Annotated in this window: 109 protein-coding genes (1 of these 109 cut by a window edge); 47 read left to right on the forward strand and 62 right to left on the reverse strand. The window is 73.3% G+C overall.

Going from position 1 to position 113,425, the window contains the following annotated elements; all coding sequences use genetic code 11:
* Positions 1–224: 224 nt before the first annotated feature.
* The 4 genes from AC4H2H_RS03100 to glgA form a co-directional block, all read right to left on the reverse strand.
* A complete protein-coding gene (locus AC4H2H_RS03100) occupies positions 225–959 on the reverse strand; it encodes a hypothetical protein (RefSeq protein ID WP_494369356.1) in 735 nt (244 codons plus the stop codon).
* Positions 960–1,088: 129 nt separating this feature from the next.
* Entirely contained in the window at positions 1,089–1,661 is a 573-nt protein-coding gene (locus tag AC4H2H_RS03105; RefSeq protein WP_494369357.1) for a DUF6318 family protein, read from the reverse strand.
* Positions 1,662–1,848: 187 nt separating this feature from the next.
* Complete coding sequence (locus AC4H2H_RS03110; protein ID WP_494369358.1) at positions 1,849–2,343, reverse strand: SRPBCC domain-containing protein; 495 nt, start codon at positions 2,341–2,343, stop codon at positions 1,849–1,851.
* Complete coding sequence (glgA, locus tag AC4H2H_RS03115) at positions 2,340–3,551, reverse strand: glycogen synthase (RefSeq protein ID WP_494369359.1); 1,212 nt, start codon at positions 3,549–3,551, stop codon at positions 2,340–2,342. Before glgA ends, AC4H2H_RS03110 begins: the two co-directional genes overlap by 4 nt.
* Positions 3,552–3,627: 76 nt before the next feature.
* On the opposite strand from glgA, the gene glgC reads away from it, so the two are divergent.
* Both glgC and serB read left to right on the forward strand, forming a co-directional pair.
* On the forward strand, positions 3,628–4,869 hold the full coding sequence (gene glgC / locus AC4H2H_RS03120) for a glucose-1-phosphate adenylyltransferase (RefSeq protein WP_494369360.1): 1,242 nt from the start codon (positions 3,628–3,630) through the stop codon (positions 4,867–4,869).
* Complete coding sequence (gene serB, locus AC4H2H_RS03125) at positions 4,866–5,552, forward strand: phosphoserine phosphatase SerB (RefSeq protein ID WP_494369361.1); 687 nt, start codon at positions 4,866–4,868, stop codon at positions 5,550–5,552. The genes glgC and serB overlap by 4 nt, the downstream gene beginning before the upstream one ends.
* A gap of 394 nt (positions 5,553–5,946) precedes the next feature.
* Here serB and AC4H2H_RS03130 read toward each other — a convergent pair whose 3' ends face one another.
* Positions 5,947–6,417: a cupin domain-containing protein gene (locus AC4H2H_RS03130; RefSeq protein ID WP_494369362.1), complete on the reverse strand. Its 471-nt coding sequence runs from the start codon at positions 6,415–6,417 to the stop codon at positions 5,947–5,949.
* Between the two features lie 87 nt (positions 6,418–6,504).
* On the opposite strand from AC4H2H_RS03130, the gene AC4H2H_RS03135 reads away from it, so the two are divergent.
* Complete coding sequence (locus AC4H2H_RS03135) at positions 6,505–6,999, forward strand: MarR family winged helix-turn-helix transcriptional regulator (protein WP_494369363.1); 495 nt, start codon at positions 6,505–6,507, stop codon at positions 6,997–6,999.
* Between the two features lie 446 nt (positions 7,000–7,445).
* Here the strand turns inward: AC4H2H_RS03135 and AC4H2H_RS03140 are convergent, their stop codons facing one another.
* From AC4H2H_RS03140 to fabG, 3 genes are all read right to left on the reverse strand, one after another.
* Positions 7,446–7,997, reverse strand: a complete 552-nt coding sequence (locus AC4H2H_RS03140; RefSeq protein ID WP_494369364.1) for a SixA phosphatase family protein — start codon at positions 7,995–7,997, stop codon at positions 7,446–7,448.
* Entirely contained in the window at positions 7,994–8,761 is a 768-nt protein-coding gene (gene fabI, locus AC4H2H_RS03145) for an enoyl-ACP reductase FabI (protein WP_494369365.1), read from the reverse strand. Before fabI ends, AC4H2H_RS03140 begins: the two co-directional genes overlap by 4 nt.
* Before the next feature lie 117 nt (positions 8,762–8,878).
* Positions 8,879–9,604 carry a 3-oxoacyl-ACP reductase FabG gene (gene fabG, locus AC4H2H_RS03150; protein WP_494369366.1) on the reverse strand — a complete coding sequence of 242 codons (726 nt, stop codon included), beginning with the start codon at positions 9,602–9,604 and terminating at the stop codon, positions 8,879–8,881.
* A 207-nt stretch (positions 9,605–9,811) separates the two neighbouring features.
* Here fabG and AC4H2H_RS03155 point away from each other — a divergent pair, with 207 nt between their 5' ends.
* Genes AC4H2H_RS03155 through AC4H2H_RS03165 form a run of 3 tightly spaced genes read left to right on the forward strand, consistent with a single transcriptional unit; the run spans position 9,812 to position 11,402 of the window.
* Entirely contained in the window at positions 9,812–10,177 is a 366-nt protein-coding gene (locus AC4H2H_RS03155; RefSeq protein WP_494369367.1) for a DUF3099 domain-containing protein, read from the forward strand.
* The gene (locus AC4H2H_RS03160; protein WP_494369368.1) at positions 10,174–10,422 is read left to right on the forward strand and encodes a hypothetical protein; all 249 of its coding nucleotides are present in this window, start codon (positions 10,174–10,176) and stop codon (positions 10,420–10,422) included. Before AC4H2H_RS03155 ends, AC4H2H_RS03160 begins: the two co-directional genes overlap by 4 nt.
* Positions 10,419–11,402 carry an SURF1 family cytochrome oxidase biogenesis protein gene (locus AC4H2H_RS03165; RefSeq protein WP_494369369.1) on the forward strand — a complete coding sequence of 328 codons (984 nt, stop codon included), beginning with the start codon at positions 10,419–10,421 and terminating at the stop codon, positions 11,400–11,402. Before AC4H2H_RS03160 ends, AC4H2H_RS03165 begins: the two co-directional genes overlap by 4 nt.
* On the opposite strand, the gene AC4H2H_RS03170 is transcribed toward AC4H2H_RS03165, so the two are convergent.
* Positions 11,375–12,973 (reverse strand): ABC-F family ATP-binding cassette domain-containing protein, encoded by a 1,599-nt coding sequence (locus AC4H2H_RS03170; protein WP_494369370.1) that lies wholly within the window; start codon positions 12,971–12,973, stop codon positions 11,375–11,377. The two genes, AC4H2H_RS03165 and AC4H2H_RS03170, sit on opposite strands and share 28 nt — an antisense overlap.
* A gap of 270 nt (positions 12,974–13,243) precedes the next feature.
* Between AC4H2H_RS03170 and ypfJ the strand changes: the two genes are divergently transcribed.
* The gene (ypfJ, locus tag AC4H2H_RS03175) at positions 13,244–14,149 is read left to right on the forward strand and encodes a KPN_02809 family neutral zinc metallopeptidase (RefSeq protein WP_494369371.1); all 906 of its coding nucleotides are present in this window, start codon (positions 13,244–13,246) and stop codon (positions 14,147–14,149) included.
* An 88-nt stretch (positions 14,150–14,237) separates the two neighbouring features.
* Here the strand turns inward: ypfJ and AC4H2H_RS03180 are convergent, their stop codons facing one another.
* Positions 14,238–15,374 (reverse strand): GNAT family N-acetyltransferase, encoded by a 1,137-nt coding sequence (locus tag AC4H2H_RS03180; protein ID WP_494369372.1) that lies wholly within the window; start codon positions 15,372–15,374, stop codon positions 14,238–14,240.
* A gap of 182 nt (positions 15,375–15,556) precedes the next feature.
* On the opposite strand from AC4H2H_RS03180, the gene metH reads away from it, so the two are divergent.
* Positions 15,557–19,150 (forward strand): methionine synthase, encoded by a 3,594-nt coding sequence (metH, locus tag AC4H2H_RS03185; protein ID WP_494369373.1) that lies wholly within the window; start codon positions 15,557–15,559, stop codon positions 19,148–19,150.
* Between the two features lie 49 nt (positions 19,151–19,199).
* Here metH and AC4H2H_RS03190 read toward each other — a convergent pair whose 3' ends face one another.
* Positions 19,200–19,913 carry a hypothetical protein gene (locus AC4H2H_RS03190; protein ID WP_494369374.1) on the reverse strand — a complete coding sequence of 238 codons (714 nt, stop codon included), beginning with the start codon at positions 19,911–19,913 and terminating at the stop codon, positions 19,200–19,202.
* 199 nt (positions 19,914–20,112) lie between these two features.
* On the opposite strand from AC4H2H_RS03190, the gene AC4H2H_RS03195 reads away from it, so the two are divergent.
* Positions 20,113–20,580: a hypothetical protein gene (locus AC4H2H_RS03195; protein ID WP_494369375.1), complete on the forward strand. Its 468-nt coding sequence runs from the start codon at positions 20,113–20,115 to the stop codon at positions 20,578–20,580.
* Positions 20,581–20,736: 156 nt separating this feature from the next.
* On the opposite strand, the gene AC4H2H_RS03200 is transcribed toward AC4H2H_RS03195, so the two are convergent.
* The 4 genes from AC4H2H_RS03200 to AC4H2H_RS03215 all read right to left on the reverse strand — a co-directional run bounded on the left by AC4H2H_RS03200 (position 20,737) and on the right by AC4H2H_RS03215 (position 26,361).
* Positions 20,737–20,916 (reverse strand): hypothetical protein, encoded by a 180-nt coding sequence (locus AC4H2H_RS03200; protein WP_494369376.1) that lies wholly within the window; start codon positions 20,914–20,916, stop codon positions 20,737–20,739.
* A gap of 764 nt (positions 20,917–21,680) precedes the next feature.
* Positions 21,681–22,685 (reverse strand): NAD-dependent epimerase/dehydratase family protein, encoded by a 1,005-nt coding sequence (locus AC4H2H_RS03205; RefSeq protein ID WP_494369377.1) that lies wholly within the window; start codon positions 22,683–22,685, stop codon positions 21,681–21,683.
* Positions 22,682–25,342, reverse strand: coding sequence for an alpha/beta fold hydrolase (locus AC4H2H_RS03210; RefSeq protein WP_494369378.1), 2,661 nt, complete (start codon positions 25,340–25,342; stop codon positions 22,682–22,684). The genes AC4H2H_RS03205 and AC4H2H_RS03210 overlap by 4 nt, the downstream gene beginning before the upstream one ends.
* Positions 25,339–26,361 carry a 3-oxoacyl-ACP synthase III gene (locus AC4H2H_RS03215; protein WP_494369379.1) on the reverse strand — a complete coding sequence of 341 codons (1,023 nt, stop codon included), beginning with the start codon at positions 26,359–26,361 and terminating at the stop codon, positions 25,339–25,341. Before AC4H2H_RS03215 ends, AC4H2H_RS03210 begins: the two co-directional genes overlap by 4 nt.
* Before the next feature lie 291 nt (positions 26,362–26,652).
* On the opposite strand from AC4H2H_RS03215, the gene AC4H2H_RS03220 reads away from it, so the two are divergent.
* A complete protein-coding gene (locus tag AC4H2H_RS03220) occupies positions 26,653–27,300 on the forward strand; it encodes a dihydrofolate reductase family protein (protein WP_494369380.1) in 648 nt (215 codons plus the stop codon).
* Positions 27,301–27,341: 41 nt separating this feature from the next.
* Positions 27,342–27,782 carry a VOC family protein gene (locus tag AC4H2H_RS03225; protein WP_494369381.1) on the forward strand — a complete coding sequence of 147 codons (441 nt, stop codon included), beginning with the start codon at positions 27,342–27,344 and terminating at the stop codon, positions 27,780–27,782.
* A 141-nt stretch (positions 27,783–27,923) separates the two neighbouring features.
* Here the strand turns inward: AC4H2H_RS03225 and AC4H2H_RS03230 are convergent, their stop codons facing one another.
* The 5 genes from AC4H2H_RS03230 to AC4H2H_RS03250 all read right to left on the reverse strand — a co-directional run bounded on the left by AC4H2H_RS03230 (position 27,924) and on the right by AC4H2H_RS03250 (position 32,080).
* Positions 27,924–28,271, reverse strand: a complete 348-nt coding sequence (locus AC4H2H_RS03230; RefSeq protein ID WP_494369382.1) for a HepT-like ribonuclease domain-containing protein — start codon at positions 28,269–28,271, stop codon at positions 27,924–27,926.
* 32 nt (positions 28,272–28,303) lie between these two features.
* Positions 28,304–28,777 carry a nucleotidyltransferase family protein gene (locus tag AC4H2H_RS03235; protein WP_494369383.1) on the reverse strand — a complete coding sequence of 158 codons (474 nt, stop codon included), beginning with the start codon at positions 28,775–28,777 and terminating at the stop codon, positions 28,304–28,306.
* A 70-nt stretch (positions 28,778–28,847) separates the two neighbouring features.
* Positions 28,848–29,426: a DUF6580 family putative transport protein gene (locus AC4H2H_RS03240; RefSeq protein WP_494369384.1), complete on the reverse strand. Its 579-nt coding sequence runs from the start codon at positions 29,424–29,426 to the stop codon at positions 28,848–28,850.
* The gene (locus AC4H2H_RS03245; protein ID WP_494369385.1) at positions 29,405–29,875 is read right to left on the reverse strand and encodes a DUF4430 domain-containing protein; all 471 of its coding nucleotides are present in this window, start codon (positions 29,873–29,875) and stop codon (positions 29,405–29,407) included. The genes AC4H2H_RS03240 and AC4H2H_RS03245 overlap by 22 nt, the downstream gene beginning before the upstream one ends.
* Before the next feature lie 75 nt (positions 29,876–29,950).
* Entirely contained in the window at positions 29,951–32,080 is a 2,130-nt protein-coding gene (locus tag AC4H2H_RS03250; RefSeq protein WP_494369386.1) for a DNA gyrase/topoisomerase IV subunit B, read from the reverse strand.
* Between the two features lie 155 nt (positions 32,081–32,235).
* Here AC4H2H_RS03250 and AC4H2H_RS03255 point away from each other — a divergent pair, with 155 nt between their 5' ends.
* The gene (locus tag AC4H2H_RS03255; protein ID WP_483773312.1) at positions 32,236–32,460 is read left to right on the forward strand and encodes a DUF7455 domain-containing protein; all 225 of its coding nucleotides are present in this window, start codon (positions 32,236–32,238) and stop codon (positions 32,458–32,460) included.
* A gap of 101 nt (positions 32,461–32,561) precedes the next feature.
* Here AC4H2H_RS03255 and AC4H2H_RS03260 read toward each other — a convergent pair whose 3' ends face one another.
* From AC4H2H_RS03260 to AC4H2H_RS03290, 7 genes are all read right to left on the reverse strand, one after another.
* On the reverse strand, positions 32,562–32,849 hold the full coding sequence (locus tag AC4H2H_RS03260; protein ID WP_494369387.1) for a YciI family protein: 288 nt from the start codon (positions 32,847–32,849) through the stop codon (positions 32,562–32,564).
* Between the two features lie 4 nt (positions 32,850–32,853).
* Entirely contained in the window at positions 32,854–33,378 is a 525-nt protein-coding gene (locus AC4H2H_RS03265) for an SRPBCC domain-containing protein (RefSeq protein ID WP_494369388.1), read from the reverse strand.
* On the reverse strand, positions 33,359–33,715 hold the full coding sequence (locus AC4H2H_RS03270; protein ID WP_494369389.1) for an ArsR/SmtB family transcription factor: 357 nt from the start codon (positions 33,713–33,715) through the stop codon (positions 33,359–33,361). Before AC4H2H_RS03270 ends, AC4H2H_RS03265 begins: the two co-directional genes overlap by 20 nt.
* On the reverse strand, positions 33,712–33,855 hold the full coding sequence (locus AC4H2H_RS03275; RefSeq protein WP_494369390.1) for a hypothetical protein: 144 nt from the start codon (positions 33,853–33,855) through the stop codon (positions 33,712–33,714). Before AC4H2H_RS03275 ends, AC4H2H_RS03270 begins: the two co-directional genes overlap by 4 nt.
* A gap of 119 nt (positions 33,856–33,974) precedes the next feature.
* On the reverse strand, positions 33,975–35,528 hold the full coding sequence (locus AC4H2H_RS03280; protein ID WP_494369391.1) for an RNA polymerase sigma factor: 1,554 nt from the start codon (positions 35,526–35,528) through the stop codon (positions 33,975–33,977).
* A gap of 328 nt (positions 35,529–35,856) precedes the next feature.
* On the reverse strand, positions 35,857–36,258 hold the full coding sequence (locus tag AC4H2H_RS03285) for a universal stress protein (RefSeq protein ID WP_494369392.1): 402 nt from the start codon (positions 36,256–36,258) through the stop codon (positions 35,857–35,859).
* Positions 36,259–36,355: 97 nt separating this feature from the next.
* Complete coding sequence (locus AC4H2H_RS03290) at positions 36,356–37,522, reverse strand: DUF4192 domain-containing protein (RefSeq protein WP_494369393.1); 1,167 nt, start codon at positions 37,520–37,522, stop codon at positions 36,356–36,358.
* A 174-nt stretch (positions 37,523–37,696) separates the two neighbouring features.
* On the opposite strand from AC4H2H_RS03290, the gene AC4H2H_RS03295 reads away from it, so the two are divergent.
* Complete coding sequence (locus tag AC4H2H_RS03295) at positions 37,697–38,251, forward strand: hypothetical protein (RefSeq protein ID WP_494369394.1); 555 nt, start codon at positions 37,697–37,699, stop codon at positions 38,249–38,251.
* A gap of 17 nt (positions 38,252–38,268) precedes the next feature.
* Positions 38,269–39,429, forward strand: coding sequence for a polyprenyl synthetase family protein (locus tag AC4H2H_RS03300; RefSeq protein ID WP_494369395.1), 1,161 nt, complete (start codon positions 38,269–38,271; stop codon positions 39,427–39,429).
* 12 nt (positions 39,430–39,441) lie between these two features.
* Here the strand turns inward: AC4H2H_RS03300 and AC4H2H_RS03305 are convergent, their stop codons facing one another.
* A complete protein-coding gene (locus tag AC4H2H_RS03305; protein WP_494369396.1) occupies positions 39,442–39,879 on the reverse strand; it encodes an Rv2175c family DNA-binding protein in 438 nt (145 codons plus the stop codon).
* Between the two features lie 91 nt (positions 39,880–39,970).
* Here AC4H2H_RS03305 and pknB point away from each other — a divergent pair, with 91 nt between their 5' ends.
* Positions 39,971–41,998: a Stk1 family PASTA domain-containing Ser/Thr kinase gene (gene pknB / locus AC4H2H_RS03310; protein WP_494369397.1), complete on the forward strand. Its 2,028-nt coding sequence runs from the start codon at positions 39,971–39,973 to the stop codon at positions 41,996–41,998.
* A gap of 253 nt (positions 41,999–42,251) precedes the next feature.
* On the opposite strand, the gene AC4H2H_RS03315 is transcribed toward pknB, so the two are convergent.
* The 3 genes from AC4H2H_RS03315 to AC4H2H_RS03325 all read right to left on the reverse strand — a co-directional run bounded on the left by AC4H2H_RS03315 (position 42,252) and on the right by AC4H2H_RS03325 (position 45,768).
* Complete coding sequence (locus AC4H2H_RS03315) at positions 42,252–43,601, reverse strand: class II 3-deoxy-7-phosphoheptulonate synthase (protein WP_494369398.1); 1,350 nt, start codon at positions 43,599–43,601, stop codon at positions 42,252–42,254.
* Positions 43,602–43,614: 13 nt separating this feature from the next.
* Positions 43,615–44,841: a pyrophosphate--fructose-6-phosphate 1-phosphotransferase gene (locus tag AC4H2H_RS03320; RefSeq protein WP_494369399.1), complete on the reverse strand. Its 1,227-nt coding sequence runs from the start codon at positions 44,839–44,841 to the stop codon at positions 43,615–43,617.
* A gap of 138 nt (positions 44,842–44,979) precedes the next feature.
* Complete coding sequence (locus AC4H2H_RS03325; RefSeq protein WP_494369400.1) at positions 44,980–45,768, reverse strand: lysophospholipid acyltransferase family protein; 789 nt, start codon at positions 45,766–45,768, stop codon at positions 44,980–44,982.
* Between the two features lie 57 nt (positions 45,769–45,825).
* On the opposite strand from AC4H2H_RS03325, the gene AC4H2H_RS03330 reads away from it, so the two are divergent.
* The gene (locus AC4H2H_RS03330; RefSeq protein WP_494369401.1) at positions 45,826–46,485 is read left to right on the forward strand and encodes a hypothetical protein; all 660 of its coding nucleotides are present in this window, start codon (positions 45,826–45,828) and stop codon (positions 46,483–46,485) included.
* Positions 46,486–46,531: 46 nt separating this feature from the next.
* Here the strand turns inward: AC4H2H_RS03330 and AC4H2H_RS03335 are convergent, their stop codons facing one another.
* Complete coding sequence (locus AC4H2H_RS03335; RefSeq protein WP_494369402.1) at positions 46,532–47,479, reverse strand: ROK family glucokinase; 948 nt, start codon at positions 47,477–47,479, stop codon at positions 46,532–46,534.
* Positions 47,480–47,686: 207 nt separating this feature from the next.
* Here AC4H2H_RS03335 and AC4H2H_RS03340 point away from each other — a divergent pair, with 207 nt between their 5' ends.
* From AC4H2H_RS03340 to AC4H2H_RS03350, 3 genes are all read left to right on the forward strand, one after another.
* A complete protein-coding gene (locus tag AC4H2H_RS03340; RefSeq protein WP_494369403.1) occupies positions 47,687–49,504 on the forward strand; it encodes an AMP-dependent synthetase/ligase in 1,818 nt (605 codons plus the stop codon).
* Between the two features lie 106 nt (positions 49,505–49,610).
* Entirely contained in the window at positions 49,611–51,362 is a 1,752-nt protein-coding gene (locus AC4H2H_RS03345) for a DEDD exonuclease domain-containing protein (protein WP_494369404.1), read from the forward strand.
* A gap of 23 nt (positions 51,363–51,385) precedes the next feature.
* Positions 51,386–51,667 carry an Lrp/AsnC family transcriptional regulator gene (locus AC4H2H_RS03350; RefSeq protein WP_251151469.1) on the forward strand — a complete coding sequence of 94 codons (282 nt, stop codon included), beginning with the start codon at positions 51,386–51,388 and terminating at the stop codon, positions 51,665–51,667.
* 32 nt (positions 51,668–51,699) lie between these two features.
* On the opposite strand, the gene trpD is transcribed toward AC4H2H_RS03350, so the two are convergent.
* Positions 51,700–52,821 (reverse strand): anthranilate phosphoribosyltransferase, encoded by a 1,122-nt coding sequence (gene trpD / locus AC4H2H_RS03355; protein WP_494369405.1) that lies wholly within the window; start codon positions 52,819–52,821, stop codon positions 51,700–51,702.
* A 26-nt stretch (positions 52,822–52,847) separates the two neighbouring features.
* Entirely contained in the window at positions 52,848–53,297 is a 450-nt protein-coding gene (locus AC4H2H_RS03360) for a response regulator (RefSeq protein WP_494369406.1), read from the reverse strand.
* A gap of 287 nt (positions 53,298–53,584) precedes the next feature.
* Between AC4H2H_RS03360 and ctaE the strand changes: the two genes are divergently transcribed.
* From ctaE to AC4H2H_RS03385, 5 genes are all read left to right on the forward strand, one after another.
* Complete coding sequence (gene ctaE, locus AC4H2H_RS03365; RefSeq protein WP_494369407.1) at positions 53,585–54,235, forward strand: aa3-type cytochrome oxidase subunit III; 651 nt, start codon at positions 53,585–53,587, stop codon at positions 54,233–54,235.
* A 73-nt stretch (positions 54,236–54,308) separates the two neighbouring features.
* Positions 54,309–55,088 (forward strand): cytochrome bc1 complex diheme cytochrome c subunit, encoded by a 780-nt coding sequence (qcrC, locus tag AC4H2H_RS03370; RefSeq protein WP_494369408.1) that lies wholly within the window; start codon positions 54,309–54,311, stop codon positions 55,086–55,088.
* A complete protein-coding gene (gene qcrA, locus AC4H2H_RS03375; protein ID WP_494369409.1) occupies positions 55,085–56,146 on the forward strand; it encodes a cytochrome bc1 complex Rieske iron-sulfur subunit in 1,062 nt (353 codons plus the stop codon). Before qcrC ends, qcrA begins: the two co-directional genes overlap by 4 nt.
* Positions 56,143–57,906, forward strand: coding sequence for a cytochrome bc1 complex cytochrome b subunit (gene qcrB / locus AC4H2H_RS03380; RefSeq protein ID WP_494369410.1), 1,764 nt, complete (start codon positions 56,143–56,145; stop codon positions 57,904–57,906). The genes qcrA and qcrB overlap by 4 nt, the downstream gene beginning before the upstream one ends.
* 215 nt (positions 57,907–58,121) lie before the next feature.
* Positions 58,122–58,745, forward strand: a complete 624-nt coding sequence (locus AC4H2H_RS03385) for a superoxide dismutase (protein WP_494369411.1) — start codon at positions 58,122–58,124, stop codon at positions 58,743–58,745.
* A gap of 179 nt (positions 58,746–58,924) precedes the next feature.
* Here the strand turns inward: AC4H2H_RS03385 and AC4H2H_RS03390 are convergent, their stop codons facing one another.
* The 3 genes from AC4H2H_RS03390 to ctaC are packed head-to-tail and all read right to left on the reverse strand — an operon-like array spanning position 58,925 to position 62,027.
* Positions 58,925–59,323 carry a cytochrome c oxidase subunit 4 gene (locus AC4H2H_RS03390; protein WP_494369412.1) on the reverse strand — a complete coding sequence of 133 codons (399 nt, stop codon included), beginning with the start codon at positions 59,321–59,323 and terminating at the stop codon, positions 58,925–58,927.
* On the reverse strand, positions 59,320–61,143 hold the full coding sequence (gene ctaD, locus AC4H2H_RS03395) for an aa3-type cytochrome oxidase subunit I (protein WP_494369413.1): 1,824 nt from the start codon (positions 61,141–61,143) through the stop codon (positions 59,320–59,322). Before ctaD ends, AC4H2H_RS03390 begins: the two co-directional genes overlap by 4 nt.
* Positions 61,143–62,027, reverse strand: a complete 885-nt coding sequence (ctaC, locus tag AC4H2H_RS03400; RefSeq protein WP_494369414.1) for an aa3-type cytochrome oxidase subunit II — start codon at positions 62,025–62,027, stop codon at positions 61,143–61,145. The genes ctaD and ctaC overlap by 1 nt, the downstream gene beginning before the upstream one ends.
* A gap of 439 nt (positions 62,028–62,466) precedes the next feature.
* Between ctaC and AC4H2H_RS03405 the strand changes: the two genes are divergently transcribed.
* Together AC4H2H_RS03405 and AC4H2H_RS03410 are read left to right on the forward strand one after the other, a co-directional pair.
* Positions 62,467–63,612: a cysteine desulfurase family protein gene (locus AC4H2H_RS03405; RefSeq protein WP_494369415.1), complete on the forward strand. Its 1,146-nt coding sequence runs from the start codon at positions 62,467–62,469 to the stop codon at positions 63,610–63,612.
* Positions 63,609–63,896: a sulfurtransferase TusA family protein gene (locus tag AC4H2H_RS03410; RefSeq protein WP_494369416.1), complete on the forward strand. Its 288-nt coding sequence runs from the start codon at positions 63,609–63,611 to the stop codon at positions 63,894–63,896. The genes AC4H2H_RS03405 and AC4H2H_RS03410 overlap by 4 nt, the downstream gene beginning before the upstream one ends.
* A 135-nt stretch (positions 63,897–64,031) precedes the next feature.
* On the opposite strand, the gene erpA is transcribed toward AC4H2H_RS03410, so the two are convergent.
* On the reverse strand, positions 64,032–64,382 hold the full coding sequence (gene erpA, locus AC4H2H_RS03415) for an iron-sulfur cluster insertion protein ErpA (protein WP_494369417.1): 351 nt from the start codon (positions 64,380–64,382) through the stop codon (positions 64,032–64,034).
* Positions 64,383–64,572: 190 nt separating this feature from the next.
* Positions 64,573–65,772, reverse strand: a complete 1,200-nt coding sequence (locus AC4H2H_RS03420; protein WP_494369418.1) for a glycerate kinase — start codon at positions 65,770–65,772, stop codon at positions 64,573–64,575.
* 118 nt (positions 65,773–65,890) lie between these two features.
* Here AC4H2H_RS03420 and nadA point away from each other — a divergent pair, with 118 nt between their 5' ends.
* Positions 65,891–67,105 carry a quinolinate synthase NadA gene (gene nadA / locus AC4H2H_RS03425; RefSeq protein WP_494369560.1) on the forward strand — a complete coding sequence of 405 codons (1,215 nt, stop codon included), beginning with the start codon at positions 65,891–65,893 and terminating at the stop codon, positions 67,103–67,105.
* Positions 67,106–67,172: 67 nt separating this feature from the next.
* Positions 67,173–67,772: a DJ-1/PfpI family protein gene (locus tag AC4H2H_RS03430; protein WP_494369419.1), complete on the forward strand. Its 600-nt coding sequence runs from the start codon at positions 67,173–67,175 to the stop codon at positions 67,770–67,772.
* Between the two features lie 40 nt (positions 67,773–67,812).
* Here the strand turns inward: AC4H2H_RS03430 and AC4H2H_RS03435 are convergent, their stop codons facing one another.
* Positions 67,813–68,184, reverse strand: coding sequence for a DUF3817 domain-containing protein (locus tag AC4H2H_RS03435; protein ID WP_494369420.1), 372 nt, complete (start codon positions 68,182–68,184; stop codon positions 67,813–67,815).
* An 84-nt stretch (positions 68,185–68,268) separates the two neighbouring features.
* On the opposite strand from AC4H2H_RS03435, the gene AC4H2H_RS03440 reads away from it, so the two are divergent.
* Positions 68,269–68,799, forward strand: coding sequence for an acyl-CoA thioesterase (locus AC4H2H_RS03440; protein WP_494369421.1), 531 nt, complete (start codon positions 68,269–68,271; stop codon positions 68,797–68,799).
* A 19-nt stretch (positions 68,800–68,818) separates the two neighbouring features.
* Positions 68,819–69,673 (forward strand): DUF8817 family protein, encoded by an 855-nt coding sequence (locus tag AC4H2H_RS03445; RefSeq protein WP_494369422.1) that lies wholly within the window; start codon positions 68,819–68,821, stop codon positions 69,671–69,673.
* A gap of 117 nt (positions 69,674–69,790) precedes the next feature.
* Here the strand turns inward: AC4H2H_RS03445 and AC4H2H_RS03450 are convergent, their stop codons facing one another.
* A complete protein-coding gene (locus AC4H2H_RS03450) occupies positions 69,791–71,200 on the reverse strand; it encodes a dipeptidase (protein ID WP_494369423.1) in 1,410 nt (469 codons plus the stop codon).
* Positions 71,201–71,308: 108 nt separating this feature from the next.
* Here AC4H2H_RS03450 and AC4H2H_RS03455 point away from each other — a divergent pair, with 108 nt between their 5' ends.
* Together AC4H2H_RS03455 and AC4H2H_RS03460 are read left to right on the forward strand one after the other, a co-directional pair.
* Positions 71,309–71,902, forward strand: a complete 594-nt coding sequence (locus AC4H2H_RS03455) for a DUF3043 domain-containing protein (protein WP_494369424.1) — start codon at positions 71,309–71,311, stop codon at positions 71,900–71,902.
* Positions 71,903–71,964: 62 nt separating this feature from the next.
* Entirely contained in the window at positions 71,965–72,978 is a 1,014-nt protein-coding gene (locus AC4H2H_RS03460; protein WP_494369425.1) for an aldo/keto reductase family protein, read from the forward strand.
* Between the two features lie 99 nt (positions 72,979–73,077).
* Here AC4H2H_RS03460 and yczE read toward each other — a convergent pair whose 3' ends face one another.
* Positions 73,078–73,749: a membrane protein YczE gene (gene yczE / locus AC4H2H_RS03465; protein ID WP_494369426.1), complete on the reverse strand. Its 672-nt coding sequence runs from the start codon at positions 73,747–73,749 to the stop codon at positions 73,078–73,080.
* 62 nt (positions 73,750–73,811) lie between these two features.
* Here yczE and yczR point away from each other — a divergent pair, with 62 nt between their 5' ends.
* Entirely contained in the window at positions 73,812–75,311 is a 1,500-nt protein-coding gene (gene yczR, locus AC4H2H_RS03470) for a MocR-like transcription factor YczR (RefSeq protein ID WP_494369427.1), read from the forward strand.
* 24 nt (positions 75,312–75,335) lie between these two features.
* Here yczR and AC4H2H_RS03475 read toward each other — a convergent pair whose 3' ends face one another.
* From AC4H2H_RS03475 to AC4H2H_RS03490, 4 genes are read right to left on the reverse strand one after another with little or no spacing between them, the layout of a single operon-like run.
* The gene (locus AC4H2H_RS03475; RefSeq protein WP_494369428.1) at positions 75,336–75,545 is read right to left on the reverse strand and encodes a hypothetical protein; all 210 of its coding nucleotides are present in this window, start codon (positions 75,543–75,545) and stop codon (positions 75,336–75,338) included.
* Positions 75,545–76,654, reverse strand: coding sequence for a quinone-dependent dihydroorotate dehydrogenase (locus AC4H2H_RS03480; RefSeq protein ID WP_494369429.1), 1,110 nt, complete (start codon positions 76,652–76,654; stop codon positions 75,545–75,547). Before AC4H2H_RS03480 ends, AC4H2H_RS03475 begins: the two co-directional genes overlap by 1 nt.
* The gene (locus AC4H2H_RS03485) at positions 76,651–77,142 is read right to left on the reverse strand and encodes a hypothetical protein (protein ID WP_494369430.1); all 492 of its coding nucleotides are present in this window, start codon (positions 77,140–77,142) and stop codon (positions 76,651–76,653) included. The genes AC4H2H_RS03480 and AC4H2H_RS03485 overlap by 4 nt, the downstream gene beginning before the upstream one ends.
* Positions 77,143–77,158: 16 nt before the next feature.
* Positions 77,159–77,515: a hypothetical protein gene (locus tag AC4H2H_RS03490; RefSeq protein WP_494369431.1), complete on the reverse strand. Its 357-nt coding sequence runs from the start codon at positions 77,513–77,515 to the stop codon at positions 77,159–77,161.
* Positions 77,516–77,608: 93 nt separating this feature from the next.
* Here AC4H2H_RS03490 and AC4H2H_RS03495 point away from each other — a divergent pair, with 93 nt between their 5' ends.
* Entirely contained in the window at positions 77,609–79,114 is a 1,506-nt protein-coding gene (locus AC4H2H_RS03495; protein WP_494369432.1) for a leucyl aminopeptidase, read from the forward strand.
* 32 nt (positions 79,115–79,146) lie between these two features.
* On the opposite strand, the gene AC4H2H_RS03500 is transcribed toward AC4H2H_RS03495, so the two are convergent.
* Positions 79,147–79,500 (reverse strand): oxidoreductase, encoded by a 354-nt coding sequence (locus AC4H2H_RS03500; protein ID WP_494369433.1) that lies wholly within the window; start codon positions 79,498–79,500, stop codon positions 79,147–79,149.
* 216 nt (positions 79,501–79,716) lie between these two features.
* Between AC4H2H_RS03500 and lpdA the strand changes: the two genes are divergently transcribed.
* The 3 genes from lpdA to AC4H2H_RS03515 all read left to right on the forward strand — a co-directional run bounded on the left by lpdA (position 79,717) and on the right by AC4H2H_RS03515 (position 83,931).
* Entirely contained in the window at positions 79,717–81,099 is a 1,383-nt protein-coding gene (gene lpdA / locus AC4H2H_RS03505; protein WP_494369434.1) for a dihydrolipoyl dehydrogenase, read from the forward strand.
* A gap of 30 nt (positions 81,100–81,129) precedes the next feature.
* On the forward strand, positions 81,130–82,959 hold the full coding sequence (gene sucB / locus AC4H2H_RS03510; protein WP_494369435.1) for a 2-oxoglutarate dehydrogenase, E2 component, dihydrolipoamide succinyltransferase: 1,830 nt from the start codon (positions 81,130–81,132) through the stop codon (positions 82,957–82,959).
* Positions 82,960–83,040: 81 nt separating this feature from the next.
* The gene (locus tag AC4H2H_RS03515; RefSeq protein WP_494369436.1) at positions 83,041–83,931 is read left to right on the forward strand and encodes a TIGR01777 family oxidoreductase; all 891 of its coding nucleotides are present in this window, start codon (positions 83,041–83,043) and stop codon (positions 83,929–83,931) included.
* On the opposite strand, the gene AC4H2H_RS03520 is transcribed toward AC4H2H_RS03515, so the two are convergent.
* Positions 83,932–85,449, reverse strand: a complete 1,518-nt coding sequence (locus AC4H2H_RS03520) for a protein kinase family protein (RefSeq protein WP_494369437.1) — start codon at positions 85,447–85,449, stop codon at positions 83,932–83,934.
* Between the two features lie 70 nt (positions 85,450–85,519).
* Positions 85,520–86,560 (reverse strand): Gfo/Idh/MocA family protein, encoded by a 1,041-nt coding sequence (locus tag AC4H2H_RS03525; protein ID WP_494369438.1) that lies wholly within the window; start codon positions 86,558–86,560, stop codon positions 85,520–85,522.
* A 162-nt stretch (positions 86,561–86,722) separates the two neighbouring features.
* On the opposite strand from AC4H2H_RS03525, the gene AC4H2H_RS03530 reads away from it, so the two are divergent.
* On the forward strand, positions 86,723–87,454 hold the full coding sequence (locus tag AC4H2H_RS03530) for an HNH endonuclease family protein (RefSeq protein ID WP_494369439.1): 732 nt from the start codon (positions 86,723–86,725) through the stop codon (positions 87,452–87,454).
* Here the strand turns inward: AC4H2H_RS03530 and AC4H2H_RS03535 are convergent.
* Positions 87,367–89,721 carry an MMPL family transporter gene (locus AC4H2H_RS03535; protein ID WP_494369440.1) on the reverse strand — a complete coding sequence of 785 codons (2,355 nt, stop codon included), beginning with the start codon at positions 89,719–89,721 and terminating at the stop codon, positions 87,367–87,369. The two genes, AC4H2H_RS03530 and AC4H2H_RS03535, sit on opposite strands and share 88 nt — an antisense overlap.
* Before the next feature lie 16 nt (positions 89,722–89,737).
* Here AC4H2H_RS03535 and AC4H2H_RS03540 point away from each other — a divergent pair, with 16 nt between their 5' ends.
* From AC4H2H_RS03540 to AC4H2H_RS03560, 5 genes are all read left to right on the forward strand, one after another.
* Positions 89,738–90,274, forward strand: coding sequence for a MarR family winged helix-turn-helix transcriptional regulator (locus AC4H2H_RS03540; RefSeq protein ID WP_494369441.1), 537 nt, complete (start codon positions 89,738–89,740; stop codon positions 90,272–90,274).
* 9 nt (positions 90,275–90,283) lie between these two features.
* Positions 90,284–90,973, forward strand: a complete 690-nt coding sequence (gene lipB, locus AC4H2H_RS03545; protein ID WP_494369442.1) for a lipoyl(octanoyl) transferase LipB — start codon at positions 90,284–90,286, stop codon at positions 90,971–90,973.
* Positions 90,974–91,087: 114 nt separating this feature from the next.
* A complete protein-coding gene (locus tag AC4H2H_RS03550) occupies positions 91,088–92,455 on the forward strand; it encodes an MFS transporter (protein ID WP_494369443.1) in 1,368 nt (455 codons plus the stop codon).
* Between the two features lie 107 nt (positions 92,456–92,562).
* Positions 92,563–93,573, forward strand: a complete 1,011-nt coding sequence (gene lipA, locus AC4H2H_RS03555; protein WP_494369444.1) for a lipoyl synthase — start codon at positions 92,563–92,565, stop codon at positions 93,571–93,573.
* 10 nt (positions 93,574–93,583) lie between these two features.
* Positions 93,584–94,327 carry a DUF4191 domain-containing protein gene (locus AC4H2H_RS03560; RefSeq protein WP_494369445.1) on the forward strand — a complete coding sequence of 248 codons (744 nt, stop codon included), beginning with the start codon at positions 93,584–93,586 and terminating at the stop codon, positions 94,325–94,327.
* Positions 94,328–94,620: 293 nt separating this feature from the next.
* On the opposite strand, the gene AC4H2H_RS03565 is transcribed toward AC4H2H_RS03560, so the two are convergent.
* Complete coding sequence (locus AC4H2H_RS03565; RefSeq protein WP_494369446.1) at positions 94,621–95,097, reverse strand: RDD family protein; 477 nt, start codon at positions 95,095–95,097, stop codon at positions 94,621–94,623.
* A gap of 262 nt (positions 95,098–95,359) precedes the next feature.
* Here AC4H2H_RS03565 and glnA point away from each other — a divergent pair, with 262 nt between their 5' ends.
* From glnA to AC4H2H_RS03585, 4 genes are all read left to right on the forward strand, one after another.
* On the forward strand, positions 95,360–96,784 hold the full coding sequence (gene glnA / locus AC4H2H_RS03570; RefSeq protein ID WP_494369447.1) for a type I glutamate--ammonia ligase: 1,425 nt from the start codon (positions 95,360–95,362) through the stop codon (positions 96,782–96,784).
* Positions 96,785–97,051: 267 nt separating this feature from the next.
* Positions 97,052–97,984 carry an alpha/beta fold hydrolase gene (locus tag AC4H2H_RS03575; protein ID WP_494369448.1) on the forward strand — a complete coding sequence of 311 codons (933 nt, stop codon included), beginning with the start codon at positions 97,052–97,054 and terminating at the stop codon, positions 97,982–97,984.
* A 103-nt stretch (positions 97,985–98,087) separates the two neighbouring features.
* Positions 98,088–98,756 (forward strand): helix-turn-helix domain-containing protein, encoded by a 669-nt coding sequence (locus AC4H2H_RS03580; RefSeq protein ID WP_494369449.1) that lies wholly within the window; start codon positions 98,088–98,090, stop codon positions 98,754–98,756.
* The gene (locus AC4H2H_RS03585; protein ID WP_494369450.1) at positions 98,753–99,538 is read left to right on the forward strand and encodes a hypothetical protein; all 786 of its coding nucleotides are present in this window, start codon (positions 98,753–98,755) and stop codon (positions 99,536–99,538) included. The genes AC4H2H_RS03580 and AC4H2H_RS03585 overlap by 4 nt, the downstream gene beginning before the upstream one ends.
* On the opposite strand, the gene AC4H2H_RS03590 is transcribed toward AC4H2H_RS03585, so the two are convergent.
* From AC4H2H_RS03590 to AC4H2H_RS03640, 11 genes are all read right to left on the reverse strand, one after another.
* Positions 99,522–101,210 (reverse strand): flavin-containing monooxygenase, encoded by a 1,689-nt coding sequence (locus AC4H2H_RS03590; RefSeq protein ID WP_494369451.1) that lies wholly within the window; start codon positions 101,208–101,210, stop codon positions 99,522–99,524. The two genes, AC4H2H_RS03585 and AC4H2H_RS03590, sit on opposite strands and share 17 nt — an antisense overlap.
* A gap of 188 nt (positions 101,211–101,398) precedes the next feature.
* A complete protein-coding gene (locus tag AC4H2H_RS03595) occupies positions 101,399–103,210 on the reverse strand; it encodes a M15 family metallopeptidase (protein ID WP_494369452.1) in 1,812 nt (603 codons plus the stop codon).
* Positions 103,211–103,251: 41 nt separating this feature from the next.
* Positions 103,252–104,070 (reverse strand): lytic transglycosylase domain-containing protein, encoded by an 819-nt coding sequence (locus tag AC4H2H_RS03600; protein WP_494369453.1) that lies wholly within the window; start codon positions 104,068–104,070, stop codon positions 103,252–103,254.
* Entirely contained in the window at positions 104,067–106,088 is a 2,022-nt protein-coding gene (locus AC4H2H_RS03605) for a protein kinase domain-containing protein (RefSeq protein ID WP_494369454.1), read from the reverse strand. The genes AC4H2H_RS03600 and AC4H2H_RS03605 overlap by 4 nt, the downstream gene beginning before the upstream one ends.
* A gap of 46 nt (positions 106,089–106,134) precedes the next feature.
* Entirely contained in the window at positions 106,135–106,908 is a 774-nt protein-coding gene (gene pstB, locus AC4H2H_RS03610) for a phosphate ABC transporter ATP-binding protein PstB (RefSeq protein ID WP_494365369.1), read from the reverse strand.
* A gap of 241 nt (positions 106,909–107,149) precedes the next feature.
* On the reverse strand, positions 107,150–108,175 hold the full coding sequence (locus tag AC4H2H_RS03615; RefSeq protein WP_494369455.1) for a sortase: 1,026 nt from the start codon (positions 108,173–108,175) through the stop codon (positions 107,150–107,152).
* The gene (locus AC4H2H_RS03620) at positions 108,172–108,999 is read right to left on the reverse strand and encodes a hypothetical protein (protein WP_494369456.1); all 828 of its coding nucleotides are present in this window, start codon (positions 108,997–108,999) and stop codon (positions 108,172–108,174) included. Before AC4H2H_RS03620 ends, AC4H2H_RS03615 begins: the two co-directional genes overlap by 4 nt.
* A gap of 253 nt (positions 109,000–109,252) precedes the next feature.
* Positions 109,253–110,500 (reverse strand): hypothetical protein, encoded by a 1,248-nt coding sequence (locus tag AC4H2H_RS03625; RefSeq protein WP_494369457.1) that lies wholly within the window; start codon positions 110,498–110,500, stop codon positions 109,253–109,255.
* 88 nt (positions 110,501–110,588) lie between these two features.
* Positions 110,589–111,449, reverse strand: coding sequence for an Ig-like domain-containing protein (locus AC4H2H_RS03630; RefSeq protein WP_494369458.1), 861 nt, complete (start codon positions 111,447–111,449; stop codon positions 110,589–110,591).
* A 46-nt stretch (positions 111,450–111,495) separates the two neighbouring features.
* Entirely contained in the window at positions 111,496–112,884 is a 1,389-nt protein-coding gene (locus AC4H2H_RS03635; protein WP_494365056.1) for an Ig-like domain-containing protein, read from the reverse strand.
* 171 nt (positions 112,885–113,055) lie between these two features.
* Positions 113,056–113,425, reverse strand: the 3' portion of a protein-coding gene (locus AC4H2H_RS03640; RefSeq protein ID WP_494369459.1) for a substrate-binding domain-containing protein. 800 nt of this gene lie beyond the right edge of the window; 370 of the gene's 1,170 nt are visible here — the last part of the coding sequence; its start codon lies beyond the right edge, outside the window; it ends in the stop codon at positions 113,056–113,058.

The raw sequence follows: 113,425 nt of genomic DNA on the forward strand, positions 1-113,425 counted from the left end.
CCGCGAGGTCGGGTTCGGGTGGTCGGGTTCGGGTGGTCGGGTTCGGGTGGTCGGGTTCGGGTGGTCGGGTCCGCGGTGGGGACGGCGTCGGTGCTCGGGCTGCCGCGCCGTCGCCCTGGTCTGTCGGGCGTGGGCTTGAGGAGCGCGGCCTTGACGCCCTTCGCATCCGACGCCGCCCCCACCGCTCGGCCGTCGTCTCGCCGAGGTAGAACCGTGGTCGCGGGTCAGTCGTCGAGGTTGTCGGTGACGAGGCGGGAGCGGGCTTCGTAGACCTGGAGCGGGTCGGCGGCGGTCGTGGTAGTGGCGGTGCCGGTGACGTCGGTCCAGGTCGGGGTGCCGGTGATGCGGAACTGGCCCGTCCACGTGGTGGTGAGGCTGATGTTGACGGCGTCGGCGGGCTGGTCGTAGGTGTGCGCGACGGTCTCGTGCGGGTAGGGCGCGCCGGGGTCGGTGGTGACGAGCGGGTCGGTGCCGTCGCCGTAGTCCCACGTGTAGGTGTCCGGTGTGGCGCGGATCTGGACCGGGATGCCGAGCAGCGTGGTGTCCAGGACCTGCTCACCGGGCTGGGTGTAGGTGATGGTCGGGACGTTGACCAGCGTCCACCCGTCCGGTGGCTGCACCACGATCGGCGACGGCGCGATGGTGAGCTGACGGAACGCCGCCTCGGCCTCGGCGGCGAGGTCCGCGGTGCCGACGCACGACCCGTCGTTGACGTACTCCCACGCCGAGACCGCGGTGCGGGTGCCGTCAGGGTTGTTGACCCACGTTTGGCGGAACAGCGGGTCCATCGCGAACTCGCCCTCGGCGCACACCAGACCCAGGTCGGCCGGGCTCTGCCCCTCCGGGCACACCGGCACGAGGCCGGGATAGGTCGTCGGCTGGTCGCCGTTGAAACACCGGTACCCCGGAGCCCGCCGGAACGCCTCCGACGCCGGGCCCCCGTCTGCAGAGGCGGGCACGTACTCCGCGCCACCGTGCGGAGCGTCTTCGCCGTAGCGCACGGCGACCTGATCGTCGTCAGCGATTGCGTCCCAGCCGCCGGAGGTCGGGAGAAGTGCAAGGCCAAGAAGGACTGCGAGCACCTGCGGTCACGCTCCCTGGACGGAGACGGCGAGAACTCGCCAACCGTTGCCGTCGTGCAGGAGCGAAAGCTCCATGACACCTTCGAAGCCGTCGATTTCCTCGACCGGCTCCCCGGAAGCGTTGATGACCTGTGCGCTCTGCATCGAAGCGTCGACATCGATCGGATACGCATTCACCAAGGTGTCGAGCGGCCAGACCTTGGCGAGCGAGGCGGTGACCTCACCCCCGACGAACTCGTGGCCATCTGCCGAGATCTCGGCCGCCTGCGCCCCTACCGATGTGCAGAAGCCGCACTTTTCCGCCCACGTCATCGCATCCCACTCGGCGGTGTCACCTGTCGCCATCACGTATGGGTAGAGCTTGAGGAAGTACTCCGCCGCCGCCGCGGCTCCGTCGCCGTCCGTACGATCCATCGCAGCCGGACGCTCGGGCTTCACCGGACCGGTCTCCGTCGGCTCCGGTTGGGGCGTCTCGGTCGGCGCCGGCGACACCGGCTCCTCGACCGACGGTGACGGGTCGGGATCGGCGTCGCCGGTGCAGCCGGCGACCACCAGCCCCACGGCGACGACGACACCCACGGCGAGCGACCGCCGTCGGGCACGGGCACGGGACAGCACACGGACGGGACGACTCACGAGACCCCCTGCAGGTCGAGACAACCCAGCGCCGCCGCGGCGGCGCTGCGCGAACTGCCCCAAAACCTAGCGAACGGCAGGTCACGACGGAACCTCTCGTCCCGATCTGTGGACAACCGTCGGTGATCGTTCAGCCGGCCGCCGTCCGAGACACGAACGCGTCGAGCTGCGCGAGCGACGACGCCAGGCCCGTCGCGTGGTCCTGCGGCGAGATGCCTGGGGGCACGTCGGTCGCGCGCACGGTGACGCGCGTGCCGGCGTCGTCGTCCCCGACGACCCACGTCATGGTCATGGTGCCCGCGAACGTCGGGTCGTCCGACTCGAAGACCACCTGCTGCACGACGCGCTCGTCCGGCACGAGGCCCGTGATCGCGACGTCGACGACGTCGGTCCCCTCCCTCGACTTCCCCGGATCGGCCGACGGGTCGTCGTACGCGAGCACCATCCGGTAGCCGCCGCCCGGCCTGAGGTCGAACCGCTCGAACCGGCCGGTCATGCCCTCGGGCGGAAGCCAGGTCGCGAGCGCCTCGGCCTCCACGAGCGCCCGGTACACGACGCGCCGGTCCACGGCGACGACGCGCGTCGCCTCGTCGACCCGGCCCGTCCCGGCACGCCCGGCCGTCACGACTCCCCCAGGACCGTCCGGTAGACCTCGAGCGTGCGCTCGCCGATCGCGTCCCACGCGAAGTGGTCCTCGACGCGCTGCCGCGCCGCGCGACCCATCTCGGCGGCCCGGGCGGGGTCGCTCACGACGCGCGTCAGCGCGTCCGCGAGGTCGGCGACGAACCGGTCGGGGTCGAGCGGGGTGCCCGTGCCGTCGTCGGCCTGGTCGATCGGCACGAGCAGGCCCGTGACGCCGTCGTCGACGACCTCGGGGATGCCGCCCGTTGCCGTGCCGACCACGGGGAGCCCGACCGCCATGGCCTCGAGATTGACGATGCCCAGCGGCTCGTACACGGACGGGCACACGAACACGGTCGACGCCGCGAGCACCGCGACGAGCTCGGCGCGCGGGAGCATCTGCTCGATCCAGACGACGCCGCCGCGCTCGGCCTGCAGCTCCGCGACGGCGCCGCTCACCTCCGCGGCGATCTCGGGCGTGTCCGGGGCGCCGGCGCACAGGACGAGCTGGACGTCCTCGGGCAACGAGCGGGCGGCGCGCAGGAGGTACGGCAGACCCTTCTGACGTGTGATCCGCCCGACGAAGACCACCGCGGGGCGGTCGGGGTCGATCCCGAGGTCGCGCACGACGGAGTCCGCGCCGCCGCGCCGGGTCTCGGACTCGGGGCGGCGCCACCCGTCGAGGTCGATGCCGTTGTGCACGACGTGCACCTTGGCGGGGTCGACCTGCGGGTAGACGCGCAGGATGTCGTCGCGCATGCCGCCCGAGACGGCGACTATCCCCGCCGCGCCCTCGTACGCCGTGCGCTCGGCCCAGGACGACAGCGCGTACCCGCCGCCGAGCTGCTCGGCCTTCCACGGGCGCAGCGGCTCGAGCGAGTGCGCGGAGAGGACGTGCGGCACGCCGTGGAGGAGACCGGCGAGGTGCCCGCCGAGGTTCGCGTACCAGGTGTGGGAGTGGACGAGGTCGGCCCCGGCCACGTCGTCGGCCATCTGGAGGTCGACGCCGAACGTCCCCAGCGCGGCGTTCGCGCCTGCGAGCATGCTCGGCACGGAGTACCCCGTCACCCCGTCCTCGCCCCGCGGGCCGTCGAAGCAGCGCACGCGCACGTCGACATGGCGGCGCAGGACGGCGGACAGCTCGGCCACGTGCACGCCGGCGCCGCCGTACACGTGCGGCGGGTACTCACGGGTCAGCAGGTCGACTCTCACGCGCCACACGGTAGCCGAACCGCCCAGGATGCGGGTCGTGCTGCGTGGTCGTGCCCGCAGGGACTACGGTCTGGGCATGGCCGCCGCACCACGAGTCCTCGCCATCGTCCTCGCCGGGGGTGAGGGCAAGCGCCTCATGCCGCTCACCGCCTCGCGAGCCAAGCCCGCCGTGCCGTTCGGGGGCATCTACCGCCTCGTGGACTTCGCGTTGTCCAACCTCGTGAACTCGCACTACCTGCACATCATCGTGCTCACGCAGTACAAGTCCCACAGCCTCGACCGGCACATCACGAAGACGTGGCGGATGTCGGCCCTGCTGGGCAACTACGTGGCCCCGGTCCCGGCGCAGCAGCGCGTCGGCAAGCACTGGTACCTCGGCAGCGCGGACGCGATCTACCAGTGCCTCAACATCATCGACGACGAGCGTCCTGACATCGTCGTCGTCGTGGGCGCCGACCACGTCTACCGCATGGACTTCTCGCAGATGGTCGACGCGCACGTCGAGTCCGGCGCGCAGCTCACCGTCGCGGGGATCCGGCAGCCGATCTCCATGGCCGACCAGTTCGGCGTCATCGAGACCGACCCGAAGGACCCGACGAAGATCGCGGCGTTCCGCGAGAAGCCGAAGGACCCGGTCGGCCTCGCGGACTCGCCCGACGAGATCCTCGCGTCCATGGGCAACTACGTCATCGACACCGACGCCCTCATCGAGGCCGTGACGTCGGACGCCGCGAACGCCGACTCCCGCCACGACATGGGCGGCGACATCGTGCCCGCGTTCGTCGAGAAGGGCACGGCGGGCGTCTACGACTTCATCCGCAACGACGTCCCCGGCTCGACCGACCGGGACCGCGACTACTGGCGCGACGTCGGGACGATCGACTCGTACTACGACGCCAACAAGGACCTCATCTCCGTCACGCCGGTGTTCAACCTGTACAACGAGGAGTGGCCGCTGCACACGGGTTACGTCGGGCTGCCGCCCGCCAAGTTCGTGCACGCCGGCCGCGGCCGGCTCGGGCACGCGGCGGACTCGATCGTCTCTCCCGGCGTCATCATCTCGGGCGCGACGGCTGTCGGCTCCGTCCTCTCCCCCGGCACCTACCTGCACTCCTGGGCGTCGGTGTCGGACTCGGTGCTCATGGACGGGGTCCAGGTGAACCGGCACGCGCAGATCCACCGCGCGATCATCGACAAGAACGTCATCGTGGGCGAGCAGGCGCGCATCGGGCTCGACCCCGAGCAGGACCGTGCGCGCGGCTTCACCGTGACCGAGTCGGGCATCACGGTCGTGCCGAAGGGCACGGTCGTCGAGTGACCGCGGTACCCGTGCCCCCGGACCGCCCGGTCCGGCTCCTCGTCATGGACGTCGACTCCACGCTCATCGAGCAGGAGGTCATCGAGCTCCTCGCCGACCACGCCGGTACCCGCGAGGAGGTGACCGAGGTGACCGAGCGCGCGATGCGCGGCGAGATCGACTTCGGCGCCTCGCTGCGCGAGCGCGTCGCGACGCTCGAAGGCGTCCCCGTCACGGCGTTCGACGACGTCCGGGCCCGCGCCACCTTCACGCCGGGCGTGCGCGAGCTCGTCGCCGAGGCGCGCCGGCGTGGGTGGGAGGTCGGGCTCGTCTCGGGCGGGTTCCAGGAGATCGTCGCGCCGCTCGCTGCGGAGCTCGGGATAACCCGGTTCCGCGCGAACCGTCTCGAGGTGGCCGACGGCCGCCTCACCGGTCGCACGACGGGGCCGGTCGTGGACCGGGCGGCGAAGGAGACCGCCCTGCGCGAGTTCGCGACCGAGCTCGGCCTGCCGATGAGCGCGACGATCGCGGTGGGCGACGGCGCGAACGACCTCGACATGATCGGCGCCGCGGGCATCGGGGTCGCGTTCGCCGCGAAGCCCGTCGTGCGGGCCCAGGCGCCCTACGGCGTCGACGGCCCGCGCATCGACGCGGTGCTCGACGTCGTCGACCGCGCCGACGCCGCAGGCCGTACGGCGAGCTAGCGCGTGTCTCCCCAGCTGGGTGACCGCGCGAGGTCTGCCGAGGGTGACGAGCTCGCTCAGGACTGTCGGGACGGCCTCCGTGCCGAGGTGGCCACCTTCATCACGCTGCGCGCCGACCGTATCGTCGAGTTGACCGAGGTGTGGGCCGCCGCCGAGGCGCTCCCGCCCGCCGGGACACGGCCCGGCTGAGAGATCGCGGACCACCTCGACGTCATCGCCCGATCCCCCGGACGCCGCCCGTGCGCTCTCGCGGCTCGGCGCCGTCGCGGCCGGGGCGAACAGGTGGCTGAAGCCGACGTAGCCGATCCCGAGCGCGAGCAGGACGGTCAGCGTGGATGCCAGGTGCTTGCGGGCATGGGGCACTCCTTCTTGTGGTGACGGTTGTCGTCGGGACTCAGCGCCCGGCCGGGCGGGAGATCGCGCCGAGCACGCGCACCACGGCGCGCGTGAGGGCCGATGCCGGTCGCATCACGTCGCGATACTCGTTCAGGACGCCGGCGAGACCCACGAGCCCGGCCCGCCCGTCGCGGTGCAGCCGGTCCATGGCGGTGAAGAACGGCTCGACACGCGGCGCGGGCGTGCTGAGCCAGCGCACCGTTGCGGGCTCCTCGCCGGGGTTCCACATGTGATGCACGGTGCCGCGCGGGACGTCGAACGAGGCACCGGCGGTGAAGTCCTGCTCCCGGTCGGCGAGACCGACGCGGAGCGTACCGGCGAGGACGGTGAAGGACTCGTCGTGGTGCGGGTGCACGTGCTTCGGCGGGCGCGAGCCGTGAGGCTCGTACGTCGCCTCCACCTGGAAGCGGTCCGCGGTGCTCTCCTGCACCACGAGAGTCTCCGAGCCGTTGAGCGTCAGCGTGGCCATAATGACTCCTTCTCAAGTAACTTGAATGCGAGTTGCTTGTGAGCAAGTTAGCGCACGAGTAACTCGTGCGCAAGGTAAGGTGTCGCCGTGGATGACAACGACCGCATCGACGCGCTCGTCCAGCAGTGGGCCGACGAGCGTCCGGACCTCGACCTGGACACGATGGCGCTGCTCGCCCGGCTGGGCCGGGCCGCGGAGCTCGTCGACGCGCGCACGCAGGCACTGGCCGCCGACTACGGCGTGAACCGTGGCGACGGCGACGTGCTGTTCGCGCTGCGCAGGTCCGGTGCGCCCTACCGGCTCTCGCCCACCGGCCTGGCGCGCGCGCTGCTCATGACCACCGGCACCATGACCGGCCGGCTGGACCGACTGGAGAAGCGCGGCCTGATCGTGCGCGTCCCGAGCACGCAGGACCGTCGCAGCCTCGACGTCGAGCTGACCGCCGAGGGCAAGCGCCTGGTGGACGAGGCCGTCACCCGTCACGGCGCCGGTCAGCGGGAGATCGTCTCAGCGCTCTCCGCGACGGACCGCGCCGACCTCGACCGCGTGACCCGACGGCTGATCACGCACCTGGGCTCCTGACCGGCCGTCGACGGCACGTCATCGCCTGCGCTCCCGCGTCGTGGGTCGAGCCGGCGCTCGCCGGATCGCCTCCGGCGGGTACGGCGTCGCCCGGCTCTCCCGCTGGAACCGACGGCAGAAGTCCCCCATCACCGCAGCCACGGGCGCGTAGCGGAGGATGGCCGCCGCGACCGCCGCGGGTCGGCGAAGAGAAGCCGCCGCCCGTCGCGAGCGCTCACCATCGCTTGCTGCGGTTGAAGAACCGCTCGACCGTGGTGCGGCCTCGGTAGGTGACGGAGTCACGAGCACTGCGGGCGGTCGCCCGTCCCGTCGACCGGCGGCGTGGATCTTCGTCGACAACCCGCCCGAGAGCGACCCGACGCGTGGTCAGCCGGTTCGCGCCGTTCCGGATCCTCGTGATGGCGCGACGAAGGAGACACGCCCCAGCCCGCCGCCGCACCTCCGCCTCAGGACGGGCGGCCCACGTAGGTCAGCAGGGCGCCTCGCGCGTCCCAGGCGTCCCACGGCGTCGACGACTCCAGGACGCTGTACGTCGCGGTCGGCACGCCGACGCGCACCTGGGCGAGCGCTCCGCCGTCGGACGCCGGGTCGGCGAGGTGGGACGCCGTCGCCGCCATCGTGGGCTCGTGCCCGATGACGAGGAGCGTGCGGACGCGCGAGTCCGTCGCGCGAACGAGGTCCAGCACGTCGCTGACGTCGGCGGCGTAGAGCTCGTCGCTCACCACGACGTCGGTCTCGACGTCGCCCAGGTGCACGGACAGCAGCTCCCACGTCTGGCGCGTGCGCAGCGCCGCCGAGCACAGGACGCGCTCCGGGACGAGACCGGAGTCGACCAGTGCCGCACCGACGCGCCCTGCCTGCCGCCGGCCGTTGAGGGCGAGCGGTCGCAGGACGTCGTCGACGTTCCCGGCGGGTTCGGCCTTGGCGTGACGCAGGAGGACGAGCCGGCGCGCTCCGCCGTCCGCGACCTCGTCGCCCGCCGGAACCACCCGGCTCACTGCCCCATGGCGTGCACGCCGCCGTCGACGTGCACGATCTCACCGGTCGTCGCGGGGAACCAGTCCGACAGGAGCGCGACGACGGCACGCGCCGCGGGCTCCGCCGTCGTCTGGTCCCACCCGAGGGGCGCCCGCTGGGGCCAGCCGTCCTCCATCTGCTCGAAGCCGGGGATCGACTTGGCCGCCGTCGTGCGGATCGGGCCGGCCGAGACGAGGTTCGCCCGGATGCCGTCGGGGCCGAGGTCGCGCGCGAGGTAGCGGTTCGCGGACTCGAGGCCCGCCTTCGCGACGCCCATCCAGTCGTAGACCGGCCAGGCGAACTGCGCGTCGAACGTCAGGCCGACGACGGCGCCCCCGTTCGTCATGAGCGGCTTGGCCGCCACGGCGAGCGACTTGTACGAGAACGTCGACACCTGCAGCGCGGTCGCCACGTCCTCCCACGTGCCGGAGAGGAAGTTGCCGCCCATGACGCTCTGCGGCGCGAACCCGATCGAGTGGACGACGCCGTCGAGCGTGTCCACGTGCTCGCGCACCGCGTCCGCGAGGCCGGCGAGGTCGTCGTCGTTCGTGACGTCGAGCTGCACGACGGGAGCCTCGGCCGGCAGACGCTTCGCGAACGCCTGCGTGAGCTTCATCTGGCGGCCGAACGACGAGAGCACGACCTCGGCTCCCTCCTCCTGGGCGAGCCGCGCCGCGTGGAACGCGATCGAGGAGTCGGTGAGGACCCCCGTCACCAGGAGCTTCTTGCCGTCGAGCAGACCCATCGGTTTCCTTCCGTCGTCGCGCCCGCCGTGCGGGCACGCTGAGAGCGTACTGAAAGAGAGGGCGCGCGGTCGCGCCGATGACCCGGGCGGACGCCGCCGTGGTCGTGAACCTGCCGGTCAGTGCCCCATGCCGAGGCCGCCGTCGACCGGGATCACGGCCCCGGAGACGTACGCGGCGGCGTCGGACGCGAGGAACGCCACGACGCCGGCGACCTCGTCCGGCTGCGCGAAGCGGCCCGCGGGGATCGCGGCCTTGTACGCGGCCTGGCGCTCCTCGGGGAGCTCCGCGGTCATCGCGGTGTCGATGAACCCGGGGGCGACGACGTTCGCCGTGATGTTGCGCGTCCCGAGCTCGCGCGTGATGGAGCGCGCCATGCCGACGAGAGCCGCCTTGGACGACGCGTAGTTGACCTGCCCCGCGCCGCCGTAGAGGCCGATCACGGACGAGACGAGCACGATGCGGCCGCGACGCAGGCGGACCATGCCCTTCGTCACGCGGCGCACGCAGCGGAACGTGCCCGTGAGGTTGACGTCGATCACGGACTCGAAGTCCTCGTCGCTCATGCGCAGCAGGAGCCCGTCGCGCGTCACGCCGGCGTTCGCGACGAGCACCTCGACGGGGCCGAGCTCGTTCTCGATCTCGGTGAACGCGGCGTCGACGGCCGCGGTGTCGGTGATGTCCGCCACGGCCCCGAACACGCCGTCGGGCAGGTCGCCGCCGCGGTACACCGTCGCGACACGGTCGCCGTCCGCCACGAACCGCTCGGCGATGGCCCGGCCGATCCCCCGGTTCGCGCCGGTGACGACGACGGTGCGGGGGGCGGGTGCGGTGGCTTCGGACACGGTGCGGCTCCTCGGAACGGTCGGGCTGGCGGGCGGGACGACCGGGGACGCTGGTCCCGCACGGTCCGTGCCCGGGTGGGCCCGTCGAAGGGCCCGGCGCACACGCGCCGCACCGACCGTACCGCGGGCACGACCCGCCGTGCGCGCGTGCAGCGTCACAGAGCACCGGGCGTGTTTGTGGGGTCCCCACAAACGTAGACTGGCAGGGTGAGCACACGACGCACGGCCCGGACGCCGGCTGAGGCGGTCCCGAGCATCACGTCGGCCCGGGAACCGTTGGCCGCGGACCAGGCGCGTCGCGAGCGCCGGTACCTCATCCAGATGGGCATCCGCATCGTGTGCTTCGTGGCGGCGATCCTCGTGGCGCCGAGCTGGTTGACCTGGGTCTTCGCCGCCGCGGCGATCGTCCTGCCGTACAGCGCGGTGCTGGTCGCCAACGCGGGCCGCGACCAGGCCCACTACGACACGTCGCCCATGGAGCACCGCGCCCTGCCCTCGGCCGGGACGCCGGGCAGCCACGGGATCGCCGGGGGCGACGACACACCACGCGACGGCCGGGAGGACGCACGATGACCGACGTCCTGGGCATCGCCGACCCGATCGGCGAGGAGGAGCTCGTGTGCAGCGCGAAGGGCTGCCGCGAGCCGGCGGCCTGGGGTCTGCTGTGGAACAACCCCAAGATCCACACCCCCGAGCGGCGCAAGGTGTGGCTCGCGTGCGACGCGCACCGTGAGCACCTCGAGACGTTCCTCGGCGCGAGGTCGTTCTGGCGCACCACCGTGCCCGTGGACGACCTCGAGCGCCGGGCCGAGCCGTGACGGCGTCCCCTCCCCCGAGCCCGACGACGCAACGCGTCACCGCGGACGCGCACCAGCCGCGCACCCCGCGGCAGTGGGTGACGCTCGCCGTCGGCGTCGTCGTGCTCGTCGCACTGTGCCTCGTCGCGGGCCGCTGGCAGTGGAACCGCTACGTCTCGCGCGACGCCGACATCCAGCAGATCGAGGCGAACTACACGTCCGCCCCGGTGCCGGTCGCCGAGCTGCTCGACGGCCCCGGCACCGTCCTCGACCCCGACGACGTGTGGCAGCCCGTGACCCTCGAGGGGCGCTACGAGCCCGACGCGACCGTGCTGCTGCGCAACCGACCCGTGGGCGGGAGCCCCGGATTCCACGTGCTGGTGCCCTTCGTCACCGAGCCGACGACCAGCGCTCCCGACGGGCTCGTCGTCGTGGTCGACCGCGGCTTCGTGCCGCTCGGCACCGACGCCGTCACCCCGGGCGACGTGCCGGCACCGCCGGACGGCACGGTCGAGGCGACCGTGACGCTGCGGGGTGACGAGCCGCCGTCGGGCAGGGCCGCCCCCGAGGGCCAGGTGCAGGCGATCTCCACCGACCAGGTGCTGGCCGCCGGTCCCGACGGCACGGCATGGGCCGACGGACGGACGGTCGGCGCGTACGGCCAGCTCCGGACGGAGGACCCCGCCCCGGCGCAGCCGCTGGAGACCCTCCCGAAGCCCGACACGGACCCCGGCTCGCACCTGTCGTACGCGTTCCAGTGGTGCGTGTTCGCGATCGGCGCCGTCGCGGGCTTCTGGCTGCTCGTACGCCGCGACCGGCGCGACGCGCGCGGCGAGGAGTCGACCCTCACGGCAGGCGACCTGCTCGCCGCGCACGACCCGGAGTCCGCGCGCCCCCGGCGCGAGCCGCGCACCCGCCGTCCGACCGCGGAGGACGAGGAGGACGCGCTCATCGACGCCCAGCTCGACGAGCGTCAGGCGAGCGAGACCAGCTCCGCGTAGTCGTCGTTCCACAGGTCCTCGTCGCCGTCCGGCAGCAGCAGGACGCGCTCGGGCTCCAGGGCCTCGACCGCGCCGTCGTCGTGGGTGACCATGACGACCGCGCCCTCGTACGTCTTGAGCGCCCCGAGGATCTCGGCGCGCGACGCAGGGTCGAGGTTGTTCGTCGGCTCGTCGAGGAGCAGCACGTTCGCGGCCGAGACGACGAGCGTCGCGAGGGCGAGGCGGGTCTTCTCCCCGCCGGACAGCACGTTCGTCGGCTTGTCCGCGTCGTCGCCCGAGAACAGGAACGACCCGAGCGTCGAGCGGACCTCGGTGTCCGAGAGGTCGGGCGCGGCGTGGCGCAAGTTCTCGACGACGGTCGCGTCCATGTCGAGCGTGTCGTGCTCCTGGGCGTAGTAGCCGATCTTCAGGCCGTGCCCCGGGTGCACCTCGCCCGTGTCCGGCTTCTCGACGCCGCCGAGGATCCGCAGGAGCGTCGTCTTGCCCGCGCCGTTCAGGCCGAGCACGACGACGCGGCTCCCGCGGTCGATCGCGAGGTCGACGCCCGCGAACACCTCCTGCGACCCGTACGCCTTCGACAGGCCGCTCGCGGTGAGGGGCGTCCGGCCGCACGGGGCCGGCTTGGGGAACCGCAGCTTCGCGACCTTGTCGCTCTGCCGCTCGCCCTCGATACCGGCCAGCAGCTTCTCGGCGCGCCGCATCATGTTCTGCGCCGCGACGGCCTTGCTCGCCTTGGCGCGCATCTTCTCGCCCTGGGCCTGCAGCACCCCGGCCTTCTTCTCGGCGTTCTGCCGCTCACGACGACGGCGCCGCTCGTCCGACTCCCGCTGGGCGAGGTACGCGTCCCAGCCGAGGTTGTACTGGTCGAGCTCGCCGCGGTTCGCGTCCAGGTGGAAGACCTTGTTGACCGTCGCTCGCAGCAGCTCGACGTCGTGGGAGATCACGACGAACCCGCCGTTGTACGACTTGAGGTAGTCGCGCAGCCAGATGATCGAGTCCGCGTCGAGGTGGTTCGTCGGCTCGTCGAGCAGGAGCGTCTCCACGCCGGAGAAGAGAATGCGCGCGAGCTCGATGCGGCGGCGCTGGCCGCCGGACAGCGTGCTCAGCGGCTGGCCGAGCACGCGGTCGTCGAGGCCGAGGTTGCTCGTGATGCGGTGGGCCTCGCTCTCGGCCGCGTACCCGCCGGCGGCGAGGAAGCGCGACTCGAGCTTCGGGTAGCGCTCCATGGCCGCCTCGTGCGTCTCGACGTCTGCGCTCGCCATCGCGCCCTCGGTCTCGCGCATCTGGCGCACGATCTTGTCGAGGTTGCGTGCCGAGAGGACGCGGTCCAACGCGATGACGTCGAGGTCACCCGTGCGCGGGTCCTGCGGGAGGTAACCGATGTCGTTGCCGCGCGTGATCTTCCCCGCCGTCGGCTGGGTCTCGCCCGCGAGCGTCTTGGTCAGGGTCGTCTTGCCGGCGCCGTTGCGCCCGACGAGGCCGATCCGGTCGCCGGACGCGATCTGGAACGTGGCCTCGTGCAGCAGGACGCGGGCGCCGACGCGCAGCTCGACGCCGTGGGCGGTGATCACGGGAGGGTCCTCTCGGGTGGTGCGGGTGCCCGACGGCGGTGCCCGCCCGGCCGGTCGGCCGGTGGCTCGTCGTGGGGCCGGGGTGGCGAACGCCCCGGCTCGCGGGTCTCGTCGACCTGTCGGGCCTCGTCGATTCTACGGGCGCCCGGTGCCACGTCCCACCGATTCCACCGACGGAGCAGGTGACGCCTGTCGCGTACGCCGACGGCGCCGACCGGCCGGTGCCCGTGCCCGGGCGCCTCGTAGGCGGCCCGGCGGTAGCGTTGACCTGTGACTTTCCAGGAGGGTGGCTCGTTCGAGGGCGGCCGAGTCCGCAAGGGCGGCGGCCGCGGCCGAGGTCCGTTGATCGCCGGCGGCGGCATCGGTGCGGTGCTCGTCGCGCTCGCCGTGGCGTTCCTCAGCGGCCAGACCGGCATCGACCTCAGCGGGCTCACCGGCGGCGGCGCGTCGGACTCCGGTGCGTACGGCGAGGGCCAGCAGGAGTACATCGACACCTGCACCGCCCAGGAGGCGAACACCACGCGCGAGTGCCGGCTCAACGGCACCGTCCAGTCGCTCGACGCGTACTGGGCCGAGGCGCTCCCCCAGCAGGCGGGCGTCGAGTACGCGCTCCCGGAGGTCGTGAGCTTCACCGGGCAGGTGTCGACGGGCTGCGGTGCGGCGACCAGCGCCGTCGGGCCGTTCTACTGCCCGCCCGACCAGACGGTGTACATCGACCTCGACTTCTACGACGACCTGACGTCCCGCTTCGGCGCGAACGACGGTGGTCTCGCGGAGATGTACGTCGTGGCGCACGAGTTCGGGCACCACATCGAGCAGGTCGTCGGGGCGATGGACGCCGCGGACCGTCAGGGCACCGGCCCCGAGTCCGACTCCGTCCGCATCGAGCTCATGGCGGACTGCCTCGCCGGCATGTGGGCCGGGCACGCGGCGACCACGGTCGACCCGGACACGGGCGTGACGTTCCTTCGGGAGATCACCGACCAGGAGCTCGCCGACGCACTCTCGGCAGCGTCCGCCGTCGGCGACGACCGCATCCAGGAGTCCGCCACGGGCCAGGTCAACCCCGAGGCGTGGACCCACGGCTCGAGCGAGCAGCGCCAGCGCTGGTTCACCACGGGCTACAACGGCGGCACCATCCAGGACTGCAACGCACTGTCGGCATCGTCCCTCTGATCCCCCGCACCGAGATCGACCCGAACGGCACCAGATCGACCCTTCGAAGGTCGATCTCGAACGCTGAGGTCGATCTCGCGGGAGCGCGTCAGAGCTCGATCGAGTACATGCGCGAGCCGGTGACCTTCTCATAGCCGAGGCTCGCGTAGAGGCCGTGCGCGCCGGAGGGGTTCTCGGTGTCGACGTCGAGCGACGCGTACTGCATGCCGTCCGCCGCCATCGCGCGCATGGCCGCCGCGAGCGCCGCGACGGCGACCTTGCGGCCGCGGAACGCGCGACGCACCCCGAGGGTCTCGGTGTAGCCGAACGTGTAGCCGCGGACGGCGAAGTCCGCGTCGTAGCGACCCGCCATCTCGTAGCCGACGACGAGCGGCCGACCCGCGCGCAGCGCGGCGGCGGTGTCCGGGTCGGTCGAGCCGTCGGCGAGGAGCGCGTCCACGTCCGGGGCGTCGTCGACCACGAGGAAGGACCACTGGGGCGCGAACTCGCTGCGCCCGTGCGTCCACGTCTCCGCGGTCTGGGGCTGGCTCCCCCAGTGGTCCCGGAACGCGTCGTTGTGCGCGAGGCGCGCGGCCTCGTCGAGCTCCGGGGACCACGGCACGACGCGCAGCGACCCGTCGAGCGGGACGTCGGGCACGGGAGCGGCGAGGTCGCGGCGCAGGTCGGAGTAGAAGCGGCGCGGGGTGAACCCGTGACGCTCGTAGAGGCGCTGCTTCGACGGCGGGTCGGTGTCCTCCCCGTACAGCGAGATGCGCGCCGGGATCTCCTTGCCGCTCGCGGCCAGGAGCTGACGGGCGCGCGCGACCTCCCACGCGAGCAGCTCGCGACCGATCCCGCGGCCGCGGTGCGTCGGGTGCACGCCTCCCCACAGGAACGTGCGCACGGTCGTGACGTCGCCGGGCGCGGTGTCGACGAGCGCGTACGCGCGCAGGGTGCCGTTGGCGTCGGCCCCGACGAGCGAGTCAATCGCGGCGTCGCGCCACGAGGCGGTGAACAGCTCCTCGACCTCGCCGAGCGACTCGCGGTACGGCTCGGCGTCGGCCTCGGCGATCGCGTTCTTGAGCGCGAGCAGGGCCGGCGCGTCGGACGGCTCGGCGGGGCGCCAGGCGAGGTCGCCCGCCGCGACGGCCGGCAGGTCCGACGGCGCGGCGGCCCGCACGGCGATCGGCGCGAGCGTCGGGGTGGCCGCGTTCTCGACCTGGTCGGCCGTCGAGGGAGAGGACATGCCGACCACGGTAGGTGCGCGCGCGCCGTCGGGCACGTGCTTTTCGCCGTGCCGGAGCTGCCGAGAAGTGAGAACTCGCCCCGGAATCGGGCGAATCCGGGGCACATTCTCACTTCTCAGCGATCGCCGGAGAGGTGAGACGGCCGCCCGTGCCGAACCACCCGACGTCTAGGCTCCCCTCTATGCCCACCGCCGTTCCTCAGGACCTCGCCGACGCCCGTTCCCGCGCCCTCGCCGACGCGCTGCGCACGCGCGTCGTCGTCGCGGACGGCGCGATGGGGACGATGATCCAGGATCAGGACCCGAGCCTGGACGACTACCAGGGGCTCGAGGGCTGCAACGAGATCCTCAACGTCTCGCGCCCCGACATCATCGCCGCCGTTCACGACGCGTACCTCGAGGTGGGGGTCGACGCGATCGAGACGAACACCTTCGGCGCGAACTGGTCGAACCTGTCGGACTACGACATCGACGACCGGATCCGCGAGCTGGCCGCCGCGGGTGCTCGGATCGCGCGCGAGCGCGCCGACGCGTTCGCCACCGATGAGCAGCCCCGCTGGGTGCTCGGCTCGATGGGTCCGGGCACGAAGCTGCCGAGCCTCGGGCACACGACCTACGCGCACCTGCGCGACACGTTCGCCGAACAGGCCGCGGGCCTGCTGGAAGGCGGGGTCGACGCGATCCTCGTCGAGACGAGCCAGGACCTGCTGCAGACGAAGGCCGCGGTGACGGGGTCCCGCAACGCGATGCGCGAGGTGGGGCGCTCGGTCCCGGTGATCGCCCAGGTGACGGTGGAGACGACGGGCACCATGCTCATGGGCTCGGAGATCGGGGCGGCGCTCACGACGCTGCAGGCACTGAAGGTCGACGCGATCGGCCTCAACTGCGCGACCGGTCCGGCCGAGATGAGCGAGCACCTGCGCCACCTGTCGCGGCACGCGGAGATCCCCGTGACGTGCATGCCCAACGCCGGGCTGCCCGTGCTCGGCCCGAACGGCGCGACGTACCCGCTGTCGCCCGAAGAGCTCGCGGCCGCGCACACGCAGTTCGTCGGTGAGTTCGGGCTGGGGCTCGTGGGCGGGTGCTGCGGCACGACGCCGGAGCACCTGCGCCGCGTCGTCGAGGCGGTCCGCGCGCGCCCGGTCGTCGAGCGGCACCCGGTCCGGGAGAACGGCGTCGCGAGCTTGTACTCCCACACGGACCTCCACCAGGACGCGTCGTTCCTCGCGATCGGCGAGCGCACGAACGCGAACGGCTCCAAGGCGTTCCGCGAGGCGATGCTCGCGGAGAACTGGGACGAGTGCGTCGAGATCGCGCGCGCCCAGACCCGCGACGGCGCGCACCTGCTCGACGTGTGCATCGACTACGTGGGACGCGACGGCGTCGCGGACGTCCGCGAGGTCGTCTCGCGCCTCGCGAGCGCGTCGACGCTGCCGCTCGTCATCGACTCGACCGAGCCCGAGGTCGTCGCGGCCGGGCTCGAGCTCGTGGGCGGGCGCGCCGTCGTGAACTCGGTGAACTTCGAGGACGGCGACGGTCCGACGTCGCGGTTCGCCCGGGTCATGCCGCACGTCGTCGAGCACGGGGCGGCCGTCGTCGCGCTGACGATCGACGAGGAGGGCCAGGCGCGCACCGCGGCGGGCAAGGTGGAGATCGCGACCCGGCTCGTGGAGACGCTGACCCGCGACTGGGGCATGCGCGTCGACGACATCATCGTCGACGCCCTGACGTTCCCCATCGCCACCGGCCAGGAGGAGACGCGGCGCGACGCGATCGAGACGATCGAGGCGATACGCGAGATCACGCGCCGCTACCCCGGCATCCACACGACGCTCGGGGTGTCGAACGTGTCGTTCGGGCTCAACCCCGCGGCGCGCACGGTGCTCAACTCGGTGTTCCTCCACGAGGCGGTCGAGGCCGGGCTGGACTCCGCGATCGTGCACGCGGCGAAGATCCTGCCGCTCGCGCAGATCCCCGACGAGCAGCGCGAGGCCGCGCTCGACCTCGTCTGGGACCGGCGTGTGTACGACGACGAGGGGAACCTCGTGCACGACCCCCTCGCCCGCCTGCTCGACCTGTTCGAGGGCGTGGACTCGGCGGCGCTGAAGGACGCCCGTGCCGCCGAGATGGCCGCGCTGCCGGTCGGCGAGCGCCTCGAGCGTCGCATCGTCGACGGCGCGCGCAAGGGCCTCGAGGACGACCTCGACACCGCGATGGCGTCCGGCCTGAAGCCGCTCGAGATCGTCAACGACCACCTGCTCGAGGGCATGAAGGTCGTCGGCGACCTGTTCGGGCGCGGCGAGATGCAGCTCCCGTTCGTGCTCCAGTCCGCGGAGGCCATGAAGACGGCGGTCGCGTACCTCGAGCCGCACATGGAGAAGGTCGAGGGCGAGTCGGGGTCGAAGGGCACGATCGTGCTCGCGACCGTGCGCGGCGACGTGCACGACATCGGCAAGAACCTCGTCGACATCATCCTCACGAACAACGGCTACACGGTCGTCAACATCGGCATCAAACAGACCATCTCCGCGATGATCGAGGCGGCCGAGCAGCACGACGCCGACGTCATCGGGATGTCGGGGCTCCTCGTGAAGTCGACGGTCGTCATGAAGGAGAACCTCGCGGAGCTCGCCTCGCGCGGGCTGGCCGAGCGCTGGCCCGTGCTGCTCGGGGGCGCGGCGCTCACGCGCACGTACGTCGAGGACGACCTCGCGGGCCAGTTCCCGGGCGTCGTGCGGTACGCGCGCGACGCGTTCGAAGGACTGCGGCTCATGGAGCCGCTCGTGCGCATCGCGCGCGGCGAGTCGCCCGACGCCGTCGGGCTGCCCGCGCTGAAGAAGCGCCGGCACGCCGTGGTCACCGTGACCGAGACCCCGGTCGAGGACCTGCCGGCGCGGTCCGACGTCGCTGCCGACAACCCCGTGCCCGATCCCCCGTTCTGGGGCACGCGCCTCGTGAAGGGCGTGCGTCTCGCCGACTACGCGGCGTTCCTCGACGAGCGCGCGACGTTCATGGGCCAGTGGGGGCTCAAGCCGGGGCGCGGTGACTCTGGTGCCTCGTACGAGGAGCTCGTCGAGACCGAGGGCCGACCGCGGCTCAACGAGTGGCTCGACCGGATCCGCACCGAGGGCATGGTCGACCCGTCGGTCGTCTACGGGTACTTCCCGGTGTGGTCGGAGGGCGACGACCTGGTCGTCGCGCACCACGGTGCGGGGCTCGCGGGGATCGGGGCCCCCGACGGCGGGTCGGGCGGCGAGCCCGGGACCGAGCGGCTGCGCTTCACCTTCCCGCGCCAGCGTCGCGACCGGCACCTGTGCCTCGCAGACTTCGTCAAGCCGCGGTCGTGGGTCGAGGAGACCGGCCGGTACGACGTGCTGCCCGTCCAGCTCGTGACGATGGGTGCGAGCGTCGACCAGCACACCGCGAAGCTCTTCGCCGGGAACCACTACCGCGAGTACATGGAGCTCCACGGCCTGTCGGTGCAGCTCACCGAGGCGCTGGCCGAGATGTGGCACTCCCGCGTGCGTGCCGAGCTCGGGTTCGCCGACGAGGACCCGAACGAGGTCGAGGGCATGTTCAAGCTCGAGTACCGCGGGGCGCGCTTCTCGCTCGGCTACCCCGCGTGCCCGGACATGGAGGACCGCACGAAGGTCGTCGAGCTCCTCCGGCCTGAACGTGTCGGCGTCGAGCTCTCCGCGGAGCTCCAGCTCCACCCGGAGCAGTCGACCGACGCGTTCGTGTTCCACCACCCCGAGGCGAAGTACTTCAGCGTCTGACGTGCGCCCGGGTGGGGCTGGGGAGCGCGACCGCGAGCGCGTGCTCGCGTCAGGCCCACTTCCAAGTACTGACGACCTGATCGATGAGCTCGTCGCCGTTGTCGTACGGCGTGACGATCGCGATCACGAAGAACTGGACCGCATCCGCGCCCGGTGTGTACGGCTCGGGCGCGAAGGCGGTGATGAAGGCCTTCGTCTGCGTCTCCTCGAAGGTTCCTTCGACACGAGTGATGTTCGCCGGAACACCGTCGAGGGTGGTCGGCTCGTGCAGGCTGAGGACCTTTCCGTTCTCCGCGAAGTACGAGTCCGCGATGGCGTCAACAACTCCGTCGAGGTCGGTCCCGACCCCCCACGCGTCGGACGTCGAGGCGCGCACAGGTTCGACCTTCACTCGACCGTAGATCGCGCCGACTCCCGTCGGCACCACCGTGCCGTCCATGACCTCGCCCCAGAGCTCGAGGGCGCCCAGACACAGGTTCTCGTCGTCGTACGAGATGTTGTTCACGAACGCCTGCGGGCCCTCGTAGGACCAGCACGGTGTCTCGATCCGCTGGCCCGAGACGATCGAGAAGTCGTCCTCCGAGGGAACTGTGGGGGTCGCGGGCGCGCCCTCGCTCTGTGACGTGTTCGCGCCTCCCGATTCGTCATCGGTCGCGATGTCGAGGGGAAACGTGCAGCCGCTCAGCGCGGCGAGCATACAGACGAGGGCGAAGCCCGCGATCCCGTGGCCGAGGGGCGTCCTCCAACCGGGCGCCGCAGGCACGTCGGAACTATGCGGCGCAACAGCGGTCGTGGTCGTGCGCTCGTGCAGTTTGAACAAGATGATCCTCCTGGCCGTGTGTTCTGGCTCGAACACTAGACGGCACGAGGGCGGGATCACTGGTTGTCCACAGGCCAGGAACCGCGCGCCGTCCGACCCGACAGACTGTGTCCCGTGTGATCGACCGATCCGAGGAGGAGCAGTGCGCGGACCGCTCCTGGGGGCGACGCCCGACGATGCACGAGACGAAGCGCTCAGGCTGCTGGCAGATCTCACCGACCACCAGCTCGAGGCGCGGTGGAACCTCGGCCCGACGACGGGGGCGGTGCTCCGTGCGGTTGCGGCAGACCCGGGACGGGTGCGCTGCGCGACCGGATACGTGGGCGTCGACGAGGAGCACCCTGCGACCTCGACGGTGTACGTCCGGCCCCTGCGCCCGTTCCGCATCTCGGCGGGGCCGAGCCAGTTCGCGCCGTGGGCCACGGACGACGACTACGTCCACCCGGACTGGTGCGAGTGCACGGGCCTCCTCCGCTACGTGAGGGACGAGCTGGGACTTGACCACGACGGCGCACCGAACGAGATCCACCCGGAACCACTGGACTCGCGCGGCCCGTACGCGACCCCCGAGGAAGCGCCTGCACGATGGCTCCGACTCTGGTGGGACTAGCGAGGAAGGCGGCAACGACTCCTCACGGTGATCGTTCGCCGGACGTGTACCCGCGGAGCCGGGCTGCCAGGACGTCGAAGTACGGCAGCCCCCTCCACTGGTCGCGGTCGCCGACGACGTAGTGCCGGTGCTTGGCCCGAGAGACCGCGACGTTCATCAGGTTGGGGCGCGACGCGGCCCAGGATCGAGCACCCTGGGTGCCCCGCCCAGGACGAGGACGACCACGGACGCTTCCTTGCCCTGGGAGACGTGGACGGTGCCGCACGTGATCCAGTTCCCCCCGGCCTCGCCGCGCACGTCGACCAAGAGGCTCTCGCGCACGGGACGGTCGAGCACGGACGCATCGGACTCCGTGACACCTTGCGTGAGAACTCCGAGCCGGACCGGCTGCGCGGGTGCGCCGTGGCGCATGAGAGCCGTCGTAGACGGCGTCGTTGACGACGGAGAACATGGGCTCGGCACACCGGCGGTGCACCCGCAGCGGCGATCCGACCCACAGCGCCTCGTCGTCGCGACGAAGGTGGGTGCCGAGCGGGGTGACGCGGTCCGGGAGGGTCTGGACGGACTGCTGTCCCGGCAACCACGTGCCGCTGATGCGGTGGTGGTCGCGCATCCTCGCCTGGGTCGTGTGCAGCGCGGCGGTGACGACGGGTTCGAGCTGGAGCGGGTCGCCGACGGCGACGACGCTCTTCGACTGACATGTAGATCCACGCTCGTCGAAGAACGAGCAGGTCAGCGTGATGAGCGGTCGAGCTCCGCCGCAATGAGTGCCGACGCGACTTCAAGACCGCGTTCGCCCGCTGCAGCTCAGGGTTCTTCTTCTCCAGCTCGGCGATCCGCTCTCGCTGTCCGTCGACGGTCCCGGGCCGGTGGCCGGCAACGATCTGGACCTGGCGGACCCCGCCGCGCAGCGTCTCGGCGTTTCACCCCGAGGGGGTCACCTCTCCGGCGCCCCCAGCTGCGACCGGGGATCGTCCTCGAGCGCGTTCAGGACTATCCGGGTCGAGCGATCGCGCAGCTCGTCAGGTTACTTGCGCGGTGCGGGCATGATGACAGGGAAGTCCCCTCCGTGGCTTCACTGCCTCCATCACAGACCGGCGTCAGGCCGCCGTGCCGCCGTAGTGCGCGGCCAGACGCCGCAGCCCCTCGTCGACGCTCACGGTGGGGCGCCAGCGCAGGTCGCGGCGCGTCGTCCGCTGGTCGAACCAGTGCGCGGTCGACAGCTGCTCGGCCAGGAAGCGCGTCATCGGCGGCTCGTCGGCGCCCGGGCGCACACGCCAGACGGCCTCAACCAGGCTGCCCGCGGCCCGCGCGACGCCGGCCGGCACGCGCCACCGCGGTGGCTCGACACCGCCCGCCCGGCAGATACCCGTGAGCAGGTCGGCGACGGTACGCGGCTCGCCGTTGGTCAGCACGTACGCACGACCGTGCACGTCGTGGGCGCGGTCGAGCGCGGCGAGGATGCCGTCCGCGGCGTTGTCCACGTAGAGCGTGTCGATGAGCGCCGCGCCGTGCCCCAGCAGGGGCAGGCGCCCGCCCGCCGCCCGCTCGAGCACCCGCTCGACGAGCTGGGTGTCGCCCGGCCCCCACACGACGTGCGGGCGCACGGCGACGACGCTCGGTCCGGTCTCTCCCGACCCGTCTCGCAGCCGACGGCGGTCGCGGCCGAGGGCGAGCAGCTCGCCCGCCGCTTTGGTGCGCGCATACTCGCCGCGTGCGTGCCGGGGGTCGGCCGGCGTGGTGCCCGCCCCGACCAGGGACGAGCCCAGGTGGGCCACCGACGGCGAGGACACCTGCACGAACCGCTCGACCCCGGCGCGCTCGGCCGCGTCGAGGAGCGCACGGGTGCCCTCGACGTTCACGGCGTGGAACTCCGCGGGCTCGCCCGCGAGCGACACCTTGGCCGCGAGGTGCACGACCGCGTCCACGCCGCCGACGGCGCGCGCGACGGCCGCCGGGTCGGTCACGGACCCCTGGACGTCCTCCACGCCCGGCACGCCCGAGGAGCGGCGCTGGAGGGTGCGGACCTCGTCGCCGCGTGCCACGAGCGCACGGGCGACGGCGCCTCCGAGCAGCCCCGACGCCCCGGTCACGAGCACGGTCACGGTCGCCCCACCCGCCCGCCGGCGAGGACGCGGTCCGCCCAGGCGGCGAGGCGCGCCCGGTCGATCTTGGAGTTGTGCCGCACGTCGGTGGGCATGCGCGGCACGACGAGCACGGCCGCGAGCGCCACGGGCGACGCGGCGCGCACGGCGGCGGTCAGCGCCTCGGGTGCCAGCCCGGTGCGCCGTGCGCCGGGCGCGGTCTCGACCACCGCGACCGCCTGCTCCAGGCCGGCAGGCCCGACGCCGACGACGGCGGACCGCCGCACCTGCGCCACCCGCTCGACGTGCTGCTCCGGCCCCACGGGAGCCAGCGGGCCGTCGGCCGTGCGGAGCACGTGCCCGAGCCGCCCCCCGATCCACAGGCGGCCCTGCGCGTCGAGGTGCCCGACGTCGCCGGTGCGGTGCCAGCGCCCTGGCGGGGTGTCGCGCTCGGCGGCCAGGTCGGTGAGCCACAGCCGGTCGTAGCGCTCCTTGAGGTGCCCGGCCCGCACGATGACCTCGCCGAGCACGCCGGGCGCCGCCGACGGCGCGCCGGTCGCGGCGCCGTCGTCGTCGAGCGCGCTGACGAGCACCTCCGCCCCGGGCACGGGGCGGCCCACGCACACGCCCGCGTCGGGGGCTGCGGCGGCGTCGCGGATGCCGTCGAGCGTGACATCCGTGACCAGGAGGCACTCCGTCATCCCGTACGGGGTGTGGGCCGTGGCCGCGGGCATGAGCTCGGCGGCCGAGCCCAGAAGCTCGGCCGAGATCGGCGCGCCCGTGGAGAGGAACGTGCGCACGCGCACGAGGGCGGCGCGGTCGGCGGCGTCGAGCGCGTCGGCGGTCGCGACCACGTTGAGGATCGCGGCGGGCGAGAGGAACACGATGCGCGCGTCCGACGCACGCACGGCGTCGGCGACGGCCCGGGCGGTGAGCGTGCGCGGCGAGGAGACGTCCATGCGCGGCGTCACCGACCGGGTGCCGAGCGCGGGCCCCAGCAGCGCGAACGGGGCGAAGCCCGTGACCAGCCCGGTGTCGGGGCCGACGTCGAAGTGCTCGGCGAGCGTGTCCCGCAGCGCGGAGAGGCGGGCGTGCGAGTACACGACGCCCTTGGCGGGGCCCGTGGACCCGGACGTGAACAGCACGGCGGCCTCGTCGTCGGGGCCGGGCTCGGACGGCAGCGCGACGCCCTCCCCGGCGCGCGCGACGTCGACCAGCTCGTGCGCCACGCCCAGCGCCCGCCGGACCGCGGGCGCGAGCGGGTCGGCCGAGATCCGCACGCCGGGCCAGCCGAGCGCGCGCGCCGCGGCCAGGCCCTTGGTCTGCGCGACGACGAACCGCGGCCACGCCCCGCGTTGAGCGCGGGTGAGCCCGCGGACCCCCAGCCCGGCGTCGGCGACCACCACGACGGCCCCGATCCGCAAGCACGCGTAGACCAGCGCGGTCAGCGTGGGCCCCGGTTCCACCAGCAGCGACACCCGGTCGCCCCGGCGCACCCCGATCGCGTGCAGCCCCGCGGCGACCCGTCGCACCTGCCGGTCCAGCGCCCGCCAGCTCACGGCCCGTGCAGACCCGTCGGCACCGGTCGCCGCCATGTCCAGCACCGCGGGCGCGTCGTCCCCCGCCCGCGCGTCCAGCCCTGCCCACAGCGGCACGAACGGCGCCGCGGCACCCCCGTCAGCACCGGTCGCCCCGGCACCGACCCGGGACCGCACCTCTTCCCCGAGCCATCCGAGAACGGCAGGTGCCCAGTCCGCATCCTCGGCGACGAGATGGCCGGCCTCCGCGAACCGGTGCACGTGCGCGTGCGGCAGCCGGCGCACGAGGTCGTCGAGGTAGCGGTCGGAGAACACCGGGTCGTGCGGTCCCCACAGCAGCACGGCGGGCACGCGGAGCCGCGCGACGCCGGCGGCGATGCGGTCGAGCTCGGGCGCGCTGGGGTGCGCGGCGCCCACGGGGATGTCGGCGACGAAGCCCTCGATCCCGTCGCGGTCGTGCGCGGTGCGGTAGGGCAGCCGGTAGGCGTCCGCGACGTCGGCGGGCAGGCGCGGGCGTGCCAGGGCGAGCGTCGTGTCGAGGAAGGCGGGCGTCGTGCGGGTGCCGAGCCGGTGCACGGGGCCGGCGAGCGCGAGGCGCAGGGGTGCGGGCAGCGCGGCGCCGTCGGGCTGATGCACGGCCGTGTTGAGCAGCGCGACGCCGGCAAGGAGGTCGGGGTGGTCGACGGCCCAGCCGAGGGAGACGACGCCGCCCCAGTCGTGGCCGAGGGTGACGACGGGCCCGGCGAGACCGAGGGCGGCGGTGAAGGCGCCCAGGTCGGCGACGCGGCGGGCGAGCGGGCGGTGCTCGCCGGTGCGGGCGGAGAACCCCATCTCGAGCTGGTCGACGGCGACGACGCGCCACGCTGCACCGCCGCCCCGGACGGCGGCGACGGAGTCGGTCACGAGCCGCCGCCACAGGTAGGACCACGTGGGGTTTCCGTGCACGGCGAGCACGGTGCCGACGGGCGCGGCACCGCGCCGCTCGAGCTCGGGGCCCGTGTCGAGGTAGTGCCAGGTCGTGCCCCGGGCGTCACGCAGCACGTGGCTGTACCGCGGGTCCAGGCCGGGCAGCCCTTGCGGGACGGTGCCGGCGGGGCGCAGGAGGGGGACGGTCGCTGGCGTGAGGGCAGGCCCGCTCACCAGGCCAGCTCCAGCATCGCCGTGTTGATGCCCGAGCCCACGCCCATGAGCAGCACGCGGTCGCCCGCGCTGAGCGCGACCTGCTCCTCGACGAGCGTGATCGGCACGGAAGCCGGCCCCACGTTGCCGAACCGCTCGTAGGTGGTGGGCACGCGGGAGCGGTCCAGGCCCACCGCCTCGACGATCGCGTCGGTGTGCACGCGTGAGACCTGGTGCGTGATGTACCGGTCCATGGAGGACCAGTCCCAGTCGGCGACGGCGTCCTTCCACGCGTCCACGACGAGCTCGAGGCCGCCCTCGAGCAGCGCCTTGGCATCGGTGAACATGCCCTCGGTGCTGCCGACGCACAGATCGTGGAACCGGGTGGCGGCGCGGGTGACGCCGCCGAGCACGCGGTGGGCGCGCGGGTGCTCGTCCGCGCGGCCCAGCACGGCGGCGGCCGAACCGGAGCCGAGCGTGAGCGAGGCGAACTCCTGCATGAAGTCGTCGCGGTCGCGGTCCTCGCGCAGCAGCCGCTCGATCGTGCGGTCGTGGATGACGTCGGCATCCTCGCCGTCCACGACGACCGCGTAGCGAATCTGGCCGGACTCGATCATGCCCGCGGCGAGGCTCATGCCGTTGATGAAACCGAGGCACGCGTTGGCGACGTCGAAGTTCGTGGCGGACGACGGCAGGTCGAGCCCGTGGTGCAGCCGCACCGCGACGGACGGCTCGAGGTGCGTGCGCGTGACCGACGTGTTGATCAGGAGCCCGACGTCGCTCGGATCCACCCCGGCGGCGCGCAGCGCCTCCTGCCCCGCGGCAACCGTCGCGGCGTCGACGTCCTCCTGGCCGGTCCAGGCGCGCCGCTCGCGCACGCCCGCCACGCGTTGCAGCAGCGTGGACGGCAGGCGTAGCCGCCGCAGCGCGGGAGCGAGACGCTCCTGCACCTCGGCAGACGTCCGCACGCCGGCGGGAAGCCGGCTGGTGACGGACAGCAGCGCGACGTTGGTGAACCTGGCGGTGGCGTTTCCTGACACACGAGCTCCAGACGGCCGGACGCACGAACGTCCGGCACAGCGACGAGACGACCCGGGGGCGCGTGGCCGCCCGTGCGGCCGCACGACCGCGCCGGGCAGGCGCGACGGCTGGTGCCGCCCGCTCCCGCGTCCTCGAGCGTAGGACGCTCGGCGGATGCCCGCCGTTCCAACCGGAGATGTGGGATGCGCCACGTCGACGGTCAGGCCGCGCGGCTGCCCCTGCTCGATGACTTCCGCGACGGCCCGCGGTCTACCCCTGGACCGAGACGGCGAGCCGACCTGGAGACGACGATGGGACTCATCGAGATCGAGCTGTTCACGACCCTCGACCTCGTCGGGCAGGCGCCCGGCGGGCCGGAGGAGGACCCGGAGAACGGGTTCCCGTTCGGCGGCTGGCAGGCGCCGCTGATCGACGACGTCGCCGGGGCGCAGATCGCCGCCGCGTACGAGGGCGCCGACGCGCTGCTGCTCGGGCGGCGCACGTACGACATCTTCGCGTCGTACTGGCCGTTCCAGGAGGGCGGGCAGGACGACGACTTCGCGGCCCTGTTCAACCGCATCCCCAAGTACGTCGCGTCGCGCGGCACGCCCGACCTGTCGTGGGCCGGATCGACGCTGCTCGGCCCCGACCTCCCGGCCGCGGTGCGCGAGATCCGCGACCGGCACGAGCACGTCAAGGTCGTCGGCAGCCTCGACCTGGTGCAGACGCTGCTGCACGAAAAGCTCTTCGACCGCCTGGACCTCTGGGTGCACCCGATCGTGCTCGGCACCGGCAAGACCGTGTTCGACGGCGGCGCGGTCCCCACGAACCTCACCCTCCTCGAGCCGCCCGCGACCAGCCCAGCGGGCACCGTGCTCCTGCGCTACGGTCTCGCCGACGGCACGCCGGCGACGGGTGACATGAGCGAGCCGGGGCGCGGCGTAGACCTCGACGCGTGATCCTGGACACAACCCATGTCCCACACGCCGGGAGGCACCGCATGACCATCCAACGACTCGACAACGTGGCCGTCGTCGTCGACGACCTCGACGCGGCGCTCGCCTTCTTCACCGAGCTCGGGATGGAGCTCGAGGGCCGGACGACGATCGAGGGGCGCTGGGCGGAACGCGTCGTCGGGCTCGACGGCCTGCGGTCGGAGATCGCGATGATGCGCGTGCCCGGTGGCCCTGGACGGCTCGAGCTCACCCGCTACGACGCACCGGAACCGCTCGACCTCGGCCTGGGCACCGCATCGCCGAACGTGCTCGGCATGCACCGCGTGATGTTCGCGGTCGACGACATCGACGACACGGTGGAGCGCCTGAGCGCCCACGGCGGCGAGCTGCTCGGCGAGATCGTCCGCTACGAGGACGTGTACCGCCTCTGCTACCTGCGCGGGCCGGGCGGCGTCATCGTCGGGATCGCCCAGCAGCTCGGGTGACCGGCGGGCGCCGTTACGAGGCCTGCGCCGTCTCCCCGCGCAGGACCGACGTCATCTTCTTGCCGCGACCACGCTACCCGCAGAACTCAGCGGCACATTTCCTCCGCCAGGGCAGGAGACGACAGGCTGCGCCGTCCGGGCTCAAGAGTCCGTGCCCGAACTCACATCGTCGCCGAACACTGTGCGCGCTGCCCGATCGAACACGCTCGCGAGCGCATCCCGCCATGCAGGCAGATCTCGCGAGAGGGTGACCCAGGTGAGCTCACGGTCGATCTCGTCGTACTGGTGGATGAGCCAGTTGCGGTTGGCGATCGCGTCTCGCCACCGAACGCCATCAGGAGGATCGACTCCCGCCGCCGTGAGACGCCTGGCGGCTTCGCCGAGCTTCATCATCAGCGAATCGCCCGCCTCTTGGGCGATCGTCGACGCGCGATAGCCATCTTGACCACCCGCCACGATCTCGTCTGCGCGATCGAGCCAGTCGCGCATGTGCAGGTACTCCTTCGCTGTCCTGCGATCCATCACAGCAGCACGGCCTCCCGACGGATGTCGTCATCGAGACGGGGTGCCAGACCCCCATAGGTGATGACGTCGACGTGGCGCCCCAGGACCCTGGCAAGGGTCTCCTGCAGATCGACCAACTCGCGGATTCCTGCACCGTCCGGTGCTTGGACCAGCACATCGATGTCGGAGTCGTCCCGCGCATCTCCACGCGCGACGGATCCGAACACCGCGACTCGTGAGAAGCCCCGACGCTCAGCGACCTGTTTCAGCACGTGCCCACCTGCCTCGACCAGCACTTCCGGGTGGACATTCCGCACGTCCTCCGCCGCCTTGAGCTGCTGACTGACCGCGGGTTGGCTCACCCCGAGCGCCTCAGCGATCCTCCGCTGCGAGGTCCCCTCAGCCGCCATGGCGCGCAGCACCATCGCACGTCGCAAGCGCACGATCTGCTCCGCACGACGCGCCTCGTGGTACTCCGTCACCAGGTCCATAAGTAGACCTTATCGCCAGTCATCTCTTCGGTCGAGGAAGGCACCTGCTTCTGTTGGCCACAAGGCGGAGTCAGGCGGGACGGGCCGTTGCCGTGCTCATGCCGCGCGACGCCTCGAGCCGGTCGACGAGCAGCATGCCCGCCGCGACGAGCGGCACAAGCACGAGGTTGCCGAGCAGCATGGTGCGCAGGAACGGCAGCCCGGCGACGTAGCTCGCGACGAGCCCGTCGACACCCGCCGGGTACCAGGTGCCGCGGCCCTGGAGCCAGACGCCGAAGTTCGTCCACGCGAAGAACCACAGCGACCCGGCGACCCCGAACGCGGCCCCCGCGCCGACGCGGCGCCAGCCGGTCGTGTTCCTCGCGAGCAGCGAGCCGAGCCCGACGACGAGCCACGCGCTCCACGTGAACAGCGCGATCGCGGTGTTGCCCAGCACGACGTCCGACACGACCGTCACCGCGAGCGGCACGGCGAACGCCCAGCGCGAGCGCAGCAGGATCGTCGCGGCGAACGTGGCGGCCGTGACGAGCTCGAGGTTCGCCGGTGCCCCCAGGTCCTCGCGGACCAGGCGCCACACGACCGCGAGCGCGGCGAGCGCCACGACGAGCGCCGGGCGCCACCAGCGGGTCAGTAGGTCTCGAGCTTCCACGTGATCTCGTCCCCGTTCTTCGTCTCGAGCGAACCTGCACCCACGGTAGCGGCCTCGCCGTTGACGTAGAGCGCCCAGAACTGGTTGTCCGGGTTGGCGGCGACGCCGTCGACGCTCGTGACGAACGCGTTCTCGCCCTCGCCGGTGACGGCGGCGGACGGGTCGGCCTCGAGCAGGAGGGCGAGCGCGGTGCTCCCGTCCTTGCCCTCGTAGGAGAACTCGGGCGCCTCCTCGGCGTCGCCGGACGCGTCGTCCGACGCCTCCTCCGTCGTGTCGTCGGCCGGCGCGCTCGTCTCCTCGCCGGCGGTCGACTCCGAGGCCGAGGGCGTCGCGTCGCCGGCAGGCTCGTCGGTGGACGAGCATCCGGCCAGGAGGCCCGCGGCGAGCAGGACGGCAGTCAGTGCGGTGAGCGGGCGCGCAGAGGTCTCGCGGAGGGTTCGATGGGTCACGGGTCCAGCGTACGGAGCGCGCGCCCCGTCCTGCCCGACCGACCGGCAGGCGGACGGTGTGGTCGCCGACCGACGTCAGACGTCGATGCGCGCGTGGTCGAGCTCGGAGGCGCCGGCGACGATGAAGTCCTTGCGCGGTGCGACGTCGCTGCCCATGAGGAGCTCGAAGACGCGCTCGGCGGCCTCGGCGTGCTCGGCGGTGACGCGGCGCAGCGTGCGGTGACGCGGGTCCATCGTCGTCTCGGCGAGCTGGTCGGCGTCCATCTCCCCCAGGCCCTTGTACCGCTGGATGTCGTCCTTGTAGCGGCGCCCGGACTTGTCGAGCTTCTTGAGCGTCGCGGCGAGCTCGGCCTCGGAGTACGTGTAGATGTACTCGTTCTTGCGCCGGCCCGACCCGATCACCTCGATGCGGTGCAGCGGCGGCACGGCGGCGAACACGCGGCCCGCCTCGACGAGCGGCTTCATGTACCGGTAGAAGAGCGTGAGGAGCAGCGTGCGGATGTGGGCGCCGTCGACGTCGGCGTCCGTCATGAGCACGATCTTGCCGTAGCGCGCGGCCTCGAGGTCGAACGAGCGGCCCGACCCCGCGCCGAGCACCTGGATGATCGCCGTGCACTCGGCGTTGCGGAGCATGTCGCTCACGGACGCCTTCTGGACGTTGAGGATCTTGCCGCGGATCGGCAGGAGCGCCTGGAAGTCCGAGCTGCGCGCCAGGCGAGCGGTGCCGAGGGCGCTGTCTCCCTCGACGATGAACAGCTCGCTGCGCTGGACATCGTCGCTGCGGCAGTCGACCAGCTTGGCGGGCAGCGACGACGTCTCGAGCGCGTTCTTGCGCCGCGAGATCTCCTTCTGCTTGCGGGCCGTGAGGCGCGCGCGCATCTCGGCCACGACCTTGTCGAGCAGGAGGGCCGCCTGCGTCTTCTCGTCACGCTTGGTCGACGTGAGCAGCGCGCTGAGCTCCTTCTCGACGACGCGCGAGACGATCGCGCGCACGGGCGCCGTCCCGAGGACCTCCTTGGTCTGGCCCTCGAACTGCGGCTCCGCGAGCCTGACGGTCACGACCGCGGTCAGGCCGGCGAGGACGTCGTCCTTCTCGATGCGTTCCGACGCGTCCTTGGTCGAGACCTTGAGGCGACGCGCGTTCGTCTCGACCGCCTTGCGCACGACCTTGAGCAGTCCCTGCTCGAACCCGCCGAGGTGGGACCCGCCCTTGGGGGTCGCGATGATGTTGACGAAGCTGCGGACCTCGGTCTCGTAGCCGCCGCCCCAGCGCAGCGCGACGTCGACCTCGCAGTCGCGCTGCACGGCCTGCGGCGACATGTGCCCGCGGTCGTCGAGCACGGGAACGGTCTCGGTGAACGAGCCGGTGCCGGTGAGGTGCCACGTCGCCGTGACGGGCGCGTCGGGCGCGAGGAAGTCGACGAAGTCGACGGACCCGCCGGTGTGGACGAACGTCTCCTCGTGCGGGCCCTCCTCCCCCGGCGTGCCCGGCAGGCCGCGCTCGTCGCGCACGGTGATCTCGAGGCCGGGGACGAGGAACGTCGTCTGGCGTACGCGGGTGACGAGCTCGTCGTAGGAGAAGACGGCGTTCTTGGGGAAGATCTGGCGGTCGGCCCAGTACCGCACGCGCGTCCCCGTGACCCCGCGCTTCGCGCGGCCCACGATCGCGAGCTCCGACCCGGAGACGAACGGCTCGAACGGGGCGTCCGGCGCGGGACCGGTCCGCGGGTCGGAGAAGACGCCGGGCTCGCCGCGGTGGAAGGTCATGCGGTGCGTCTTGCCGCCGCGGTCCACCTCGACGTCGAGGCGCGCGGAGAGCGCGTTGACCACGGACGCGCCGACACCGTGCAGACCGCCCGACGCGGTGTACGAGCCGCCGCCGAACTTGCCGCCCGCGTGCAGCTTCGTGAAGACGACCTCGACGCCGGTGAGACCCGTCTTGGGCTCGATGTCCACGGGGATCCCGCGGCCGTCGTCCTCGACCGTGACCGACGAGTCGGCGTGCAGCACGACCCGGATGTGCGTGCAGTTGCCGGCGAGCGCCTCGTCGACGGAGTTGTCGATGATCTCCCACATGCAGTGCATGAGTCCGCGCGAGTCGGTCGACCCGATGTACATGCCGGGGCGCTTGCGCACGGCCTCGAGGCCCTCGAGCACCGAGAGGTGGCGAGCGGTGTAGCTGGAGCCGGCGGAGGTGGTCGTCACGGCGGACAGCCTAGACGAGCCCGCCCACACCTCCCGGCTCCCATGCCGCAGCAGCGGCGGACGGCGGCTCGCCGTGCGGGCGGGACCGCTACGCGGGTAGCGAACCGGGGCCCTCCGGGCACACTGTTCCGGCCCGGGGATGATTACATGGTCGGGTGACAGCTACGACGACCACCACCCAACCGCTGACCGCGGCCGACCGCTGCGACCGCTGCGGGGCCCAGGCGTACGTCCGCGTGGTCCTGCCGAGCGGCGAGCTGCTGTTCTGCGGCCACCACGCCCGTGCGCACGCCGAGGCCTTCACCGGCGTCGCCACCTCCATCCAGGACGAGACGGACCGTCTGCTCGCCGAGCACGGCGCAGGATCCGCTGTGCGCTGATCGACGCTTCTCGACGTCGAGGCCCGGGTCGCGGTGCGGCCCGGGCCTCGTCATGTCCGGCCTCGCCACGTCGCGTCGGCCCGCGATGACCGGACGCGCCGTCAGCCGGCATCCTCCTCGTCCAGGAGGTCCTCCCACTCGAGGATCCGGTAGGTGACCAGCCCGTGGACCACGAACGGGTCGCCCTCGGCATACGCCTCGGCGGCCTCACGGCTCGTGAGGATGCTCATGGCCCCGTTCGCCTGCGGGTCCTCGAACGTCCCGACGGCGAGGAGCTCGCCTCGCGCGACCACCGCGTCGATGTGGGCCGAGTGCGCGTCCATGTGCGGCACTGATCGGGCGACGACGTCGGGCGCCGAGTCGTAGAGGACGACCCATCGCGAGCTCATGGCGTCACCTCCTGCCCGCGCGCTCGGCACGCACGACGAGCCGGCCCAGGATGTGCTCCCACCCCCGGTCGAAGGCGCCTCCCGCGAACCCCCCGCCGTCAGGCAGCGCGCACGCCGCCGCGAGCTGCTCGTCGTCGAGCGCCTCCCATCCGCGATGCTCGACCGAGACCCGCGTCAACGACGGTGCGAGCGACGCGAACGCCAGCTCGACCTCCGTCGTCACCGGCGTCAGCAGCCACGTCATGGTGAAGCCGTGCGGCGGGTCCCAGGCCGCGAGCTCGCCCCACGATCGCGTGGAGCCGTCGTCCCACGTCTCGACGACCCGGCCCCCGACCCGCTCCTCCACAGCCACGGAGCGCACGGCGTCGCCGCCCACGGAGAACGGCACGACGGGCCACCACGTCCCGATCTCACGCACGAAGACCGCGAACGTGTGCTCCTGGGCCGCGTGCACCACGACCGACCGGCGCACCGGCGGTCGTCGGAGCTCGAGCACCCGGTCTCCCGGCTCAGGCCGCCGCTCGTCCATCCTCGTCCTCCCCCGATCCCGTGCGGCCCGCCTCCTGCTCGGCGAGCCGGGCGGCGACGTCGAGCGACGCCGCCCACATGTCCTCCAGGTACTGCCTGAGGCCGGCCAGTCCTTCCGACCGGGCCCGGTAGAGGTTGCGCGTCCCGACGCTGCGGTGCGTCACGAGCCCCGCGTCCTCCAGCACCCGCAGGTGCTGGCTGACGGCGCTGCGCGTCACCTCGAAGCTGCTCGCGAGCTCGCCCACGGCGAGCTCGTCGGAGGCGACCAGGCGCAGGATCTCGCGCCGCCGGGGTTCGGCGAGCGCCCGCAGCACGTCGTCCTCGCACGAGGAGGTCACGTCCACGGTCCTACCGCATCGCCGTCGCGGTCCGCCGGCACGGCGACGGTGCGGTTGTCGGCGGGCAGCGGCGTCGCGCCCGGCAGCGTCGTGCCCATGGTGGTCGCCTCCGTCGTCAGGTCGGCGTCGTCGCCGACCACACCACAGTAAGTCTCCACTAACGGTAAGTCAATACTCACCGATGTCGCCTGGAGAACGACAGGACGCCCGGCACCCCACGAAGGGGTGCCGGGCGTCCGGGGTCGTTCAGTGCGAGCCGTCAGTCCAGGTAGTCGCGCAGGACCTGCGACCGCGACGGGTGTCGCAGCTTCGACATCGTCTTCGACTCGATCTGACGGATGCGCTCGCGCGTCACGCCGTAGACCTTGCCGATCTCGTCGAGCGTCTTCGGCTGCCCGTCGGACAGGCCGAACCGCATCGACACGACGCCCGCCTCGCGCTCGCTCAGCGTGTCGAGCACCTGGTGGAGCTGCTCCTGCAGGAGCGTGAAGCTCACGGCGTCGGCCGGGACGATCGCCTCGGAGTCCTCGATGAGGTCACCGAACTCGGAGTCGCCGTCCTCGCCCAGGGGCGTGTGCAGCGAGATGGGCTCGCGGCCGTACTTCTGGACCTCGACGACCTTCTCCGGGGTCATGTCGAGCTCCTTGGCGAGCTCCTCCGGGGTGGGCTCACGGCCCAGGTCCTGCAGCATCTGGCGCTGCACGCGGGCGAGCTTGTTGATGACCTCGACCATGTGCACCGGGATGCGGATCGTGCGCGCCTGGTCCGCCATCGCGCGGGTGATCGCCTGGCGGATCCACCACGTCGCGTACGTCGAGAACTTGTAGCCCTTGGTGTAGTCGAACTTCTCGACCGCACGGATCAGACCCAGGTTCCCCTCCTGGATCAGGTCCAGGAACAGCATCCCGCGGCCCGTGTACCGCTTCGCCAGCGACACCACCAGACGCAGGTTCGCCTCGAGCAGGTGGTTCTTCGCGCGCTTGCCGTCGTGCGCGATCCACTGCAGCTCACGCTTGAACTTGCGGTCGATGTCCTCTCCCTCGGCCGCGAGCTTCTCCTCCGCGAACAGACCGGCCTCGATCCGCTTCGCGAGCTCGACCTCCTGCTCCGCGTTCAGCAGCGCGACCTTGCCGATCTGCTTGAGGTAGTCCTTCACCGGGTCCGCGGTCGCACCCGCGGTGACGACCTGCTGCACCGGCGCGTCGTCCTCGTCGGCGTCCGACACGACGAAGCCGGTCTCCTCGGCCTCCTCGGTGGCTGCCGCGGGAGCCCCGGCCTTGCCGGCGGTCGCTGCAGACGAGGTCTCCTCGTCGACGGTGACCTCGATCGCGAGGTCCTCGACGTCGACCTCGGCCTCGCCGTCGCCTGCAGCCTTCTTCGCGCGGGCCGGGGTCGCCTTGCCCTTGGGCGCGGCCTTCGTGCTCGTCGAGGCGCGCTTCGCGGGGGTGCGCGCCGGCGCGTCGGCCTCGGTCGTCTCGGCGCCGTCGGCGGCGGGCTTCGCCGTCGTGGTGCGCTTCGCAGGTGTCTTCGTGGCGGGCTTCGGCTGGCTCGCACGCGCTGTCGCCGTGCTGCGCCCGGAGGCCGCGGCGGCGACCTTCGTCGCGGTCGGGATGTCGACCTCGACACCAGCCCCCGCGAGCGCGCGGAACACCGCCTTCAGCCGCTTGGCGTCGTTGACCGCCGCCTGCTCGCACGCGGTGCGGAAGCTCTCGGCGTCGACGCGACCGTTCGCGCTGCCACGGCGCAGGAGGTCCTGCAGTGCGGGGTGCTCGAACTCTCGCGGGAGTGCGGGAATCTGGGATGAGGGCGCCACAAACCGACCTTTCGGCAATCATGGGGGGCGGTAGGGCCGCCGGAGCGGGGACACGAACCGTGAGGTGCGGGCTTCTCGTGGACCCTCACGGCGAGTCGTGCGGCTCTGGCGGACATCTATATTGTACCGGCGATCCGCGCACCGGACGTCGCGACACCCGGTGATCTCACCTTCACCCCACCGTGGGGCGATGGTTCACCGCGTCTCTCGGCGCTCGGCACCGGATCCTGCGTCGTACAACGGACGGTCCCCCGCGAAGATTCCCCCGCGCGGCCGTCCGCGCCTCACCTGGCCGCGGCCGCGCCGCCGACCTGCACGACGACGTCGCTCAGCTACCCGCGGGCCGCTCGGGCTTGACGGCGAGCACCGGGCACGGCGCGTCGAGCAGGATCCGCTGCGCGTTCGAGCCGAGGATGAGCTTGCCGACCGGGCTGCGACGACGCAGGCCGATGACGATCAGCTCGGCAGACGCCCGCTCGGCGGCGGTGACGAGGTCCTCGGCCAGGTCGGACGTGCCGGTCTCGCGGCGCAGCGTCGCACCGGTGCCCTCGAGCAACGCCTCGACACGGCGCAGGTCGTCCTCGCGGTGCGCGACCAGCTCCGGGGCCGCGCCCGGGACCTCCCCCACGACGACGACGAGATCGGCCCCGCGTCGTGCCGCCACCGCTGCGGCGCTGTCCAGCGCCTCGCGGCCCTCGGGGGTGCTCAGGTGCGCGACGACGACGGTCATGTGTCCTCCGGGTACGGCTCGTGGTGCGGTCGGCCGCGGCAGGCCGTGGCCGCACGTCGTGTTGCCGTCGAACCTACCGGAACCCCGGCCGCCCGGCTCACACGTCCGCGCGGATCCAGCCCGGCGGCACGCCCGCGTCGAGCGCGCTCGACAGCAGCAGCGCGAGGCGGTAGCCCGGGTCCTGGGCGAGCGCCTCCGTGAGTCGCTCGCCGGCCCGCCCACCGTCGCCCTGCCACCACGCCAGGAGCGCGAGCAGCGTGAGCGCGGGGGTGGCGCGACCGCGAGCGGCGTGCGCGACCACCGCCTCGAGGACCGTGCGCGCCGGGTCCGTCAAGGTGGGGTCGGGGACCACACCCACGGCGGGATCCACGATCGCCGCGATCGCGGCGCCCGTCCCGGCGTCGACGTCCCCGCCGCGTACCGTCCGGTCGGCGAGGTCCGCGGTCCCGGGGACGAACGAGACGAGCACCGCGTCACGCACCGCGATGCTCTCCAGCCCTGCTTCGATGCGCCCGATCGTGCTCGCGGGCAGCGCCGGCACGTGCGTCGGCGGGACCTCGGGTTCGCGCCTTGCGACCAGGGCGACCGCCTCGCGCCAGGCGGCGAGGCTCTCCAGTCGCCACGCGACGTCGTCGGGCCGTGCACCACCGTGTGCCGGCACCGTGCCGACTGCGAGCGCCCGCTCACGGGCGCGCCGCGCCGCACGAGCCGCCCGACGGCGAGCCTCGGGGCTCGCGCGCGGGATCCGCAGCGCCTCTTCCCGCGAGTCGGCGAGGGCGGTGCCCGCGAGGACCATGTGCGCGCCCACCTCGCTCGACTCGAGGTCGCTGAGCGGTCGGCCGTCGGAGGGGCAGCAGTCCTCCTCCGCGCAGTCGAGCGCCGCCCAGCCCGACGACGACACGACCCACGTGTCGACGGGACCGTGGACCGCCTCGACCGCCTCGCGGCAGTGCTCGACGGCTGCTCGCTCGCGCGCGACCTCCGTGCCCGCGACCGGAGAGCGCAGCGGTGCGTCGGTGTACACCACGAGGACGACGCGCCGCGCGCCGTCGGCGGCGAGGTGCCCGACGACGGACCGCGCAACCTGGGGCCCGTGGTCCAGGTCGGCCAGGTCGTCGACGTCGACGCGGACCACGAGGCCGATGCGGCCACGCGGGGGCCGCAGGCCGACGAGGACGATGCTGTCTTGCGGTCGGTAGCCGAGACGGTAGGGGACGTAGGCGAGGAGCTCGCGCGGGCCCTGGGCCCGGATCAGTGTGGTCATGCCCTCATCCCAGCCCGGCTCGGTCCTCGCGCGTGCGGACGCGGTCCGATGCCTGTGGACGGGGCGGGTCGCCCGGGAGGGGCCCGCGGGGCTGTGGTCTGCCGCGAAGTGTGGTGCCCGCACGGTTCTCGAGAGCTGGTGGCCACGGCGCGCCGGGATGACTACCGTGTGCGCGTGCCCCCACGAACCCGTCGAGCACGCGCGTGCCGCGCGGGCGTCGCCCTCGCCGTCGTCGCGCTGCTCGTCGGGTCGTCGGCGGCGTGCACGCCGGACGGGACGAGAGACGCGCCGGCCGCCCGGGACACGCCGCAGGACGTTCCGGGCGGCGGGGGCGATCCCGCGCCCGGCACACCGCTGCCCGAGTACGACGCGGCGTCGGCCGTCGGGGACCTCGCGGAAGGGTTCCCGGCCGGGCTCGTCACGATCCCGACCGGCGCTCAGGTCCTCGCGAGCTCGGCCCGCCCGTCGGAGGACGGCGCGCTCGTCCTCATCACGCTCAACCTGCGTTCGGACGAGCCGGTGGAGGCGCTGACCGCGTACTACACGGAGGCGCTGGGGGCGGCAGGCTTCGGCGTCTCCCCGACGAGCGTCCCGAGCGCGCTCACGTCCCTCACCACGTTCGTCCGCACGACGGCGCCCGAGGCACCGACCGAGTCCGTCGCCGTCGGCGTCTTCGACGACGAGACGGAGCGGCTCGTCACGATCAGCGGACAGGTCGTCGGCGCCTGAGCGCATAGGCTGCCCCTGTGCCGACCCGGTTCCCGTCCTCTGCCCGCCCGGACCGCCCGACGACGGGTTCCGACGACGGGCCGCGCGCGCTCGTCGACCGCGAGGACGTGCGCGCCGGCGTCGACGACGCGCTCCGCGCCGCGACGGACGCGCTGCGCGCCGAGCTCGCCACGACCCACCCCGACGGCGAGCCGCTGGCGGTCGCCACGGAGGAGCTCCTCGCGGGCGGCAAGCGGCTGCGCGCGGCGTTCTGCTACTGGTCGTGGCGCGCGCACGGAGGCGACCCCGCGAGCCCGCACCGCGACGTCGTGCTGCGGGCGGGTGCGGCGCTCGAGCTGTTCCAGGCCGCCGCGCTCTTCCACGACGACGTCATGGACTCCTCGGACACGCGCCGCGGGCGCCCGACGGCACACCGGGCGTTCGCCCGTCGGCACCGCGAGCTGGGCTGGTCGGGCGACGGCGATCGGTACGGCGAGAACGCGGCGATCCTGCTCGGCGACCTCGCCCTCATCGGGAGCCACCGCGAGCTCGGCGAAGCGCTCGACGCCGTCCCCGCCGGTGTGGCGACCAGAGCACGCAGCGTCTTCGGGCGCATGCAGACCGAGGTCACCGTGGGTCAGTACCTCGACGTGCACGCCCAGGTGCTGCCGTGGGGCACGGACCCGGCAGCGGACGAGGAGAGGGCGCGGGCGGTGATCCGGTCCAAGTCGGCGCGCTACAGCGTCGAGCACCCGATCGCGCTCGGTGCTGCTCTCGCCGGCGTCGACGACGCCGCGGTCGCGGCGACGAGCGCGTTCGGCCTCCCGGTCGGCGAGGCGTTCCAGCTGCGCGACGACGTGCTCGGCGTCTTCGGCGACGCGTCGGTCACCGGCAAGCCCGCTGGGGACGACCTGCGCGAGGGCAAGCGCACGGTCCTCGTGGTGCGCGCGCTCGCCGCCGCCGACCCTGCGCAGCGCGAGCTGCTGCTCACGCACCTCGGCGACCCGCGGCTCGACGCCGGTACGGTCGAGGAGCTGCGCGACGTACTGGTGGCCACCGGGGCGCGTGACGCCGTCGAGAGGCTCATCGACGAGCTCACCGCCCGCGCGTCGTCGGCGCTCGGCGCGGCCGGTCTCGTCGCGCCCGGCGCGTCGATGCTCGCCCTGCTCGCGCGCGCGGCGGTCGAGCGCACGGCCTGACGACCGGGTCGGTCAGAAGAGCGACTGGGCGACGCGCCGCACGCGTGCCTTGTGCCCCGCGAGGAGTGCGTCGATCGGGGCCTCCCCGAGCTCCTCCTCCGGGCGGAAGAGCCACTCGATGATCTCCGCGTCGTCGAAGCCCGCGTCGGTGAGCACGACGACGGTGCCCTGCAGGCTCGCCAGGACGCCGAGGCGCCCGCGCTCGTCGGGAGTACCGGCGTTGGCCGGCTCGATGAGGTGGAAGGGGACGAGGAAGCGGGCCGGCACCTGGAACGTCGTGCGCTCGCCGCGCTTCACGCCGACGAGGCGGCGCTCCTGGACGATCCGGCGCACCTTGCCGACGTCGGTGCCGAGCGCCTCCGCGATGTCGGGGAGGGTCAGCCACTCGCCCACGAGGGCGTCGAGCTCGGTGCGGTCGGGAGCTGCCGGGGGCACGTCAGGGTCGGTCACCGGACCAGCCTACGGCGTGCCTGCACACGACACCCACGCCGTGCCCGCCGCGCTCACAGGTTCACAACACCTCGCCGCCTAGACTTCCCCCGTGGCCACCGTGACGACCGATCCCCTCGTAGGCCGCCTGGTCGACGGGCGGTACGAGGTCGTCTCGCGCATCGCGCGCGGCGGCATGGCCACCGTGTACCTGGCGGTGGACCGCCGCCTCGAGCGCGACGTCGCCCTGAAGATCATGCACGCGCACCTGGCCGAGGGCGCTTCCGGAGCGGACTTCGTCTCGCGGTTCCGGCGCGAGGCGCGCGCGGCGGCCCGCCTCACCCACCCGGGCCTCGTCGCGGTCTACGACCAGGGGCTCGACGGCGACACGAGCTACCTGACGATGGAGTACGTCGCCGGGACCAACCTGCGGCGGATGCTTCTCGACGACGCCCCGCTGACCCTCGGCCGCACTCTCGACGTGCTCGCGGAGGTTCTCGACGCCCTCGCCGCCGCGCACCGGGCCGGGCTGGTCCACCGCGACATCAAGCCGGAGAACGTCCTCCTCGACACCGAGGGCCGGCTCAAGGTCACCGACTTCGGGCTCGCGCGCGCCGTCAACGAGGTCACCGCGACGACGACCGGCACAATCCTCGGGACCGTCGCCTACCTCTCCCCCGAGCTCATCGCGACCGGCGCGTGCGACGCCCGCACGGACGTGTACGCCGTCGGGATCCTGGCCTACGAGATGCTGCTCGGCACCGTCCCGCACACGGGCACGACGCCGATCCAGGTCGCCTTCCAGCACGTCAACACGGACGTCCCGCCGCCGTCCGACGTCGCACCGTGGATCCCGCCCGAGGTCGACGACCTGCTGTGCGCGCTCGCCGCGCGCGACCCGGCGGACCGACCGGTCGACGCCGGCGCCGCGCTCGCGCTCGTCCGGTCCGTGCGTGCGGCGCTGGACCCGGCTGACCTCGACCGTCGGGTCGACCGGCCGAGCACCGGCGCCGTCCCGGGAGCCGCAGCGGTGCGTGCTGAGGCCGCCCGCCCGACGACGGACCCTGGGTGGGCACCGACGGCCGCCCTCGCGGCGCTGAGCCTGCAGGACCGCGAGGCCGCGGGCCTCACGGAGCCGCTCGCCGTCGGGCACGTCGTCACGCCGACGACCCTCACCGGCCCTCCCCCGCCTCCGCCCGCGGCACCCGTTCGCAGCCGCCGGGGACGCGCGCTCGTCTGGACGCTCGTCGTGCTGCTGGTCCTCGGCGGCACCGGCGCGGGAGCCGCGTGGTGGTTCTCCTCCGGCCCGGGCGCCTACACGCCCGTCCCCGACGGCCTCGTCGGGGTGTCCGGCACCGAGGCCGTCTCGGTGCTCGACGGCGCCGACCTCGGCCACACGATCGAGGAGCGCTACGACGACGACGTCGCGGCGGGCGCTGTCGTGGAGACCGACCCGCCGTCGGGCGAGCCCGTGCGCAAGGACGGCAGCGTGCAGCTCGTCGTGTCGAAGGGCGTGCGGATGCTCATCGTGCCGACCGGCCTGGTCGGCGCGACGCAGGTCGAGGCGACCGCCGCGATCGAGGGCGCAGACCTCACGCTCGGCGAGCCGGTCACCCGGAACGACGACGAGGTGCCGACCGGCCAGGTCATGGCCGTCACCGACCCCGACGGCAACGCGATCGACGAGGGCGCGACCGTCCGCCACGACGTCCCGCTGGTGCTCACCGTCTCCTCGGGACCGGCGCCCGTCGTCGTGCCGCAGGTCACCGGTTCCGAGAAGGACGCGGCGGTCGCGGCCCTCGAGGAGCAGGGCCTCGTCCCGGCCGTCACCGAGGAGTACTCCGAGACGGTCGCGGCGGGTGTCGTGATCCGCCAGGACCCGGAGCAGGGCACCGACGTGGTCCGCACCGACACGGTCAACGTCGTCGCGTCCCTCGGCCCCCCGCTCGTCGAGGTGCCCGACACCTACTCGATGAACGTCAAGGCTGCCGAGAAGGCGCTGACCGACGCGGGCTTCACGGTCGAGGTCCGCCACCCGCAGGGCATCAGCCCGCTCAACATCGTCTACGCCCAGGATCCCCCGGGCGGAGACGGTCGCACGGCCCCCAAGGGCTCGACGATCGTCATCAACGTCTTCTGACCGCCGACGCCGGCACGACCACGGCTCTACCTCGGCCAACCACGCCTCTACCTCGACCGACCACGGCTCTACCTCGGCGACCGAGAGACCAGGGCGAGACGACGGCGTGAGGGCGGGGCGGGCGGCTGCGCCGGGTCGTGGCGGGTCTGGCGGGAGCCGCGAGGAACGAGCGGCGGATGGTAGACCCGGCGCGGCCGCCCGCCCCGACCGGACCCGACCCCGCGGACCCGACCACGCGCAACCGACCCGAGCGTCAGCGGCGCAGCATCTCCGCGACCTGGAACGCCATCTCCAGCGACTGCTGGTGGTTGAGCCGGGGATCGACGAGCGTCTCGTACCGCAGGGCGAGCCCCGCGTCGTCGATCTCCTCGCTGCCGCCGAGCACCTCGGTGACGTCGTCGCCCGTGAGCTCGACGTGCAGCCCGCCCGGGACCGTCCCCGCGGCGCGGTGCACCTCGAAGAAGCCGCGGACCTCGTCGAGCACGTCGTCGAAGCGGCGCGTCTTGTAGCCGCTGTCCGACGTGATCGTGTTCCCGTGCATGGGGTCGGTGACCCACGTGACGGGCACGCCGGCGCGCGCGACGCCCTCGACGATCGGCGGCAGGGCGTCGCGGACGTTCGCGGCGCCCATGCGCGTGATGAAGGTCAGGCGCCCGGGAATGTCGTCGGGGTTGAGCCGGCGGGCGAGGGCGAGCGCGTCGTCGGGGGACGTCGTCGGGCCGAGCTTGACGCCGATGGGGTTGGCGACGCGCGACAGGTAGTCGACGTGCGCGCCGTCGAGCTGGCGCGTGCGCTCCCCGATCCACAGGAAGTGGGCCGAGGTGTCGTAGGCGTCACCCGTGCGTGAGTCGAGGCGGGTGAGCGCGCGCTCGTAGTCGAGCACGAGCGCCTCGTGGCTGACGAAGAACTCGACGGTGCGCAGGGCGTCGAAGTCGGCGCCGCACGCGTCCATGAACCGGATCGACCGGTCGATCTCGGACGCGGTCTGCTCGTACCGCGCGTACGCGGGGTTGCGCATGAAGCCGCGGTTCCACTCGTGGACCTGCCGCAGGTCGGCGAACCCGCCCGTCGTGAAGGCGCGCACGACGTTCCAGGTCGCCGACGAGATCCGGTACGCCTCGACGAGGCGCTCCGGGTCGGGGATGCGGGCCTCGGGTGTGAACGCGTGGCCGTTGATCATGTCGCCGCGGTAGGCGGGCAGGGTCACGCCGTCGCGGGTCTCGGCGTCGGAGCTGCGCGGCTTGGCGTACTGCCCGGCCATGCGGCCCATCTTCACGACGGGCATGCTCGCGCCGTGCGTGAGGATGACGGCCATCTGCAGGATGGTGCGGATCTTGTTGCGGATCCGGTCGGCGTTCGCCTCGGCGAACGTCTCGGCGCAGTCGCCGCCCTGCAGGAGGAACGCCTCGCCCCGCCCGGCCGCGGCCAGGCGGGCGCGCAGCGTGTCGGCCGCCGCGGGCACCACGAGCGGCGCGGAGGCCGCGAGCCGCTCCCGGACGCCCGCGAGCGCCGCGGCGTCCGGCCACGTCGGCTGCTGGAGCGCGACGAGGGAGCGGAAGTGGTCGAGGCCGGCGTCGGTCTCCGGCTCGCTCGTGGTGGTCATCCCGCGCTCCGGGTCAGTGCGCCGCGGGCGCGGCGGCGACGAGCGGCTGGCCGATGCCCTCGAGGAGGTCGCCGAACCACTGCTGCGACACGTCGAAGGCCTTGCCGCCCGCGATGCGCGGGAACTCGATCGCGCGCAGGCGGTCGCCCTGCTCCTCGTCGTGGCCGATGACGCCGGACTCGCCGCGCAGCGCGCACTCGACCGCGAGGTCGGTCATCGACTTGATGAGGCGCAGGTCCTCGGCGTTCGCGGCGGCGGCGCGCGAGAAGTAGCCGGACTTCTGGACCATCACCTTCTCCGCGCCCAGCTTCTCGGCGAACTGCTGGGCGAACCACTGGCCGGGGTTGACCGTGTCGAGCTTGACGTGGCCGAACGGGTCGCGCTGGACGGTCTCGCCCGCGGCCTCGAGCTGCGCGACGATCTCGTGCATGCCCGCGCCCTCGGACAGGAAGATGTTGACGTTGCCCTGGGTGTCCATGATCGCCTTGAGGCGCTCGGCCTCGGCGTCGATGTCGAGCGCGAGCTCGGGCAGGAAGACGGCGTGCACGTCCCAGCGCTCGCGCGTCAGGCCGAGGGCCGGCGCCCACTCCTGGGCGTCGAGCCACTTGCGGTACTCGGCCGCCGACGCCGCCGTGAGCCAGCCGCAGTGGCGGCCCATGACCTCGTGCACGATGAGCATGCGCGGGCCCGAGCGGTGCTCGCCGATGACGTTCGCGGCGAAGCCCGCGGCCTCCTCGGCGGCGGTCCACGCCCCGAGCGACTGGCGGATCGGGATCACGTCGTTGTCGATCGTCTTGGGCAGACCGACGACGGTGAGCTCGTAGCCGTTGTCGTGCAGGTAGGCGGCGAGGTCGGCCGCGGTCGTGTTCGTGTCGTCGCCGCCGATGGTGTGCAGGACGTCGACGCCGTCGGTCTTGAGCTGCTCCGCGGCGACCTGCAGCGGGTCTTCGCCCTCCTGGACCAGGCCGCGCTTGACGCAGTCGGCCGCGTTGGTGAGCTTGACGCGCGAGTTGCCGATGGGCGAGCCGCCGAAGCGGTGCAGGATGCCGGCCTGCTTGCGGCCCTCGTCGTCCACGACGATCTTCGTGCCCGTGAGCAGGCCGTGGTAGCCGTACTGGTAGGCGATGATCTCGATCTCGGGGTCGAGCTCCGTGTACCGCTCGATGAGGCCTCCGACGGCGGAGGACAGGCACGGGGCGAAGCCGCCCGCGGTGAGGAGGGCGACGCGACGAACCGACATGTGAACTCAGAACCTCTCGTAGGACGGATCCGTGGGCCGGACGGCCTGCGGTCCGGCAGATGATGGCAGCGTGGTGGAGACGGGAACGGGCCCCGGCCCCGTGAGGGGCGTGGGCCACACCGTGCGACCGGCCGTCGCTCAGTCTACTGACGCGGCGCCCGGCTCCGGCGGCGGTTCCGGCACCTGGACGTCGGGAGCGGGCCGCCCGCCGGGCGCGCCGCCGGCGGGCGCGACACCCTCGGCGTGGCCGGCGGCGAGGCGGGCCTTGGCCGTCGCGGCGTAGATGTCGACGTACTCCTGGCCCGACAGCCGCATGATCGCGTACATGATCTCGTCGGTGACGGCGCGCAGGATGAAGCGGTCGTTCTCCATGCCGCGGTAGCGCGAGAAGTCGAGGGGCTCGCCGATGACGATCCCGATGCGCATGGGCGTCGGGATGACCTTGCCGATCGGCTGGGCGATGTTCGTCCCGACCATCGCGACGGGGATCACGGGCGCCCCCGACTCGAGCGCGAGCCGCGCGACGCCGGTCTTGCCGCGGTAGAGGCGACCGTCGGGGCTGCGCGTGCCCTCGGGGTAGATCCCGAACAGGTCGCCCTCGCGCAGCACGCGCAGCCCGGTGTCGAGGGCCGCCTCGCTCGCCTTCCCGCCCGTGCGGTCCACGGGGATCGTGCCGACACCGCGCATGAAGCCCGCGGTGAGCCGGCCCTTGACGCCCGTCCCCGTGAAGTAGTCGGACTTGCCGAGGAACTGGACCTTGCGCCCGAGGACGAGCGGCAGGATGAACGAGTCGATCACGGCGAGGTGGTTCCCCGCGAGGATCGCACCGCCGTTCTCCGGCACGTTCTCCACGCCCCGCGTCCAGGGACGGTAGAGCACCCGGAGCAGGGGCCCGACCATCACCTGCTTCATGAACCAGTAGAACAACGTTCCTCCTCGCGGCGTCCCGGCGCGGGACGTGCATCCGACTCTAGAGTGAATGGCATGGCCGCACCGAATGCCCAGCCGGACTCACCCCAGCCCGACGACGCCCCCGACCCCACGCCCGACGACGGTCCTGCAGGGCAGTCGCAATCCTCCGACGCAGGCGACGCAGTCGGCGAGGGCGACGCGGGCGACCCTGCCGAGCGGCCGACCGACGAGCCGCGCCAGCCCGCGCTCGACGTCGACGCGCAGTGGGCGGGCATCGTCGCCGAGCTCTCCGACCTGACGGACCTCGACGCCGCACGCCAGGCGGGCGAGGACGACGACGTGGGCGAGAAGCCGTCGTCGGGCCCGACCGACGTGCAGCGCGGGCCGCGCGACGTGCTCGGGTCCGTGCCGGTCGCGCCGTGGGTGCGGGCGACGGGGCCGCGGGACTGGCCCGCCACGCCCGACGTCGAAGCGCTCGAGGAGGCGGAGAGCCATTTCGTCCCGCCCGACCCGCCGCTCGTCCTCGGCCGCGACCCCCTGCTGACCATGGCGTGGGCGCTCGTCGTGGGCGTGCCGATCCTGCTGCTCGTGGTGCTCGTGCTCGCGCGCCCGTACCCGGTGGTCGTCGCGCAGGTCGGTGCCGGGGCCTTCCTCGCGGGTCTCGCGATCCTCCTCTGGCGCATGCCGCACCACAGGGACGACGACGACCAGGGCCCGGGGGCCGTCGTCTGACGCCGACCGCGCCGGGATGCCGACACGTGGCGGGACGGCGCGGGGCTCAGCGGCGCGCGAGGTCCGCGGCGCCGACGATGCCGGCCTCGTTGCCGTGCTCGGCGAGCTCGATCTTCGCCTCGGGCCGGTGGCCGCGCGCCGAGAGCTGGTCGGCGAACGCCCGGCGGACGGGCTGCAGCAGGAGGTCCCCCGCCGCGCCGACGCCACCGCCGATGACGATGAGCTCGGGGTCGAGCAGCGCGGTCACGGACGCCGCGCCCTCGCCGATCCAGCGGCCGAGGTTCGCGAGGAGCTCGACCGCGAGCTCGTCGCCCTCCTGCGCCGCCTGGGTGACGTGAGGGCCGGTGAGCTTGTCGGCGTCGCCGCCGCAGATCTCCAGCAGGCGGGTCGCGCGGTCGGGCTGGGCGATGAGCGCGTTCTGCCCGTCCCGCACGAGGGCCGACCCCGAGGCGTACTGCTCCCAGCACCCCTCGTGGCCGCACCCGCAGTAGTGCCCGCCGGGCACGACCCGCATGTGCCCGACCTCCGCCGCGACACCCCACTTCCCCCGCACGAGCCGGCGGTCCACGACGAGCGCGCCACCGAGCCCTGTGCCCACGGTGAGCATGAGCATGTCCGTCACGTCGCGCCCGACGCCGAACTGGAACTCCGCCCAGCCGGCCGCGTTCGCGTCGTTCTCGACGACGATGGGCACGTCCGCGTCGCCGATGAGCTCGCGCACGTTCCGCTCCAGCGGGTACTCGCGCCACGCGATGTTCGGCGCGAAGAGCACCGACGTGCGGTCGGGGCTGACGAAGCCGGCGGCCGCCAGCCCCATGGCGCCGACCTCGTGCTCGGCGGTGAGCTCGGCGTACACGTCGGCGATGGCACGGTCGATGCTCGCGACGTCGTCCGCCTCGGTGTCGCGGCGCGTCTGGACGAGGATCTCGCCCTTCTCGTCGACGACCCCGGCCGCGATCTTCGTCCCGCCGATGTCCACACCGATGGCGTGCATGTCCCGTCCTCACTCGCTCGACTGAAGGGTTGGCTGCAGGTGCTGCCTCCCTCGCGGACGCCGCACGACCACCGGAACTCCGCGCCCGCGCGAAACGTTGCGCAAGCAGCGCACAGCAGCTGAAGCCTACCGACTCCGGGGCGTCCGCGGCACGCGCCGTCACTGGGTAGGGTTCTCCCACCGTCGACTACTGCCACTGGAGCCAGCATGGACGAGATCAGCGCCCCACGGATCGTCGAAGTCGATCCGTCGAAGAACCTCAACGACCTCCTCGCGAGCCGTGTCGCCGCCGACCCGTCGGCGCCGATGGTCGAGCGCCGGACCGGGTCCGGAGGCGCGTGGGAGGCGCTCAGCGCACGGGCGTTCGACGCCGAGGTGGTCGCGGTCGCGAAGGGCCTCGTCGCGCGCGGCGTCCAGCCCGGGGACCACGTGGGCATCATGTCGCGCACGCGCTACGAGTGGACGCTCTTCGACTGGGCCACCTGGGCGGCGGGTGCCGTGCCCGTCCCGCTCTACGAGACCTCGAGCGCCGAGCAGGTGCAGTGGATCCTCTCGGACTCCGACGTGCGTCTGCTCGTCGTCGAGACCGAGGCCCACGCGGCGACCGTCGCCGAGGTGCGCGACCAGGCGCCCGCGCTCGGCGACGTGCTCGTGATCGACTCCGGTGCGGTCGCGGCGCTCACGGCCGACGGCGCGGACGTCGACGACGCGGAGATCGCGCGCCGTCGCGGGCTGGCGGACCTCGAGGACGTCGCGACGATCATCTACACGTCCGGGACGACGGGCCGCCCCAAGGGTGCCGAGCTCACGCACGAGAACTTCTACTCCCTCACGGTCAACGCCGTGCAGGCCGTGCCCGAGGTCTTCGGCGAGCCCGGCGCCCGCACGCTGCTCTTCATGCCGCTCGCGCACGTGTTCGCACGCTTCATCGGCGTCCTCGTCGTCGCGGGTGGCACGGTGCTCGGCCACACGCCGGACACCAAGACGCTCCTCGAGGACCTGGGCACGTTCAAGCCCACCTACATCCTGTCCGTCCCGCGCGTGTTCGAGAAGGTCTACAACTCGTCCGAGCAGAAGGCCGCGGCCGGCGGCAAGCTGAAGATCTTCCACTGGGCGGCCGCGACGGCGATCGCCTACTCGCGCGCGCTCGACGACGCGTCCGGCCCCGGCATCGGGCTGCGCCTGCAGCACAAGGTCGCCGACGCGCTCGTCTTCAAGAAGCTGCGCCACGCGCTCGGCGGCCACGCGAAGTACGCCGTGTCCGGGGGCGCGCCGCTGGGCGAGCGCCTGGGCCACTTCTACCGCGGCATCGGCGTCCGCATCCTCGAGGGCTACGGGCTCACGGAGACGACGGCGCCGACCTCGGTCAACCGGCCGACGAACACCAGTATCGGCACGGTCGGCACGCAGCTGCCCGGCTGCGCCGTCCGCATCGCCGAGGACGGCGAGATCCTCCTCAAGGGTCACCACGTGTTCCGCGGCTACCACGGCAACGAGCAGGCGACGGCCGACGCGTTCGTCGACGGCTGGTTCCGCACGGGCGACCTCGGCTCCCTCGACGAGGACGGGTTCCTGCGGATCACGGGTCGCAAGAAGGAGATCATCGTCACGGCCGGCGGCAAGAACGTCGCGCCCGCGGTGCTCGAGGACCGGATCCGCGCGCACGCGCTCGTCAGCCAGTGCGTCGTGGTCGGCGACCAGCGCCCGTTCATCGGCGCCCTCGTCACGCTCGACGCCGAGGGCCTGCCGGGCTGGGCGAGCATGCACGGCAAGGAGGGGCTCACGGTCGAGGCGGCCGCGACGGACCCCGACGTCCTCGCGGCTCTCGACGCCGCGGTGACACGCGCCAACCAGGCCGTCTCGCGCGCCGAGTCGATCCGCAAGTTCAGCGTGCTGACGACCGACTTCACCGTCGAGAACGGGTACCTCACCCCGTCGCTCAAGGTGAAGCGCTCCGAGGTGCTCAAGGACTTCGCCGGGGACGTCGACGCGCTCTACGCGGACGGCGCGGCCCCGGTGCGCTGACCCTCTCGGCGACCTCACGACGGCCCCCCGGTGGCGACCACCGGGGGGCCGTCGGGCGTCAGGGGGCGCCCGCTGCGTGTGGGTAGGCGCCGATAGCGTCCCCGCCATGCTGAACGGTCCCGTCCTCGCCCCGTTCCCCGGGGCGCGTGACACCGCGCCGGCGGGGACGCCGGTCCAGCCCACGCTCGACGACGTGGGCACGCCCCTGAGCGACGTGACGTTCGTCGTCGTCGACCTCGAGACCACGGGCGGCTCGCCCGCTGCGGCCGGCATCACGGAGATCGGCGCGGTCAAGGTCCGCGGCGGCGAGGTCCTCGGGGAGCTCCAGACGCTCGTCGACCCCGGCGTCCCCGTACCCGCCTTCGTCGCCCGCCTCACGGGCATCACGTCCGCGATGGTCGCGACGGCGCCGCCCATCGAGGCGGTCCTGCCCAGCTTTCTCGAGTTCGCGCGCGGCGCCGTGCTCGTCGCGCACAACGCGCCGTTCGACATGTCGTTCCTCAAGGCGGCGTGCCGGGCGGCGGGGTACGAGTGGCCGGGGAACCAGGTGCTCGACACGGTGACGCTCGCACGCCGCGTCGTCACGCGCGACGAGGCGCCGAACCACAAGCTGGCGACGCTCGCCGCGCTCTTCCGCGCGACGGTCACGCCCGAGCACCGCGCTCTCGCCGACGCACGAGCCACGGTGGACGTGCTGCACGCGCTGCTCGCCCGGCTCGGACCGCTCGGCGTGACGCACCTCGAGGACCTCGCCGGGGCGACCGACCCCGTGCCGCAGGACGTGCGCCGCAAGCGGCACCTCGCGGACGGCCTGCCGGACGCACCGGGCGTCTACCTGTTCCGGGGGCCGGGTGACGAGGTCCTGTACGTCGGCACATCGACCTCGATCCGGCGTCGGGTCCGGTCGTACTTCACCCGCTCCGAGAAGCGCGGTCGCATCACGGAGATGGTCCGCATCGCGCACGCCGTCACCCCGGTCGTGTGCGCGACGCCGCTCGAGGCCCAGGTGCGCGAGCTGCGCCTCATCGCCGAGCACGCCCCGCGATACAACCGCCGCTCGCGCCACCCCGAGCGCATGACGTGGATCCGGCTCACGGACGAGGCCTACCCGCGGCTGTCCGTCGTCCGGGAGGTCCGGGCGCCGGCGGCCCACATCGGCCCGTTCTCGTCGAAGCAGCAGGCACAGGCGGCCGTCGACGCGCTGCACGACGCGTTCCCCCTCCGGCAGTGCACCCGCCGGCTGCCGGTCGTCGCGGCACCCGGCGCGACGGCGTGCGTGCTCGCCGAGATGGGGCGCTGCTCGGCACCCTGCACGTCGCGCGAGCGGGACCCGGCCTACGCCGAGGTCGCCGTGGCCGTCCGCAGCGCATTCGCGGGTGATCCGTCACCGGTCGTCGCGGAGCTCGGACGGCGCATCGCCGCGCTCGCGCGCGAGGAGCGGTTCGAGCAGGCGGGCGAGCTCACGCACCGGCTGCGCGCGTTCCTCACGGGCGCCGCGCGGGCGCAGCGCCTCGGCCCCCTCACCGCGTGCCCCGAGCTCGTCGCGGCGCGTTCGACGGACGACGGCGGGTGGGAGGTCGTCGTCGTCCGCCACGCGCGGCTCGCGGCGACCGGGGTGAGCCCGCCCGGGGAGGACCCGTGGCCGCTCGTCCACGCGCTCGTCGCGACCGCGGAGACCGTCGCCGCTCCCGTGCCGCCCGCACCCGCCTGCCACCCGCACGAGGCCGAGATCGTGCTCGCATGGCTCGAGCAGCCGGGCGTGCGGATCGTCGACGTGACCGGCGCGTGGACGTGCCCGGTCCGCTCGGCGCGGTCCCACGTCGACCTCGCGGCCGCCGTGCGTAGAGTGGTCGCCTGACGACGACCCGTCCCGGAGGAACCATGCTCACCGCCATCGTCCTGATCGACACCGACCCCGCCCGCATCCCCGAGGTCGCGTCCGAGGTCGCGGACCTCAAGGGCGTCAGCGAGGTCTACTCGGTCACGGGCAAGGCGGACCTCGTCGCGATGGTCCGGGTGCAGGAGCACGACCAGCTCGCCGACGTCATCGCCGACCGCATCAGCAAGGTCGCGGGCGTGGTGCGCACCGAGACGTTCATCGCGTTCCGCGCGTACTCCAACGTTGACCTCGAGCAGGCCTTCGCGCTCGGTCTCGACGACTGACGACCGGGCCGTGACCGGCCCGGTCCTCCGCGTCAGTCGTCCGCGGCTGCTGCGGCCCAGCGCGCGAGCGCGTCGCGCGCCGCGCCGTTGTCGACGCTCTCCGCGGCCAGCGCGCAGCCCGCGCGCAGGCGCTCGACGAGCGTGCCCTCGCCGGTCCCCGCGAGGGTGCCGTCGGCGACGAGGCCCGCGGCGGCGTTGAGCAGGACCGTCTCGCGCACCGGGCCCGTCTCGCCCGCGAGGAACCTGCGTGCGACCTCGGCGTTGAACGCGGCGTCGCGGCCCCGCAGGTCGGCGATCGTGACGGGCGACAGCCCGAGGTCGGCGACCGGGTCGAGGCGGTGCTCGGTCACCGACCCGTCGCGGACCTCCCAGACGGTCGCGCCCCCGGTCGCCGCGAGCTCGTCGAGACCGTCGTCGCCGCGGAACACGAGGGCCGACGTCGCCCGGCCCGCGAGCACGCCGGCGATGAGCGGCGCGATACGGGCGTCCGCCACGCCGATCGCCGCAGCGCGCGGCTGCGCCGGGTTGGTCAGCGGACCGAGGACGTTGAACGCCGTCGGGATGCCGAGCTCCTTGCGCGCGACACCCGCGTGCCGCATGGACGGGTGGAAGACCTGGGCGAAGCAGAACGTGATGCCGGCCTCCATCGCGATGCGGGCGACGCGCTGCGGCCCGTGGTCGAGCCGGATGCCGAGCTCCTCGAGCACGTCGGCCGCGCCCGACGACGACGTCGCCGCCCGGTTCCCGTGCTTGACCACCCGGACGCCGGCCCCCGCGACGACGAGGGACGCCATGGTCGAGATGTTCACCGTGTGCGCGCGGTCACCGCCCGTCCCGACGATGTCGACCGCCGGGCCGTCGACGGTGAACCGGCTCGCGTGCGCGAGCATCGCGTCGGCGAGCCCCGTGAGTTCGGCGACCGTCTCGCCTTTCGCCCGCAGCGCGACGAGGAAGCCCGCGAGCCGCACGGGCGACACCTCGCCCGACATGACCTGGTCCATCGCCCAGGCGGTCCGCTCCGCGTCCAGGTCGCGGCCCGCGACGAGCTCCGTGAGCAGACCCGGCCACGAGAGCTCCGTCCCCGTCGGTGCACCCGTCGACGCGCCCGGGACGGGAGCGCTCGAGGAAGAGGCGGGGACGGGGGTCGTGGTCACGGAGGGAGCCCTTCGGTCCGGAACGGTCACTGCGTGCCGACGACACCCAGGAGATCGGCGACGGCGCGCTGCAGCTCGACCGCGTCGAACGGTCGGGGCACCGCGTCGTCGGCGAGCGACCACGATGCTAGCCAACCGTCCTGCGGCCTGCCGGTGAGGACCAGGACCGGAGGGCAGCGGTAGATCTCGTTCTTCAGCTGGCGGCACAGACCCATGCCGCCGGCCTTGTCCGCCTCGCCGTCGAGCACGAGCAGGTCCCAGCCGCCGGCGTCGGCCGCGGACACGACCGCAGCAGGGGTCGCGACCTCGAGCCACTCGATGTCCGGTCGCCCCGCGCCCAAGCGGCGCCCGACGGCGAGCCGCACCTGCTCGCGCACGGTCACGTCGTCGCTGTACAGCAGGATGCGCGGCGCACGCCGGGTCGCCACGTCGCCGTGCTCGTGGCCCTCGTGCGTCGTCGTCACGGTCGTCGTCATCGTCGTCACCGTCGCCTTCGTCGTTCTGCCGGTCGGCGGGAGCGCGCACGCGCGTCTCCCGCTGGCATCTTGGCACGTCCGGGCCCGTTCCATCACCCCTCGGCCGCCGGGCGACAGATCCTCGTCGGAGGGCCCGGCAGAGTGCTGGTGCGGCCGCGGGTTTCATGGCACTTCACCGTCATACGTCACCAAGTGCAGGTCTACGTGGGAAGTTCTGGAGACATTGTGAGATTCGCCGCCTCCGACCTCCCCGCCGGGTGCCGCGAACCGGGCCGACGTCGGCCATAATGGCTGTTGTGTCGACCGCAACGGCTGCCCCCCACGCCCATCAGCACGTGAGCGTCAACCGACCGAACCCCGTCTCGGTCGGGACGATCGTGTGGCTGGCCAGCGAGCTCATGTTCTTCGCCGGCCTGTTCGCCATGTACTTCACGGTCCGCGCCGTGATGCCCGCCGACGAGTGGGCGTTGCAGGCGGACAAGCTCAACCTGACCTTCGCGGCGATCAACACGACCGTCCTGGTGCTGTCGTCGGTGACGTGCCAGATGGGCGTGTGGGCCGCCGAGCGTTTCCAGCCCGTACGCACCGGCTCGATCTTCCAGGTGAACCGCTGGGGGATGAACGAGTGGATGACGCTGACGTTCCTCATGGGCGCCTTCTTCATCGGCGGGCAGATCTTCGAGTACGCCGAGCTCGTCGAGCACGGGGTGACGATCTCCTCGACGCCGTACGGCTCGGTCTTCTACCTCACGACAGGCTTCCACGGCCTGCACGTGGTCGGCGGCCTGATCGCCTTCCTCTTCCTTCTCGGCCGCTCGTTCTCGGCCAAGAACTTCGGGCACCACGAGGCCACGACGGCCATCGTGACGTCCTACTACTGGCACTTCGTCGACGTCGTGTGGATCGCGCTGTTCTTCGTGATCTACATCTTGCGCTGACGTCTCCGACGGGGTCCGCCCCGTCCGCCCACCCCGCCCCCTGCTCCCCCATCCGCGAGACGAGGATCATTTCGTGAAGGCACTCGCCGCCCGCAGACACCACCGCCTCGCGCCGGTCGTGCTGCTGCTGCTGGCGCTGCTGGTCACCGGTGGCGTCTACGCCGCCTTTGCACCGACCCCGGCCAACGCCGAGACCGCCAGCACCGAGGACATCGAGACCGGCCAGAAGCTCTTCCAGGCGAACTGCGCCACCTGCCACGGCCCCAACGCCGAAGGCACGGAGTCCGCGCCGTCGCTCGTCGGCGTCGGCGCCGCGTCGGTCGACTTCCAGGTGTCCACCGGCCGCATGCCGATGCAGATGGACGGGCCGCAGGCGCTCCAGAAGCCGCGCCAGTTCGACGAGGAGCAGACGGCGCAGCTCGCCGCCTACGTCGCCTCGCTCGGCGCCGGTCCGGCGATCCCGACGGACGAGCAGGTCGACGCGTCCCTCGGCAACATCGCCAACGGTGCCGCGATCTTCCGGACCAACTGCGCCATGTGCCACAACGCCGTCGGCGCGGGCGGTGCGCTCTCCGAGGGCAAGTTCGCTCCGCCGCTGTGGGACACGTCGGAGCGCAACATCTACCAGGCGATGCTCACCGGCCCGCAGTCGATGCCGGTGTTCAACGACGCGACCGTCACGCCGGAGGAGAAGCGGGACGTCATCGCGTTCCTCGTCGACCAGCGTGAGGGTTCGGCCGGTGGCCTGACGCTCGGCGGGCTCGGCCCGGTCAGCGAGGGCCTGTGGGCCTGGATCGTCGGTATGGGCCTCCTCGTCGGAGCCGCAGTGTGGATCGGAGCCAAGTCCTCGTGAGCGACTACCAGAACCCCCGTTCGCCCGAGTCCTCGCACCGCGAGGTCGGGCACCGCGAGGAGCACGGGACGCTCGAGACGTTCCCGGACCCGGGCCTGCCCGAGCACAAGAGCCGCATGGCCGACCGCGACCCGAAGGCCGCCAAGCGCGGTGAGCGCCAGGTCGCGGCGCTCTTCGGCATCTCGGTGATCGGCACGATCGCCGCGCTCGTCGTGTACTTCGTCATCCCGCCGGACGGGACGACCGCGGGCGTGCGCCTCTCGACACTCTCGCTCGGTCTCGCCACGGCGTTCGCGCTCCTGGGGATCGGTCTCGGTGCCGTGCACTGGGCGAAGGTCCTCATGTCCGACCACGAGAAGGTCGACGAGCGGCACCCGATCGCGAGCGACGACCAGACGCGTGCCGGCGCGATCGCCGAGCTCGAGGCCGGTGTCAAGGACTCGGGCATCGCCCGTCGTGGCGTGCTCAAGGGCGCTGCCATCTCCGCCCTCGCGCTCTTCCCGCTGACCATCGCGGTCCCGCTCGTCGGGAGCGTCGGTGGCGACTGGAACGTCTCGAAGTTCAAGCACACGATGTGGAAGCCCGGCACGCGCCTGGCGATCGACCCCTCCGGGCGGCCCATCAAGGCGGCCGACGTGACGATCGGTTCGGTCGTGCACATCATCCCCGAGGCCTCCCAGGAGGAGATGCAGTCCCACGAGTGGATCACCGAGAAGGCCAAGGCGGTCGTCCTCCTGGTCCGGCTCGACCCACGTGACATCAAGTCCGACCAGTCGCCCGAGGGCGAGACGTGGTCGTACGACGGGATCGTCGCGTTCTCCAAGATCTGCACGCACGTCGGGTGCCCCGTTGCGCTCTACGAGCAGCAGACGCACCACCTGCTCTGCCCGTGCCACCAGTCGACGTTCGACGTGGCCGACAGCGCCAAGGTGGTCTTCGGCCCCGCGAAGCGGCCTCTGCCGCAGCTGCCGATCTCCGTTGATGACGAGGGCTACCTGGTCGCGCAGAGCGACTTCAACGAGCCCATCGGCCCGAGCTTCTGGGAGCGTCTGAAGTGACCACCAGCAGCGGCACCGCCGCACCGAAGTCAGCCGCACCGAAGGCCGCCGCGCCGACGACCCCCGCCGGCAAGGCAGCCGACTACCTGGACCAGCGCACGAGCATCGGCTCCGCCGTCAAGGAGTTCGCGCGCAAGGTCTTCCCCGACCACTGGTCGTTCCTCCTGGGCGAGATCGCCCTCTACTCGTTCGTCGTGCTCATCATCACGGGCATCTTCCTCACGATGTTCTTCGTGCCGAGCATGTCGCTGGTCACGTACCACGGGCAGCCCGCGTCGATGGACGGCGTGCTCATGTCCGACGCGTTCGCCTCGACGTTGCACATGTCCTTCGACGTGCGTGGCGGTCTGCTCATGCGGCAGATCCACCACTGGGCAGCCCTGATCTTCCTCGCCGCGATCGTCACGCACATGATGCGCGTGTTCTTCACCGGGGCGTTCCGCAAGCCGCGCGAGGTCAACTGGCTCGTCGGCATGCTCCTCATGATCATGGGCCTCGCGGCGGGCTTCTCCGGCTACTCGTTGCCCGACGACGTGCTGTCCGGCAACGGGCTGCGCATCACCGACGGCGTCGTGAAGTCGATCCCGCTCATCGGCTCGTACATGTCGTACTTCATCTTCGGCGGTGAGTTCCCGGGCGAGCACATCATCCCGAGGCTCTTCACGGTGCACATCCTCCTCGTGCCCGGCCTGATCCTCGCGCTCGTCGCGCTCCACCTCTTCTTCATCGTGCTGCACAAGCACACCCAGTACCCGGGCGGCGGCCGTACCGACAAGAACGTCGTCGGCTTCCCGCTGTTCCCCGTGTACGTGGCCAAGGCCGGCGGCTTCTTCTTCGTCGTGTTCGGCATCCTCGCCCTCATGGGCGGCACGATGGCGATCAACAACGTGTGGAACTACGGCCCCTTCGACCCGTCACCGGTCTCCGCGGGCGCCCAACCTGACTGGTACATGCTGTTCCTCGAGGGATCGCTACGACTCATGCCCGGAGGGGCCGAGTTCGTCACGTGGGGCGACTTCACCGTCCCGCTCAACGTGCTCATCCCGGCAGTGGTGGTCCCCGGGTTGCTGTTCACGTTCCTGTTCGCCTACCCGTTCCTCGAGGCGGCCGCGACGAAGGACAAGCGCGAGCACCACGTGCTCGACCGTCCGCGCAACGTCCCGGTCCGTACCGGGCTCGGCGTCGCGTTCCTCACGGCGTTCATCATCCTGGCGCTCGCCGGCTCGAACGACCTCATCGCGACGCACTTCCACATGTCGATCAACACGATCACGTGGGTGTTCCGGGTGCTGTTCTTCGTCGGCCCGTGGTTCGCGTTCTGGATCACCAAGCGCATCTGCCTCGGCCTGCAGCGCAAGGACCGCGAGCTCGTGCTGCACGGCCACGAGACGGGGCGGATCGTTCGCTTCGCGCACGGGGAGTACATCGAGGTCCACCGCCCGCTCGACGAGCAGGAGCGCTGGCTGCGGGTCAACTACGACGCCCATGCACCGCTCGAGATCGAGCCCGCCACGGACTCCCGCGGCGTGCGCCGCAAGGGCTACAAGCAGGACAAGCGGATGCAGCGCCTCTCCCGCTTCTTCTACGAGGACCGCGTCGAGCCCGTCTCGCCCGCCGAGCTCTCGGCCGCGCACTCGCACGGGGAGCACGACGCTCTCGAGAGCGAGAGCCACGCCCAGATCGAGGCAGGGGCCGCTGCCGTCGGCGGCCGGCGCGACCTGGTCGAGCCGGAGAAGGGCGCCGACGAGCGCCGACCCTGAGGTTCCTGCACAGTAGGACGATGACCCGCGACCAGTCCCCTCACCGAGGTGGACCGGCGCGGGTCATCGGCGTCTGAGCACCGTGTCGCACGCGACCGGGCATGCCTGAACCTGTGCCCCGTCCGAGTGCCCTCGGAAGTGCCGTCGGACGCCGTCAGATCACTGCCCGAGGGCCGTCGGGGACCGCTGCCGGCCCGGACCAGGAGGTACTCCTCATGCCCGTCTACACCCTGCCCGAGCTGTCGTACGACTACGGGGCGCTCGAGCCGCACATCTCCGGGCGCATCATGGAGCTGCACCACTCCAAGCACCACCAGGCCTACGTCACCGGCGCCAACACCGCCCTGGAGAAGCTCGCCGAGGCCCGCGAGACCGGCGACTTCGCCGCGATCAACCTCCACGAGAAGAACCTCGCGTTCAACCTCGGCGGCCACGTCAACCACTCCGCGTTCTGGACCAACCTCTCCCCCGAGGGCGGCGGCGAGCCCACCGGCGAGATCGGCGCCGCGATCGACGAGCACTTCGGCTCCTTCGACGCCTTCAAGAAGCAGTTCGCCGCCGTCGCCGCAGGTGTCCAGGGCTCCGGCTGGGCCATCCTCGCCTGGGACTCCATCGGCTCCCAGCTCATCACCGTCCAGCTCTACGACCAGCAGGGCAACATCCCCCTCGGCCTGACCCCCATCGTGCTGCTCGACGTCTGGGAGCACGCCTACTACCTCGACTACCAGAACGTGCGCGCCGACTACGTCACCGCCTGGTGGAACCTCGTCAGCTGGTCCGACGCCGAGGCCCGCCTCCAGCGCGCCACAACCCAGACCGCCGGCCTCATCGTCGCCTGACACCACGCCCCGGAGCCACCTTCACCGCCGAACCCCGGGTTACCGGGCGATCGGGACGTCGATCGGCATGCAACCCGAGGTTCGGCAGGTCGAGGGAGCGTCGGCGGACGACAGAACGGCCCGCCTCTCGTGAGAGAGACGGGCCGTTCGTCCGCGTACGAGGCGTCAGGCCACCGGGATCAGTGGGCGTGCTGCCCGCGGGAGAACTCGAAGACCCAGCCGACCAGCGCGACCGCGCCGAGCGCGATGCCGACGTAGACGAGCCACCAGCCGACGGCGAGGCCGAGGAACACGATCGCGGCCGAGCCGGCGATCGCGAGCGGCCACCAGCTCCATGGCGCGTAGACGCCCTGGTCGCCTGCGCCCTGCTCGATCAGGCCGTCCGGGTCGTCCTCGGGGCGTGCGTCGATGCGCTTCGCCGTGAGCGCCAGGTAGGCGCCGATCATCCCCACGAGACCCGCGGTCAGGAGGATCGCGACGGAGCCGACGGGCTCCCAGTGGCTCCAGAACCCGTAGACGAGCCCGGCGGCGACGAAGAACGGCGTCCCGTAGAGGAACAGCTTGTACTCGACCTTCACTTCCCAGCCTCCTCGTCCGTCGTGCCCGTGCGGGGTTCGTCGACGATGGTCGTCGTCGTGGAGTCGCTACCGCTCTCGGAACCGCTCAGGCGGTCGAGCGCGACGCTCTTCTCGCCGCGCCGGTCGGCCTCGCCGTACACCTTCTCGAGCACGTTGGGGTTCGGCTCGGCGTGGTCCATGGCTGCGACCTCGGGGTGGTGCAGGTCGAACGCCGGCGACTCGGAGCGGATGCGGGGCAGCGAGGTGAAGTTGTGCCGCGGCGGCGGGCTGGAGGTCGCCCACTCGAGAGAACGCCCGTAGCCCCACGGGTCGTCCACCTCGACCTTGGGCGCGTTGCGCCAGGTGGTGTAGACGTTCCACAGGAACGGCAGCGTCGACGCGGCGAGGATGAACGCCCCGACCGTCGAGACCTGGTTCTCCCACGTGAAGCCGTCTGACGGCGCGTAGTCGGCGTAGCGCCGCGGCATGCCCTCGACACCGAGCCAGTGCTGGATGAGGAACGTCGTGTGGAAGCCGATGAACAACAGCCAGAAGTGAATCTTGCCGAGGCGTTCGTTGAGCATCCGCCCCGTGAACTTGGGCCACCAGAAGTAGAAGCCCGCGAACATCGCGAACACCACCGTGCCGAACACGACGTAGTGGAAGTGCGCCACGACGAAGTACGAGTCCGAGAGGTGGAAGTCGAGGGCCGGGCTCGACAGGATGATGCCCGTCAGGCCCCCGAAGAGGAACGTGACGAGGAACCCGATCGACCACAGCATCGGCGTCTCGAACGTGAGCTTGCCGCGCCACATCGTGCCGATCCAGTTGAAGAACTTCACGCCTGTCGGGACGGCGATGAGCATCGTCATGAAGGCGAAGAACGGCAGGAGGACCGCACCGGTGACGTACATGTGGTGCGCCCACACCGTCACGGACAGCGCCGCGATGGCGATCGTCGCGTAGACGAGGCCCTTGTAGCCGAAGATCGGCTTGCGGCTGAACACCGGCAGGATCTCGGTCACGATGCCGAAGAACGGCAGCGCGATGATGTACACCTCGGGGTGCCCGAAGAACCAGAACAGGTGTTGCCAGAGGATCGCTCCCCCGTTCTCGGGGTTGAAGATCTGCGCCCCGAACCTCCGGTCGGCGCCGAGCGCGAACAGCGCCGAGGCCAGCGGCGGGAAGGCCATGAGCACGAGCAGGCTCGTCACGAGGGTGTTCCACGTGAAGATCGGCATGCGGAACATCGTCATGCCGGGCGCGCGCATCGTGATGATGGTCGTGATGAAGTTGACCGCACCGAGGATCGTGCCGAACCCGGCGAGCGCCAGACCGAACACCCAGAGATCTCCCCCGAGCCCTGGACTGAACGTCGTGTTCGACAACGGCGCGTAGGCGAACCACCCGAACGACGCTGCTCCCTGCGGCGTGAAGAAGCCCGCCGAGGCGATGAGCCCACCGAAGAGGTAGAGCCAGTACGCGAACATGTTCAGCCGCGGGAACGCGACGTCCGGCGCGCCGATCTGCAGCGGCATGATGACGTTGGCGAAGCCCGCGAAGAGCGGGGTCGCGAACAGCAGCAGCATGATCGTGCCGTGCATCGTGAAGAGCTGGTTGTACTGCTCCTTGCTCTGCACGAGCTGGATCCCGGGCTCGAAGAGCTCCGCGCGGATCACGAGGGCCATGAGGCCGCCGATGCAGAAGAAGATGAACGACGAGATCAGGTACAGGTACCCGATCGTCTTGTGGTCGGTGGACGTGACCCACTTGATCACGGTCCGCCCGAGGGTCTGACGCCGGGGCGCGAGACCGGGGATGACTTCGGCCTGCGCGACCATCAGTGCTCACCCTCCGTGGTAGCGGTGACGGGGTTCGGGTCCTGCTGGCGGCTGAAGCCCTCGACCGGGATCTGGCCGTCCTGGCCCTTCTCGCGGAGCTCTTCCATCTGCGCGTCGAACTCGGCGCGGTCGACGACCTCGACGTTGAAGAGCATGCCGGAGTGGTGCTCGCCGCAGAGCTCGGCGCACTTTCCGGCGTAGACGCCCTCACGCTCCGGGGTCACGACGAACGTGTTCGTGCGGTGCGGGATCATGTCCTGCTTGTAGAGGAACGCCGGGATCCAGAAGGAGTGGATGACGTCGCGCGACTGGAGCTCGAACTTCACGGTCTCGTCGACCGGGAGGTAGAGCGTCGGCAGCTCCTCCGACGTCCCGGGCGCGCCGTCGATCGTCGCGTCGTCCGTCATCGTGTCGCCGACGTCGGCCATGTGGACGCCGCTCTCGTACACGTCGTCGTCGACGTAGTTGAAGTCCCAGCTCCACTGCTTGCCGATGACCTGGATCGTGACGTCCGGCTCGGCGCTCGTGTCCTGGATCGCCGACATGTCGCGGTCCGTGTAGTAGAAGAGCACGAGGACCATGAGGATCGGCACAGCCGTGTACATGATCTCGAGCGGCAGGTGGTAACGCGTCTGGACCGGGAGCCGATGGTCGTCCTTGCGCTTGCGGTACGCGGCGACGCACCACAGCATGAGGCCCCACGTGATGATGCCGACGATCAGTGCGGCGATCCACGAGCCGGTCCACAACGAGGTGATCCGGGCGGTCTGGTTGGTCACCTCCCCGTCCTCGTATCCGGGCAGGAACCCGCGCTGGACGGTGTCGGTGGCGCATCCGGACGCCACCGCGGCGACGGCGACGGCGAGAGCCGTCGCCCGCAGCATGGTGCGCCGTGTGCGGCTTGGGGGTTGCGAGTGCAAGGGGGGCCTTTCACGTCACGTCCTGCACCGTCACCCGCCTTTACGAGCCCAGCACAAGACCTTCGTCCTCGACACACGAAGCCTAGCGCGGGATCCTGCGCTTCGTGGCCCGGGGCGCGCTGCGCACGAGCGAGATGCGGCACACGTCGGGGCCGGTCAGCGCAGGTTCGGCACATGCGCGGCGGGTCTGTCAGATCCCGGCCACACGACGTCGCCGCCCACCAGGGCGGTACCGTGCTCGTGGAGCGCCCGAGGATCGCAGACCCGCTCCGCGACGCCCGCGAGAGCGCAACGTTCCGACGCTCCCGGGGCGCTCGCCGCGACCCGGCCGCCCGCCCGACGACCGGTCACCCCGCCGCAGACCGGGCCACCCGCACGACCCCGAGCACGCCCAGGAGGCCCTGTGACGCACACCACCCGCCCGAGCCGCGTCCGGCTCGACAACGGGGGCCGGGCGCCGTGGCACCCGCTCGCGCGCGAGGCGTTCGAGCGCGCTCTCGACGACGGGTGGGCCGACCCTCGGCGCCTGCACGCGGAGGGCCGCCGCGCCGCCGCCCTGCTCGACGGCGCCCGCGAGGCCGTCGCCGCGGCGCTCGGCGCGCGCACGGAAGAGGTCCGCTTCACGGCGAACCACACCTCGTCCCTGCACACGGCCGTGGCGGCCCTCGCGGGGGCGCGGACACGCGTCGGACCGTGCGTCGTCGTCGGTGCGGTGGAGCGGGCCGCGGTCCTGCACGCCGCCGAGCACGGCGGGCTCGAGCGCGTCGTCGTGGGCGTGGACGCGCTCGGTCGCGTGGACGCCGCCGCGATGTCCGACGCCGTCGCGCGCCCAGGCGTCGCGCTCGCCGCCCTGCAGCTCGCCAACGGCGAGGTCGGCACGCTCCAGCCGGTCGAGGCCGTCCACGAGGCGGCCCGCGCGGCCGGCGTGCCGCTCCTGGTCGACGCGGGGGCGGGCGTCGGGCACGTCGCCGTCCCGGAGTCGTGGGACGCGCTCGCGGCCGACCCGGGTGACTGGGGCGCCGGTCCGGGAGCGGGCGTGCTCGCGATCCGGTCCCGGGTCAGACGGCGCAGCCCGTTCCCCGAGGACCCCGACCCGCTCTCCCCCGGTGGTCCGTCCGTGCCCGCGGCGTTCGCGGCCGCCGTCGGGCTGCAGGCCGTGCTCGCGGACCGCGAGGCCGAGGACGCGCGTCGCCGTGCGCTCGTGCAGCGCGTCCGGGAGCGCGTGGCGACCATCCCGGACGTCGAGGTGGTCGGGGACCCGGTCGACCGGCTCCCCCACGTCGCCACGTTCTCGTTCCTCTACGTCGACGGGGAGGCGCTCCTCACCGAGCTCGACCATGAGGGGATCGCCGTCGGCTCGGGGTCCGCCTGCACGTCGAGCACGCTCGAGCCGTCGCACGTCCTCGCGGCCATGGGCGTCCTCACCCATGGCAACGTGCGGGTCGCGCTGGACCGCTCGACGACCGAGCAGGACGTGGACCGGCTCCTCGACGTCCTGCCCGGAGCGGTCGCGCGCGTCCGCGCGACGCTCGGCGTGGAGGGGTTGTGACCGGCGACCCGGGCGGCGAGGGGCCCGCGGTCGCGCGGGACGAGCCGGAGGTCGTCGACGCTCGCGGGCTGCGCTGCCCGCTCCCGGTGATCCGGCTCGCCGCCGCGGCCAAGGCGCGCGCGGCGGGCACCAGGCTGACCGTCTGGTCGACCGATCCTGCCGCCCGCCTCGACGTCCCCGCGTGGGCACGCATGCGCGGGCACGTCGTCGTCGGCGAGAAGCCGCTCCCCCGGACGGGCGCCGACGCCGCGGCCTGGGCGATCACGGTCCAGCTGGGCTCGTGACGTCCCGTCCTCGACGGGACCCGGGCGACCGAGCGCACCGCCGACGCGACGAGCCCGGCCGCCCCTGAGGGCGGCCGGGCTCGTCGGGAGAGCTTCGGGGGCGCTGTCGGCGCGCCCGCCGTCACACCGGCGCGGTCAGCTGAAGGAGCCGCCGCACGCGCAGGCGCTGCCCGCGTTGGGGTTGTCGATGGTGAAGCCCTGCTTCTCGATCGTGTCGGCGAAGTCGATCGTCGCGCCCTCCAGGTAGGGGACGCTCATCTTGTCGACCACGACCTCGACGCCGTCGTAGTCACGCAGCGCGTCGCCCTCGAGCACGCGCTCGTCGAAGTAGAGCTGGTAGATCAGGCCGGAGCAGCCGCCGGGCTGCACCGCGACACGCAGGCGAAGGTCGTCGCGACCCTCCTGCTCGAGGAGGGTACGGATCTTGTCCGCGGCCCCGTCGGTCAGGTTCACGCCGTGCGTGGCAATCTCGGTGGTCTCGCTCATCTCGTCTCCGCGCTGTCGGGGGCACGTGCTGCCCCGGTGGTGGCCGGCTTCGGATCTCTCGAGAGATCGTGTCTCAGGTCCTCAACACCACAGGTGCCGGTCGTGTTCCCGAGTCTACGACGCACGAGGGTCCCGCGGTCGAACGGTCGACCCGCCGCCCACCGTGCGGCGCCCACGCATCGTGCACGCGTCAGGCTCGTGACCAGGTGCGCGCGACGCGTTCCACGACCTCGCGCGGCGAGCCGGCGCCCCAGGCGTAGGTGCCGCTCAGCCCGGCGGCGGCCTGCTCGCGCCGTCCGGCGACGACGGCACGGGCGACGACGACCACGGGCAGCGCATGCCCCGCGGCGCGGCGAGCGACCTCCTGGACGACGCCCTCCCCCAGCTCGGGCGCACCGAGCTCGTCCGCGACCACCACCACGAGGTCGACGCCCGCGAGACGCTCGTCGAGGCCGACGTCGTCGGCGAGGACCTGCAGCGCGGGGACGAGCCGGCCCCCGAGGGCGGCGACCGCGAAGGCCGTCCCGCCGCCGCTGCCCGTCCCGCGCGCGCCGGCGATCCGGCGCGCCGACGACGTCAGCAGGAGGTCACCCGCGACGGCTCCCCCGCGATCGCGCTCGAGCACCTCGACGGCGGCGGCGACGTCGTGCGCGACGGCGCCCAGCTCGCGCTCGAGATCCTGCGCGACGGCGTCGTCGACACCGCGTGCCGCGAGCGCCGCGCTCGCCCCGTGCAGTCCGAGCAGCGGGGCACCGGTGGCGACGGCGGCGACCAGGTGCACGCCGCCGAGCGCGGCCCGCGCCGCACGCAGCACGTCAGCCAGGTCCGCGCTGCTCTCGTCGGCCGTCGGGTCACGCGCGGTTCCAGCCAGGGCGCGAAGCAGCCCGGCGCCGGCGTCGTGGCTGCGCGCTCCCCCGGTCGCGAGCACCACCCGACCCGGGTGACCCTCGTCCGTGCGGGCCGCGGCGGCGGACAGCGCGAGCAGGTGCCCGACGGCGTCGGACGACCGGGGCGGCCAGACGTCACGACGGCGAGGCGCGCCGTCGTCCACCGCGCCGCCGTCGAGCGCCGGGACCTGGGACGCGTCCGCGTAGACCGTCCCCGTGCGGCGGTCCCGGCGCACGGCGACCGGCACGTCCGCGCCCCCGGGCCCGGGCACGACCGCGGCGAGAAGCTCCGGCGCGACGGGCGCGAGCGCGTCGAGGAACGCCGGGCCCGCGCTCGCGAGCTCCACGACCGCGACGTCGGTCCCGGCGCCGGCCCCGGCCCACCATCGCGCGACGTCACGGACGGTCGGGGGCGCGCCGTCGGACGGGGGGACGACGCTCCCGCCCGGCCACACGCCGTCGGGCACCGCAGGGCCGGCAGAGCCGGTGACGAGGACGCGCATGCGGGGATTGTGCCAGTCGTGGAGGCGCCGTCCACGGTGCCGAGGCACCCGGCCGGGCCGGGACGCGCTGTGCGACGATGTTCTCGTGAGCACTGGAAGCACCTTGCTGGACTCCGGTCTGACCGGCCCCGACGCGTCGCGCCGCGCGAGCACCGGCTTCGCGGAACCCGCGCCCTCCGCCCTCCTGCTGCTCGGGCAGGGGCGCGACCTCGCGTCCGAGCGCGGCGTGGAGTGCGTGGGCGAGCTGCCCGCGCCGAGCGACCCTGACCTCGTGGAGCGCGCGCGCGCGGCGCGGGCCGCCCTCGGCGAGCGCGCGTTCGTCCTGGGCCACCACTACCAGCGCGACGAGGTCATCGACTTCGCCGACGTCACGGGCGACTCGTTCAAGCTCGCCCGCGAGGCGGCCGCGCGGCCCGAGGCGGAGTACATCCTGTTCTGCGGCGTGCACTTCATGGCCGAGAGCGCGGACATCCTCACGTCCGACGCGCAGCAGGTCGTGCTGCCGGACCTCGCCGCGGGCTGCTCGATGGCGGACATGGCGGCGATCGACCAGGTCGAGGACGCGTGGGACGTGCTCGAGGCCGTCGGGATCGCGGACTCGACGGTCCCCGTCACGTACATGAACTCCTCGGCGTCGATCAAGGCGTTCACGGGCCGCCACGGCGGCACGGTGTGCACGTCGTCGAACGCGGAGGTCGCGCTGCGCTGGGCGTTCGACCAGGTGGGCGGCGTGGACGGGACGGGCAAGGTCCTGTTCCTCCCGGACCAGCACCTGGGCCGCAACACGGCCGTGCTCAAGCTCGCGATGTCGCTCGACGACTGCGTCGTGTTCGACCCGCGCAAGCCGAACGGCGGCCTCACGGACACGCAGCTGCGCGACGCCCGCATGATCCTGTGGCGCGGGCACTGCTCGGTGCACGGGCGGTTCTCCGTGAAGAACGTCAGCGACATCCGCACGGCGGTCCCTGACGTCAACGTGCTGGTGCACCCCGAGTGCAAGAACGAGGTCGTCACCGCCGCGGACTTCGTGGGGTCCACGGAGTACATCATCAAGATGCTCGACGCCGCGGAGCCCGGCTCGTCCTGGGCGATCGGCACCGAGCTCAACCTCGTGCGCCGCGTCGCGCGGGCCCACCCGGACAAGCAGGTGCACTACCTCGACTCGACGGTGTGCTTCTGCTCGACGATGAACCGGATCGACCTGCCGCACCTCGTGTGGGCGATGGAGTCGCTGGCCGACGGCCGCGTGGTCAACCGGATCGTCGTGGACGCCGACGACGCGCACTGGGCGCGCGTCGCGCTCGACCAGATGCTCGCGCTGCCGGGCATCTAGCCGACCCCCGGCGGCCGACCGCCGGGAGCCAGGAACCCTCGAGGAGCCGGGGGACGCGGAGGTAGGCATGACGACCGGGAACGGGATGAACGTCGGCATCTTCGTCTTCGACGAGGCGGAGGAGCTCGACGTCGCGGGGCCGTTCGAGGTGCTCACCGCGTGGGCCGAGCACTCCGCGCTCAAGCCGCACGTGTCGACGTTCTCGTGGGACGGCGGCGGCGTACGTCTCGCGAAGGGCCTGCGCCTCGTCCCCGACCGCTCGGCCGACGACGTCGGGCCGCTGCACCTGCTCGTCTACCCCGGCGGCTGGGGCACGCGCGCCCTGCTCGCGGACCGGGTGCACCTCGAGTGGCTGCGCGCGATGCGGGCGCAGACGCCCATCATCGCGAGCGTCTGCACCGGCTCGCTCGTGCTCGCCGCCGCCGGGCTGCTCGCGGGCCGGCCTGCGACGACGCACTGGGCGCACTACGACGACCTCGCCGAGATCGACGCGAGCGTCGTCCTCGACACCGAGGCCCGCTACGTCGACGACGGCGACGTCGTCACGTCCGCAGGCGTCTCGGCGGGGATCGACATGGCCCTGCACCTCGTCGCGCGGCTCGAGAGCGACGACGTCGCCCGCGCCGTGCGGCGGGGGATCCAGTACGACCCCGACCCCCCGGTCTGACGGCTGCGGCAGCGACGCGCTCCCGGCGCGACGGCCGCGGTCAGGCCGACGCGCGCGCGGGCCGGGGTGCGTACCGGCCCGACCGGTGGGCCCAGAGGTCGAAGACGACCGTGCAGAAGGGCGGGACGGTCGCGGCGAGCGCGAGGAACGTCGTCCAGAGGGACCAGCGCACGCGCACGGCCACGAGCACCGCGAGGGCGACGTAGACGACCACGAGACCGCCGTGGACCGGGCCGAAGATCTCGACCCCGCGCTCCGTCGTGCCCGCGACCCACTTGAGGTACATCCCGACGAGCAGGCCCGCCCACGAGAAGGCCTCGGCGATCGCGACGGCGCGGAAGGCGCGTACCACCCAGGGATGGCCCGGCTCGGTGGTGGCGGTGGGGCGAGGGGCGGAGCTCGTCGTCGTCACGGCGCGCATCTTCGCACACCAGCCTGGTGGTCCGGTGATCGCTGAATACCTGGTACCACCCGTGCCGGGTAGTAGCCTGCGACGGTGACCCGTCAGATCCACCTCCTCGCCGCCAGCGTTGTGCCGCGCAAGGCCGTGCCCGGTCGGGGCGTCCTCGAGCCGTCCACGACCCGGATGCGCGTGCACCCCGGCGACCTCGACTTCTACCTGCACGTGAACAACGGCGTGTACCTGCAGATGATGGACATCGCCCGCAGCAACCTCATCGCCGACCTCGGCGGGTTCTCGCTCCTCAAGGACAAGGGCTGGTTCCCGGTCGTCGCGGCGTCGACCATGAAGTACCGCCGCTCGCTCCAGCTCTGGGACCGGTTCGAGATCACGACGCGCGTCCTCGGGTGGGACGAGCGCGTGATCTACCTCGAGCAGGTCTTCGCACGCGGCGGCGACCTGTGCGCACGTGGCGTCGTCGCCGGCCGGTTCCTCTCCCGGGGCTCGGGCGACCGCGTGCCCGCGCCCGACGTCGTCGGCCTGCTGGGCGGTGACCTCGCCTCCCCGGAGCTCCCGGACGACGTCGCGCGCTGGGCCCGGGCGCTCGACGTCGCCCATCGCGCCTGACCGGTGGTTCGATGGTCGGATGCCGGAACCCACGCACCCTGCACCCGACCCCTTCGACGCGACCATGGTCCCCGCGCTCCCCTGCCGGGACGTCGACGAGCTGCGCGACTTCTGGGTGGCGCTCGGCTTCGACGTGACCTACCGCCAGCTGCGGCCCAATCCCTACGTCTCCGTGCGCCGCGGCGGGGTCGACCTGCACTACTTCGGGCTCGACGGGCTCGAGCCGCAGGACAGCTACAGCACGTGCATCGCCGTCGTCGACGACGCCGAGCCGGTCTTCGAGGCCCTCGCGGCGGGCCTGCGTGCCCGCTACGGCAGGCTCCCCCTCACGGGATTCCCCCGGATCACCCGCCCGCGCCGACGGGCGAACGCGGGCGGCGTGAGCGGGTTCAGCGTCGTCGACCCGGCGGGGAACTGGGTCCGGTTCATGCGTCGCCCGACGACGACGGACGGCACCGCCCCGGACGCGTCACCGCAGGAGGCGCCCGCCACCGGGCGCGGTGACGCCGAGGAAGGGGACTCCGCGCTCGCCGCGTACGCGCCCCGGCCCGCGAGCCGGCTCGCGCGCGCCCTCGACGACGCCGTCGTGCAGGCCGACTCGCACGGCGACGCCGTGCAGGGGCACAAGATCCTCGCCGGGGCGCTGCGCCGGGCGGGAGACGACGCCGACGTCGCGGACCGGGTGCGCGCGCTCGCCTACCTCGCCGAGCTCGCCGTCCGCACCGAGGACCTGACGACGGCGCGCGAGCACCTCGACCGCCTCGCCGCGCTCGAGGCGACCCTCGACGCGGCGTCTCGCGCCGCCGTCGGACCGGTGCTCACCGAGGCCGCGGAGCTGCACGCCACGCTCCGCGGCGACGGCCAGAGCCCGTGAACCCCGAACCCTCCGCGCGGACCGTTGTGCTCCGCGCGGAGGGACGTCCCTGCGCGTGACACTCGCGCGTAGGCGCGCACGTGCCACGCGTAGGCGCGCACGGCGGCGCGGTGCGCGTCAGGCGACGGCGCCGCCGAGACGCGCGAGGAGGAGCGCCTCGGCGAGCACGACCTTCTCCAGCTCGCCGAGGTGCACCGACTCGTTCGCGCCGTGCGCGCGCGAGTCGGGGTCCTCGACGCCCGTGACGAGGATCGCGGCGTCGGGGAAGACCTCGAGCAGGTCGGCGATGAACGGGATGGAGCCACCGACGCCGATGTCGACGGGGTCCGTCCCCCACGACGTCGCGAACGCCCAGCGCGCGGCCCGCATCGCGTCGGAGTCCGCAGGCGCGAGGAACGGCTTGCCCTGCTCGCCGTCGCGCACGGTGACGCGCGCGCCGAGCGGGGCGTTCGTCTCCAGGTGCGTGCACAGCGCCGCCATCGCGGCGGCCGGGTCCTGACCCGGCGCGAGGCGCACGGACAGCTTCGCGGTCGCGCGGGGCGTGAGCGTGTTCGACGCGTGGGCGACGCTCGGCGCGTCGAGACCGATGACGGCGATCGCCGGCTTGGTCCACAGGCGCCCCGCGATGCTGCCCTCGCCCGCGAGGACGGTCCCGTCGAGCAGCGAGGAGTCCGCGCGGAAGTCGGCCTCCGCGTAGTCGACCGTGGGCTCGGCGCCTGTGACGAGACCGGGCACGGCGACGTTGCCCGCGTCGTCGTGCAGGGTGGCGATGAGTCGCGCGAGGAGCGTCACGGCGTCGAGCACCGGGCCGCCGAACATGCCCGAGTGCACCGCGTGGTCGAGCACCGCGACCTCGACCTCGCAGTCCACGAGGCCGCGCAGCGACGTCGTGAGCGCCGGCACGCCGATCTTCCAGTTCGAGGAGTCCGCGACGACGATGACGTCCGCCGCGAGCAGGTCGCGGTACTGCGTGAGGAAGGGCAGGAAGGTCGGAGAGCCGATCTCCTCCTCGCCCTCGACGAAGACGGTCACGCCGACGGGCAGGTCGCCGAGCGAGGTCAGGGCGCGCAGCGCACCCAGGTGCGCCACCACGCCCGCCTTGTCGTCGGCCGCGCCGCGCCCGTAGAGGCGGCCGTCGCGCTCGGTCGGCACGAACGGCTCCGTCTCCCACGCGGCGGCGTCGCCCGGGGGCTGTACGTCGTGGTGCGCGTACAGCAGCACCGTCGGGGCGCCGTCGGGCGCGGGGCGGCGGGCGACGACGGCGGGTGCGCCCTCGGAGCCGTCGGCGGCCCGGGCGCGCAGCACCTGCACCTCGGGCAGGTCGGCGTCGCGCAGGAGCGCGGCCACGGCGTCGGCGCTCGCGGCGACGTGCGCCTGGTCGAACGCGGCGTTGGAGACGCTCGGCACGCGCACGAGCGACTCGAGGTCCGCGCGCAGCGCGGGGAACAGCCGTGCGACGGTCTCGCGGAGCGTGGTCGCGAGGGCGGTGTCGGGCGCAGTGTCGGTGGGTTCGGGTGAGTTCGTCACGACGAGCACCGTACGACACCGGTGCCCGGGACGACATGGGGGGGGTGGGCACGGCACTCTCCCCGGACGGACGCCCGGGCACACCTCCGGCTCGACTACCCTGGTGGGGTGTTCTCCCGCAACAAGTCCGCCGCGACGCCCGCCGCCCCCGACCCCGTCGAGCAGGCGGCCGAGATCGAGCAGGCCGGCAAGGGCCGCCCGACCCCGAAGCGCAAGGTCTCCGAGGCCGCGAACAAGCGACCCCTCGTGCCGAACGACCGCCGCGCCGCCGCGAAGACCGCGCGGGAGAAGCAGCGCGAGATGCGCGACCGCCAGTACCAGGCGATGCAGACCGGCGACGAGCGCTACCTGCCCGTGCGCGACAAGGGGCCGGTCAAGCGCTACGTGCGCGACTACGTCGACGCCCGCTGGAACCTCGGCGAGTTCTTCCTCCCGGTCGCGCTCGTGTTCATCGTCTTCTCGTTCCTCACCGCGCAGAACCAGGAGCTCGCGTTCGTCACGGTCATCACGCTGTACGTCATCGTGCTGCTCACGGTCGTCGACGCCTTCATCATGTGGCGGCGCCTGCGCAAGCGGATCGTCGCGAAGTTCGGCCAGGTCCCCAAGGGCACCGTCATGTACGCCGTGATGCGAGCCTTCCAGCTCCGCCGCGCGCGCCTGCCGAAGCCGCTGCACAAGAAGCACGGCGTCTACCCGGACTGAGCACCTCGGCGGGCCGGGCGCACACGATGCCGGGGCAACCGTCGCGCCGGTAGGTTGGGCACATGCCTCACTACCGCTACCTCGGCAACTCCGGCCTCAAGATCTCCGAGATCACCTACGGCAACTGGCTCACCCACGGCTCACAGGTCGAGAACGACGTCGCGACCGCGTGCGTGCACGCCGCGCTCGACGCGGGCATCTCGACGTTCGACACGGCGGACGTCTACGCGAACACGAAGGCCGAGCAGGTCCTCGGCGACGCGCTCAAGGGACAGCGTCGCGAGTCGCTCGAGATCTTCACCAAGGTCTACTGGCCGACCGGTCCCGGCGGCCCCAACGACACCGGGCTCTCGCGCAAGCACGTCATGGAGTCGATCAACGGCTCCCTGCAGCGCCTCGGCACGGACTACGTGGACCTCTACCAGGCGCACCGCTACGACACCGAGACGCCGCTCGAGGAGACGATGCAGGCGTTCGCCGACATCGTGCGCCAGGGCAAGGCCCTGTACATCGGCGTCTCGGAGTGGACGGCGGACCAGATCCGCGCGGGCCACGCGCTCGCGAAGGACCTCGGGTTCCAGCTCATCTCGTCCCAGCCCCAGTACTCGATGCTGTGGCGCGTCATCGAGGACGAGGTCGTGCCGACGTCCCGCGAGCTCGGCGTGTCACAGATCGTGTGGTCGCCCGTCGCGCAGGGCGTGCTCACCGGCAAGTACCGTCCCGGACAGGAGGCGCCCGCGGGCTCCCGCGCGACGGACGAGAAGGGCGGGTCCCGCTTCATCCAGCGGTTCCTGTCCGACGACGTGCTCACGCGGGTGCAGAACCTCACCCCGGTCGCCGACGAGCTGGGCCTGAGCCTCGCCCAGCTCGCCGTCGCGTGGGTGCTGCAGAACGACAACGTCGCCGCGGCGCTCATCGGGGCGTCCCGGCCCGAGCAGGTCGCGGAGAACGTCAAGGCGTCGGGCGTCGTCATCCCGGCCGAGCTCATGACGCGCATCGACGAGATCCTCGGCGACGTCGTCGAGCGCGACCCGGGCAAGACGGCCGAGGGCGCCCCGAAGGCCCGCGTCGCCTGACCGGGCGTGGTCCTGCCCGGCGCCGCGCGCGGCGTCGGGCAGGACCGGGTACCTCACCGACCGGGTTCCGGGCATGCCTCCCTCGCCCGGTCGGGAGCGCTACGGCGCCGGAGCAGGCGCCGGCGGGGGTGACGCGGGAGTCGGCGCCGCGCCTCGCGCGGGCGCCGACGGCGCCGTCACGAGCCCGCGCGGTGCGAACCAGCGCGCGGTGAGCTGGACGATCGGGCCGACGCCGACGGCGTACGCGAGCGTCGCCCAGCCGAGCGTCCCCCCGAGCGCCCAGCCCAGGGCGACGAGGATCACCTCGATGGACGTCCGCACGACCCGCACGGAGCGGCCCGTGCGGGCGACGAGGCCCGTCATGAGCCCGTCCCGGGGACCGGGGCCGAGCCGCGTGCCCAGGTAGGCGGCGGTCGCGAGCCCGTTGAGCACGATGCCGCCGACCGCGAGCGCCACGCTCGCCGCGACGCCGGGGTCCGGGACGAGCCGGGCGACGAGCGCGATCGCGGGGTCGATCGTCACCGTGATGACGACGACGTTCGCGACGGTCCCGATCCCGGGCCGCTGGCGCAGCGGGATCCAGGCGAGGAGCGCGAGCACGCTCAGCGACCCGACGACGACCCCGAAGGGCAGGCCGGTTCGTCGCACGATGCCCTGGTGCAGGACGTCCCACGGCATCCCACCCTGCCCGGCGTGGAGCATCAACGCCATGGACAGGGAGTAGGCGAGCAGGCCGAGGAGGAGCTGGACGGCACGACGCGTGGGGCTCATGGGTGCCATCCTGCGCGCGGAATGGCATCGACATCCATAGCCAATCGCGAGAGAGTGGCCTCATGAGCATGGCTCCTGCGGGCACGGTCGACGTGCACCGCCACCTCTCCCCCGGCGCAGCGGCGCGACTCCTCGGCCGCTGGCACGCGGGGGGCCCCGCGTACACCGCGCTCGCGGACGCCCTGCGTTCCGCGGTGCTCGCCGGCACCCTCGTCCCGCACACGCGCCTCCCGTCCGAGCGGGACCTCGCGACCGCGCTCGGCGTGTCGCGCACGACGACGGCCGCCGCCTACCGGCGCCTGCGCGAGCTCGGATTCGCGCGGTCCCGCACGGGTTCGGGGACCGTCGTCGTGCTCCCCCGCGGGAGCACGCGGCGCTCAGCTCCCCGTGCGCCCCGGGCGCACGGCGGCGACGCCCCGCCGGCCCCCTCGCCCGGGGCGACCCCGATCGACCTGGCCGACCTGTCGCAGGCGACGTCCGCCGCACCGAGCGGTCTGCACGCCGCCTACTCGCGCGCGCTCGAGCGCCTGCCCGCGTACCTGGCCGAGGGGGGCTACGAGCCGTACGGCCTCGACGTCCTGCGCGAGGCGATCGCCGCCCGGCACACGGCCCGTGGCACGCCGACGACCCCGGACGAGATCCTCGTGACGACCGGCGGCCAGCACGCGATCGCGACGCTCGCGGCGACCCTCCTCGGGCCGGGCGACCGCGCCGTCGTGCAGTCGCCGACGTACTACCACGCGATGGAGGCCATGCGCCGGGCGGGGGCGCGCCTCGTCCCGGTCCCGGTGGGCCGCGGCGGGCACGACGACGCGCCCGGGTTCGACGCCGAGCTGTTCGACTCCACGCTCCGTCAGGTGTCGCCGCGGCTCGTCTACCTCGTGCCGGACTTCCACAACCCCACGGCCTACACGCTCACCCCCGCCGAGCGTGACCGCGTCCGCGACGCCGCCGCGCGCCACCGGGTGAGCGTCGTCGGGGACGAGACCCTCACCGACCTCGACCTCGACGGCGACCCGGACGCCACGGGACCGGTGGCGCCGCCGCTCGCCGGGGACGGGACGTCGCCGTACGCCGTGACCGTGGGGTCGGCGTCGAAGTCGTTCTGGGGCGGGCTGCGGGTCGGCTGGGTGCGCGCCCACCCGGACCTCGTCGCACGCCTCATGCGCACGCGGCAGTCCGCGGACATCGGGACCGCGGTGCTCGAGCAGCTCACGGTCGTCGAGCTGCTGCACGACAGCGCCGCCGTGCTCGCCGAGCGACGCCGGATGCTGCGCGGTCAGCGCGACCTGCTGTGCGGGCTGCTCGCGGACGCCCTGCCCTCCTGGCGCGTCCACGTGCCGGAGGGTGGGCTCTCGCTCTGGGTCGACGTCGGCGCCCCCGTCGCGCACGCGTTCGCCGCGGCGGCAGCCGCGGAGGGCATCCTCGTCAACGCCGGCCCGACGTTCACGCCGGACGGCAGCTCGACGGACAGGCTGCGCCTCACCTTCTCGCGCCCGCCCGAGGAGCTCGAGCGCGCGGTGGCCCGGCTGGGCGCGGCGTGGGCACGCGTGACCGGATGACGTCGGGCGGACCGCCCGCCGTCGTCAGCGCGCGCGCAGCTCGACGGGCGCGGTGGCCTGCGCGCCGTCGTGCAGCAGCCGGGCGACGGCCGCGCCCTGTGCGGCGAGCGTGCGCCAGGTCTCGCCGAGCCACTGCTCCGCGTCGAACTGCGTCGTGAACACGGGGCTCACCGGTGCGGCGAGCGCGTGGCCCTCGGCGTCGTCGAGCTCCCAGACCCACTGCGGACGGATCATCACCGCTCCCTCGGCTCGCGGACGCCGCGGACGTTGTCCCCCGGCTCCGGGTGGCGTGCGAGCGAGCGGTTGATCCGCGCCGCCCAGAACGGCCCGTGGTAGGCGAAGGCCGTGTAGCCCTGCACCAGGTCCGCACCCGCGTGCAGGTAGTCGCGCGCGTCGTGCGCCGTCGTGATGCCACCGACCCCGATGATGGCGCGTCCGGCGCCGAGCCGCTCGCGCAGGCGTGCGACGACGGCGAGCCCGCGGGCCCGCACCGGCGGCCCGGAGAGCCCGCCCGGCCCGCGGTCGTGCCCGATGGTCGTGTTCACGGCGACGACGCCGTCGAGGTCGAGCTCGTCGACGAGGTCCGCGACGGCGTCGACGTCCTCGTCGGCGAGGTCGGGGGCGATCTTCACGAGGAGCGGCACGCGGCCGACGCCGGCCGCGGCCGTCGAGCGGTCCGCGGCCTCGCGCACGGCGACGAGGATCGGGCGCAGGGACTCGACCTCCTGGAGGTCGCGCAGGCCGGGCGTGTTGGGCGACGAGACGTTGACGACGAGGTAGTCCGCGAACGGCGCGAGGAGGCTCGCGCTCGTCGCGTAGTCCCCCGCGGCCTCCGCGGCGGGCGTGACCTTGGTCTTGCCGATGTTCGCACCGACGAGGACGGCGCGCCCCGCGGGCGTCGCGCGCAGCGCCTCGAGCCGGCGGGCGGCAGCGGCGGCGCCCTCGTTGTTGAACCCCATGCGGTTGCGGATGCCCTGGACGTCGAGCTCGCGCCACATGCGCGGCTTCTCGTTGCCCGGCTGCGCGTGCGCGGTGACGGTGCCGATCTCGACGAACGCGAACCCCAGCATCGTCAGCCCGCGCACGGCGCGCGCGTTCTTGTCGAACCCGCCCGCCAGGCCGAAGGGCGCAGGGAAGACCTTGCCCAGGACCTCGACGCTCCCGCGCCCCCCGACACGACGGCCGAGGTACGGCGCGAGCGCGCCCTGGACGACGTCGCGCAGGACGGGCACCCGTCCGGCGGTGGCGATGAGGCCGAACGCGACCTCGTGGGCCTTCTCGGGGTCCATGCGCTGGAAGACGGCGTCGAAGACGAGGCCGTACAGGAACGGGCGACGGCTCATGCGGCGACCTCCGGGTGGGTCGGTGAGGGGGGCGTCGGGCGGGTGCGCCACAGCCACCACAGCCCGACGAAGGGCAGGACGAGGGGAACGTACCCGTAGCCCTGGCCGAAGCCGGACCAGACGGTCGCGCGAGGGAAGGCCTCGGGGTCGGCGAGCGAGAAGGCACCGACGGCGAGGACGCCGACGAGCTCGATGGTGACGGCGGCCCAGGCGACGCGCCGCGCGGTCTGGCCGCCCCGCGCGAGGGCGACGGTCGCGACGACGTACACCGCAGCCGCGAAGCCGGAGAGGGCGTAGGCGAGGGGCGCCTCGTGCCAGTCACGCAGGAGCTGGACGCCGGCGCGCGCGCTCGCCGCGATCGCGAAGATGCCGTAGACGGCCACGAGCACGCGGCCGAACCCGGCGTTCGTCGTCGGCCGGGCGCTCGCCGCGGTGGCCGGTGCCGTGCGCGACGCGTCCTCCCCGCGCGGGGTGCCGGGTGCGCTCATCGGGTGGACCTCCAGGTCAGACGTTCCAGATCTGCCACAGCCGCCACTCGAGGAACGCGACCGTCAGGGCCGCGACCGCGAGCACGACCGAGCTCCAGCGCGATCGCTCGGCGAACGCCCACAGCGCGGCGACGGGCAGGATGAAGAGGGTGGTCACGAGGTATCCCCACAGCAGCACGGGATCGCTCGGCGCGGTCCCGGTGAGGCCGAGGACGGCCAGCACGACGGCCTGCACGAGGATCAACGCCTCGATCACCGCCGCCCCCCAGAGCTGGCGCAGGATCACCGCCCGGTCACGGACGACGAACGCCACCGCCCAGCCGGCGAGCGCGACGCACGCCGCGACGACGACGAGCAGGAGGGGAAGGACCACGCCGCCGAGCGTACCGGGGGCGGTGGGCGCGGGCGGAATCGGTCGCGGTCCGCCGTGGGTCGCTCGAGCCGCGCGCGGAGATAGCATCGCGGGGTGGCTGAACTGACCGTCTCCAGCAAGAATCCCGCCGGTGCCAAGGTCGACGCTCTCGTCGTCGGCACCCACACCACGTCCGACGGCGTCGCGATCGTCGGGGGCGACCTCCCCCGCGCGCTCGTCGCGAACCTCGAGGACCTCGCGCCCGCGCTCGGCATCACCGGCGCCGCCGACGAGGTCCGCAAGGTCCCCGCCGGCGCCGACCTCAAGGCCGACGTGCTCGTGCTCGTCGGTCTCGGCGCGCGCCGCCCCGACGGCACGTTCAGCGCCGAGACCCTGCGCCGTGCCGCAGGTGCCGCGCTGCGCGCCCTGGCGGGGACGTCCACCGTCGCCGTCGCGCTCCCCGTGGTGGACGACGTCGAGCTCGCCGCCGTCGCCGAGGGCGCCCTGCTCGGCACGTATGCATTCGCGCGCTACCGCACGGGCGACGACGCGGCGACCGGCGCGACCCGCGCGCCGGCGACCGTCGAGGTGCTCACCGCGAGCGCACGCAGCGCCGCGGCCAAGACCGCGGTCGAGCGCGCGACGGTCGTCGCCGCGGCCGTCAACGCGACGCGCGACCTCGTCAACGCCGCGCCCAACGACCTGTACCCCGCCGCGTTCGCCGACCTGGCGAAGCAGGCCGTCAAGGACTCGGGCGCCAAGGGCCTCAAGGTCACGGTGCTCGACGACAAGGCGCTCGCGGCCGGCGGCTACGGCGGCCTGGTCGGCGTCGGGCAGGGCTCCGCACGCGGCCCGCGCCTGGTCAAGGTCGCGTACGTGCCGTCGCGCCCGGCCGCGAAGGTCGCGCTCGTCGGCAAGGGCATCACGTTCGACTCGGGCGGCATCTCGATCAAGCCCGCGAAGGGCATGGAGGCGATGAAGTCCGACATGGCGGGGGCCGCCGCCGTGCTGAGCACCGTCGTCGCCGCGGCGCGCCTCGGCCTGCCCGTCGCGGTCACCGGGTGGCTGTGCCTCGCGGAGAACATGCCGTCGGGCACGGCGCAGCGCCCGTCCGACGTCATCACGATCCGCGGCGGCAAGACCGTCGAGGTACTCAACACCGACGCCGAGGGTCGCCTCGTCATGGCCGACGGCCTCGTGGCCGCGGTCGAGGAGAAGCCGGACGTCGTGCTCGACGTCGCGACGCTCACCGGCGCGCAGATGGTCGCGCTCGGCAACCGGGTCTCGGCGGTCATGGGCGCGGACGACGTCCGCGGCGAGGTCGTCGCGGCCGCCGACGCCGCGGGCGAGCAGTTCTGGCCCATGCCGCTCCCGGAGGAGCTCGGCGCCTCGCTGAAGTCGAAGGTCGCGGACCTCGCGAACATCGGCGACCGCTTCGGCGGCATGCTCGTCGCGGGCCTGTTCCTCCAGGAGTTCGTGGGCTCGACGCCGTGGGCGCACCTCGACATCGCCGGGCCGGCGTTCAACGAGGGCTCCGCCCACGGCTACACGCCGGTGGGCGGGACGGGAGTCGCGGTGCGCACGCTCCTCGGGCTGATCGAGGGCCGCGCGGCGCGCTGACCCGGTCGACCGCGGAGGGACTCGCGCCGGCGTCAGCGCCGACGCTGGCGCGAGTTCCAGTCCCGCATGCGCTGCGGGTAGCCCGTGAACCGCACGTTGTAGACGGGGATGCCGAGCGAGCGCGCGACGTCGAACGCCGTCTTCTCGTCGGGGACGCGCCGCCGCGTCCACTCGCCCGTCGTCGCGATGAGCAGGAGCGTCGCCCCCGTGTCCGGCGTCGGCGGCTCGACGTACGCCTCGACGCCGACGCGCGAGCGCACGAACTCCTGAAGATGCTCGAGCGTCGCCCGACGGGCGTCGGACGACGTGCCGACGGGACCCGACGCGGACGACGAGGGCGCGGGTCGACGGGAGAACAGGCTGGAGAGCCGAGGCAGCCGAGGCACAGCGGCAGGGTACAGCGTGACCCTGGTCATACGGTGGGCGTGGCTGTCTGCAGCGTCACAGCCGCGAGGCCCGGGTTTCGATTGGGGAGCCCGTCCACGAGGTGCCAAGATGTCACCCGGAGAACGTTCACGCATCGTGGGTCAGCGGTTCCCGTCCGGCCCGTCGACGTGCCGTGGACGTCCGACCTCGCTCTCCCCACGCTGAAGGAGTCGCACGTGGCCGAACCCGGCACACCATTCGACGTCGTCGTCCTGGGCGGAGGCAGCGCCGGCTACGCCACGGCGCTGCGCGCCGCCCAGCTCGGCCTCTCCGTCGCGCTCGTCGAGTCGGGCAAGCTGGGCGGGACCTGCCTGCACAACGGGTGCATCCCGACCAAGGCCCTGCTCCACGCGGCCGAGCTCGCCGACGGCGCCCGGGAAGGCGCGAAGTTCGGCGTCCGCAGCACGTTCGACGGCATCGACATGGCGGGCGTCAACGCGTACAAGGACGGCGTGGTCGCCGGGCTGTACAAGGGCCTGCAGGGTCTCGTCTCCTCGCGCGGCATCACGTTCGTCGAGGGTCACGGGCGGCTCGTGTCGCCGGACACCGTCGAGGTCGACGGCACCCGGTACACCGGCCGGCACGTCGTCCTCGCCACCGGCTCGTACTCGCGCTCGCTGCCCGGTCTCGAGATCGGGGGCCGCGTCGTCACCTCCGACCAGGCGCTCGGGCTCGACCGCGTGCCGAAGTCCGTCGTCGTGCTCGGCGGTGGCGTGATCGGCGTCGAGTTCGCGAGCGTGTGGAGGTCCTTCGGCGCCGACGTCCAGATCGTCGAGGCGCTGCCCCACCTCGTCCCGAACGAGGACGAGGCGCTGTCGAAGTCGCTCGAGCGTGCGTTCCGCAAGCGGGGCATCACGTTCTCGCTCGGCGACCGCTTCGCCGGCGTCAAGGAGACCGACTCCGGTGTCACCGTGACGCTCGAGTCCGGGAAGACGTTCGAGGCCGACCTGCTGCTCGTCGCGGTCGGACGCGGGCCGCGCACCGCCGACCTCGGCTACGAGGCACAGGGCATCACGCTCGACCGCGGTTTCGTGATCGTCGACGAGCTCCTGCACACGGGTGTGGGCAACGTCTGGGCCGCGGGCGACATCGTCCCCGGCCTGCAGCTCGCCCACCGCGGCTTCGCGCAGGGCATCTTCCTCGCCGAGCAGATCGCAGGCCTCGAGCCGACCCCGATCGTCGAGTCCTCCATCCCCCGCGTCACGTACTGCGAGCCGGAGATCGCGTCGGTCGGTGTCACCGAGGCCGACGCCGTCGCCTCGTGGGGGGCCGACGCCGTCGAGTCCCTCGAGTACAACCTCGCCGGCAACGGCAAGAGCAAGATCCTCGGGACGAGCGGCTTCGTCAAGCTCGTCCGCCGCAAGGACGGCCCTGTCGTCGGCGTCCACATGATCGGCGCCCGCGTCGGCGAGCTCGTCGGCGAGGGCCAGCTCATCGTGGGCTGGGAGGCGTACCCCGAGGACGTCGCCGCCCTGGTCCATGCCCACCCCACCCAGAACGAGGCACTCGGAGAGGCGCACCTGGCACTCGCCGGCAAGCCTCTGCACGCCCACAACTGACCCCAACGATCGAAGGAGACCAGGCAGGTCATGTCTGAGAACGTGCAGATGCCGGCCCTCGGCGAGTCCGTCACCGAAGGCACAGTCACCCGTTGGCTCAAGTCGGTCGGCGACACCGTCGCCGTCGACGAGCCCTTGCTCGAGGTCTCGACCGACAAGGTCGACACCGAGATCCCCTCGCCCTTCGCGGGCACCCTCGAGCAGATCCTCGTCCAGGAGGACGAGACCGTCGAGGTCGGCGCGAACCTCGCCGTCATCGGCGACGGCTCGGGCGGCGGCGACGCCGCCCCGGCCCCCGCCGAGACGCCCGCCGAGGAGCCCGCCGCACCGCAGGAGGCCGCCCCCGCGCAGGAGGCGCCCGCCCAGCCCGCTGCCGAGGCCGCTCCGGCCGAGCAGCAGGCTCCCGCGGAGCAGTCGGCTCCGGCCGAGCAGGCGTCGGGCGGCGAGGAGATCAAGCTCCCGGCGCTCGGCGAGTCCGTCACCGAGGGCACCGTCACGCGCTGGCTCAAGTCGGTCGGCGACACGGTCGAGGTCGACGAGCCCCTCCTCGAGGTCTCGACCGACAAGGTCGACACCGAGGTCCCGTCCCCCGTGGCCGGCACCGTCCAGCAGATCCTCGTCCAGGAGGACGAGACGGTCGAGGTCGGCGCCGTGCTCGCGATCGTCGGCTCCGGTGCCGCCGCCCCGGCGGCGCAGGCCCCGGCCGCTGAGCCCGCCCAGGAGGCTCCGCAGCAGGAGGCTCCCGCGCAGGCGCCGACCGAGGCCCGCACCCCGGCGAGCGAGGCCGACGTCCCGGCCCAGGCCGCGCAGGAGGAGACTCCTGCCGCGCCCGAGCAACCGTCGACCCAGCAGCCGGAGCCCGCGCAGCCCGCCCCGGCGAAGGCCGAGTCGGCACCGGGTGCCACCCCCGCTCCCGCCGCCAAGGCCGGCGGCACCTACCTGACCCCGCTCGTGCGCAAGCTCGCTGCGGACAAGGGCGTCGACCTGTCGGCCCTCACGGGCACGGGCGTCGGCGGGCGCATCCGCAAGGAGGACGTCCTCGAGGCGGCGCGCAAGGCCGAGGAGGCGAAGGCCGCACCGGCCGCCGCCGCTCCGGCCGCTGCCGCCGCACCGAAGAAGCCGAGCGTCCCCGCGGTCTCGCCGCTGCGCGGCACCACGGAGAAGACGAGCCGCCTGCGCAAGCTCGTGGCGAGCCGCATGGTCGAGGCGCTGAGCACGCAGGCCCAGCTCACGACCGCCGTCGAGGTGGACGTCACGCGCGTCGCCGCGCTGCGCAACCGTGCGAAGGCCGACTTCAAGGCGCGCGAGGGCGCGAACCTCACGTTCCTGCCGTTCTTCACGCTCGCCGCGGTCGAGGCCCTCAAGGCCTACCCGAAGATCAACGCGACCTTCGCCGAGGACGAGATCACCTACCACGGCCAGGAGAACGTCGGCATCGCGGTCGACACCGAGCGCGGCCTCGTCGTGCCGGTGATCAAGGAGGCGGGCGACCTCAACCTCGCCGGCATCGCGCGCAAGATCGCCGACCTGGGTGCGCGCACGCGCGCCAACAAGGTCGGTCCGGACGAGCTTGCCGGTGGCACCTTCACCATCACCAACACGGGCTCGGGCGGCGCGGTCTTCGACACGCCGATCGTCCCCGTCGGCCAGGTCGCCATCCTGGGTACGGGCACGATCACCAAGCGCCCGGTCGTCGTGACGGACGCGGACGGGAACGACACGATCGGCATCCGCTCGACGTGCTTCATCTTCCTGTCGTACGACCACCGCCTGGTCGACGGGGCGGACGCCGCCCGCTTCCTCACGTCGATCAAGAACCGCATCGAGGAGGGTGCGTTCGAGGCCGAGGTCGGTCTCTGACGTTCTTCCGCTGACGCCCGAGGGCTCCGACCGTCTCGGTCGGGGCCCTCGGTCGTCCGTGCGGGGCCGTACGGTGGCTCCATGGACATCGTCGTGGCGGGCTCGCACGGCCTCATCGGTTCCGAGCTCCTGGCACGCCTGCGCGAGGAGGGTCACCACGTGCGCCGGCTCGTGCGCCGCCCCGCGCAGACGGCCGACGAGCACGAGTGGGACCCCGACGCCGGCGTGCTCGACCCGGCCGTCCTCGACGGCGCGGACGCGGTGGTCAACCTCGCCGGGGCCGGCATCGGCGACCACCGGTGGACGACGGCCTACAAGCGCACGCTCGTGACCTCGCGCACGCGGACCACCGGCCTGATCGCGCGCACGCTCGCCCAGCTCGGCGACCCGCCGCCCGTGTGGGTGCAGGGGTCGGCGATCGGCTACTACGGCGACCGCGGTGCTCAGGTGCTCACCGAGACCTCCACGTCGGGCGACGGTTTCCTGGCGCGCCTGGTGCGCGAGTGGGAGGCGGCGACGGCACCGGCCCACGACGCGGGCGTGCGGGTCGTGCACGCGCGCAGCGGCATCGTCCTGTCGCCCGACGGCGGCGCCCTCGGCCGGCTCCTGCCCCTCCTGAGGCTGGGGATCGGCGGGAGGCTCGGTCCGGGCACCCAGTACTGGAGCTGGATCACGCTGCGCGACGAGGTCGCGGCGCTGTGCCACCTGCTCACCGCGCCCGTGCACGGCCCGGTCAACGTCTGCGCACCGCAGCCCGCGACGAACGCCGAGATCACGCGCGCGCTCGCCGCCGCTCTCCACCGCCCGGCGGTGCTCGCCGTCCCGGCCTTCGCCCTGCGCATCGCGCTCGGCGAGCTGGCGTCCGATATCCTCGGCTCGCAGCGCGCGCTCCCGACGGTCCTCGAGGCGAGCGGGTTCGTCTTCGCCGACCCCGAGCTCACGGGTGCGGCCCGCGAGGTCGTCGAGGGCTGATCAGCGCACCTCGGCCACGCGCCATCCCGCGTCGGTCCAGCGCAGCACGAGGAGCACGGTCGTGCGCGGCGTCGCCGGCACCTGGAGCTCGCCGTCGGCGGTACGCTGCCGGTGCGCGCCCACCGCATAGTCGACCTCGACCGCCACGTCGGCCGCAGGGTCGGCCTGGGAGTCGCCCGGAGAGTCTTCGGCGTCGCCAGGCCCCGGGTCGACGAGGCGCGCGTCGAAGACCTCGGCACGCGCGTCGAGCACGTCCACGGCCTCGAGCTCGGCGAGGAGCGCGGCGTCGGTCGCCTCCGCCGGGGAGCCCGGGACCGCGATGCCCGAGAGGTCGCCCGTGCCCTCCGTGACGAGCGCGAGCCGTCGTTCGGTGAGCGTGCGCGCCGCGGCCGCGGGGTCGGACCGGTCCGTGGTCGCGTCTGGCACGCTCGCGGCGCCGGTCCCGCCGGTCCCGCCGGTCCCGTCGGTCCCGGCCGTCGCCGTCGCGGCCGTCCCCGCTGGGCCCGGGGCCGGCGGCCCGCCGAGCGCGACGAGCGCCGCGACGAGGGCCCCGCACCCCACGACGATGCCGAGGCTCGTGAGCACCGCACGCAGCGGGCCGCGGTGCCCGGAGTCCGGCGAACCGTGGCGGCCGGCGCGCCCCACCGGTCGAGCCGGGCGGGGCAGCCGGACCGGGCGGGGCGAGCGTCCGGACGGCGCAGCGGCGCGCGACCCGGCCGCGGACGGCGCGGGTGCGGCCCGGCGACGGGCGCCGAGCGCTCCCGCGACGAGGCGTGCGGCGTCGGGCATCGTGACCGGCCGGGGCTCGACGGCGTCGTAGCAGCGCGCGGCGAACGTCCCCGCCGCCGGACGGGCCCGGGGGTCGTCGCGCAACGCGGCGACAAGTTCCGCGTGCAGCGCCGCCAGGTCCTTCGCCTCGTCCGGGTCGACCGGCGCACTCTGGGCGGGGTGGCTCGACGCCGGCGGCGGGACGAGGTCGAGCACGAGGCGCGCGAGGTCCCGGACGTCGTCCGCGGGCGTCCCCGCGGCCGGGGCGAGCGGCGGCTGCACGACCGCGCGGCCGCCGGGCGAGACGACGACGGACCGTGCGTCGAGCTGCCCGTGGGAGCGACCGGTCCGGTGCAGCGCCGCGAGCGCCTGCGCGACGGGGACGAGGACGGTCACGGCCTCGGCGGCCGCGAACGGCTCGCGGGCGGCGGCGAGCTCGTCGAGCGGGAGACCGTCGACGTGGTCCGTCAGGACGACGAGCGTCGCATCACCCGCCTCGACCACTTCACGGACCGGGACGAGGTGCTCGTGGTCGTGGGCGAGGAGGCGCAGGTGCTCGGTGAGCGCGGCACGCGCCTCGGGCGGAGCGGGGACTGCGACCCGACGGATCGCGCACACGGTCCCGGCGTCGTCGCACGCCACGACGCCGTCGGGGGCGCCGGGGCGCTCGCGCACGCTCCAGCCGACCGCGGCGAGGGCGGCCACGAGACCGACGTCGGCGAGCGGACGGGGTGCAGGCGGTCGCGGCATGCGCCCATCTCACCGTGCCGGGGCACCCTCGGCACGGTTATCCACAGGGCGGACGGCCTCGTGCGGCGCCTCACACCGGCAGCAGGCGACCCTCGCTCGCGCTGCGCCGGGCGGCGTCGAGCACCTCGGCCGTGCGGACGGCGTCGCGGGGATCCACGGGGACCGGCCCGCCCTCGAGGACCCACGCCGCGACGGCGCGGTAGAAGTCCGCGTGGCCCCCCGTGGCCTGCGGCACCGCCGCACGCTCGCGCCCGCGCGTGACCCACCCGAGCGTCCCGGCCGGCGCGGCGTCGTCGAACACCTCGAAGGGAGACGCGTCGTTCTCGAACGTGGTGACGACGTACGCCCCGGCCGTCCCGAGCACGCGGGTGCGCGGGCCCGGCGCGCCGACGACCGACCCGGCCCACAGCCGGCTCACGACGGTATTGCCGTCCGCGTCCGGCCCATGGTGGAGCACGAGGAACACGTCGTCCTCGGTGGGAGTGGTGTGGGACCGCAGCTCGGCCCACACGGCCGTGACCGGGCCGAAGAGCTGCGTCGCCGAGTCGACGAGGTGCGGGCCGAGGTCGAGGAGCAGTCCGCCCCCGACCGGGTCGTTCTCCTTCCAGCGCTGCTGCGGGACGGGGCGCCAGCGCTCCCAGCGCCGCTCGAAGGTGTGCACGCGACCGAGCTCCCCCCGTGCGAGGACGTCGCGCAGCGTGAGCTGCTCGGGGTCCCAGCGCCGGTTCTGGAACACGGTGAGCGGCGTGCCGGCCTCCCCCGCGGCCGCTACCACGGCGTCCGCGGCGGTCGCGCCCAGGGCCAGGGGCTTGTCGACCACCACCGGCACGCCGGCGAGCACGAGGGCCGTCGCGTGGTCCGCGTGCAGGGCCGAGGGGCTCGCGACGACCACGACGTCGTACGCGTCCCGGTCGGCGAGGAGCGACACCAGGTCGTCGTGGAGGTGGACGTCCGGCCAGTCCTGGAGCGCGGACGCGCGACGCTCCGGGGACCGGACCACGACGGCGGTGACGGTGTGCCCCGCCTCGCGCACGAGCCGCGCGTGGATCCCGCGCCCCGCTCCCCCGTACCCGACGATCCCGACCCTGAGCGTGCGTGCGGCGCTGTCCATGGCGACCAATCTAACGGCCGCCCGGCCGGGCTCCTCCCGGGCTGACGGCTGGTCCGAGCACGCCCGGAGAAATGGCAGAATGTGCGCGTTGGTCCGGTATGGAACGCTGCGTACCGTCTCGCGCGCGCCGGGCCGAAGCATGGTCTTCGGGAAGGTCGTCCCTTGAGCACCACGAGCCGCCGGGTCCCTCGTCGCCGGGTTCACCGTCGCAGCGTCCTGCGCTACGTCCTCATCGCGCTCGCGATCGTCATCGTCGTCGCGAACGTCGTCAGCCAGCAGTCCGTCGCGGCGGACGACGACGACCCCGCGCCCGAGCCGGGGACGGCGCTCGCGGCCCTCACGCGGCTCGAGGTGAAGGGGCCGGCGGCCGACACCGGGTACGAACGCTCGCTGTTCGGCTCGGCGTGGACGGACGTCGACGGCAACGGCTGCGACACGCGCAACGACATCCTCGCGCGCGACCTCACGGACCTCACCTACTCGACCCGCGGCGAGCCGTGCGAGATCCGCACCGGCACGTTCCACGACCCGTACACCGGCGAGACGATCGGCTTCCGCCGCGGCAACGAGACCAGCACGGCCGTGCAGGTCGACCACGTCGTCCCGCTGCTGGACGCCTGGCGCAAGGGTGCGCAGGCCTGGGACGACGAGACCCGCTTGCGGTTCGCGAACGACCCGCTCAACCTCCTCGCCTCCGACGGCCCGGCGAACCAGTCGAAGGGCGCGCGCGACGCGTCGGCGTGGCTGCCACCGAACCACGCCTTCCGCTGCCCGTACGTCGCGCGCCAGATCGCCGTGAAGTCGACCTACGAGCTCGCCGTCACCCCGTCCGAGTCGGCGGCGATGGCCCGGGTGCTCGAGGACTGCCCGGCCGAGCCGGTCCCGTCGGGCTGACCCGGACCGGCGGGCGCGTCCGGGCCGCGGTCCTCGCGGCCCAGCGCGCTCGGCCACCAGGCCCGGCGGCCGACGTCGTGGACGAGCGCCGGCACGAGCAGGCTGCGGACGACGAGCGTGTCCACCAGCACGCCGAACGCGACGATGAACGCCAGCTGGGCGAGGAACAGCAGCGGGATGATGCCGAGCGCCGCGAACGTCGCCGCGAGCACGACGCCCGCCGAGGTGATGACCGAGCCCGTGACGGCGAGGCCTCGCAGCACGCCGCGGCGCGTCCCCACGGCGAGGCTCTCCTCGCGCACGCGCGTCATGAGGAAGATCGAGTAGTCGACCCCGAGCGCGACGAGGAAGCAGAACGCGTAGAGCGGCACGGCGGGGTCGGCGCCCGGGAAGTCGAGCACGTGCTCGAACACGAGCGCGGCCACACCGAGCGCGGCGCCGAACGACAGGACGTTCGCGAGCATGAGCAGCACCGGCGCGACCACGGAGCGCAGCAGCACGATGAGGATGAGCAGGATGACGACGAGCACCACGGGCACGATCACGCGCAGGTCGCGCTGACCCGCGAGCTGGGTGTCGAGCCGCTCGGCCGCCGCTCCCCCGACGAGGGCGTCGGGCGAGACCTCGTGCACGGCGTCGCGCAGCGCGGAGACCGTCTCCACGGCCTCCTGGCTGTCCGACGGCGCGTCCGTGGTGACGTCGACGCGCACCTGCCCGTCGACGACGAGCGGCTCGCCCTGCGCCGGGGCGCCGGGGGCGACGGCGGGCTCGTCGGTGACGGGCGTCGCCGCGGCGACGCCGTCGGTGCCCTCGGCCGCCTCGACGACGGCGTCGAGATCACCCTCGGGGGCCACGACGGTCGCCGGCTGGGCGGACACCCCCTCGAAGTGCTCGGTGAGCACCTGCTCGCCGTCGACCGAGTCGACCTGCGTGAGGAACACCTCGGAGTCCCCCGTACCGTCGGCGTCGAGCGTCGGGACGAAGGCGGCGCACGCGGCGAGCACGAGGGCGGTGACGACCCAGACCCGACGGTCGTGGCGGCCGACGAAGCTGGCGACGCGTGACCAGACGCCGTGGCCCTCGACGCTCACGACGTCCTCGGCAGCGGCGACGTCCGCCGACGCCGCGTGGTCGCCCGCGAAGCGCGGCATCCGCGGCCAGAAGAGCGCGCGCGAGCGCTGCCCCGCGACGAGCAGCAGCGCGGGCAGGAGGGTGAGCGACGCGACGAACGCCGAGGCGATGCCGATCGCCGCGACGGGGCCGAGGCTCCGGTTCGAGGAGAGGTCGGACAGCAGGAGGCACAGCAGCCCCGCGATCACGGTGCCGGCGCTCGCGGCGATCGGCTCGACCGAGGCGCGCACCGCACGCCGCAGCGCCGTGACCGTCGAGCGGACGTGCCACAGCTCCTCGCGGTAGCGCGCGACGACGAGCAACGAGTAGTCGACCGCGGCGCCGACGACGAGGATCGACAGGATCCCCTGCGACTGGCCGTTGAGCGTGAGCACGTCGGCCGCGGCCAGGTGGTAGACCACCAGGCCCGCGAGCGTCAGGGCGAGGACCGCGGTGAGGATGACGAGGAAGGGCAGGACCGGCGAGCGGTAGACGACGGCGAGGATGACGAGCACGGCGCCGAGCGCGACGAGGAGCAGCACGGTGTCGATCCCGCCGAACGCGGTCACGAGGTCCGCGACGAACCCGGCGGGTCCCGTGACCCACGCCTCGAGCGCGGTGCCGGCGAGGCCGCCGTCCGCGGCATCGGCAGCCGCGAGGTCGCGCAGGGCCCCGACGGCGAGCTCGCTCACGCTGCTCTCCTCGGCGCCGACCCGGTCGGACGCCACCGACGCGTCGAGGGAGACGACGACGAGCGCGGCCTCGCCGTCCTCGGAGGGGACCACGACGGGGTCGGCCACGGAGACGTCGCCGACGGTGGCGGGCTCGTCGCCCGCCGTGCCCTCGAGCGGGGCGGCGGGGACGGCGGCGGCGTACGCGTCGAGGGCCGCGAGGTCGTCCGGCGTGAGCGCGCTGCCGTCACCCGTGGTCGCCACGACGAGGGCGGGAAGCGTCTCGGAGTCGGTGAACTCGCGTGCGACCTCGGCGGCGCGCGTCGACTCGGCCCTCTCGGGCAGGAAGGCCGCGGCGTCGTTGGTCTGCACGCTGCTCAGGCGGCCCTGCGCCTGTCCACCGAGCGCGCCGATCGCCATCCACAGACCGATGACTGCGACAATGATCAGCCCGCGGAGGAATCCGCTCTTCCTATTGCTCAGCATGCTGAGTAATGGTGCCATGGGTGAGGGAGGAATGCACGTGGCGCACGCGTCGAGGGAAGCTGCCACCGGGCCGTACGGCGACCCGGACGTCGGCGACCCCACGCCCGCCGACCCCGATCAGTGGGCCACCGGGCGGCTGCTGTTCGCCGTCGCCCGCCGCATCGAGCGCGAGTGGAACGCCCACCTCGCGCAGTGGGACCTCAACCATGCGGGTTTCCCGGTCCTCATGCACCTGCTCGGCGGGCCGCGCTCCCAGCGCCTCCTCGCGACCGAGTCCGGGGTCACGGAGCAGACCATGAGCCGGATCGTGGCGCGACTGGAGCGATCCGGGTACGTGACGCGCACGGACGACCCGACCGACCGGCGTCGTCGCGCGGTGGCGATCACCGACGCCGGGCGCGCCGCCGGCCTCGCGGCCGCCCGCCGCCGCTCCGCCGAGGACCTCGCGACCCGCGGGCTCGACGACGACCAGGTCGCCGCGCTGCGAGAGGTGCTGCTCGCGATGCTCGAGACGTTGCCCACACGGAGCGGCATGCCCGACGACGAGGGCTAACCTGACCCGATGGACCTGCTCCCCCTGCCCGGTCTCACCGACTACCACGAGGCTTGGGACCTGCAGCGCGCGGTGCACGACGACGTCGTCGCGCACACCCGTCCGGACACCCTGATCCTCGTCGAGCACCCCGACGTGTACACCGCCGGGCGCCGCACGCACCGGGCCGAGCGGCCCGACGACGGCACGCCCGTCGTCGACGTCGACCGCGGCGGGAAGATCACGTGGCACGGCCCGGGCCAGCAGGTGGTCTACCCGATCCTGCGGCTCGCCGAGCCGGTCGACGTCGTCGCGTACGTGCGCGCCCTCGAGGAGGCCGTCATGGTCGTGTGCGCCGACCTCGGACTGGCGACGATGCGCGTCGAGGGACGCAGCGGGGTGTGGCTCGCGGCCGACGCGACCCGCCGCGAGCGCAAGGTGTGCGCCATCGGCGTGCGCGTCGCGAAGGGCGTGACGATGCACGGCCTCGCCCTGAACTGCGTCCCCGACCTCTCGCGCTTCGACCGGATCGTCCCGTGCGGCATCGAGGACGCCGACGTGACGTCGCTCACCGCCGAGCTCGGCCGCGACGTGACGCTCGCCGAGGTCGCACCGCTGCTCGTGGCGGCGCTGGAGGACGCGCTCGCGCCGCTGCGCGACCAGGGCGGGGCCGCGGACGCGCCCGCGCACGCGACGGCGGCGGAGGCCCTCGCGGGGTAGGAGCGGGTAGCAGCGGGTAGCAGCGGGTAGCCTGGCGGGACCAGGGAAACCTCGCGCGCCGGAGTACGGGTGGGTCGGCGTGCGGCACGACGCACCCTCGAGGACCTGGACCGCATGACCACCACCCCCGCGCGCGCCTCGCGCGCACCTGACGCACTCCCCGGACCCGGAACCGACGACGCACCCCGACCTGTGCCGCCGCGCGCCGGGTACGGGCGGCTCCCCCAGCTCGCCGGACGCTCGTTCCTGCCCGTCGCGTTCCTCGCCCGGCTGCCGTTCTCGATGCTCACCATCGGGACGCTGCTCCTCGTGACGTCCGCGACGTCCTCCGTCGCCGTCGGCGGGCTCGCGTCCGCGGCGACCGCGATCGGCACGGCGGTCGGCGGCCCGACGCAGGGCGCCCTGGCGGACCGCGTCGGGCAGCGCGCCGTGCTCCTCGTCGCCGTCCCCGTGGCGACCCTCGCCGTCCTCGCGCTCGTCGTGGTGACGACCGGCCCGGACGGGCCTGCCGCCCTCCCCGTGGTGCTCGCCGTCGCCGCCGCGACCGGCGCGAGCGTGCCGCAGGTCGGGCCGCTCGCCCGTGTGCGGTGGCTGCGCCTCGCGGCGCGCGAGCCGCGGACGCTCGCCGCCGCGATGGGCTACGAGAGCACCGCCGACGAGGTGAGCTTCGTGCTCGGCCCCGCGCTCGTCGGGATCCTCGCCTCGGCCGGCTCCCCGCAGGTCGCGGTCCTCGTCGCGGCAGGCGGCATAGCCGTCTTCGGCACCGCGTTCGCACTGCACCCGACGTCGCGCGCGGCCGCCGCGCACCCCGGCGCGGCGCGCGTGCCCGACGGCGACGTGTCGGATCGCGGCGGCCATGCCCCCGTCACCGGGGGGATCCTGGCGCTCGTGCGCCGCGAAGGGGTCGTCCTGGTCGGCATGCTCGCGATGGGGCTGCTGTTCGGCGGGACCCAGGCGGCGCTCACCGCGTTCACGCGCGACGCGGGCGTGCCCGGCAGCGCGGGCCTCGTCTACGCGGTCCTGGGCGTCGGCTCGGCCGTGACCGCGCTCGCGGTCGTCGCGCTCCCCCGCCGCTGGAGCCAGCGCGGCCGCTGGGTCACGTTCGCGGGCGGCCTCCTCCTGGGCACCGTGGCGCTCGTGCTCGCCGCGGCGGGCGGGGCGCTCACGGCGGTGGTCGTGGCCGTCGCCGCGGCGGGGCTGTTCGTCGGGCCGGTCATGGTGACGGTGTTCACGGTCGCGGGCGACCGCGCGCCGGCGGGGCGGACCGCGTCCGCGATGACGCTCGTGGCCAGCGCGAACGTCGTGGGCGTGGCAGTCGGGGCAGCGGGCGGCGGAGCCGCCGCCGACACGATCTCGACGACGGCCGCGTTCGTCGTGCCCGTGCTCGCCGCGGTCCTGCTCGTCGTCACCGGAGTGTCGCTGACGTCACGTCCACAGGGTGGTCTCCACCCGGGACCGAGCTCGGGCGAGCGCGTAGTCTGACCGGAGTCCGGCGTCGTACTCCGGGCGATCGCACCGCAGCGGTGCGCCGCCCACCCGCCTGCGCGGCGACGTCGGCCCTCACTCGCCACGACGACCGGGAGACACCCGTGACGATCGCACCAGAAGGACGGCGCATGCTGCGGGTCGAGGCCCGCAACGCCGCGACGCCGATCGAGAAGAAGCCCGAGTGGATCAAGACCCGCGCGACCATGGGCCCGGAGTACTCCGAGCTCAAGGGGCTCGTGAAGCGCGAGGGGCTGCACACGGTCTGCGAGGAGGCGGGCTGTCCCAACATCTTCGAGTGCTGGGAGGACCGCGAGGCGACGTTCCTCATCGGTGGGGACCAGTGCACGCGGCGCTGCGACTTCTGCCAGATCGACACGGGCAAGCCCGCGGACTTCGACGCCGACGAGCCGCGCCGCGTCGCCGAGTCGGTCCAGGCGATGGGGCTGCGCTACTCGACCATCACGGGCGTCGCGCGCGACGACCTGCCCGACGGCGGTGCCTGGCTCTACGCGGAGACCGTCCGCCAGATCCACGCGCTCAACCCGGGCACCGGCGTCGAGCTGCTCATCCCCGACTTCAACGCGATCCCCGAGCTGCTCGACGAGGTGAACGAGTCGCGCCCCGAGGTGCTCGCGCACAACCTCGAGACCGTGCCGCGCATCTTCAAGCAGATCCGCCCCGCATTCCGCTACGACCGCTCGCTGTCGGTGCTCACGCGGGCGCGCGAGGCCGGCCTCGTGACGAAGTCGAACATCATTCTCGGCATGGGCGAGACGATCGAGGAGGCGAAGGAGGCGCTGCAGGACCTGCACGACGCCGGCTGCGACCTCGTGACGATCACCCAGTACCTGCGCCCCTCGCTGCGGCACCACCCCGTGGACCGCTGGGTCAGGCCGGAGGAGTTCGTCGAGCTGTCCGACGCCGCCGAGGCGATGGGGTTCCTCGGCGTCATGTCGGGGCCGCTCGTGCGCTCGTCGTACCGCGCCGGGCGCCTGTGGGGCCAGGCCATGACGCGCCGCGGCATGGAGATCCCCGCCGCGCTCGCGCACCTCGCCGAGCCGACGACGTCGCGCCAGGAGGCGGCGAGCCTGCTGGCACGTTCGCCCCACTAGACTGACCGCCATGGCCCGCAAGAACTCGGACAGCTCCGGCGCGCCCGCCGCCGGCGAGCAGGTCGCGAAGCAGAAGAAGCCCAAGAAGCAGCGTTGGTACCACCAGGTGTGGGCCGCGTACCAGATGACGCGCAAGCAGGACCCGGCGGTCACGTGGGTCATGCTCGGCGTGTTCGTCGGCATCCTCGCCGTCGCGCTGGGGATCGGCCTGTGGTGGGGCCAGTGGGTCTACACCCTCATCGTCGGCATCCCGTTCGCGGCACTGGGCGCGATGTTCGTCCTCACGCGTCGTGCGGAGCACGCCGCCTACCAGCAGATCGAGGGTCAGCCCGGTGCCGCGCGCGCAGCGCTCGGCACGATCCGTCGCGGCTGGACGTTCGACGAGGAGCCCGTCGCGATCGACCCCCGCACGCAGGACCTCGTGTTCCGCGGCGTCGGGCGGGCGGGTGTCGTGCTCGTCAGCGAGGGCCCGGCGCACCGCGCCAAGCGCCTCCTCGACTCCGAGCGCAAGCGCGTCGCGCGCGTCCTGCCGAACGTGCCCATCACCGCCATCCAGGTCGGCGACGACGAGGGCCAGGTCGCGCTGCCCAAGCTCCCGCGCGCGGTGCAGAAGCTCAAGCCGACGCTCACCAAGCCCGAGACGGCCGAGGTCTCCAAGCGCCTGCGCGCGCTCGGCGCCGCGCGGCTGCCCATCCCCAAGGGGATCGACCCGACGCGCGCCCGTCCTGACCGCAAGGGCATGAAGGGTCGCTGAGCCGCTTGGCTCGCCTCCTGCGTTCTGGTCACCGGAGCGGGTGGAGCGGGGACGACGGCGCGTCTACCATCCGCCCGCTCGTTCCTCGCGGGCTCCCGCCAGGCCCGACCACGACGCGCCGTCCTCCCCGCTCCACCCGCTCTGCTGTCGGCTCACCCGGGTGCGGGGCTGTCGGCTCACCCGGGTGCGGGGCTGTCGGCTCACCCGGGTGCGAGGCGCCGTCGGTCCCGCTCGTCCTGTCGGCTCGCCCGGGTGCGAGGCGCCGTCGTCCCGGCTGCACCCCGCTCGTGGCCTCAGGTGCGGACGAGGAGCGTGCCCGCCGCGCGGTCGTGGAGGCCTCGGCCGTCGGCGTCCCAGACGACCGCGGGGATCACCAGGCACAGCAGCACGGTGCGGAGGGCGCCGCGGCCGATGCCGACCATGCGGGTGGGCTCGGCGACGCGGCGCACGCGCATCCCCATGATGCGGTGTCCGACGGTGAAGCCGAGCGTGCTCACGAGGAGGACGTTCTCGATCGCGAAGACGAGCGGCTGGGACCACACCGGTAGGGCGGAGATGCCCTCGAAGAAGCCCGGGACGTCGGGGCGGAAGAAGAGGAAGGCGACGAGCGTCGCGAGCGTCCAGTCGATGATCAGCGCGACGAGGCGGCGCCCGAGCGTCGCGAGGGAGCCGGGCCCGTCGGGCGGGAGCCCGAGTCGTGCGCCGCGTCCGTCCTGCTGACCGCCGGGCGTGCCCTCGAGCCACGACCCCATGTCCTCGCGTGAAACCACGTCACCAGGGTACGTGCCGAGACATGGACACCCTGGACACCGGGCGACCCTGCGGCGGTAGGGTGCCGCACGGCACACCGGCCCGCCGCCGGCTGCTGCGTGCCCCCGTGTAGCACGACCGTCACACGGGGAGGCGGGACGTAACACGACGGAAACAACAGGTACACGGCGAGGAAACCGCCTGCACCTAGGTTCGTGGGCGCCACGTCAGCGGCGTGACCGCCGCGCAGCCCGACGGCACCACCCGATCAAGGAGCAACGGATGTTCAACAACGCGGAGGAGGCAATCGCCTTCACGCGGAACGAAGGCGTCGAGTTCGTCGACGTCCGGTTCTGCGACCTGCCCGGCATCATGCAGCACTTCAACATCCCCGTCTCGCAGTTCGACGAGGCTGCGTTCGAGGACGGCCTGATGTTCGACGGCTCGTCGATCCGCGGCTTCCAGGCGATCCACGAGTCGGACATGAAGCTCGTGCCGGACGTCAAGACCGCGTTCGTGGACCCGTTCCGCAAGCGCAAGACGCTCGTCGTGAACTTCTCCATCGTCGACCCGTTCACGGGCGAGCCGTACTCGCGCGACCCCCGCAACATCGCGGCCAAGGCCGAGGCGTACCTGCGCTCGACCGGCATCGCGGACACCGCGTTCTTCGCGCCCGAGGCCGAGTTCTACCTGTTCGACGAGGCTCGCTTCGCGACGAACCAGCACTCGAGCTTCTACTACCTCGACTCGATCGAGGCGGCGTGGAACACGGGCCGTGAGGAGGAGGGCGGCAACCTCGCGTACAAGACGCGCTACAAGGGCGGCTACTTCCCCGTCTCGCCGTCCGACCGTTTCGCGGACCTGCGCGACGACATGTGCGCGACGCTGGAGGAGGTCGGCCTCGAGGTCGAGCGTGCGCACCACGAGGTGGGCACCGCCGGTCAGCAGGAGATCAACTACCGCTTCAACACGCTGCTGCACGCGGCCGACGACCTGATGAAGTTCAAGTACGTCATCCGCAACCAGGCCTTCGAGGCCGGCAAGTCGGCCACGTTCATGCCGAAGCCGATCTTCGGCGACAACGGCTCGGGCATGCACTCGCACCAGTCCCTGTGGAAGGACGGCAAGCCGCTGTTCTTCGACGAGAAGGGCTACGGCGGTCTCTCCGACCTCGCGCGCTGGTACATCGGCGGCCTGCTCAAGCACGCGCCGTCGCTGCTCGCGTTCACGAACCCGTCGGTGAACTCCTACCACCGCCTCGTCCCGGGCTACGAGGCCCCGGTCAACCTGGTCTACTCGGCCCGCAACCGCTCCGCGTGCATCCGCATCCCGGTCACCGGCTCGTCCGCCGGCGCCAAGCGCGTCGAGTTCCGTGTGCCGGACCCGTCGGCCAACCCGTACCTCGCGTTCGCCGCCCAGCTGCTCGCCGGCATCGACGGCATCAAGAACCGCATCGAGCCGCCGGACCCGATCGACAAGGACCTCTACGAGCTGCCCCCCGAGGAGCACGCGCAGATCCAGCAGGTCCCCGGCTCCCTCTCCGAGGCGCTGGACAACCTCGAGGCCGACCACGAGTTCCTCACGCAGGGCGACGTGTTCACGCCCGACCTCATCCAGACGTGGATCGACTACAAGCGCACCAACGAGATCGACCCGATCCGTCTGCGCCCGCACCCGCACGAGTTCGAGCTCTACTACGACATCTAGGCCTGATCGGCTAGATTCCGGGCTTTCGGGGCCTCCTTCGACCCCTTAGTCCATGAAGAGTCCACGCGACCCGCACGCACCTTCCTGGTGGCGGTACGCGTGGACTCTTCTGTGTCCGGCCACGGGTGCAAGGGGGGATGGCCCCCGTGGGGGGTGCCGAAAGGCCGCCCGAAGTCCTCGGGGCAGCAGGATCGCCCGGCAGCCCGCACGCGGCGAGGATTGAGGCCGTTCGGCCCCATGCAACCGCTGCTCCAGGAGACCACTCTGATGAGAAATGACCTGCACCGTCGACGCGCGCGGCGTGTGCTGCCGACGATGCTCTTGCTCGCCGTCACCGCCGGAGCTCTCGCGGCTTGCGGCGACGCGTCCGACTCGGTGAGCACTACCTCGTCGGCGCCGCCGACTCCGTCCGCACCCGCCTCAGCCGCACCCGCCGATGCCGTGCTGCACATGGTCGACGCGGGCGCCGGCCGGCGCCTGGCGTTCCACGTCACACCTGGCGGTCTTCCTGCCCTCGTCCTGGACTCGGGCGGGGGCATGGACTCCTCGTACTGGGACGACCTGGTTCCCCAGCTGGCGGCGGCCACCGGCTCCACGATCATCACGTACGACCGCGCAGGGCTCGGTGACAGTGACGAGGTGCCGGGCGCATGGGACGTGCAGAGCGCTGTCAGCGACCTGGAGACCGGTCTGCGCGCACTAGATGTCACGCAGGACGTCGTCCTGGTGGCCCACTCTCAAGCGGGTGAGGTCGCCACCTACTTCACGCGCGCCAACCCGCAGCTGGTCTCCGGCGCGGTGCTCGTCGACGCGAATCTGCCTCAGCTCTACACCGACGAGACGATCGCCCGCCTGATCTCCGTGAGCACGCCGCAGGTCGAGGCCGCGAAGCAGGACCCGTCCACCAAGCAGAACCGCCAGCTGATCGCGACTGCCGAGAACTACGCGCCGATGCACCAGGCCTACCACCAGGTGTCCTGGCCGGACGACGTTCCTGCCACCGTCATCGTGTCGGAGAAGACACCGTTCGACGGTCTGCAGGAGGACGCGCAGCGCTGGCGAGACGCGGCAGCCGCGTTCGTGGCGGCCGGCCCGGATCGCACCCTCGTCACTGCCGAGGGCAGCTCTCACGACGTCCCGACCGATCGTCCCGACATCGTGCTCGACGAGATCGGGAAGATGGCCGCCGCCGGCGACTGATGGGGCCTTGGTCGTGAGCCCGCCTCCGGGCTGATCGCTGCCTCGTAGAGCGATCTCTCACGCCCGGTTTACAGATTAGGTCCAGCATGGGACCTTATCTGTCATGGCAGGTGAGGACTTCCTCAGCATCGAGGAGACCGCGCGCACCCTGGGGGTGTCGACTCGTCACGCCCGCCGTCTGGCCGACTCCGGAGCGCTGACCAAGATTGCGCGCGGACTGGTCGACCGCAGCTCGGTCGACCGTTACCTCCGGTCACGACGCCGGGGGCGCACCCGCGCCTGGGCGGAGCCCACTGCCTGGGGAGCGGTCGCGCTTCTCGCCGGCCGCGACACCGACTGGCTGGGAGCCAGCCAGGCCTCGCGGCTCCGCAGCACGCTGCGCCAGATCACCGATATCGAGGACCTGCTCACCCGGATGCGTGAGCGCGCCCAGGTCCACGTCTTCGAGGCACACCGTGCCGCACTCCCCCGGCTGCGAGAGCTCGTCGCGACGAACAACCTGGGACTTCTGGGGATCACCGACGCCGTAGACGACAGCGTCGACGGCTACCTCCCCGCAAGCGACCTGGACAAGGTCGTGCGCTCTCTCGGGCTTCGGGCCGAAGCAGACGGCAGTGCCGTGCTGCGGGTCACCCGTTTCGACTTCGACCGGACGCGAGCACTGGTCGACACCCCGGTGGTCGCGGCACTCGATGCCGCCACGAGCACCGACCCCCGCGTGCGCGGCGTCGGACAGCGCGCGCTGGGTGACCTGCTGAAGACCTACCGATGAGGCACGACCGACCCACCATCGAGATCACCGCGGCTCCCGGCGGCTGGCCGGCGCCATGGCCCAGCGTCGCGCAGCTGGCTGAGGCGTTCCCGGCCGGGAGCTGGACGCTCGTGGGCGGGCTGATGACCCAGCTGCACACGATCCACCACGGATTCGGCATCGTTCGCCCGACGAACGACGTCGACATCGTGCTCCACATCGAGACCGAGCGTGGAGTACCGAACGCGGTCGCCTCAGCGTTGGAGACACTCGGCTATCGATTCCAGCCGAGCATCGACGCACGCAACGACACCGCGCACAGGTTCGTGCGCGGTGCCACCACCGTCGACCTGGTTGCCGGCGGGGCCGAAGAGCAGGTCGACGTCCTGATCGCCGACCATCCGGCCCCGCGCGTGATCGCGAAGCTCCGTGGCCACGAGATGATCCGCATCGAAGGCGGCACCCAGGCACTGCGGCGCACCGTCAACGCACGGCTGGAGATCGTCCCGGGCACGACGGCCACGATCTCGGTGCCACGCCCGTTCGGCGCGCTGATCCTCAAAGCCGCCGCCTACACGTCCGACTCTCGCGATCGCGACCGTCACCTGTTCGACGCCGCCGCTCTGCTGGCGTGCATCGACGACCCGTTCACCGAGCGCGCCGGGTTCACGGGCTCGGACCGCCGCCGCATCGCTGTTCTCGTCACCCACCTGCCGGCATCTCACCTGGCCTGGCGGGCGTTGCCCAGGAGCCTACGGGCGCAAGCACAACTGAGCCTCGAGATCCTCAGCGCGCCGGCGTGACCTCGACGTGTTCGACGGCTCGCGCGACGTGGGCCGAAGGCAGTCCCGACCCCGGCCGGAGGCCGGCGTAGCGCTCCGCCTCGACCTCCGCGCACAGGTCCTGGTAGACGTGCCCGCCGCCGAGGTACACCGCCATCTCCTCGCGCTTGCCCGGCACGTTGCCGCCGAGGAACCAGGCGCCTGCCTTCTTCCCCTCCTCGTACATGACCGTCGCCTTCGCGGCCCGCACGGTCTCGGCGCGCCACCAGTCCTCCGCCTCGCGCGTCGGTTCGAGCCTGTCGATGCCGTTGTCCCGCGCGAAGGTGAGCGCGCGCTGGAGCCACTGCGCCCCGAGCTGGACCGGGACGGGCAGGTTGGACAGCGGGGTCTGCGGGCCCAGCGACATGAAGAAGTTCGGGAACCCGTGGACGGCGATCCCCAGGTAGGTCAGCAACCCGTCGCGCTCCCACCGCTCGCGCAGCGTGATCCCCTCCCTCCCGACGACGTCGATCGCCGTGAGCGCTCCCGTCATGGCGTCGAAGCCCGTGGCGAGCACGAGCACGTCGAGCTCGTGCTCGACGCCGTCGACGACCACGCCGCGCGGCGTGACGTGCGTGATCGGGGACGCGAGCACGTCGACGAGCTCGACGTTCTCCCGGTTGTACGCGTCGTAGTAGCCGTGGCCGGTGGGCGGGCGCTTGCCCATGAAGGTGTACGACGTCGGGCTCAGGGCCTCCGCCGTGCGGGGGTCGGCGACGATCTGCCCGATCTTGCCGCGGATGAACTCGGACGCGTACGCGCTGGCCTGCGGGCTCGTCAGGAGGTCGGTGAAGCACTCCATCGCGAAGTGGAAGCCGCCCGCCTCCCACTTCGACTCGAACACGCGCCGCCGCTCCTCGGCGTCGACGTCGAGCGCGGAGTGCGCAGGGACGTCCATCGGCACCCCGAACGGGTGCCGGGCGGCACGCTCGAAGACCTCGTCGTAGTGCGCGCGCAACCACGCGAGCTCCTCGGGCGTGACGGTCGGGTTGGTCGTCTCGACGACGTAGTTCGGGGTGCGCTGGAAGACAGTGACGTGCGCGGCCTGGGCGGCGAGCTCGGGCAGCATCTGGATCCCCGAGGCACCCACCCCGATCATGCCGACTCGCTTGCCGGTCAGGTCCACACCCTCGTGGGGCCAGCGCGCCGAGTGGTGCACCTCCCCGGCGAACGTGTCCAGGCCGGGGATCTCCGGGTACACCGGCCGCGAGAGGATCCCCGTCGCCGACACGAGGTACGTCGCGCGCAGCCGGGAGCCGTCCGCGAGCGTGAGCGTCCACGCGTTGGCGGCCTCGGAGTGCTCGGCACGCACGACCCGGGTGCTCAGCCGGACGTCCCGGCGCAGGTCGAGCCGGTCGGCGACGAACTCGAGGTACGCACGGATCTCCGCACCCGACGGGTAGCGCTGCGTCCACGCCCACTCGTCGCGCACCTCGGTGGAGAACGTGAACGCGTAGGAGTCGTACTCGGAGTCCGTGCGCACGCCCGGGTAACGGTTGGCCCACCACGTGCCGCCGATCCCGTCGGCGGCGTCGACCACGAGCGTCGACAGTCCGATCTCGCGCAGGTGGTGGAGCATCGCCAGCCCGGAGTACCCCGCTCCGACGACGATCGCGTCGTAGGTCTCGCAGCCGGCACCCGTGGTGTCGCCCATGGACAGCACTCCCCTCGTCTGGTCAGCAGACCCCGTAGGCAGCACGGCCCACGGCGTCGCGGTACACCGTGCCACGCCGACGGCGGCGGCACCAGGGTCCAGAGCGATCGACGTCGCCCCGTCGGTGCGCCCCCGGTCGCCGGCCGCACGTCGCCGGCCGCACGTCGCCGGTCGAGGGGTCGCGCCGGTCACACGGCGTCCGCCGCCTGCCCGGTCGTCGTCGGGGTCACCACCGGCGTGGGCTCGGGAGCGGGCTCAGGCGTGGGGTCGGGGTCCGGCGTGGGCTCTGGGTCCGGCGTCGGGTCGGGATCCGGCGTGGGCTCCGGGTCCGGCGTCGGGTCGGGCGTCGGATCCGGGTCCGGCGTCGGGTCGGGCGTCGGATCCGGGTCCGGCGTCGGGTCGGGCGTGGGGTCGGGCGTCGGATCCGGGTCCGGCGTCGGGTCGGGCGTGGGGTCCGGCGTGGGGTCCGGGTCCGGTGTGGGCGTCGGCGAGGGCGTGGGCGTGGGCGTCGGCGTGGGTGTGGTCGGTGCGGGCGACGACGGCGTGCCGGGCGTGCTCGGCAAGGGCACCTCGGGCGTCGGCGTGGGACCGGCGGCCCCGTTGTCGCGGCCGGGCCCGCGGCCCGGCGAGAACGGGACACCGCCCCCGGCCCCGAGGCCTGGCCCGGTCGTGCCCGCCCAGACCTCCTCGACGGTCACGGCGCGGTCGGGGATCGGGCCACCGCCGAAGAACTCGAAGTGCCACGGTTCGGGCTTGGACCCGTCCGGCCGGGCCCACGCCGGGTTGTCCCAGCCGAAGGCGGGGCCGTGCACGCGCAGCCAGGCGTACTCGGCCGAGGCGCCCCCGGAGATCGGCCGTCCGAGGTCGACGGCGAGCCCCCACCCGTGGTTCGACGTGCCGGGGACGGCCGCAAGGGTCGGCTTCGCCGCCCGGACCGCGAGCTGCGCCGCGAACGACCGGTAGGAGTCCGTGATCGGGATCGACCTGCCGAACTCCTTCTCGTAGGCCGCGTTCAGCGCGGTCAGCCGTTCTGCGGCGTCGCACCTCAGCAGGTGCCCGGCGGCGAAGTCGAGCGGGCACAGCACCGACACGGGAAGGTACCCGTTCGCGTAGCCGGCGGTCGATCCGCGGTACTGCTCGACGACGGCCCGCAACGCCTCGGCGAGGGTCCCGCCCGCGCGCGGGACGTCCGTGGCGAGCGGGCGGGCCGCCGCGATGACGACGCCGCTGGACAGGGCCCCGGTCGACGGGTCGAGGAGCGCCGACAGCCGCATCGCCGCCTCGACGACGTCGTCGAAGGTGACCTCGCCGCGCCCGTGCTGCTCGCCGTCGACCGCCTCGGCGGGCGCCGGGACCGCGTCCGGCACGGTCGCCGGACCCCGCTCCACGCCCCCGCCCGGCGACGCGGACGACGTCGGCGGTGCGGCTGGTGCGGAAGGCGCGGGCGGTGCAGGAGGCGTGGTCGGCGACGCGACGACGTGCGACACGTTCTCGGCCGTCATCCCCGCCGTCGGCCCGGGCTCCGCGCCCGGATCCTGGACCTGCGCCTGGAGCGGCGCCTCGAGAGGCACGTCCCGGCCGGGGTCGCGCGCGTCCTCCTGGGCGAGGTAGACGCTGAGCAGGCTGCCGAGCTCCGCCGCGGCCTGCCGCACCTCCGGCGTGAGGGCGCGGCCCTCCGACTGCGCGGCACGCTCGGCGCGCTCGAGCACGTCCAGCACCTGGGCCAGTGTCGTCGGGCGGTCCGGGTCGCTCGTCGCGCCGATCCGACCCACGGTCACGCTGAGGGGTGCGGGCTCGACCGCGCCGCCCATGACCGGCACCGCGGACAGCGGCGCGCCGCCGAGGCTGACTCCGACCAGGCCGAGCACGACCAGGCCCGAGGGGACGACGACGCCCAGGAAGCGCCGGTCGCAGGCGTACCGCCGGACCGGTTGCAGGACCGGCCGGAGGGCCGCACGGATACCGGCTGCGGTCGCCTCCGGGGGGTGGTTGCTGGTCACGATGTGCTCTCCTCGGTCGTCGTGGGTCGTGCGTGGGGGTGTCATGGGGCCGCCGTCGCGTCGGCATAGCGCTGCGCGACGGCGGCGACGTCGGCGACATAGGCGTCCGAACGGTTGTAGGACAGGACGGCCGACCTCCATCCCTCCGCGCGGGCCATGTCCCCGGAGGCGCACAGGTAGCGCCCCGCGGCGAGCGCCGCGTCGTCGATCTGGTTCGGGTCGGCCACCCCGTCGCCGTCGCCGTCGGCGCCCCAGCGTTCCCAGGTCGACGGGATGAACTGCATCGGGCCGACGGCGCGGTCCCAGGTCGCATCGTCGTCCCACCGGCCGCCGTCGGTGTCCGGGATCGCGGCCACGCCCGGCCTTCCGTCCAGCGGGATGCCGCGGATCGGCGGTTCGGGCGTGCCCGTGTCGGTCAGGGTCGCGCCACCGTAGGTGCCGTGCCACGACTCGACGGACCCGATCCCGGCCAGCGTGTTCCACGCGAGCCCGCAGCCCGGCTGCTCGGACCCGACCGTGAGGTCCGCCGACGCGTACGCCAGCACGGCCCGCGCCCCGATGCCCGTCCGGTCGCCGACCTCGCGCGCCCAGGTCGCGTCGACCCGGTCGGTGGGCGTGGCGGTTCCGGGCGGCGAAAGGGTGTCGAGCCGGTCGACGGCGTCGGCGACCTCCTGCCGGCTCGGCCCCGCGTCGGCAGACAGGTCTGTGGCCGCCTCGGGCGAGGCGACGACGACGGCGAGCCCCGGCGCAGGGACCTGGACCGCGACGTCGTCGAGCGGGCCCTGTCGCAGCGCGAGCGCCGCGAGCCCGACGAGCCCGGTCACGACGGCGCCCGCGACGGCCACGGTCGCGCGCGTCACGGCTCCTCCTCCTCGTCCGGGCCGGTCTCGGTCGGCGTCGGGTCCGGATCCGGGTCCGGGCCGTCGGGGTCCTGCGGGTCCGTGGTCGGTGTCGGTGCCGGGGTCGTCGTGGGCGTGGGGGCCGGGCGCGGGGCGGGCGTCGCGCCCGGCCCGGCGGTGGGTTCCGGGGCGGCCACGACGAGGTGCACCGGGTCGGTCAGGGCCGACGACGTCCCGGCGGTCGGGCGGGTGCCCGTCACGCGCGCGGACGCGTCCGCGGCGTCGGGTCGCACGACCCGGAAGCCGGCCTCCTCGAGCAAGCGTTGCGCGTCGTCGAGGCCGAGGCCCGCGACGTCGGGCACGGTGTTGGTCCCGCTGGCCACGACCACGTGCACGACCCCGCCGGGAGCGATGCTCGTCCCGGCGGCCGGTTCCTGGCCCAGCACCCGGTCGGCGGGCAGCGGCGACTCGGACGGCACCACCTCCCCCAGCGTCAGGCCCTGGGCCTGCAGCAGCGCGACGGCCTGCGACAGCGTGCCGCCCAGCTCGGGCACGACGACGTCGGCGGCGACGGTCGCCTGCTCCGTCGGCGCGGGCCCGGGCGTCGTCGCGCTCGGTGCGGGTGCGGGCGCGCTCGCGCTGACCTCGGGCGCCGGAGCGGTGCCGACGTCGAGCCCCCCGGTCGCCACCGCCCAGACGGCCAGGCCGGCCACCACCAGGGTCACGACGGCGGCCACGGCTCCCCCGGTCGGCGCCCGCGTTGCGCCCGCAGGGTCGACGCCGGCGCCGCCGTCGTGCGCCCACGGCCCGGGGAGCGGCCCGGGCGCGACGCCCCCCGCCGCCGCGAGGCCGACGAGCTGCCCGGACTCGCCCGGCACGGTCGTCCCCGCGTTCGTCCGGTCGGTCCCCACGATCGCGACCGAGCCCGCCGCAGCGCCTGCCGCAGCGCTGGCCGCACCGGCCGCCGCCGCGAGGATCGCGGTGCGCATCTCCGCGGCGTCGCGGAACCGGCGGGCGGGCGTCTTCGTCATCGCCCGGGTCACGACCCGGTCCAGAGGTTGTGCGTCGGGCCGGACGGCGGACGGCACGGGCGGTGGCGCGCTCACGTGCGCCTGGAGCACCTGCCCCGCGGTCTCGCGCGGGAACGGCACCTGCCCGGTCAGCAGGAAGTAGAGCAGGGCGCCCGCCTGGTACTGGTCTCCGGCGGCGCGTACGGGCCGCCCCTGGGCCTGCTCGGGCGACATGAACTGCGGGTTGCCCACGACCCCGGGCCCGGTGACCGCCGTGGCTCCGACCCCCGCGGGTGGCACACCGGACCCCGTCGCGCCGGGCATGACGACGGTGCGGCCCACCGGCCCGCCGACCCCGCCGACCGGGCTGCCCGCCGTGCCGGCGCCGTGCGCCGTGGCGGCGTGGCCGGACTGTCCGGCCAGCCCGAAGTCGACCAGGCGCACGTGCGCGGCCTCGACCGGGCCGTCGTCGTCCGCGGCGCGTGCCAGCAGCACGTTGCCGGGCGCGACGTCGCGGTGCACCAGGCCCTGCGCGTGCGCCGCGGCGAGGGCGGCCAGGACGCCGTCGAGCACGGCCGCGGCCTCGCCGACCGGCAGCGGGCCGCGGGCCGCGACGAGGTCGGCGAGGCTGCCGCCCGGCACGAGCTCCAGCGCGACCCAGGCCTGCACCACGCCGCCCGAGTCGTGCGTGCCGACGGCGCGCACGGCGGCGACGTTGGGGTGGTGCAGCCGGCGGACCGCGCCCGCCTGGGCCCAGAACGCGGACCGCGCGGCGTCGTCGGCGCTCAGGTGCGGGTGCAGCACCTTGACCGCGACGCGCTGCGGCTCGGCGCCCCCCGCGCCGTCCCCGACGTCGGCGCCGTCGACGTCGTCAGGCCCGAGGTCCTGCGCCTCGTACACCGACGCCGTGCCACCGACACCCAGCAGGTCGCCGAGCACGAACCGGCCCCCGAGGAGCGCGCGGTGCTCCTCGGGTGCGGTCGGGTCGTCGTCCTGCCGCGCGTCTGCGCGCTCGTCGTCGTCCGTCATCGCTGGTCCTGGTCCTCGGTCCTCGGTCCTCGTCCTGGTCCCGGCCTCAGCCGAAGCGGCCGTTGACGTAGTCGTAGGTGCGCTCGTCCTGCGGCTCGGAGAACATCGCCTCCGTGTCGCCGTACTCGACGATCGCGCCGGGCGTCCCCTGCGACGCGAGGAAGAACGCGCACTGCTGGGACACGCGCTGCGCCTGCTGCATGTTGTGCGTGACGATGACGATCGTCACCTCCTTCTGCAGCTCGGACATCGTCTCCTCGATGACGCGCGTCGAGGTCGGGTCGAGCGCCGAGCAGGGCTCGTCCATGAGCAGCACCTTGGGCGTGACGGCGAGCGACCGCGCGATGCACAGGCGCTGCTGCTGCCCGCCGGACAGGCCGCCGCCGGGCTGGCGCAGGCGGTCCTTGACCTCGTTCCACAGGCCGGACGAGCGCAGCGACCGCTCGACGATCTCGTCCTTGGTGTCGCGCGAGACCTTGCGGCCGGTGAGCTTGAGCCCGGCCACGACGTTGTCGTAGATGGACATGGCGGGGAACGGGTTGGGCTTCTGGAACACCATCCCGATGTCCTTGCGGGCATCCTGGAGCTTCTTGCTCCGGTCGTAGATGTCGTCGCCGTCGAGCAGCACCTGCCCGGCGAGCGCCGCCGACGGCACGAGCTCGTGCATGCGGTTGAGGATGCGCAGGAACGTGGACTTGCCGCAGCCGGACGGTCCGATGAGGGCGGTGACCTGCCCGGGCGGCATCGAGAGCGACACCTTCTCGAGCACCTTGTGGCTGCCGAACCAGGCGGAGATCTCCCGGGCGTGCAGGGCCGACAGGGTCCGCGTCGGCGCGTCCGCGGGCTCGCCCACGTCCAGACCGAGTGGCGGGATCGGACGCGCGGGCGACGCGTCGGTGATCGCGCCCGACGGGGGCGCGGGCTGGGCGACGGTGGGCTCGGCGACGGTGGGATCGGCCACGGCCGACGGCGCGTCGGGCGGCGCCGCGGCCGCCAGGACCGTGGTCCGGTCGGTCGGAATGGTCATCGGTCTCTCCTCGGTTCGGGGTCGTGGAACTCGGTCACAGCAGGTTGGGCAGGGCGTCCATGACGAGGTCCGCCGCGGTGACGCCGAGCGCCACCAGCAGGGGCACGCCGATCACCCAGGCGTGCCGGCGTCCCCAGGTGCGCCAGAGCCACACGACGGCGACGCCGGCGGCGGTGAACAGCACGAGCACGAAGAACGCGGTGAACCAGGCGTCGGACTGCGCGCCCATCTCGCGCTCGGAGTCGGGCAGCGCGGGGGTGTACAGCACCTTGACGGGCGTCTCCTGGACCGCCGACGTCAGCTGGGCGTCCACGTGCAGCACGCCCGAGGGGAACAGCGGCAACCCGTCGGCGGTCATGAGCTCGAGGCGCCCCTCGTCGGCGTCGAGATCGGCGGGCAGCGGGTCGCCGGCCCGGCGCTGGCCGAGCACGGTGTAGGTGTGCACGCCCTGGCCGGTGGTGACGACGATCTCGTCGCCGGGCACGAGCCGGTCCAGGTCGCCGAACGGGCCGCCGTAGGCGAGCTGGCGCCCGAGCAGGATCGACGGGCCGCTCTGCCCCGGCATGACGGAGTCGCGCCGGTGGCCGGGCCCGCCGCGCAGCACGCCGGAGTCGGTGCCCTCGCGCACCACCTCGGTGAGCCCGATCGCGGGAATCTGCAGCAGCGCTACGGGCGTGCCGTCGGCGACGAGCTCCTCCTCGAAGTCGAGCTGCCCCACCGGGGTCGTCGCCTTCGCGAGCCCGGTGCGCAGCTCGTCGTAGGCGAGGGTCTGGGTGCGGTGGTGCTGGAAGGACGAGAACAGGGTGGCGTGCGCGACGAACCCGAGCAGCAGCAGCGACACGGTGAGGATCGCGGTGCCGACCCACCAGCGGCTGTCGCGGGGCGCCGGCGGGCGCGGGGCCGGGGCGGGCAGCGCGGGACGGCGTCGGGCCCGCCGGGGCCCGCGGCCCGACGGCGGCGGCGCGTAGACGTCCGACGGCCGCGGGGGCGCCGGCTCGTCGGGCGCGCGGGTGCCGGTCGGGGTCTCGGTGTCCGGCCCGGAGTCGACGACGGTGCTCATGCCGGCACCCCCGCCCCGAGGCGCAGGGTCCGCAGGGCCCACCAGCCCCCGTACGCGAGGCCGACCGCCCCGACGCCGCCGCCCGTCCACCACGCCCACCGGGGCACGTTCAGCCCTGCGCCCGCGGCGCCGTCGGCCGGCGTCCCGACCAGGAGCTTCGCCTGCGCGACGACGGTGCCGCACCACCCGGCGAGCTGCAGCGTGTGCTGCCCCGGGGCGACGTCCTCGCCCACAGGTACCGCGGCGGTCACGGCGCCCTGGGCGTCGGCGGCCGCTGCGACGACGAGGACGGGGTCGGAGAAGAGCGCGACCTGCACCTTCTCGTCCGGCGCGAAGCCCGTGGCCGTGGCGGACACCGTGTCGCCCGGCAGGTACACGTCGGCGTCCACCGTGGCCTCGGCGGTCTCCTCGGCGGGTTCCGTCGGCGCCGCGGGCTCGGCCGGGTCGACGCACGCCGGCTCGGCGGCGCCGTCCGCGGCCGGCGCGGCGGGGTCGCCCGACGCCGGGGCCTGGCCCGTCGCACCGGGTGCGGTCGGGGCGGGGATCCGGGTCGTGCCGGGCACGCTCCCGGTGCCCGGCACGGTGCCGCCGCCCGCGGGTGGTGGGGTGGTGCTCGGGGGCGGCGTCACGGGCGGTGCCGGGGGCGGAATCGGGGGCGGTGTCGTCGGGGGCGGCGTGGGCGACGGCGTCGGGATGCTCACGCTGATCCCCGTGCCGTCGTCGTCGGCCGCCCAGGCGGGGCCGGCCAGGCCGCACCAGGCGGCGACGGTCAGCCCGCCGACGGCGAGCAGCGCCGGCAGGCGGCGGGCGGGTCGCTGGTTCATCGGGCTCTCTCGTTCTCGGTCGTGTGGGGTGCGGTTCGGGTGGCGGGCCTGTCGGTCCGGGGAGCCAGGTGTCTCGGCGAAGTTGTCAGGTAGGAGCCGGCGAAGTTGTCAAGTAGGACCCGCTGACCAGGACCAGCGGTGCGTGGTGACGTGGCCGGGCGCGAGCCGGACACGACGTCCCCGACCTGCGGCAAGACGACGTGGCCGTGGTTCCGCTCGCGCTGCTGGGTCCCTCGAAGGGTCGGCTGCGAGGTCATCGGGCTCTCTCGTTCTCGGTGGGGTGGCTCGAGGTGGGGTCGGGGTCGTGCCCGACGGCGCGCGGTGCGGCCGTCGCGGCGAGCACCTCGGCGCGGGCCTCGGCGCGCACGTGGTCGGCGTAGTCGGCGAGCTCGGCCGCGAGGTGCTCGCGGGCGCGACGCCGGGTCACGACGACCGCGGTCACCGCGCCGACCGCGACGACGAGGATCGCGAGCGCCACCCAGGGCACGGCCCACGTGGTGCTCGACGCGCGGGCCACCGCCGGTTGCGGCACAGCGACCGCGGCGTCGGTCCCGTCGGCGGCGACCTGCTCGGTGCCCTCCGCGGGCGCGGCCTGCCCGGACGGGGTGGCCGTGACCGTGACGTCGGCCCAGAGCAGCAGGAGCGGCGGGACGCCGGGCAGGGTGGCCTCGACGTGCGCGACGCCGCCGGGCACGAGGTCGGTGACGGGCTCGACGGGCACAGTGCCCAGGTCGATGCCGAACGGCCCGGTCAGCTGCACGCTCGGGGTGGCGTCGAGGCGCACGTTGCCGGTGTTCGTGAGGTCGAACCCGACGTGGGCGGTGCCGCCCCCGACGGGGTTCGCGCCGCCGTCGTACCGGGTGGCCACCCCGGTGACGCCGACCGCGGGCTCGAGCGCGCCGTCGACGCGCAGGTAGACGCGCGTGCCGACGCGGTCCTCGCGGCGCACGGCCGCGCCGTCGTCGCCGGTGGTCTCGGAGACGTACGACGCGACGATGCCCGCGGCGTGGTCGCCGGGCGTCGCGTCGACGGGCACGGTGACGGTGAACGGCAGGTCGGCCCGCTCCCCCGGGCCCAGGGTGACCTCGACGCCGAGCTCGGCGGCGCACGCGGCGGCAGCCTCCGCGTCGGCGGCGCCCGGGCACGACGCCGTCCCGGAGTCCACCGAGGTCCAAGCGCCCAGGTCCGCGGACGGCTCGTCGGCGCCGATCAGGGTGAACGCGCCGGTGTCGTAGTCGGTGGTCGCGTCGGCGGCGTACACGCGGAAGGTCGCGGCCCCGTCGGAGAGGTTCGACACGGCGACCCAGTCGCTGACGGTGGTGCCGGGCGCGACGGCGTAGTCGAACGCGGTGCGCCCGTCGGGGCCGCCCGGCGACGAAGGCTGCACGCTCCAGGTGACCTCGTCGCCGTCGACGGCGAGAGCGGGTGCGGCCACCCCGGCGAGCCCAACGGTCACTGCTGCGGCCAGCGCCCAGGTCGCGACGCTCCTCCGGACGATCATGTGTGCTCCTTCGAGAGAGGGTGCCGGGGCGCCGCGGCCCGCTCGTCGCGGACCGCGGCACCCGGAGAGTCAGCCGACGATCACGGCGTCAGCACCGCACGCGGACGACGTCGGACGTCGAGGCGTCGTGCTGGGCGTCACCCGAGTACTCCGCGCGGAAGGAGTACGACCGCCACGGCTTGAGGCCGGTCACGTCGACCGTCGCGACGCCGTCGGTCACCGTGGCCGTCCCGACCGTGCGGCCCGTGGCGACGTCCGTGAACGTCACCTCACCGGTCGCGGAGGCCGGGCCGACCTCGGCCGTGAGCGTGGCCGCCTTCCAGCCGCTCTCGGCGGTCAGGGACGTCGTGGTGGCCTCCTTCACGAGCTCCCAGGAGCCCGTGTTGGTCGCGTCGTCCCAGCTCAGGCGGACGTCCACCGAGAAGTACCTGGAGTCACCGACGCCGGCACCGGCGGGCGGGAAGGTCGTGCCCGGCGCGTCGCCCGGGTCGCACGTGATCACGTAGGTCGCCACCCCGCTGCGGCCGTCGAACCGGTCGGCGGGGAAGCCGTAGGCGGCCCAGCGCGAGGCCGAGCTGCCGGTCCGCTCGATCGGCTCGCCGTCGAGGCCCGAGCCGGCGATCGGGGAGGTGGCCACCTTGACCAGCGCGGGGAGCCCGGCGTCGGACTGGCTGACCGCTGCGGGCCAGGTGCCGTCCGGCCACACGAACAGCACGCGCGACGATCCGCGGTACCCCTCGGGGCAGCCGACCTCGGTCGTCAGGGACCGCGGGCCACCGGCGGCGGTGATCTCCCCCGCGGTCTTGTCGAGGGTGATGCCGCCGAGGCGGGTGTCGGGGTCGAGCACGGGGTTGGCCGCCTGGGCGGCGGGGGCGGCCAGGACGGCCCCCAGCGCGATCGTCAGGGCGGCGGCGAGGCGCGCCGCGCGACGGGTCGTGGTCTGAGACATGGTTCCTGCCTTCGTCAGAGGGTTCATGGGAACGGATCGGCCCGGGTCAGATGAGCGTCAGGGTGAGGGTGGCGGTGTAGTCGCCGGGGGCGCTGTCGGCCGGGGCCTTGAGCGTGAGGGCGGCGTCCACGGTGGTGGTGGTGCCCGTGACCCCGGACGTGGCCTGCGCGAGCGGCTTCGGGGAGGACAGGCCGCCGCCCTGCCCGGCCGCGACCTCCGCGCCGGCGGTGCCGGCCGCGGTGCCCTGGAGCTGCGGCTTCCAGCCGAGGGCGCTCGCGGGGATCTTGGCCGACGCCTGCTCGGCGTGGGCGAAGTCGCTGACCTCGCCGTTGAGCGTCCACGCCAGCCGCTCGGCGCGGTTGTCGGTGACGGTCACCTGCCCGAGCGAGCCCGTGGACGTGTAGGTCGAGCCGTCGAGCGTGGGCACCCCGAGCGCGACGTCGCCGCCCGACACCGTGAGGTGCAGGCCGTTGGCGTCCGCCGGGATGGTCACCGTGACGGTCTTGTCCTCCTCCTGGGGCTCCGTCGGCTCGGCCACCGTGGTGACGACCGCGTCGTTGGAGTCCGACCCGTCGTGCTGGCCGTCACCCGCGTAGGTCGCTCGGAACCGGTACTCGGTGTCGGGCTCCAGCTCGTCCACCGTGAGGGCGGCGCTGCCACCCTCGAGCGGTGCGGTGCCGATCGCCTCGGGGCTGCCGTCGGTGACGTCGTGGAAGGTCACGTCGCCGGTGGCGGCGGCCGGGCCGACGGCGGCGGTCAGCGTGACCGAGCCGTCGTTGCCCGCCGTCGGGGTCAGGGTGGTGGTGGTGTCGACCTTCTCGACCGGGCCGCTCCCGTCCACGACCTCCCAGGTGCCCTGGTTCGCTGCGTCGTCCCAGTCGATGCGGAGGTCGACGGAGAAGTACTTCGAGTCGCCCACGCCGGAAAGGTTCGACGGCAGGGTTGCCGGTGCCGGGGCCTCGCCCGGGTCGCACGTGACCAGGTAGGTCGCCACGCCGCTGTGACCGTCGAAGTTGTTGCCGCTGTAGCCGGCACCGTTCCACTTGGACGCGAACCTCTGGAAGCCGTCCGTCTCGGACAGGTTGGCACGGTCGATCGGCTGCCCGTCGAGCCCGCTCCCGGCGACAGCGGCGACGTAGGCCATGGCGACGAACTGCGAGCCACTGGTGACCCAGGTGCCGTCCGGCCAGATGAAGTGCACCTTGGACGAACCGCGGAATCCCTCGGGGCAGCCCGTCTCCGTGGTGAGCCGCTGGGGGCCGCCGGCCCAGGAGATGGCGCCGCCGGTGACGTCGAGCGTGAGGTCACCCAGGCGGTTGTCCGGGTCCAGGCCCGGAGCCAGCGCCTGGGCGGGAGCGGCGGTCAGTCCGCCGAGGGCGACCGCCAGCGTGGCGGCCAGCGCGAGGCCCGCACGGCGGACCGATGTCAAGCGCATCGTCGAGTTCCCTTCGTGGGTCGACCCGGACGGTCCGGGGCGGTAAGAAGCGCGTGCGTGGCGGTAGCCGGTCGCTCCGACTGCCGCCGTGGAACCGGGGTGCGCCGCCTGGCGGGCGGCACACCCCGGCGTGGGCCTCAGCTCACCCGAGGCTCACGTCCCTGGCGGGACTCAGTTGCGGCGGTAGGACTCGGTGTCCCCGGCCTCGTAGAAGCCCAGGCCGATCTGGACGCCGTTCACGCCGGTGCCCCGGTTGATGAGGGAGCCAAAGCCGAAGTCCTCGATCGTGTACGTCCCGTCGCTCGACGTCGCGTGGTACGCGGCGCCGCCGGAGCCGGCGAACAGGTACTCGATGTCGGAGCCCGGGACGATCGCCGCGTGCGGCACGACCGTGAACACCGGCCGGGCCAGCGGGAACGCCGTGTTGAGCACGCCGTCCGCGAGCGGCTGGACGCCGTTCACGGTGGCGAGCTCGGCGCCGTCGCGGCGGTCGGCGACCGTCACGTCGTAGAGCGACTGCAGCTGCGCCGAGTTGCCCTGG

This window comes from Cellulosimicrobium sp. BMG9.22, assembly GCF_059159975.1.

What these genes read in the sequence shown, in the direction of transcription:
- AC4H2H_RS03230 (WP_494369382.1), bottom strand. Translation starts at nt 28,271, where the DNA reads ATGCGCGACTGGCTCGATCGCGCAGACGAGATCGTGGCGGGTGGTCAA.
- glgC (WP_494369360.1), top strand. Translation starts at nt 3,628, where the DNA reads ATGGCCGCCGCACCACGAGTCCTCGCCATCGTCCTCGCCGGGGGTGAG.
- AC4H2H_RS03430 (WP_494369419.1), top strand. Translation starts at nt 67,173, where the DNA reads ATGACGACCGGGAACGGGATGAACGTCGGCATCTTCGTCTTCGACGAG.
- AC4H2H_RS03480 (WP_494369429.1), bottom strand. Translation starts at nt 76,654, where the DNA reads ATGAGCCGTCGCCCGTTCCTGTACGGCCTCGTCTTCGACGCCGTCTTC.
- AC4H2H_RS03560 (WP_494369445.1), top strand. Translation starts at nt 93,584, where the DNA reads ATGGCCCGCAAGAACTCGGACAGCTCCGGCGCGCCCGCCGCCGGCGAG.
- AC4H2H_RS03220 (WP_494369380.1), top strand. Translation starts at nt 26,653, where the DNA reads ATGGGACTCATCGAGATCGAGCTGTTCACGACCCTCGACCTCGTCGGG.
- yczR (WP_494369427.1), top strand. Translation starts at nt 73,812, where the DNA reads ATGAGCATGGCTCCTGCGGGCACGGTCGACGTGCACCGCCACCTCTCC.
- AC4H2H_RS03630 (WP_494369458.1), bottom strand. Translation starts at nt 111,449, where the DNA reads ATGTCTCAGACCACGACCCGTCGCGCGGCGCGCCTCGCCGCCGCCCTG.
- AC4H2H_RS03620 (WP_494369456.1), bottom strand. Translation starts at nt 108,999, where the DNA reads ATGAACCAGCGACCCGCCCGCCGCCTGCCGGCGCTGCTCGCCGTCGGC.
- AC4H2H_RS03360 (WP_494369406.1), bottom strand. Translation starts at nt 53,297, where the DNA reads ATGACGACGACCGTGACGACGACGCACGAGGGCCACGAGCACGGCGAC.
- AC4H2H_RS03625 (WP_494369457.1), bottom strand. Translation starts at nt 110,500, where the DNA reads ATGATCGTCCGGAGGAGCGTCGCGACCTGGGCGCTGGCCGCAGCAGTG.
- ctaD (WP_494369413.1), bottom strand. Translation starts at nt 61,143, where the DNA reads ATGGTCGCGCAGGCCGAAGTCATCCCCGGTCTCGCGCCCCGGCGTCAG.
- AC4H2H_RS03130 (WP_494369362.1), bottom strand. Translation starts at nt 6,417, where the DNA reads ATGGCCACGCTGACGCTCAACGGCTCGGAGACTCTCGTGGTGCAGGAG.
- AC4H2H_RS03420 (WP_494369418.1), bottom strand. Translation starts at nt 65,772, where the DNA reads ATGCGCGTCCTCGTCACCGGCTCTGCCGGCCCTGCGGTGCCCGACGGC.
- AC4H2H_RS03180 (WP_494369372.1), bottom strand. Translation starts at nt 15,374, where the DNA reads ATGTCCTCTCCCTCGACGGCCGACCAGGTCGAGAACGCGGCCACCCCG.
- AC4H2H_RS03225 (WP_494369381.1), top strand. Translation starts at nt 27,342, where the DNA reads ATGACCATCCAACGACTCGACAACGTGGCCGTCGTCGTCGACGACCTC.
- AC4H2H_RS03460 (WP_494369425.1), top strand. Translation starts at nt 71,965, where the DNA reads ATGCCTCACTACCGCTACCTCGGCAACTCCGGCCTCAAGATCTCCGAG.
- AC4H2H_RS03540 (WP_494369441.1), top strand. Translation starts at nt 89,738, where the DNA reads ATGGGTGAGGGAGGAATGCACGTGGCGCACGCGTCGAGGGAAGCTGCC.
- metH (WP_494369373.1), top strand. Translation starts at nt 15,557, where the DNA reads ATGCCCACCGCCGTTCCTCAGGACCTCGCCGACGCCCGTTCCCGCGCC.
- AC4H2H_RS03585 (WP_494369450.1), top strand. Translation starts at nt 98,753, where the DNA reads ATGAGGCACGACCGACCCACCATCGAGATCACCGCGGCTCCCGGCGGC.
- AC4H2H_RS03385 (WP_494369411.1), top strand. Translation starts at nt 58,122, where the DNA reads ATGCCCGTCTACACCCTGCCCGAGCTGTCGTACGACTACGGGGCGCTC.
- fabI (WP_494369365.1), bottom strand. Translation starts at nt 8,761, where the DNA reads ATGGGTCTGCTCGACGGCAAGAAGCTCCTGGTGACGGGGGTCCTCACC.
- AC4H2H_RS03520 (WP_494369437.1), bottom strand. Translation starts at nt 85,449, where the DNA reads ATGCCGCGACCGCCTGCACCCCGTCCGCTCGCCGACGTCGGTCTCGTG.
- sucB (WP_494369435.1), top strand. Translation starts at nt 81,130, where the DNA reads ATGTCTGAGAACGTGCAGATGCCGGCCCTCGGCGAGTCCGTCACCGAA.
- AC4H2H_RS03340 (WP_494369403.1), top strand. Translation starts at nt 47,687, where the DNA reads ATGGACGAGATCAGCGCCCCACGGATCGTCGAAGTCGATCCGTCGAAG.
- AC4H2H_RS03525 (WP_494369438.1), bottom strand. Translation starts at nt 86,560, where the DNA reads ATGGACAGCGCCGCACGCACGCTCAGGGTCGGGATCGTCGGGTACGGG.
- AC4H2H_RS03260 (WP_494369387.1), bottom strand. Translation starts at nt 32,849, where the DNA reads ATGAGCTCGCGATGGGTCGTCCTCTACGACTCGGCGCCCGACGTCGTC.
- AC4H2H_RS03605 (WP_494369454.1), bottom strand. Translation starts at nt 106,088, where the DNA reads ATGACGGACGACGACGAGCGCGCAGACGCGCGGCAGGACGACGACCCG.
- AC4H2H_RS03485 (WP_494369430.1), bottom strand. Translation starts at nt 77,142, where the DNA reads ATGAGCGCACCCGGCACCCCGCGCGGGGAGGACGCGTCGCGCACGGCA.
- ctaE (WP_494369407.1), top strand. Translation starts at nt 53,585, where the DNA reads ATGGCTGTTGTGTCGACCGCAACGGCTGCCCCCCACGCCCATCAGCAC.
- AC4H2H_RS03285 (WP_494369392.1), bottom strand. Translation starts at nt 36,258, where the DNA reads ATGACCGTCGTCGTCGCGCACCTGAGCACCCCCGAGGGCCGCGAGGCG.
- AC4H2H_RS03515 (WP_494369436.1), top strand. Translation starts at nt 83,041, where the DNA reads ATGGACATCGTCGTGGCGGGCTCGCACGGCCTCATCGGTTCCGAGCTC.
- yczE (WP_494369426.1), bottom strand. Translation starts at nt 73,749, where the DNA reads ATGAGCCCCACGCGTCGTGCCGTCCAGCTCCTCCTCGGCCTGCTCGCC.
- AC4H2H_RS03615 (WP_494369455.1), bottom strand. Translation starts at nt 108,175, where the DNA reads ATGAGCACCGTCGTCGACTCCGGGCCGGACACCGAGACCCCGACCGGC.
- lipB (WP_494369442.1), top strand. Translation starts at nt 90,284, where the DNA reads ATGGACCTGCTCCCCCTGCCCGGTCTCACCGACTACCACGAGGCTTGG.
- ctaC (WP_494369414.1), bottom strand. Translation starts at nt 62,027, where the DNA reads ATGCTGCGGGCGACGGCTCTCGCCGTCGCCGTCGCCGCGGTGGCGTCC.
- AC4H2H_RS03535 (WP_494369440.1), bottom strand. Translation starts at nt 89,721, where the DNA reads ATGCTGAGCAATAGGAAGAGCGGATTCCTCCGCGGGCTGATCATTGTC.
- AC4H2H_RS03475 (WP_494369428.1), bottom strand. Translation starts at nt 75,545, where the DNA reads ATGATCCGTCCGCAGTGGGTCTGGGAGCTCGACGACGCCGAGGGCCAC.
- AC4H2H_RS03235 (WP_494369383.1), bottom strand. Translation starts at nt 28,777, where the DNA reads ATGGACCTGGTGACGGAGTACCACGAGGCGCGTCGTGCGGAGCAGATC.
- AC4H2H_RS03350 (WP_251151469.1), top strand. Translation starts at nt 51,386, where the DNA reads ATGCTCACCGCCATCGTCCTGATCGACACCGACCCCGCCCGCATCCCC.
- glnA (WP_494369447.1), top strand. Translation starts at nt 95,360, where the DNA reads ATGTTCAACAACGCGGAGGAGGCAATCGCCTTCACGCGGAACGAAGGC.
- AC4H2H_RS03335 (WP_494369402.1), bottom strand. Translation starts at nt 47,479, where the DNA reads ATGCACGCCATCGGTGTGGACATCGGCGGGACGAAGATCGCGGCCGGG.
- erpA (WP_494369417.1), bottom strand. Translation starts at nt 64,382, where the DNA reads ATGAGCGAGACCACCGAGATTGCCACGCACGGCGTGAACCTGACCGAC.
- AC4H2H_RS03590 (WP_494369451.1), bottom strand. Translation starts at nt 101,210, where the DNA reads ATGGGCGACACCACGGGTGCCGGCTGCGAGACCTACGACGCGATCGTC.
- AC4H2H_RS03445 (WP_494369422.1), top strand. Translation starts at nt 68,819, where the DNA reads ATGCCGGAACCCACGCACCCTGCACCCGACCCCTTCGACGCGACCATG.
- AC4H2H_RS03550 (WP_494369443.1), top strand. Translation starts at nt 91,088, where the DNA reads ATGACCACCACCCCCGCGCGCGCCTCGCGCGCACCTGACGCACTCCCC.
- AC4H2H_RS03330 (WP_494369401.1), top strand. Translation starts at nt 45,826, where the DNA reads ATGGCCGCACCGAATGCCCAGCCGGACTCACCCCAGCCCGACGACGCC.
- AC4H2H_RS03160 (WP_494369368.1), top strand. Translation starts at nt 10,174, where the DNA reads ATGACCGACGTCCTGGGCATCGCCGACCCGATCGGCGAGGAGGAGCTC.
- AC4H2H_RS03635 (WP_494365056.1), bottom strand. Translation starts at nt 112,884, where the DNA reads ATGCGCTTGACATCGGTCCGCCGTGCGGGCCTCGCGCTGGCCGCCACG.
- AC4H2H_RS03580 (WP_494369449.1), top strand. Translation starts at nt 98,088, where the DNA reads ATGGCAGGTGAGGACTTCCTCAGCATCGAGGAGACCGCGCGCACCCTG.
- AC4H2H_RS03290 (WP_494369393.1), bottom strand. Translation starts at nt 37,522, where the DNA reads ATGACCACACTGATCCGGGCCCAGGGCCCGCGCGAGCTCCTCGCCTAC.
- AC4H2H_RS03315 (WP_494369398.1), bottom strand. Translation starts at nt 43,601, where the DNA reads ATGACCACCACGAGCGAGCCGGAGACCGACGCCGGCCTCGACCACTTC.
- AC4H2H_RS03345 (WP_494369404.1), top strand. Translation starts at nt 49,611, where the DNA reads ATGCTGAACGGTCCCGTCCTCGCCCCGTTCCCCGGGGCGCGTGACACC.
- AC4H2H_RS03320 (WP_494369399.1), bottom strand. Translation starts at nt 44,841, where the DNA reads ATGTCGGTTCGTCGCGTCGCCCTCCTCACCGCGGGCGGCTTCGCCCCG.
- AC4H2H_RS03575 (WP_494369448.1), top strand. Translation starts at nt 97,052, where the DNA reads ATGAGAAATGACCTGCACCGTCGACGCGCGCGGCGTGTGCTGCCGACG.
- AC4H2H_RS03265 (WP_494369388.1), bottom strand. Translation starts at nt 33,378, where the DNA reads ATGGACGAGCGGCGGCCTGAGCCGGGAGACCGGGTGCTCGAGCTCCGA.